Genomic DNA, 115,343 nt, shown 5'->3' on the forward strand with positions numbered 1-115,343 from the left:
GATAGTTATCCCAGGTAATCTCGCTGGGGAACATGTTCATAGTGTTTTTAAACATCTCATACTCCGGTGTGACAGAAATCGAGAAGGCCCACACAAAAGGTCCCACTGTCAAAACAAGAAAGATAACCACCGCCACCCAGTAGAGAGGAGAAACTTTTTTCTTCAAAATTCCACCTCCCTGTTCAGACTTCTAAGATAAAAGAACCCAAGCACGGCCGCCATCAGCATAATCAGATAAGTAAGAGCGCTCCCCTTTCCAAAATCCAGAAAGGAGAAGGTCGTGAGATAACTCTCGATCAGAAGATTTTTCCCCAGATCTTTGTACCCTGCAAGGGCTACGATCTCGTCAAAAATATTGATGGCCGTGATCGATGCAGATGTAATGCCAATACCGATAAAAGGCATCATGAGCGGTGCCGTTATATATCGGAAGACAGTCACCCTGCCGCCGCCGTCTATCTTTGCTGCCTCATAGAGTTCTTCCGGGATAGCGTGCAGCCCCGAGAGACAGACGATCGCACAGAACGGAATACTCCTCCACGCCACCACGATAGCCACGATCAGAAGAAGCAGCCACCGGTCTGTCAGCCACATAATGGGCTCTTCTATAAAATGCAGCCTGATAAGGAGCTTGTTCATAAAACCATATCCTGGATGAAAAATAAAACGCCATATGATCCCATTCACAATGGGCGGGAGCGCCCAGGGAAGGACGGCCAGCGCCATCAAAAGCCCCGATATCTTTGTATCCACATTGAGCAGAAGAGCCACACCAAACCCCAGGACTGTAGTCAGGATAACAACTACGACAAGGAGGAACAGAGTATTTTGCAAGCTATACATAAAAGAGTCTGAAGTAAGGACATCCACATAGTTGGACAGGCCCACAAAGTCTGTGTCCTCCGGGCTGGTCAGCTTCATCTCCTTTAAGCTATATGAAAATGTCATGATCGTCGGATAAAACACCAACACGCCCATTATAAGAATAATGGGCGCCAGTAATGCATAAGGTAATATCTTACTTCTTTTCAATTAATTCATTCACTTTCGCATTCATCGCATCAAATGCCTCCTGGGGAGTCTGCTCTCCGAGAACCATCTGATTAATGTTATTGTACATAGTGTTGCTCATCTCAGAATAGTAGGAAGGAACGCCATTGGGAAAAACAGACTTGATCAGGTCTGCCTCGTCCAGCATGGCCCCTGCATTTTCAAATGTGCCATCTTCTACCATTTCTGCCAAGACTGAGTTTCTTGTCGGAATGGAACTGTTGACTGCGTACATTCTCTTCTGGACATCTGCTGAGCTGTACCATTTAACGAACTCCTGGGCTGCTTCTTTGTTTTCTGAGAAGGAAGTAATTCCAACTGCTTCCGGAAGAGCCATTGTCTGCGGAGATGTTCCGTCTGTTCCCGGAAGAAGGATAGGAACAATGTTTCCGATCTCTGAGCACTGCTCAGGATCATTGCTGATACCCACAAACTTGGTAGGACCTACCATAAAGCTGGCCTCGCCCGATGTGATCTTGCGGTAGCAATCCATGCCATTGAAAGAAATAGATGCTGGATCCACAAATCCATCCTGCACAAGCTGGTTCTCAAATGTCAGAGCATCCATGACCGCTTCTTCATTCAGTGTATCGTCATCATTGAACACCTGGCCACTTCTTGAGAAGGCCATCCACATCATGGAAGTGGTGGCAGACTCATCCGCGTTCATCGGCATTGTGTAGGGATACTCTACGATCCCTGCTTCTTTGATCTTTTTCAGAGCATCATATACCTCATCCCAAGTCTCAGGAACTTCTGTAATTCCAGCCTGCTCAAAATGCTCTTTATTATAGTAGGCGATCCGGTAATCATTTGCATAAGGCACAGCAAGTATCTCACCATCAATGGTAAAGGTCTCAAGCGTAGGCATGTCCTCCTTGTCCTCATCTGTCATCTCGATAGGCTCCAGCCATCCCGCGCTGTTCATCTCTCCTACCCATGACCAGTCTACCTCGATCACGTCAGCTGCTGCCTCTCCGCCGCTGGCCGCAATAGACACCTTATCCCGGATATCATCCCAGCTCACCTCATTAAAAATGACAGAGATACCTGTCTCCTCCGTGAATTCTGCCAGCAGCTCATCTCCCGGGTTTGCCCAGTCAGGCGCCATAAAAGTGATTTCCTTACTTTCACCGGAAGAAGAGCTTTTCTCTCCGCTTTCACCGCTGCTGTCCGAGCCGCATCCTGCTGTCAGTGTCGCTGCCATAGCAGCACAGAGCAGCATGCTCACCAGTTTCTTTTTCATAATTGTATACCTCCTACCATACCTTTTTCTCTGGTATCAAAGAAAGTATATCAAGCAGGGAATTGGGCGTCTAATCGTTTTTTCACATGTATGATCCCACTTATCGTTTTCATCAATATGTCCTGCGGGTTTACTCTCTCGTAAGCTTCCGTATCCAGTTCCCGTAGTGGGACTCCAGAAAGGCCGGCACGCATTTAAATATCTGGTCTGCGTTGAGGCAGCACACCACCACCGCCGGAGACGCCTTCACCACAAAAGCCATAGCAAAGGACAGGGGGATGACGATCATCCAGATGCTGACCAGGTCCATCTTCACCACGAACATGGCATTGCCGCCGCCACGGATGATGCCGTTGTTGGTGGGCATCTGGTAGGACATACCCACACAGACCACGCTCAGGATGATGAGGAACGTATTCATCATCCCCATCGCCTCCGGGGACAGGTCATAGAACGTCATAACGGGGATGCGGATCAGAAAGAGGAGCAGGCCGGACACAAGGCCGATCACCACGAACATCCTCTGCATGATGGAGGAGTAATGCTTCACAAGAGGGATGTTGCCCGTCCCGATAGTCTTTCCCACAATGACCGACGCGGTGGAGGAAGCCCCCACAGACATGGATTTCACCAGCAGGAACAGGGTGGACGCCGCACTGTTTGCCGCAATGGCGGCAGCGCTCATGTGCCCCAATATGACTGTCTGCAGAGCTGTGTTGAGCCCCCACAGTCCCTGCACCACCAGCATGGGCAGGCACACCCGGAAATAGTCCCCCGCCATCAGGCGGTCCGCCCGGAAATAATCTTTCAGCTGCAAATGCAGCTTTTTTTCTTTTTTCGCTATATAGACAAGGAGCACAGCGCACTCCGCGATCCTGGCCGCCAGCGTCCCTATGGCCGCTCCTTTCGCCCCCAGCTCAGGCGCTCCAAATCTCCCGTAGATCAGCACATAATTGATACAGCAATTGACGCAGAACGCCATGACCGACAGCCAGAAGGCGATCTTTACCGTCTCCACGCTCCGCAGCGTGGCCAGCAGGATGATAGTCACCGCGAAGAAGACGTAGGTGTATTTTACGATCCCCAGATAGGCTGCCCCCTCCCGTATGATGGACTCCTCCGTGGTAAAGAGCCCCGCCGCTTCCCGTGGAAAGAAGCTGACCGCCGCAAAAAGAACGACTGCTATAAACAGCCCCGCCCGCATGGCCACCGAGGAGATCTTCCGCATGGGCTCTGTCTGCCGTTTTCCCCAATACTGGCTGCAGAAAATCACAAGCCCGTCCCCCAGAGCCATCAGAAGCTGCTGATAGACAAACTGGATCTGATTCACAGCCGCCACGCCGGAGAGAGCTGTCTCACTGTACCCTCCCAGCATCACATTGTCCGCCAGATTGACACTGATCGTCACCACATTCTGAAGCACCAGTACAATGTAGATGGAAAAGAAATTTCTGTAGAATCCTTTTTCTGTTTTCATGCCTTCTGACCGCCTTCCCTCTCCTGGTTTCTTCTGTATTCCCCGGGCGTACATCCGATATATTTTTTAAACTGCCGGGAGAAATAATTCTGATTGGAAAATCCGTTCTCCACAGCCACTGAATAGATGGACTTTTCCGAATTTCTCAGGCTTCTGCAGGCATTGGTAAGCCTCACGCCCATAAGATAGCGATACACAGACGTGCCCGTATACTCGTGGAACAGCTGGTTCAGCCTTGTCTTGCTGTACCCAAACCAGCGGCACAGCCCTTCCAGGGTAATGTCCTCCCTGTAATGCTCTTCCAGATAGCGGATGATCTCTTTCGCCGTCCCAGTGGCAGTGACCGGGAACTGATGATGGTTGGCTATATAGTCCGCACAGACCCTGCACATGGTCACAAAAGCCCCGATCTCTTCCAGATCGATGCGCACCAGCTTTTTCACCCCCTCCGCGATCTCCTCCTCGCTCCCCAGGTTCATCTGCCTGGCTTTCTGCATCACCTCTTCCGCGGCTCCCTCCCGCTTTTCCAGCATCTGCCCGGTCATCATATACCCTGCCAGGCGCCCGTAGTGGTAGAGGGGGAACACTGCCTCATATAGCCCCATATGGCACCGGTAAATATGTACTTTGTGCTCCTCCCGCACCGTTGCAAAAGCCTCTCTGTTGTCCCGGCCGCATCGTTCACATCCCTGGGAGTTCCTGGTCACCAGGCTGCAAAAATAGGCGCCTGTATCCGGATACCTGGCAACAGAATGCCCCTCCAGGTCATACACGTCGATGAGGATGCCCGATATGGCATACAGCTGCTTTAAAATATCTTCCAGCGAAATGATCTCTGACATATTTCTTCCCCCTGCTCTTCCCGGACATGAATAGTATCTTCTGACATATGTGTCCGATTGTGCTAATCATAAACATATTATACATTGTTTTCCCTTTATCTTCCATATAATATATTTTTTGCGGAATATCCAAATGGACTTATATTTTTAAAACACGTGGAAAGGATATGATCTACTATGAACTTTATGCAGGATATGACAAAAGGATCTCCGTTCAAGCTTCTTCTGTCTTTTTCTATTCCCCTTCTTATCGGAAGTCTGTTCCAGCAGTTTTACACCATGGCGGACTCCATTATCGTGGGGAAATTTGTCGGCGCGGACGCCCTTGCTTCCATCGGTGCCTGCTCCTCTGTTATCTATTTGCTGTTTTCCCTTTTTCTCGGGCTTTCTGCCGGAATCGGGATCGTGATCTCCCAGTATTTCGGCGCTGGTGACGGCAGCACAGTGCGCAAAGGCATCGCCTGCTCTGTGTACATCCTGCTGGCAGCTTCTATTTTGCTGACACTGATCGGCCTTACGCTTGCCAGACCAATTCTCACCTTCCTTGGCACACCGGAGGAGATCATGCAGGATGCTGCCGTCTATTTCCAGATCACCAGCGGAGGGATCGTGGCCGTCGCCTTTTACAACGGCATCTCCTCCATCCTCAGAGCGCTGGGAGACAGCCGGACGCCTCTGATCTTTCTGGCTCTGGCCGCTCTTTTAAATGTGGGGCTGGACCTGCTCTTTGTCACGGTATTCCACATGGGTGTTGCGGGCGCCGCCCTGGCGACGGCCATTGCCCAGTTCTCCTCCGCCTGCGCCTGCCTTGTCTTCTCCCTGAAGACAAACCCGTATTTTCATATTAAAAGAGAGGAATTCCGTCCGGATACAGGCCTGATACGGCGGATGATGCACATCGGACTCCCCCTGGCACTGCAGAACGCCATGATTGCCTTCTCCTGCGTCATGCTCCAGAGTGTCATCAACTCCTTCGGCACCATGATCATGGCTGTCTTCACTGCCACCAACCGCATTGAAAATCTGGTAAATCAGATCTACATAGCCGCCAACACGGCCCTGTCCAACTACACAGCCCAGAACCTGGGAGCAGGGAACACAGACAGGGTCCGCGCCGGCACCCGGTGCTGCATTCAGATCACTGTAGGATTTTCGCTCCTCATGGTCCTTGTCATGTACCTGTGTGGTCACATGTTCATGGGATGGTTTGTGACCGACCGGCAGGTCATTGAGACCGGCGCCCAGGCCCTGAAGCTGATCAGTCTGTTTTTTGTCTTCTGGGGACTCCTCTACGTCTTCCGCGGCATTCTGAACGGAGCCGGGAACGCAGGGTTCGCCCTTGTCAGCGGAATCCTGGAAGTCGTTGGCAGAATGGGGTGCGCCTTCCTTCTCACCTCCATTCCCTTTATCGGACAGTGGGGAATCTGGCTGGCCGAGGGGCTCACATGGATCCTTGTATCCGCAGCCGGAGCCATCTGCTATTTCCGCGGAAAATGGACGCAGAAGAAACTGATAGCATAATTCTCCGCCCGAATTCTGTATGCCGCTCCTTCAACTTTTCTCACTTGATTGATTTCGTCCTTAAAATAAGGTACAATAACTTCAAACAGGAGAAAGGAGGCACACCATGGAAAATTACACAAATCTGCTGAAAAAATTAATCCCCGAACTTGTCCGTATTTTTCAGGATTCAATTACAAGTATCATCCTCTATGGCTCTGTGGCAAGAGGAACTCAGACAGAAGAATCAGATATTGACATCGCTGTCCTGGTCAGATCATATACCAAAGAGATGCACGAACAGATGACAGATCTTGTCGTAGACTTGGAATTAGAATATGACAAAGTCCTTTCCGTGCTCCTTATTGATCATGATAAATTTGCAGAGTGGGAAAATGTAATGCCATTTTATAAAAACGTGAAAAAGGAAGGGATTGTATTATGGCCGGCAGCATAAAAGATTTATCAAGATACCGGTATGAAAGATCCTCTGAAGAACTAGAAAACGCAAAAGCAATGTTGGAAACCGGTAAATATAAGCTTGCTCTTAACCGATCCTATTATTCTATTTTTCACGGTATGCGCGCAGTAAATGTCCTGGATGAATTTGACAGCAGCAAGCATAGCGGTGTCATTGCCCATTTTAATCAATACCATGTTAAGACAGGCGATTTTTCTAAAGAAGCATCGAAGATCATCCGAACATCTTCTGAAATGCGTGAACATGCTGACTACGAAGATTTTTTCGTTGCTTCCCGCCAGGATGCTGAGGAACAAGTTCAAAAAGCTCAAACATTTCATGAATTTATTACCAACTATCTACAGAAAAAAGAAATATTGTAAAGCAGTAAGTATCCCGTTTCCTGTCCTGACACAAAATCGTACAACTTCTTCTCAAATTTAAAGTGCTTCAAGCTCTTATAAACAAAGAGTTTGAAGCACTTTAAATTTGAAAGGCGCAGACCGGATTTGAACCGGTGAATCGAGGTGTTGCAGACCTGTGCCTTACCACTTGGCTACTGCGCCTGATACATGACTCCGACGGGAATCGAACCCGTGTTACCGCCGTGAAAGGGCGATGTCTTAACCTCTTGACCACGGAGCCAAATACGATATAGACAGTCAGCTCTCTCAAGCTGACTGTGAGATATCGTATCACACTCCGCTGTAAATTGCAAGGTATTTTTTTATTTTTATCCCTTTTCCTCCCACTTGCGCATTTTCAGTTTTAAAAGCGCAAGCGCTTTTCTGGCGTCCGTCTCTGTCACAGTATTTTCTGCCAGCATTTTCGTCTCATCTCCCGGCTGATCCATCCTGTCCAGCGCTTTGTAATAGCAGATCACGCCGTCCAGGTGGTCGTTTTGGACTACAAAGTCCTTTGCAGGGCACTGGCTTAAGACTGCCGTGGGGACGCCCCGCTTTTCCGTCTCCTCAATAGCATGCGCAAAATCCACATGATTATTCCCGATCCCATTGCAGGAGAAAATGGCGCCGTCCACCCGCATACATTCCAGTGAGACACCCACTCTCTCCGCCGAAAGATATTTGTCTTCGTTCTTATCCGGGGATCCTACAATCACGATCCCCCTCAGGTTGACGTCCCTGTCCTCCGACAGCACCTCCACCAGAGGATCTCTGTAATAGTGGAGCGTGGTCTCTTTCATGCTTGTACCTATACCCATAGTCTCCTCTCCTTTCCGCCAGGGTCTCCCGCCTAGTCCATTGCGTGCATAATGCCGTCACGGAATTCGTTGGGCGTCACCACCACCGGCATCCATCCCATATCAATGACAGAGCGTCCGCCCTCGTAGCCGCAGGGCTCATTTCCAAACAGCCTCGTGTCGTACACAGCCCCCTGCCCGGAGACTTCCTTGACGATCACCACATCCTTGCGGCCCGGCTCATAGGTCTCCTGGAACACGTGCTTTTCCGTGCACTTGTACCCGTTGAATTTCTTCATCTGTTCCCGGAAGATCTGGCAGAACACATCGCAGGCTCTGTGGATCGCCTCCGGACCGGGCCGGTCCGCCCAGGTCCCCTCCCGCAGCACCACGTCAAAGGAGATCAAAAGGTCACTCTCCAGGGGAGTCCCGGGCCTGCCCCACGCGATCTTGTCCCGCAGGATCCCATCGCTGGCGCCAAAATTGCACACCTGCCGGCCGGCCTCATCCACCCCTGTCAGGATCACATACACCCCCGTCAACGTGTGGGTAATCCCCTCTCCCACCTTTCCAAGCACTTTCGCGGAGAGAGGGATAACGTCCATCACCGTGTTGGTGTGCTGGTCATGCTCGTCGGGCCGGATGATCCGGATCGAAATGTCCTTGATCAGCGGTTCCTTCTCCCGGATCTTTTCCGCCACAGACGGACACACTGTCATATGCCCGTCCAGTGTGACCCGGTTTTCTTCCCCGTATTCCAACGAGGATATGTGGTAGGCCCTCACGGTAAGTCTTGTTCCTGTCTCCATCTGTCATCCCTCCTGTATTTTTTATAAATGTCCTTCTTCTCTGTAATATGTAAGGATCATCTCCACCATCCGGTCATAGCTGGCTACTCCGTCCTCCTGCCCGTTGGCCTTCAGATAACTGTCGTTGATCTGGTCCGACACCTCGGCCACCGGCGTGTCATACTTCGCCCAGAACCTGCTGTTGGCTTCCAGGTCCGCCTCCGCTTCCTCCGACAGCTCACTTCGCACTTCCTCGTAGGCATCCGGATCCACATCATAGAGCGCATTTGTACAGTAGATCCACCCCAGCATATAGCCGCTGTAGTTAAACTCCAGGCTGTCTGCCCGGGTGCTGGCCAGATATCCTATAAAATTCGCTTCCTGCTCCTGCATGAATCCTCGCAGGTGAGCCAGCTCATGGCAGGCTGTAAAAGGAATGTTATAGGCAACCATATCCGTATTGTAATTTGCCTCTATCGTAAAGGGCGAGTAAATCCCTGTCAGCTGCTGGACGGACAGGATCCAGGAAAATTCCAGGCCATTGGGCTGCGGATAGCAGCCCTCCAGGCAGGGGTATTCCAGTGCCAGCTTTTCCATTGCCCGCACAGCGTGGACAGACACATCCTCTGTCAGCACCATGATCCCGTTTTCATCCCGCTTTACCTGCTGCCCTGTCCGGTTCACCGCCGATGTCAGCTCCTCACAGACTGCCTCCAGTTCCTCCACCGTGGCCCCCTCCCACGTAAGCCCCGTCTCCTGCGCGAAGGAGCTCCTGTGATAGTTCACGCCGCAGAAAGCGGCATAGAGAAAGAATAAGATCCCGGCCGCCAGAAAGATCCCTGAGAAAAAGGCTGCCAGGGGCTCTCTCACATTCTTTCCCCGCCGGCATCTGTACACAGTCTTTATGATCTGCCACACAAGAAAGGCGATCAGCACATACAGCATAAACTCAGACTCAGAGAAGGCGAATATGCCAAAAAAACGACCCAGTGTAGCCACAAAAAAGGAGTAGACGTGAAGCGTGTACCACTGGGCAAACTCTCCGGATACTGAGGCGGCAAACAGAAGAAGAAACGCCGCAGCGAAAAGGACAATGCCCGCCACAGCCCGTCTCACAGCTGTCCCGTAAACATTGTTTCTCTTCTCGTCCCGTATTTCTCTCACCTTTCTCTCCTCTGTCCCCATGCCCGTCTCCTCTTTTGTCGCTTCATTTCCTGGTTGTAATCACATTATACACCCTCCTGTTACCACATAGTATAAAAAAAGCGGATAGCCCTCAAAAATATACAGAAAATTTTTGCCATTCCGCATTCCAGAGAGTATAATAACATGCATAGCCTATTAATACATTTTAAGAAAGGACATAACATACTATGAAACAGCCAAACATTCTGTTCCTGCTGGCCGATGACATGGGGCACTGGGCCATGAGGAACGCCGGGAACACAGACATCCACACCCCCAATCTGGACAGACTTGCCCAGAGGGGTGTAAAATTTGACAACTTTTTCTGTGCCTCACCGGTCTGCTCACCGGCCCGCGCTTCCATCCTTACCGGAACTATGCCCTCCTGCCACGGCATTCTTGACTGGCTGGACGGCGGCAGCATGGACAGAGCCTCCCTATCCAGGGAAAGTTTAGAATATATGCCCCACGAGACTATTCCCATCCAGTACACGGATCACCTCACCGCCTACACAGACATCCTGGCGTCAGGCGGCTACCGCTGCGCCCTCTCAGGCAAATGGCATATGGGAGACAGCATGACGCCCCAGCACGGTTTTTCCCACTGGTACACCATCGGCGGGGGCGGCGTCAGATACTTCAACCCTGAGACCATCGAGGACGGGGTCCTCTCCGAAAAGGAAGGATACATCACAGACCTCATCGGCGAAAACGCGCTGGAGTGCCTGGACAGGTTCTCAAAGGAAGACGCGCCTTTTTATCTGAGCGTCCACTTCACTGCTCCCCACAGCCCGTGGGAGGAGACGGATCACAAGAAGGAATATCTGGATCTGTACAGGGACTGTGATTTCAATGCCACTCCTGACCTTCCCTACCATCCCTGGCAGGTCTTCACCTGCCCCCACGGCCAGGGTGAGCGCCGCAAGGAATTACTGCGGGGCTACTACGCCGCCATCACAGCCATGGATCACCAGATCAGGCGTCTGATGGACCGCCTGGATGAGCTGGGGATTGCAGACGACACCATCGTTATCTTCACCTCCGACAACGGCATGAACCTGGGACAGCACGGCATCTGGGGCAAGGGAAACGGGACTTTCCCGCAAAATATGTACGACAGTTCTGTAAAGGTGCCTTTCATCGCCTCCTGGCCGGGGCATTTCGCGAAAGGGGCTGTGTGCAGTGAGCTGTTCAGCCACTACGACATCCTGCCCACTCTGTGCCATCTGGCCGGCTGCCCTGTGAACACAAAACAGGAAATCCCGGGCCACAGTTTTGCCAGATGGCTGGAGGATCCAGAGCTGGAAAGCAGCCGCCCTGTAGTCGTATTTGACGAGTACGGCCCTGTCCGGATGATCCGGGACAAAGAGTGGAAGCTGGTTCTTCGTTACCCCTACGGCCCCAATGAGTTCTACCACCTGACCGAGGACCCGGATGAGACTGAGAACCTGTTCCATGATCCGGCCCAGGAAGAGCGCATTGTAGCCATGCGCCGCCAGATGGAAGAGTGGTTCCTTCGCTATTCAGACCCGGACCTGGATGCCAGAAAAGAGGGCGTCACCGGCACCGGACAGTACTGCCGGGCCGGAAGCCGGGCCCATCTCCTGGAGAAATACGGGCCAATGCCCAGACCTGTAAAAAATGAATAAAACAGGGGGGTACCTCCGTGACGCTGTCGCCACAGAGGTACCCCCTCTTTTGTTCTGCCTGCTTTTCTGTTTTTATTTCCGCACCTGCTCCATCCGGATCACAGCGCCCCCGTTCCGTCTGGACTCCTCCGCCGCCAGCGCAATGTAGTGGCTCTCCAGAGAGCGCTCTACAGAAGAAATTGTGTCATCCTCTGACTGCTCGCCGGTGACAAAATCCAGGAACGCGCTCACCAGGCCCCTGTCTCCTCCTCCATGTCCTGAGAAGTCCTCTGCCATCCTGGAGACATCGATCAGCTCCGCGTCCTTCCCAAACGGAGTCACTTCTATCGTGTTAGCCCCCATGTCGGCAATGATCTGCCCTTTTGTGCCCATAAGCTTTGCATATCTGGAGCAGTCTGCCGTAAATCCGCACATTGTAAAGCTGACAGTCGATCCGTCCGTCATATTCATGTTTACCACCTGATGGTCCACAACATTATTGTCACAGCTTAAGTGTTGAGAAAAAAGAGGCGCTGCCCCCTATCGGATAACGATAACGAGGCAGCGCTCCTGTTTTTTTATCTGGCCTCAGGCCGGATACACTCTTAACCTTTGATACCGCCGCCGGTAACACCGGAGATGATCTTCTCTGACAGGAAGACATACAGCAGCAGCGTGGGCAGGAAGACGATGACAACGGCTGCGAACAGGCCGCCCCAGTCTCCTGTGTACTGCATGGACGAAAGTACACTCTTAAGTCCGGGTCCTACAGGCATGATATCCGAGGACGATGCAAAGATCAGTGAGATAAAGTACTCATTCCAGATATTCATGAAGATGAAAATGCTGACCGTAACAATACCCGGCTGAGCCAGCGGGAACATGATCCTCCAGAATGTCATCATGGGCGTACATCCGTCGATGGCTGCCGCCTCCTCGTATGTCCTGGACAGGTTCTGGAAGAAGGTCATCAGGAATGTGGTTGTGTACGGGATCTGCATTCCTATGTACAGGAAGATAAGCAGTCCTCTGGAGCCGTTGATGCCAAGCTGAATGGAGATGGACATCAGCGGAAGTACGATCATGATGTTCGGGATACTCATGGCAATGAGGAAACCGGACCGGATCGGCTTATTTCCGAGGAATGTGAATCTTGAAAGTACATAGGCTGCCGGCGCACTGATAACAACCGCGCCTACCATGGTTGCAACAGCATACAGCAGTGAGTTCATGAAGAACGTGGAAATACTGTTTGCATTCCATGCATTGATATAGTTTTCAAAATGAAAGCCGCTCTCAAACTTGAAGACCTTGCCCTGCATGATCTCCGGAGCTGTGGAAAAGCTGGCTGCCAGGATCCACACCAGAAGGAAGATCGTGAAGAACACCCAGATGCCTACAATAAGATAACCGGGAATCAGTTTCACTTCTTTGCGAGGATTAAACGGCTCTCTGACCTTTTTTTCTTTTTCTTTCTTTTTTCCAAACATAAAAGCCATCCTCCTCTCTTAGAATTCCAGGTCGTCGTCTTTGACAAGCACGTTGACAAGTCCGAATACGACAAGCACGATCAGCGCCATCAGGATACCTACCGCAGCGCCCACGCCGGCATCACGGGCTGTACTTCCTGTTGTGCCGAACACAGCGTTGTACATGTACACAACCGGAGTGATAGTCGCGTTGTCGGACGGCATCGGTGATGCCCACATCTGTGACCACACGAAGAAGCCGACAATGCTGATGGTCCAGAATGTCATACATGTCTTGAACACGCCCTTGATCAGCGGCATAGTGATGAAGCCGAACTGTTTCAGCTTGTTCGCTCCGTCGATAGTGGCAGCCTCGTAGTAGTCCGCCGGGATCCTCTCAATACCACTGATGAATATCAGCATGAAATAGCCCACCGAGCCGAAGCAGAAGGCAATCAGCAACGACCAGAACTTCCACGATCCGTTCATGTAGTCGATCTTTGCCAGTTCTTCCAGTCCCAGAGCCTCAAAGAAGCTGTGAAGAAGACCGAATCGTTTGTTGAACACGTACTGGATCCACATAGTGGAGATAGCAACCGCGTTGATAATGTTGGGTACATAGATGACCGCACGCCAGAATGCTTTCGCCCGCACACCGCTTGTCAGGATGACAGCGAAGAGAAGTGCGATGACCATGACAGCGATGCCGCCAATGACGTAAATCTTGATCATGTTGACCATGGATGTCTGGAAAAGCTTTGTCCCCAACAGCTTCTCATAATTCCCCAGACCGTTAAAGGTCCACTCGCTCATCGGGTCGCTGACGCCTTCCACATTAAAGAAGCTCATGATGACTGTACGGATAATAGGATACAGGAACATGATGATGAAGAAGAGCAGCGCCGGAGTCAGAAAGCAGACGATCATTTTCTTATTCTGTTTCAAGAAGATGTCCCCCTTTCTCTCAGATTGTTTTCTGTAGTGCTAACAAAAAGCGGTATGGCAGACAGCATCTGCCTGCCATACCGGTGTAATTCCAGATTAATTACTGAGCATCAGCTAATGCCTGAACGAAATCATCCGGAGTGATGTTGCCCTGGATCAGTTTTACTACGTTCTCAGTAATAACAGGTGTAAAGTCAGCGTTTGACTCAAGACCAACTGCCCAGTCGTAAGCCTTTGTCATTTCCTTGAAGTAAGGCTCTGCCGCGGAGATTGCATCCGGCCACTCTGTGTTCTCTGTATCAGCAGGGATAGAGTTAACGGAAGAAGCCATCTCAAGGTCATAGTCGCCTGTAGCGATCATTGTTGCGAAGTCAAAAGCTTCCTGCTGCATATCGCTCTCTTTAACGATACCAAAGCCCTGTGCACCAACCATGGATGCCTCAGCTCCGTCTACACCGCCCTCAACTGACGGCCACGGGAAGAAGCCAAAGTCTACCTCTGTACCTGTGTTCTGAACGATCTCGTTCGGGATCCAGGATGCGTTCAGGACCATGCAGCTCTCGCCGAAGCCGATCTCGTTCTGTCCATCCGGATACTGTGCCGGAGCGTTGGGTGAGAAGAATCCTTTTTCTACTAATGTAGCGATATCCTCTGCAGCCTTCTTAGCCTCCGGAACAGTTGTCCATGCGCCGTTGTTGAAGCACTCAAGAACTGCGTCCTGTCCGATGTATCTTGCCAGCTGGAAGCCATAGATCAGTGTTGCAGAGTCGGAGTTACATGTGATCGGGTTGTATCCTGCATCTTTAACCTTCTGGCATACATCCAGGAACTCATCCCATGTTGTCGGAACATCTGTCACGCCAGCTTCCTCGAACATAGCCTTGTCATACCATACACCTGTTGTGTATACCTGATAAGGTACTGCGTAGAGCTTTCCATCTCCCCATGATTTAGCCTTGTCAAGGATAACAGGCATTACATGGCTCTCAAACTCTTCCTCTCCCTCCAGTGTGGAAAGGTCTGTCAGATACTCCTGTGTGTTTCTTATAGTACGCATATAGTCGTCGTCGAAGAGGTCGATGTCCTCGCCGGCCTCAAGAGCTGTACCGATGAGAGTCTTCATATCACGGCCCTTCCACTCGATATTGATGTGGATGCCTGTCTCCTCCTCGTAAGCATCTGCTGCTTCCTGGATGACTTTTGCCTGGGGCTCTGTGGAGTTCCACATGGACCAGTAGGTCATCTCCTTGCCGCTGTCGCTGGAGCCTGAATCAGAGCTTCCGCTGTCGGAAGATCCGCATCCTGCTGCCAGTGTTGCAACCATGGCTGTTGTAAGTAATACACTCACAATTTTCTTTTTCATAATGTTACCTCACCTTCCTTAAAATATAGGGTTTTTAGTTCTGCTTTTTGGTTCGGGCAAAGCAGGCCCCGATATAAGGACGGACACCGGTATGCTCTTCATAGAAGTCCAGCCCGGCTTCCCCTTTTATCCATTTTTCAACATCTGCACTCTGCGCATCCTTTGCCTCCCGGTCATCTTCCGGGATGTTGGCGTAGTTGCCGTACAGATTTCCGCAGTACTGCGCTTTCTCAGTCTGGTGATGCCAGTCCTCTGTCCTGGCCTCATCCCCTGCATTTATAATAAGATTATTCTCTACCAGCATTCCGCCCTCGGACATGTTGGTCCGGATAAAGGGAACGCTTTCCTGTATAATGAATATGTTGTTGTGAATGTGCGCGTCTATGTTTCGCACCGGAGTGACGACTCCCGATCTCTCTATGCCGTCATTGACGCTGATGTTATAGCGGAAAATGTTGTTGACACTCTCTCCCTCGCAGAACATGACACATCCGCCCTCGTTGTCGTGGCTGTAGTTATACTGGTAGATGGTGCCGTCTCCCGAGTCCGCGTCCCAGGCTTCCCCGTCCTGGTTGAAGTGTGTGTGCGACGCTTCGTTGTACTGAAAGAGCGCTGTTTTGCATTTCCAGGGCCATATGGCCGCCGCGACCATGCCTCCCCGCTCTCCTGCCTCGGTGTACACATCCTCGTTCATATCGAGGGCCACATGTTCTGATACATTGTACTGTACCAGTGGCCTGAAGCAGTACATGGGAGTGATGGCGTCTCCTCCGATCTCCCGGATGCGGTTGTGCTCAATAACTACATTGACAGAACCGTATGTTCTGACCACTTCGTCCGGCAGCTCCAGCGTGGTAAACCTGCCATGCTGGTAGGTATATCCGGCTGCGATCCCCCATCTTCTGCACCGCTCTACCCGGCAGTGGTGGATGTGAAGGCCATCGTATCTGGCAACTCCCGTCCGGCTCTCGTCGGCCGGCGCCAGGGCACTGGCATAAATGCCGCCGTTATTCAGATGCTTGTCATATACATTCCCGTCTACATCGTGGACATACAGGTTATCCAGCTCAATCCCGTGAAGGGTTCCTCTGTCCTTTGCCACAATGCTGACGCCTGTCCGGTTCATCAGATCCCCCTGGTTGTACACCTCTCCTTCCCGGAGGGTGCTGTTGGTGATCTCAATGTTCCGCACCGTGATGTACTCCGCATCGTAGAGAAGCACTGCAGATGATACATACCCTTTCCACACGTGGGCCGGGCTGTCGAGAGGCGCTCCGTAGTTCTGATACCAAAGGCCGCTTCCCTCTGCCGCTATCACCGGCATCTCTCCCTGTCCATACGCATCTACTACAACAGGATGCTCCCTGGTGCCTCCCTCGTATATGTGGAGGTACTCTTCCTGGAAGACGGAGCCCCGCTCCAGAAGGATCATATCACCCGGCTCTCTTTTCTGTCCGGCTACTTTTCTCAGGCTCCGAAAAGGTGTCTCCTCTGACAAGCCATCGTTGTTGTCATCCCCCCGCAGGGTGCTGACGTAATAAATCTTCCTTCCGTCCATGTCTCCTCCTGTCCGCAATTTACTGCCTATGAACCTCTAAGCCGTCTGTCAGCTTATACCTGTATTATAACTGTCCCCCTATGCTGTTTCTATCTTTCTTTTGCTCCTTTTTTTATAGTTCTTGCTTTTTTTGTGCATTCTATTTACAAAAATAAATGTTTTTCGTCAACATTCACTACATTTTACACAATTACACGCCGCAGATGTTCGCCGCACTTACGATATTTTCCCACAAATTGCACTTTCCGGACGCATTTTTTCCCTCTTCATTGGTGAAATAAGGGAGTCTCTCCTCCTCAAGCTCCGGCAGGGATGGGATCTTTCCGTCCAGATAATCCAGGATACGCCTGCGGGCGGACTTCAGCCTGGTCTCCACGCCGGCCATGCGCACGTCCAGCACCTCATAGCCGTTGGGCTTGAACTCCTCCTGCCACATCTGCTCTCTCAGCGTGTGCATTTTCTGCACTTTCTTCCTGAGATCCGGCATCTCCTTGTCTGCGATCCTTGCCAGGGTGTCTCTGTCACCGGACAGGTAGGCGCTGCGGATCTTCACTCCCAGCTCGCACTTCCCGGCGTCGATGCTGGCCAGAAGTCTGTAATACCGGAACATTTTTTCCAGTTTACCCGCACGCTTCTGTGCCTTTTTCAACAGCTTTGCCGTCTCCGCGTAATACACATCCAGCCCCGTTCCCGCATACTGCCCGTCGAAGACGCCGGTCAGGGGATCCTGATAGAAGATCTGCTTGGAGGGGTTGGCGAATCCCTCATTGTACACGCCAGTTCCCGGTATATGGTCCAACCTGTCAAAGAGGAGCATATCCTGGTAGGACTCGCCGCAGAGCATCTTAAACCAGCTTTCCATCTCCTCCGGATCTGTGGACTCGCCGTAGGCACATCTGCTGTAGAAAGCTGCCATAGGAAGCCCGGCCCGCATGGGCGTCTCAGCCCCGTTGTCCAGCCAGAGGGTGCAGAAGCTGTCTGTCACGCCCGTGTCCTCCAGGCCGAGAAAAGCCTTCTTCGTGGCGTCCATGGCCTGGGCATAGTTGGGCGCAAGCCCGTTCCAGATCCAGGCTCCCCCGGCAAAGCACACCTGATCTGTCAGTTTTTTGTGGAGCGTAGCCATTCTTGTGTATCTGTCCTCATCATGTCCCTCATAGTCCCAGTATACAAGAGTGACTCTCCGGTCCGGCTTCTCGCTGTCCGGCCACTCATAGTCTGCAGGCACATTGTAATAGTCTCCGCCTCCCGGCGTCACAAAGAACATATCGCTCCAGATCATGGGCTCCAGGCCGTATTTTTCACAGATCTCCATCACCCTGTCCAGATGCCTGCGGATCAGCTCTCCCTGCTTCACTTCCCCGTGGATCCTCCGGTAGTTTCCGTAGCCCAGGTAGAACGCCTCGTCCATGCCCAGGTGGATCCTCTTTGATCGGTACATATCCTTGACAGAGGCCAGCATGGCATCGATCAGCCGGTAGGTCCTCTCCTCCTCAGCCAGCAGGATGTCCGCATCGTCCCTGTATTTTTCCATGGCCGGCCAACGCAGGGCTGTACGCAGGTGAGCCAGCGTCTGGATGCAGGGGATCATCTCAATGCCGAACTGCGCCGCGTAGGCATCGCACTCCCGGATCTCCTCCTTCGTATACCTGCCCCTGAGGGCGCCGAAGCAGGGATATCCCTCCACCTCGTAGGTGTCCTCCGTGTAGAGGAGCAGCCAGTTCAGTCCCATGAGAGCCGCCTGGCGGATCATCTCCTTGACCGCCTCCACCTTGAGGACGCCGTTTCTTGAGCAGTCAAACATAAGTCCTGTGTTCCCCTGCGTTCCTTTGTTCTCCTCTCTCCACTTCTCTTTCCCCGCATGTTCCAAGGCCTTTCCCAGCGCCCGGAAAGCCTCGGGGCGCGTATGCCAGGAAATATACACATCTCTCCCCGCCTTTGCGACGCTGTATCCCTTCTCGTCAGTTCTTGTAAAATGGATGCAGAGATCTCCCTCCATCCCGTCTTTTGCCGTCTCGTGTCCTCTCTCCTCCAGTATGTCGCGGATCGGCTGTATCTGCAGACCTCCTGTGCGGTCCTCGGTTCCTCTGATCTTAATTCTCATAGTCTTCTCCTTTTCTTTTCACTTGCTTTTGCAGTGCAAGTATATTAAGATGATGGGGCAAAGGGCCTTGCCCTGTGACTAATGTTTTATCATGGTTTATATACGAATTCAACACAAAAAAAGCAAAGGAGATCTGCAATGAACAAAAACGGCTCTACATGGTACGACACAAACGGAGAACTGATCCAGGCCCACGGCGGCATGATTCTGGAGCACGAAGGGATGTACTACTGGTACGGCGAAAACAAGAACGGCTCCACATCCATCGCACCCTCAGGCGATATCCGGGTGGATTTTATCGGCATTTCCTGCTACTCCTCGCCGGACTGCATGAACTGGACATACGAGGGGCTGGCCCTGGAAGCCTCCGGCGAACCGGGACACGACCTCTACAAAGACAGAGTGGGGGAGCGCCCCAAAGTTCTGTACAATAAAAAGACCGGCAAATTTGTCATGTGGTTCCATCTGGACTCTGCCGACTACACAGACGCCAGAGCCGGCATCGCCGTCTCTGACACTCCCACCGGGCCCTTCCGCTATGTCCGCGGGATCCGTCCCAACCGCTCAGACTGCCGGGATATGACTCTCTTCTGCGACCGGGACGGGAAGGCCTACCTGATCCACAGTTCCGACTGGAACAAGACCCTGCGCATCTCCAGGCTCACAGATGACTATCTGGATGTGGACGGCGTGTACGGAAAAGCTTTTGTCGAGCAGGAGCGGGAGGCTCCGGCCCTTTTTGAGAAAGACGGCGTATACTACATGATCACCTCCGGCTGTACAGGCTGGGATCCAAACAACGCCCTCTTCGCCACATCCCCCACGGTCCTGTCCGGCTGGAAACTGATCGACAATCCCTGCGTGGGCGAGCATGCCCGCCAGACTTTCTTCGGACAGAGCACCTACATTTTCGAGAAAGACGGTGCGCACTATCTTATGCTGGATCACTGGAAACCCGAGAACCTGAAGGAATCCGGCTACAGTATCCTCCCCATTCAGATCCAGGACGGTCTGCTGACCATCCCCTTCCAGGAATACACAGATCTGTCCAAAAAATAGAGCAGAATTTATAAAAGGAGTGGCTGCCTAGAAGGCAGCCACTCCAAATTTTATCGCATTGTAGATATTGATTACAACGATCACCGCCATGAGAAAGATAAAGAGCCTGTCCACACCTTTCTCGCTGATCTTCTTGTTGATCCTGCTCCCGATGGTTCCTCCCAGGACGCCTCCTATGATCATGAAGACCAGGTAGACCAGCTCCACATCCGGGATCGTCCCTGTCACACAGGTCTGCACAAAGCTGGTAATCTGTGAGAACAGGATGATGTAGAGGGAAGAAAGAGCCGCCTCCTTGGTGGACATAGAAAAGAAGTACCCGAGCACCACCAGATTGATGGGACCTCCCCCGATCCCCAGGAAGCTGGACATGATCCCCAGCACAAGGCCGATCAGCACACAGAGCCAGATCTGGCGGCAGTGTTTTGTGCGGATCTTCTCCTTGCAGATCGTGTAGACCAGCGTGCCCAGCGTGATCACGATGAGGACCAGCGCCTGGGTCATGCCCACAAGGTTTTCATCCCCCACTGCGTTTTTCAGGCTCTGGAACATAGCCTTCCCGGCCACACCGCCGGCCGCCGCTCCCACAGCCAGGGCCGTAGAGATCCCCACATCCATCTTCGCCGTCCCGGCCCGCAGATTTTTCCAGACAGACACAAGGGACATGGCAAGCACTGTGCACCCCGACAGAAAGCTGATGCTGCTCACCCCCATGATCCCTGTGGCATCCAGCACCGGCTTAATAATAACGCCCCCTCCGATCCCGCAGATGGACCCTGCCGTGCAGGACAGGATGCTGACTGCAAAAAATATAAATACCATACCCATTTTCTTTTCTCCCTTCTATTCTGTCTTTTGATAATCTCCTCAGAATGCGGCGTACGCCGCACATTGTCCCTACATTATACTCTGTTTTTCTCTTTTCAGCCACAGAAAATCTCTCCCGCATTCGCCCCACCCGCTTGCTTTTCCCCCGGGAATGTATTATGGTAGATATAATTTCCCATAAGATTTGTATTTGCGAGATGAAGGAGAGATTATGAGACAACCAAATATTATTTTACTTATGACAGACCAGCTCCGCGGCGATGCTCTGGGCTATGCGGGACACCCGGACGTAAAGACTCCCTACCTGGACACCCTGGCCTCCCGGGGCGTTGCCTTTGACCGGGCCTACAGCGCCTGCCCAAGCTGCATCGCCGCCCGCGCCGCCCTCCACACCGGCATGGAACAGAGCCACCACGGGCGTGTGGGATACGAGGACAGCATCCCCTGGCGGTATGAGCACACCCTGGCAGGCGAGCTCACAAAGGCCGGCTACTACACCCAGTGTGTGGGAAAGATGCATGTCCATCCCCTGCGCAACTATCTGGGCTTCAACAATGTCGATCTCCACGACGGCTACCTCCATGCGGCCAGGTACGGAAACGTGCCATACCGGGAGTCACAGCTTGTGGCGGACGACTATTTCTACTGGCTGAAAAAGGAGCTGGGCGCCGATGCCGATGTGACGGACACAGGCATTGACTGCAACAGCTGGGTGGCGCGCCCCTGGACCCACGAGGAAAAGTACCACCCCACCAACTGGGTGACAGACCGGTGTCTGGATTTTCTCCGCAGGAGAGATCCGGACCAGCCCTTCTTCCTGATGGCCTCCTACCTGCGGCCCCACCCGCCTTTTGATGCCCCCCAGTACTATTTCGACCTGTACCGGGACAAGGATCTGCGTCCGCCTTTTGTGGGCACCTGGGAGAGCGATGAGTATCTCCGCCGGGAAGGGCGTATCTTTGACTCCAAGACTGGCCCGGCTGACAAAGAGCTGATCCGCCAGGCACAGATCGGCTACTACGCCTGCATCACCCACCTGGACCACCAGATCGGCAGGCTCATCATGGCTCTTGTGGAGCAGGAAGTGTATGATGACACCATCATCCTCTTCACCTCAGACCACGGGGAAGAGCTCTGCGACCACCACATGTTCCGGAAATCCCGCCCCTACGAGGGAAGCTGCCGTGTTCCCTTCTTTGTCTGGGCCGGCAAAAATGTCCATCTGGATCTTAAGCCTTCCAGCGTGTGCCACGGCGTGGTGGAACTCAGGGACGTGATGCCCACCCTCCTTTCTGCGGCAGGGGCCGATATCCCGGACTCCGTGGACGGCAAAGATCTTCTGCCCCTCCTGTCCGATCCCTCCGGGTCCGTACGGCCATGGCTTCACGGAGAGCACTCCTACGGAGATTTCTCCAACCACTGGATCGTCACGGAGACTGACAAGTACATCTGGCACTCCGCCACAGGCCGGGAACAGTATTTTAACCTGAGGGAAGATCCCCATGAACTGACGGATCTGATAAACGAAAGCACAGCAAAAGAAAGGATTTCCTTTCTCCGATCCTGCCTGATCGAGTCCCTGAAAGACCGGCCTGAAGGATTTACAGACGGAAAAGTCCTGATTCCCGGCAGGCCCTATCCGGAGACAATGGAGCACACCCGAAACATCTGAGCAGAGGAGAGGACCTATGAGTCACAGACAATACGCTATCAAGCCCACAAACATTGACAAGCTGAATGCCCGTCTTCTGTCCGTTTCTCTGTCCAAGGACGAAAAGGACTGGCAGAGCGTTTTCCACACACATCATTTCACCGAGCTTTTCTTCGTGGTAAACGGGGAGGGGAACTTCCTCTTCCACGACGAAAAGTATCATATCCGAACGGGGGACCTGGTCATCATCCCCCCATACATGGAACACACGGAACAGTCTATCAAGGGCACTCCACTGGAGTACTATGTCATCGGAGTGGAGGGCATCTCCTTCCAGCCGGCAAACAAAAAAACCTGCGTACAGGTCTTCTGTAATTTCAGCAATAAGTCTCTGATCGCAGACCTCTTTGCGCAGATGCTCTACGAGGTGAGGAATCCCTCCTACGGTTCTGACAAGATCTGCCAGGATCTGCTGGAGATCCTGATCCTGCGCATCGTCCGCTATCAGCACGTGATCCCGGTGCCCATCACCTCCACCTACATGACAAAGGAGTGCGCCCGGATCAAAGAGTATCTGGACATCAACTACTCAGATCCCATCACGCTGGACACGCTGACAGAGCTGACCCACATGAACAAGTACTACATGGCTCACTCTTTCGCCAAGTACACCGGCCAGTCACCCATCCAGTACCTGAACCAGCGGCGGATGGAAGCTGCCTGCACACTGCTGAAGGACACGGACCACTCCATCTCTTCCATATCGTCTACGGTGGGCTTTTCTTCTCAGTCCTACTTTACCCAGGCTTTCCGCAAAAAGTACGGCATGACGCCCATCAAGTACCGGCAGCAGCACGCCGACGGCAGCCGTTCAAACGCAGGAGGGGGCATCTAAACAAGATGCCCCGCCATGTACTCCAGCCGTCCTATGGATTCCGCAAAGAACTTCTGGTACGTCTCACAGTAATAATTTCTCATCTTGCCCTCTTCCGGGAAGCAGTCCCTGCGGCAGCCGCCCCGGCACAGAGGATACCATCTGCAGGCCCGGCATCTGTCGTCCCGCCTGTCCGCCTCCTTGAAAAAAGGATGTCTCTTACTCCCGGCCTCTTCCGCCGCTATCTTCTGCAGTTTCACAAAGTCCGTATCCGGATCTTTCAGATTTCCCATCTGCCACGCGTCCAGCGCGTAAAAGTCACAGGGATAGACGGTCCCGTCGCTCTCCACCACGTTCTGCATGCTGCATCTGCCGTACATGCTGCAGGCCTCCGGCTGTCCGCCCCGGAGCATGGCCACATAGTTTTCAAACTGCCGGATGTACACCGGACGCCCCGCCATCCTGTCCTGACACCATAGGTCAAAGAGGGTCCCCAGAGCCTCCCCGTACATTGTGGGGGTCAGGGAGAAGGACGCCTCACCCCGCACTGTGCCCAGGGGATCCAGGCAGGGGATGTACTGCTGATGGTCAAAGCCCTTCCGCATGAAAAACCGGTAGATGGCTCCGATCCGGGGGGCTGTCTGGGCATTCAGCACGCAGAGCACATGGAAGGGGATCCCCAGTTCACGCATACGCTCCGCGCAGGCAAAAACCCTGGAAAAGGTTCCCTCTCCCGCCCGGTCCTTCCTGTTCTCGTCATGGGTCTTCCGGACACCGTCCAGGGAAAGTCCCACAAGGAAATTTTTTTCTTTCAAAAACTCAAACCATCTCTCATCCAGCCTGTTCCCGTTTGTCTGTATGGTGTACACCGCCTCCTGATCCGGCCTTTTTCTCTCCTCCACATATGCTGTAAAGTCTTCAAAAAAGGACAGACCTGCGAGTGTCGGCTCTCCCCCCTGAAAGCCGAACACGCAGGTCTGCGATGCCGCCAGTGCCTTGTCCACAACCGCGCGCATGGTCTCCCGGCTCATTTTCCCATGATCGCCCACAGCGCGGTTTGCTGCCTCATCCTTGTAAAAGCAGTAAGTGCAGTCCAGGTCACAGGCAGAGGAGACTGGCTTGATGAGAAGCTGAAGCTCTCTCATCTTTGTTTCTCCTTTATATCTTTTTCATCTTTTTCTTTTTAAATCTCGTACCAGTAGATACCGTTTGCCTCCAGGTCAAGGTCAAAACTTGTGCCGTCTCCCTTGTACACAGTCGTGCTCTGGGGCTCGTAGGTATTGTTTACAACGCAGTACTTTCCGTTCTTCACATAGGCATGCACTTCCACATTGTAGTTGGTGCTGAACCATTTGTGCAGCTCGCCCTCATCGTGGGATGCCCACAGGATGGAGCGGTACAGGAGACGGCTGTTCTCAAAGCTGTAGGGAAGTCCGCTGATGTAGACGCTGCGTCCCTTGCCAAAGTCATTGACAGCCAGCTGTACTTCTTTGTCATTCTGTTTCAGGATCGTAGTTCCCTCGTAAGCGTAAATATTTTTCTTTCCTTCACCGAAATCGATGTCGCCTTTGCAGTCCTCTGTGATGAAATGCTCGTGCTCATCCCAGTTATATTTGTCCACATTCAGAGTAAAGCCATTCTCTTCCTCCACGCCCATGACTGTGGCCAGCTGGAAGAAATGTCCTTCATGCTGGTGCGCTGCCGGCTCGCCGACACCGATGAAACCGCCGCCGTTGTAAATAAATTTCTTTACAGCAGTGATGATCTTCTCGTCTGTCCAGTTCTCTCCTCCGGTGTAGGCTGTATCTGCATCGCCCACGTTCAGGATCACGTCAATGTCATCCAGTATCTCCGGGTTGCTGCGGATATCGTCAAAGCTGATCCACTTCACATCGAACGGCGCTCCGCTGAGGGCCTCGATGATGCCTGCGTAGGAGTAGTTCTGCTTATAGTAGATGGCGTGGTGCACCATGTGGTTGCCCCATGCTCTCATTTTACCCCAGCAGTTCAGGACCGCCACTTTCTTCACGCAGTAGGGAGTGGTTCCCTTAATGTTGTCGTACAGTGTGCGGAACTCCTGGCACACGCTCTCCACATAGTCGATAAAATCCGGGAACTGCATAGCCAGCTTCAGGTATCCGCCGTAGCCGATCCGGTCAATGGGCTTTCTTAAGATGGCGCGCCTTGCCGTCACCCAGTTGATCTTGGCCTCCTTCACCGGGTCTCCGCCCTCGTGGAAGGTATCCGGGAAGAAGTAGGGGAGAAGTCTGCCTTCTGTGTACTTCACGCCCTCGATGTCGCTGATCAGGCGCAGGGTGGCTCCGTTTCCGACGCTTCCCACAACCGCGTCAAGACCTACCTTCTTGAACTCGTCCATGAAGGGTTCCATGCCGATCCAGTGGTCGCCCAGGAACATCATGGCCTCCTTGCCGCACTCGTGGGTGATGTCCACCATCTCCTTGGCCAGCTTTGTCACCTCTCTCCTCTGAAAATCCTGGAAATCCCGGAATTCCTTGGAGGGGATGCGGTAGGTGTTGTTCATGTAGCCCTGGTCAATGATGTATTCGGGGCGGAACTTGTAGCCCACCTCTTTCTCAAACTGCTCCAGGATGTAGGGGCTCACGGATGCGGAGTACCCGTACCAGTCCACGTATTTCTCCCGGGCCAGCTCGTCAAAGATCAGCGTGAACTGGTGGAAGAATGTGGTGTAGCGGATCACGTCCACATGGGGGTTATCCGCGATAAATTTGCGCAGACGCTCCATGGAGTAAGCTCTTGTCTTGGGCTGGCGCACATCAAAGGTGATCTGCTTCTCGAAATTGGTCCAGCCGTTTGTCACTGCGTTGTACATGTGAACCGGATCCCACATGATGTAGGCCAGGAAGCTGACCGTGTAGTCGTGGAAGGCAGCCGCGTCGTGGATGGTCACATCGCCCGCCTCCCCGTCATAGCTCCACTTCTCCACCGGCACTACCTCTCCCGTTGTGCGGTCAATGACCTCCCACCATCTGGTAATGTCATCGTGGTCATTCACTTTCAGCATATCCGGGTAGAGATGGTTCATCAGATGGATGGAAAGCTCGCTCTCCACCGCTGTGTAGAACGGTGTCATGATATACATCTGCTGGATCTCATCCGGATTGGCCTTGGCCCACGCATTGTCCTTTCTTGTTGTGTAATATGTGGAGTAAACCTTCGCGTCCACGTTCTTCAGCTCTTCCGGATAATCCGTCCCGTCACAGTCACGGATAGCATCGGCTCCCCAGCGCTCTACCAGTTCCAGTGTCTCCGGTACAACATCAACGTCTGTAGGTATCGTAACTCTTCCTTTTGTCTGCTCCTTCACTTTTTTCTCCTTTCTTTTTCACAAAATGCTGTTTTACAGTTTCTTTTCCCTGCACATGGTTTGTACATTTTACTTAAAACAAGCATAGGCGAAAAGATGAAATCCGTCAATTTGCATATTGCTTACATTTTTAGAATTCTTGCTTTGATTTGGTGAGAGAAGGCATTGTTACTAAAATCGCAATCAGCAGGGAATAACGGACACGGCACCGTTTGAGCTCACCGCCCTGCAACAGTCTACATAGACTTCAATAAAATCATAGCCGCCTCTCATAGCAATACCCCGGGCCTTCTCCAGACCTCCCGGCAGAGTCTGCCCTGACTTGTAGTGCTCGATGATCCCCTGGGTAATGTCCAACGTATGCACTTCGTACGGCTTGCCCAAATAACAGATAGCGACACACCCCAGAAGAATTCCTGAAATCTCTACATCCGGAAACTCATTTCTGATAGCATCGATAATCTCATTCACCTTGCTCTGGTTATGTACATGTCCTCCCGCATCCAGCCTGTGCATAGCATCCATATAGGCCCTGGATCTGGGCTTTCTTAGAAGACGGTCCAGCTTCATCTTGTCCAGTTGCTGCGCCTGCTGTTTCTGCTGCATATTCTCCTGCGAAACAGCACTTAAAATATTGTCTGTCCGGACCTGTTGATCCAGCTTTCTAAGTATAGGTCTTGGCATCTTTACTTACCTCCTGTCCATTATATACATTAAATATCAAAGAAAACACTGACCTCATTTATTAAAAAACACTCTTCACAAGTATGAAAAGTCCGATCAGCATAATGATCACCGGCATAAATGCCGCAACAACAATAGATATCTGGGACAGTCCCGCAGAAACGTCAGGCATCCTCTCCTCCAGCACATACACACCGCCCACATAGACAAGAGCCTGGAAAAAGGCCGAGCGAAGACATCCTCCCAGCCGGCTCTGGGCAAATATAATCAAGGCTGCAGCTATTCCTACTGCGGCAGTGCTATTCTGCTTTATCACGCTCCACACCGCCAGAGGCACCGTTCCCACCGACACAAATGCGATCACCGCCCCCAGTATCCCTGTCAACAGCTGATAGGGCCCTGACTGCTTAACGACAAAATTCAAAATTACCAGCCCCACAATGGCCAGCACAACTGCCGTCAATATTTTCACTGCAAGCTGTCCTGCCGCGTCACCGCTGTTGGGATGGAGAAGCCCCAGCATATTAATGATTGCAGCAAGAAATACCGTGTCAAGAAATGCAGCAGCAGCCTCCATAGGAGCCTGTTGAAATAGATTTCTCATGGTCCCGTAATCTGCCAACTGGCTGAAGAAAGGAATATTCAAACTATTGTTGATCGCCCCAAAGGCTTCCCCGAGGCCCGCAAAAGAACCGCAGCTTATAAGAAGGAGGGCGAATACCACCATTAAAGCCATGGCGGAAGCTATGCCTGCATCCCAGCTCTTTGTACCGGCAGTCGCCGCCTGTCCCAGCAGACCCGCCGCAATCATACAGCATCCGATCAAAAAGAATATAACAATTAATGTGTACACGTTTCTTCCTCCTATACGCTCAGTTCGAAATAAAAACGCTGATATTCCCGCGGAATATTGGCAGTGATCTTCGCCAGATATCTATCGTACTTCTGCCGTTCCAGCGTTCCCGTATCAATAAGCGTTTCTCTCACTTCGTCCAAAAGAGCGAAAGCCTTTTCATAGTATTCTCTGGATGTATCGTAGACTCCGTCTGCTCTGATACTGTACTTCTTCCGATAGGACGCATCCGAAAATTCTTTCTCCTTGCAGGAATTTTCTCCGGTAAGTTCCCCGGTACATATATCAGCAGCTACCCAAAACTGCGGTCGGGCCGCCTCTCCCAGTCGAATATCTTCTCTGGAATAGAAAAAAACAAAAGCAGCAAGACAATATTTCCCATCCTCCAGACGGATTACTGGCTGGGATGTACTGTGGGGAATCTTTATCCCTCCCAGCGCCTCTCTTTGGATGTAGCTGTTGACATCTGCTGTTTTTACAAAATCCATATTCATCTCTCCTTCCGGTTCCTTACCAGTATCACAGTAGGATCTTCCACCTTGTAATTTTCATCTCCCAAATACATTTTTTCAAACTTTTTCTTATCCACATAGTCCACTCCGCCGCCTGAGTCTGCAATCCGGAAGCCCTCTAATCCTCCCCCCGTATAGACAGGGCTGTCCACCATAATCCAGTGGTCAGAATAACCCGATGACTGGAAAAGCCCTGAACAGGACACATCTCCTCTCTCATCCCAAAGGATCGCTGAATCCACGCCAACAATCGCCACCGTATCCGAGGCACTCACTTTCTCTGCCAGTTCCTCTACCTTCGGTGCGTTTTCGTACTCATATACTTCTGCAGCAATATCCTCACCTGGCTCCTTCACCTCATCAATGAGCCGAACGACTTCTTTTGTCCCCGTGCCCCCGGCTAACTCAAGCTGACCACTTTTTACGCACAAATTCTTTTCAACGGCCACTGTAACAGCCTCGTTCTCTGTATAGCGTCTGGACTCTGTCACCCGGTTCAGAGAGTTTGCGACTGACGTCGGTCCACATGTCCCCTCATATCCGTAGATGTTATCTCCCTGCCGATAAGCGCAGTTTTCCAGATGCCCCAGCGGCTTTTCCAAACTTTTCCTCCGCACAGAGTCGTATTGTTTTCCAGTAACTTCCGAGATGCTGATATTGTTCTCATCCAGTCTGACGATAGAGTAATCCACCTTGCGGTACATATCTTCCATCTCTCTGTACCGGGCAGCCAGTCTCTGATGCTCAGGATCGAGAGCCGTGTCATAGCGTTCCCGATTGCTTTCCCTGATTCGGACATACATCTGATCCATCTCGCCTTCCATACCCAATCGGAGTGCTTCTTTCTCCTCGCAAAGGCGACCGATTAACTCTGTATTCTCCCTCTGAATGCTAGAAAGCTCTTCCTTGTCTGGCTGTTCCCGATAGAAAGCCTCCTCGTATCTGTTCTGAATCTCGTCTACCTGAGGAAACGTCTCCTTCGCCGCATATATGCCTTCCTCGCCGGCCCGTATCTGCTCGCTGCGCATGTCTGACACTCTCCGCTCCATCTCAAGCTGTCGTCTCAGCGCCTCCTGCTCCTTTTGCTCCAGAGACTCCCTGTTTATCCTGGCTTCATTATATTCTCGCAGAGAAGTATAATAGGCATCCGTACCCTTCTCACAGGATATAGTCCTGTCGAATTTCTCCTTCATAACCTTTTCTGCTTCCTGCCGTTCCTCTTTTAACACCGCCAACTCATTTCTGTGCTCCCAGGAATCACTGCTTAATTCTCTTAGAGAGCGAGCTTTCGAATCACTCTTCTTAATGCCTCCGGACATCTCTTCTGCTTCTTTAGACACTTCGCCTGTCTCCTGAAACTCCTTCTCCGGCATCTCCTTTCCGCAATCTGAAAAATCATCGACATTCTCCCTGAGTTCTCCTTCATCGGATTCACTCTCCTCTTTCACTTTCTCCAAAGCACAGTCTTCAAAATCTTCGACTGTCTCTTGCAGGTTCTCTGCAGTCTCGCTGACAGTCCCAGCTCTTGCCTTCTCACTGGTATCGTTCCATTCTTTTCCAGTCTCATAAAACCCAAATCCCATATTACTCTCCTGTTGCTTCCTCCGCAGCCCGTAAGCGCAGCAGGCACGAAAAAGCTCCTCCATACTTTTTCGCGCCTGTCCACTCCCTTTATACTAATACTTTTCTTGTCCTCGGACCACTCTTCTGCAGCAACTCCTCCCCACCGATAGGCTTGCCGGATGCAGGCACTGCGCGCTCTTTGCCCCACTCACGAATCGCCTCTATCTTTTCCGGGCTTGTCTGAGATAAGGGAACTACATTGTCAAATGCCGTTATGATGTTTTCCGCATTCATAACAAAATTTTCGTTCGCAATAGCACGATATGCCAAGTCTCTCACCGTAGATTCAAGATCCGCTCCCGTAAAGCCATCGCTAATCTCTACAATTTTATCCGCAAAAGGCCCGCTAAACTCAAGTCCCAAATACTTGCGCATATAGAGCGAAAGAATATCTCTCCTCTCATCGGCTGTGGGAAGATCCACAAAAAACAGCTCGTCAAACCTGCCTCTCCTTAAAAGCTCTGAAGGAAGCATAGATACATCATTGGCAGTTGCCACTACAAACACCTGTTTCCTGCATTCCTGCATCCAGAACAGGAACTGTCCCACCATCCTTGTGGATACACCTCCATCATTCGAGCTCCCAGCACCTGACAATCCCTTCTCAATCTCATCAATCCAAAGAATGCAGGGTGCCACATTCTCTGCTGTTGTCAAAGCATCCTTTAGCTGCTGCTCTGACTGTCCCACATAGCTTCCCTGAACAGTAGCAAAGTCAAGCCTATAGAGCGGAAGTTTCCAGTTGGCTGAGATGGACTTTGCTGAGAGGGATTTTCCACAGCCCGGCACGCCCACAAGGAGAATTCCCCTGGGAGGCTGAAGCCCCTTTGCACGCAGCTCATCTCTCTTTTCCGGCGTAAGGAGCTCCTTCTTCTCATCCAGCCATTTTCGCAGGCCCTCCAGGCCCCCCACGTCTTTCACATTATCATCTACTTCTATCTTTTCCAGTCCGGAGATATCCGAGAAAAGACGATCCTTTGCAAATCGAATCTCATCCAGATCTGATTTTCGGATACATTTGTTGGCAATAAGAGCGGCAATCACATTTTCTGCCTCTATCTTAGTCACTCCCGCCAGCATGGAAGCTGCCTCTCTGACATCCGTATTGTCCCACTCTATGGGAATCTCATTTCGATAATCATCAATATATTCTTTGATGATAGCATACATCTCGTCTTCGTCAGGAAGGTCTACCTTCAGCACCATCCCCTGTCTCTGGAGCTGGTTCCACACTGGATTATTTGTAAGCACGATCACCATACCGCCAGACTCGTTTGCCAGGTTAACGAGAGCCAGCATCTGCTTGGAATCTGCGTTATCCGTACTCAGATCCGGCACCTCTGTCAGCACCAGTGTAAGATACTGCTTACGCTTCATCTGTTCCGTCATAAAATCGATAGCCCCATATACGGATTTATCCTCATTCAACACCTTATCTGAAGCGATATCATAAACTCCTTTTGACAATGTATGTACATAAAAAGGCAGCGAAAGCTCTTCGGCTATCTCTTTCAGGATATCCAGTGTCCGTCCCCTCTCTATCGTATTGATCGCAATGAACGGAATTCTGGCGATCGAATATCGTCTAATCAAATTTTTTGTCTCTGCTGTGTTGCTCATCTGTAACCACCTCTCCTAAAATCCATTCACTCTGTGATTTCTCACGATACTGCCCATCTTGCCGCTGCGGTCTGACTTTGCAGAATCCTCCAGCGATTTCTGCATATTGTCGGCCTGGCTTCTCACAAGCTGCAGATAATGCTGCCGGTCCTTTTCCGGAAGCGCCGGCAGGTCGATGGCTTTTGTCAGAAAGGCCATTTCCTTTCTCAAAGCCAGAAGAGCCTGCACAATGGCCCTTTCCTGACCTTGAGATCTGCTCATATCCTTCTGAAATTTATCCGAGGCAGCATTCATCCTTACATTCACCGCATCAATAAGACGCTTGGCAAAACGCTCCGCTACGCCGGACTGCCACTCGATCGTCCCCTGCTTCATGACCGCAAGGACAGCTTCATCGTCTTCCTTATTTCTGAACATATCAAGAACGACTGCCCATTCCGCATATGTATGTGGTACCTGGATCATTTCTTTCTCTTCCTCCTCACCATTACCTGCGGCGGTTCTACGCTCCACTCAGGAAGCCCCTGGGCGAACACACTGACCGGCTCTTCATAATAAAAGCTGCCGACAGGATCAGCATTCTGCTCCGGTTGATGCACCGGCTGCGGCTCAGATACCGGCTGAGCTTTATCAATGCTCCTGAAAGGTATATTTTCTTCCTCCACCGGCTGCGGTGTCGGCACTGGCTGTGGATCAGGCACTGACATCGGTTGCGGATCGGGTGCCGGCTGTGCCAGCTTTGTTCCGCAGAATTTACAGAACTTCGCCCCTGCGTTATTCAGACCACCGCAGTTCTGGCAGGGTATATTGTTATCTTTTGCTACCGAATTAATGAAATTAGCTTTCGCTTTTGCATCCATCTTTACTTCCCTCCCTCTACTGTACCTTCACACGTCTGTTGGAGTCAGCTAACTTTCTCACGTACTGCTCCGGTGTGATCTGATCAAGAAAATCCATCACTTGCTGGCTCTGAGCGTCCTTTCTGTCAAATTCAGCCCGGAAATCCACAACCTCTGCCAGAAGTGCCCGAATAATCTGGGACCCGTTTGTCCTCTTCTGCTCAAACTGAGTCTCTATATTCTGCCTGCTCGTCTCAATCTTCTTTTTCTTTGAAAAGTGATTGAGGATAAGCCCAATACCCGCAACAATGGCAATAATTCCGAGGAACATACTCCCCGCCACGAGCATACCCAGACCAATGGCAGCAATCACGCCACCTCCGTAAAGACAGAACTGATCGAACTGGGTAAGTTTTAGCTGATCCAGGGCCGCTGTTTTTTCCTGGTCTACCAGAGAGTTAAATTTCCCGAGCAGCTCCTGTTCATTCTGTCCATCCGTTGTTTTATCATTAAATGTATCTACATTAACCTCAATTTCATTTGGAATTTTCATCCTGTTCTGAGCAGTTACGTCACTATAAGCGTTAGTGATCCACTCTTTCGAGAGCGCAATAGCAAATTTCTGAGTAGAAGCGCTTGCGTGGGATGACTCCGGCTTCATGGCAGCATCTGTCAGAAGCTGCGTGAAATCCTTGTGAGTCTCAAAAGCCGTTTGTTCCACAGCCATATTCTGACGTGCTCTGTCTTCATCCCCCTCAAAATCTACTACAAACTGTTCAAATTTTTCCTCTTTTCTAAGCGGAAGCTCTTCATCATCAAAATCAGTCACCAAGCTGTCCAAAATGTCGTCCAACTGCTCCTTCAGCGAGTCCGTGGATACCTCCTGTTCAAAGATGGATGTAAAGTAACTGAGTATCTCCGCATGAAGATTGGCTCCCTCCATAATATCCTCAAGGACAGGCCAGGTTTTGCTGTATTTTTTCAGATAGGTATAAGAAGTATCTTCCAGAGGCTTCCTCTTAAGATTAATCGCCTCTGACCACTGTACAGTCTGCTTTTCCACAAATCCCGGCTTTGCGGACAGATGATCCAGCCACTCGTCCATCTGACGGGAGACAACTCCCTCTGAATCTGCCCCAAGAAGACCGCTTGCAAATGCATCGAGAATAATGATCGTCTTGCGGTCCAAGTTTTCCTCATCCTGGTTAGCCAGGTATCTCTGCGTCCACTTCAGGCTGGCGTTCTTTCTGTCCGCTCTTCTGCAGACAAGAGCAAAAAACAGGGACGTCTTCTCATCATTTCTTTTAATCCCCTCCCTCAATGCCTTATCCGCAAGCTCCGGCTGATCGTTGATCCAGGCCGCTAACGCTACCAGACAAGGGGCAAGCCAGTACCCCGGCGTAGAAATCATCAGCTCTTCCGTTGCGCTGCTGATGGTATCCTTTTTCACAATCCCCAGGTCATCGGCCTGGAGGATGCCTGTGGTCGTTCTTCTGACGAGATCATAGTGTCCATATTTTTTCTCCAGCTCCTGCCGGATCTTCACAAGCCTTACCTCTGCCTGACCAAGCCGGTTCGCTCTCACCTGGGCCGACACAAACGCATAAAAATCCTGGGCCAGTTTCCCAACCTCATCATAGACAACCTTTACGTTGTCATTAACGGTTCCTACACCTGAGTCAAGCACCTGAAGATCATTGTGCACAGCTCCCATAAAATTTTCGATCTTTCTTAGATCCGCCGGATGAATGGATGTTACTTCTGCCATTATAATCCCTCCTCGTCATTCCTTTTCTTTAAAAATATATCTTAAATAGTCAGCGATAATCTTCTGTCGCTGTCCATCTTTAAGATCCGTCTCTGCCTGCAGGATGTACCCGACACAGCACAGATCTGCCGCCAGGCTGCATCCCTTCAGTCCTTCCATGATCCCGGATACAAGAAACGCCTTCAATGAGGGCGGCCTGTACCCAACTGCCTGCCACTTTTTAAGGACTTTGCCCACATCTATCCTACTGTCTATGTATTCCTTCACTCTCTGATAGTAAGCACACTGTTCCTCACAGAAAGCACATCCACAATGGTGGTTGATCTTCTTATCATAATTCTCGGCCAGATTGTATACCTGCCGCCGCGCTTCTTGAATTACTTCGTCTCTGTTCTTATCATAGAAAGGCAGCACCAAGGGCATCTTTACACATTTAGGTCTGCTGTCGCCTTCCGCATAGACTGCCGCATATCCTCTTTGAAGAGAACTCAGATATTCAATCTGCTGCTGACTCATATTCATAGCCCGTCCTATTGTCTCCCTATCTTCCTGAGCCACTGTGCGATGTACGATTTTCAGGTTCGTGTTCTTGATGGTGTCCGGAGCAAGCTTTGTAGGAATCTGATCCGCCACTATAATACCCTGGCCGAAGGTGCGGATCTCTGCCAGCATATTGCAGAAGAATTCCACAGACTTTGCACGGGTATTTCCCCCTTCCCCGGACTCAGGCACATTCTTCAAAAGCCGATGCGCTTCCTCTATGAGCAGGATATGGGACAAGGCTTTACTCCCCTGCGTCATCTGGGATTTTCTGTACTCATAAAGCTGTACCATAAGAATTCCCATAACAAAGGACTTTGTCTCATCGTCTCCTAAATCCTCCAACTCCATGACCACAGGCCTCTCTAAAAGCTCTCCGATAGGAACAGATTTAGGTGTATTCATCATGGCGCCCTTCCCTCCTATCATAAGGGAGTAAATTCTGGCCTGAAGGGCAGCTTTCACATTGGACTGAACTTCCTGGTGATAGCCCAGCTCATCCACAATGACATCTACTTTGTTGTAAAGATCCTCCAGAGTAGGATACTCTATCAAACCGTACCGGTTTTGGTTCTCTACGATATCCCATCCTCTGTCATCATATACTGCGTACACTGCTTTTTCTAAAATATAAGGCATAGGTGGATACAAGTCAAAGGCCGCCTTAAAAGTGGACAAAAGATAATCTATATGAGTCTGGAGAGAGATACCCGGATTTGTCTCAAATGGATTGATCCTGTATTTCACCGACGTCCTCTCCGCCTCCGCTCCAAGAGTAAAAATAAGCAGATTCTCAAATCCTTTCAGGTTGCGCAGCTCCCAGTATTCTCTCTTGGCAGACTCGATCACGAGAAAGGGAATTCTTTCCCTGGAATCTACGGCGTTCCAGAGGGTATTGAGAATGGATTTAGATGTATTCGTCTTGCCTCCTCCTGTAATTCCGATAATAAGAGCGTGTCTGGTCAGATCGTGCTTTTCTATATAATATGGCTCCATCTCTCGGCTTTCCTGACTACGTCCCGCAGTGCATATATCGCCAAGGGGAATCGCATCTCTCCCCGCCGTCCTGTTTCTTTCCGCCACATCAAACTCTACATACTCATCTACATAATATCCTTGAAACTCCTTTACTGGAAGTCTGCAGAGTACACCAAGCTGACTACTTGTAAGAATAGTCTGAAATTTGTATATGTACAGAGTAATATCCTGAGATATGCCATCCCTATGCCACCGTCCCAGTGGATGTACATCCTGGCACTCTGCCAGATCTGCCATCATATACATGTTAGGGATGACCTCTCGGATAGAATTATAGGGAATAAGCCTAAAAGGTTCCGGTGTTGACTCATCGCCCGAGTAGCAGGCACGAATCATATTGCTCAGCCTCTGGGCATCCTCCTGACTGTCCGCAGCATAATATCCATTCATTCGCCACATTCCCCGGACTGTACCCTCTTTAAGATGACGCTCCAGTATTTCAAGATTTTCAAAATAATTCTTGCTCTGAAAGTCCTGCCGCTGCGCAGACAGATTTCCCTGGGCTCCCCCGGTTATAGTCTGGTTAATCAGCGAATACACTAACTCCATCTCTTCCAGAAGGCGCTCATGCCCAAAGGTAACAGCCAGGCCACTCAGTCCTGACGCCAGTATGATATAAGAGAAACGCTTTCCCTGCATTCCCCGGCAAATACTCTCAATCTGAAGAGTGGGCTGGTCTGCATTCATCTTATCAGTGGGTATGCCAGTAAACATACCGCCGTACTCCCTTGGACAGCTTCGCAAAGGATTATCCTCTACCGCCTCTATGTCAATTCCAGGGTACACAGCCTGATAGGAGGATTTTACCGCATTCAACAACGTCTTCGTGGTTCCCACGTAGACATGAATCCCCCTCTCATCCCCCACCAGGACAAATGCAAAGGGAAGGCCGTACCTGATACAGCCATTCAATATGTCAGCGGTCAGAGTACAGCTATCTAACTCCCGTTCCTCCTCCCAGAACCGGGCAATGCCCATCACCTGGAAGAACTGCATATTCCTACACTCCTCATAGCCTTCAGACACAAAATTCCCGTTGGGTATAAACTCCAGCTCTTTCCGGCAGACTGCAATATTCTTCTGTGCAGATGAGTGGGTATAATACTGAGCATCCACGATGAAGCCTCCTCTGTCCCTTATTTCTTTCTTCTACCAAATGAAAAAATTATCCCTATAATGCCCGCTATAATCTTTAGAATCAAGGGCAGATTTGCAAGACAGATAAGCAATACAATAATCCAGATTATGCCGTTCAGGCCCAGAGCTCCAGCCACGCCGCAGACTGCGGCCAGTACAAGGAGCGTAATGAGCCACACTGCTACAGGCCCCATGGCTCCATCCGGCGTAATGGTGGTACCGCTGGCCACATTGCATATGGATTTTGCCACCACATTATTGCTAGCATCTCTGCGACCGTACACCTCCACCTCATTATTCTCCGAGACAGCTCCGGCATTTAGTTTTCCGTATACGATTACCTGGTCACAGGCATTGCCCATTGCATTTAGAGCCTGGCCACTGAAATCAGGAAATACCTGAAACATAGTAATATTGTCATCGAATGTAAAGGGCACTCCGGTAAACAGGGTCCGAAACCATTTTACCAAAGCTGATTTTTTCTGGGTATCTACAGATATATTTTTAGATATGCCTTTTGTAATCGGCTGGTTGGATATATTTACAGAAGAGCGGTTGCTCTTTTTAGAAGAAGAGGACACATGCACACTGCCACTGTTTCCAGATGTATGCACAGGGGTTTGACCGCTTTTATAGACAGGCGTTTCCGGCGATACATCTTCCTGCGACGTAATCTCGTTCCCATAGGGATCTGTATTCTGGAGAACAGGGCTACCCCCAACCAGGATTTTCCTGCTCTTCCCACGGCCCGGAACATAAGTATCTTCCTGTACGTGAGGAGCCTCATAAATCTGTCTGCTCCGGCTCTTTTTCGCCTGCTGCGCCATACTGGCCGCATAGGGATCCTGGCCAAGAGCGCACAAATCACACACATCCCCCGGATGTTCTACCTCTCTCTCTCCACAAATACTGCATTTATATGCCATCTCCATCCCCCTCTTCCCAAACGACAAATTATGAGATAATTTTACAAAACCAGATATTTTTTGTCAAGACATCAGAGCTTAACCGACGATAGAGCAAACTAACTCAATCGAAAGATACAGGCTATTTTCCTCAATTTTCCCGGAACATTGTGGACGTTCTTCTTCTTTAACTGTATAATGAATAATATCAGAGGCACTGAACGCCTTTTACTATCCAGATAAAACCAAGAGGGGGAATGAACTATGAAATGCAACAACTGTGGATATGACCTGCCGGATGATGCGGTCTTCTGCGATCAGTGTGGCTCCCGTGTCACCAACCCAAGTAATACAGAGGCTCCAAAAAAGTCAAAAAACAAAAATTTTATCATTGCCTTTGCGCTTATGATCATAGCAGCTGTAGGAATAGGGCTGACAGTCCGATATATCTCCAATTCCTCTAGTGTTCAGGAACCAAGTTCACAAACAGACACTGTGTCAACAGAGGGGAAAACCGCTTCTTCCAAATCCAGTGACTCTACTGGCACCGACACGAATACAGATATCAGCACGGATACAGCCACCGATAGTTCCGACTTCAAGACAAATACGTATTTTGACACACCTTTTATTATAGATGAAAATGCATCTGCTGATTACACAAAAATCCTGGATCCTTCCTGTTACGAATTTTACTCCTCTGATATACCAGAATTCAGCTTTTGGTATCCCACGGACTTTTTTAATCATGTAATCTATGACACAGATACAGCCACGGTTTCCTATGGAACCAACGCAGAACGGGTTGCCTTCTCAGCAGATGACGGGGCACAGCTTATCTTCCATGCTGTCCGCCGCACCGACAGCATGACACTGAAGGAGATGAGCAATTATGTGTATACTACAGAAATGGGAATGCTCACCTCAGGCGAGACAATCCTCAACGCCATGAAGGATGATTACGGCAAGATTATAGTAACGGGCTATACAGACAGTTCTTTTGGATATACGGTCTATAGTCTGAACAAGATAAGATCAGATTATGTACTCCAAATGCATCTCGTTTTTCCCGCCTATACAGACGAAGAGGATCGGATGCAGAAATGGTATCTAACGGAATGCTTCTACCGCATGTGTGGGTTCTCAGACGCCGATCCATGGAGATCCTATACAGAATATGTAAGGGAGAATAGCTGATATGAAACACAGAACATTATTATTGCTGACTTTCCTCTCCGTATTGCTGTCAGGCTGCTCATCTGACGCAGACAGTGCTGCTCAGAACGACCAGGCCGGAACTGCCCGGGAGGCGTCTCAGGCTCCCGCCAGGGAGGAGACATCAGATACTGATGAAAACACTTCCTCCGACCAGCCTGAAATACTGCACTTCGTGGACGTATACCAAAATCCGTACCAGGTGGAGATCAACCCCGACATCGCCAGACATGATTACAAGCCTGAGTGCTTTGTCCACGATGGACATTATCTGTCCTACACGGGAGACGAAAATTATACATACCGGCTTGGAGTCGATGTGTCTGAGCACCAGGGATATGTGGACTGGGCGCAGCTTAAGGAAAACGGCTTCAGCTTCGCCTTCATCCGTCTCGGCTACCGGGGCTACGGGCAGGAGGGGCGGATCTGTCTGGACAGCGAGTTTCACCGCAATATGCAGAACGCCCAGGCCGCCGGCTTTGACGTAGGCGTCTATTTCTTTGCCCAGGCCGTAAACGAGAAGGAGGCCCGGGAAGAGGCGGATTTTGTTCTCCGGAACCTGGAGGGCTACACTCTTCAGCTCCCTGTTGTCTATGACCCGGAGAGCATCCTAGACGACGAGGCCAGGACGGACAATGTGACCGGCGAGCAGTTTACCGTCAACACAGAGATCTTCTGCTCGGCAGTGGAAGAGGCAGGCCGCCAGCCCATGATCTACGCGAACATGCTGTGGGAGGCCTTTGAACTGGACCTGGAGCAGCTCTCCGGCTACCCTGTCTGGTATGCGGACTACGAGCCTGCCCCGCAGACTCCCTACCAGTTCGAGTTCTGGCAATACACCAACCAGGGGCAGGTGCCGGGGATCACAGGGAGCGCGGATCTGAATATTCAGATGATCCCGCAGTAGACGGCAGCGGCAAATATCAAAAAGCAAATATGTAAATGCACACGCAAAATAGCCGGATGTTCCACAAAACCTAATCGGAACATCCGGCTTTCTTTCCGGCCTGGCCTTTCCCGGCCCTTTTCTATTAAAATTCCTTATTCTTCGCAATCAGCACAGACTGGCTTCCCATGTTCACCACGATCTCTCCATCGATCACGTGAATCTCGTCGAACTCCATGGTGTACCCCTCCTCGTAGGAGTAAATCACCCTCCTCATGCTGCTCTTCATGGGCACGCCGATCACCCACACCGGCACCCGCACTTCCCGCAGCTCACTGCTGTGGTTGATGACAACGACAAACTGATCCGTGTCGTTAAACCTCCCGTAGGCCAGGACATTGTCCTGCTTCACCAGCCACTGGAGGGAACCTGTGCGGAACACCTCGTAATTCTTGTGTATGCGGATCAGCTCCCTGTGGTAGTCAATGAGTTCCTGATCTTCCTTTCCCCAGGGGTAGGTCCTTCTGCTGTCCGGATCTGTAAACCCACACAGCCCCGCCTCGTCGCCATAGTAGATGGTGGGCGCTCCCACCCAGGTCATCTGGATGGCCACCGCCTCCCGCATCACAGGCAGGCTCACATACTCCTCCGCCTTCTCCGGCCCCAGGCTGCCGATTCTTCCCACCATATGATTGGTTCTTGTCAGGAACCGGGAGTGGTCGTGGTTGGACAGCTCATTCATGGCCACCTGCTGAGAGGGAGTGAGCATGTAGGACATATGGTGAAAAATAGAGCGCACAAAGCTGTCCGCGTTACCGTGGAGCTCCTCCCTGTCCTCATCGCTGTGCTTCTCCATCCCGGTCAGGAACCAGGTAACAGGCTCCATGAAGGCGTCATAGTTCATAACAGAGTCCCACTCATCCCCCGCAATCCACTCTTTCGGGTCCCCATAGTGTTCCGCCAGGATCAGCGCATCCGGTTTGGCCTTCTTGACCTCACGCCGGAATTTCTTCCAGAACTCGTGATTGTACTCTATGCTGTGCCCCAGATCCGCCGCCACGTCCAGTCTCCAGCCGTCCACATTGTAGGGGGGAGACACCCATTTGCGTCCGATCTCCAGTATATAGTCCTCCAGCTCCTTTGAACCCTCGTAGTTGAGCTTAGGCAGAGTATCATGCCCCCACCAACCGTCATAATTTCCGTTGTAGGGCCAGTGCTCGTCTCCGCTCTGGAAAAATTCAAAGAAATCCCGGTAGGGGCTGTCCGCGGAGACATAGGCTCCCTTTTCATACCCCTCCTGGCCCTCGTAGATCCGTTCCCGGTCCATCCACTTGTTAAAAGAACCACAATGGTTAAAAACGCCGTCGAGGATGACTTTCATTCCCCTCCTGTGAAGCTCCTCCACAAGCTTGATAAAAAGCTGGTTGCTGGCTTCTAGGTTTTTCCTGTCCGTCACCCTCTTCTGATATTTCGTCGCATATACATTTTCCTTCACGCCCACCGGGAGAGGCTCTCCGCCGTCCTCTACGATGACACCAAAATGCGGGTCAATGTAGTCGTAGTCCTGGATATCGTACTTGTGGTTGGACGGTGAGACAAACAGGGGGTTAAAATAGATGACCTCCACTCCCAGATCCTGGAGATAATCCAGCTTCTCCATGACGCCCTTCAGGTCACCTCCGTAGAAGCGCCGCACGTCCATGGCCGCCGGGTATTCATTCCAGTCCTTCACATGTTCCACAGGTTCTCCGATATAGATGTACTCTCCGTCTTCCACATCGTTGGATGGATCTCCATTGCAGAAACGGTCCACAAAGATCTGGTACATGACCGCGCCCTTGGCCCAGTCGGGAGTACTAAATCCAGGAGCGATCTGGAACTCATACTCCTCGATCTTCTCCCTGGTGGCGCCAAACTGGTTATAATACCAGACTTCCTCCCCGGCGCGCACCCTGAAGCTGTAGTACAGATTCTCCTCACCCAACTCCAGGGACACTGCATAGTAGTCAAACACCCCGGATGTGCTCCGCTTCTCCATCTCGTACTCTCTGCCGCCCGTCAGCAGGCAGACACTGTCCGCATCGCCTGCTCCGGTGCGGAACTGCAGTGTGACCTGCTGTCCTGGCAGTGGTTCCGGCGGGAAAACGTAATTTCCTGTTCCGTCGCAAAATAATGCATGTATGTTCATTCTATCGCCGCCTGACTTTATATTTCTGAAACCTCAATCCCTTCAAATAAGGACTCGAATTCCTCTCTTGTTATCTTTTCCTTCTCAAGGAGAAGCTCTGCACACTTCTCCAGCACATTCTGGTATTTCCGGATAATATATTTGGCCCTTCTGTAGCACGCATCGATGATGTCCTTGACCTCCTGGTCTATGGTGCTGGCCACCTGCTCGCCGTAGCCTCTGGAGGTGTGGGCCAGATCCCGGCCGATAAACACCTCGTCGCTGTCGTTGTCGTAGTTGACAAGTCCCAGCTTCTCGGACATACCGAACTTTGTGACCATGGATTTGGCAAGGCTGGTTGCCTGCTTGATATCCTGGGACGCTCCGGTGGTGATGTCGTCGAAGATCTCCTCCTCTGCCACCCGGCCTCCCAGAGCCACTGTGATATCCTGGAGCATCTTGCCCTTTGTGTTGAACATCTCATCCTTCTCTGGCAAAGGCATGGTGTAGCCGGCTGCCCCCGTCCCTGTGGGGATGATGGACACACTGTACACAGGCCCCACATCCGGCAGGACGTGGAAGAGGATGGCGTGGCCCGCCTCGTGGTAGGCTGTGATCTTCTTCTCCTTGTCTGAGATGACGCGGCTCTTCTTCTCCGCTCCGATGCCCACCTTCACAAAGGCCTTCCTGATATCTGACTGCTGCAGGTAGACTCTGTTCTCCTTGGCCGCCAGGATAGCCGCCTCGTTGAGCAGGTTTTCCAGGTCCGCACCCGTAAATCCGGCTGTGGTCTGGGCGATCTGCTTCAGGTCCACATCGTCTCCCAGGGGCTTGCCCTTGGCGTGCACCTTCAGGATCTCCTCCCTTCCCTGCACGTCCGGCCGCCCCACGACCACCTTCCTGTCAAAGCGACCTGGCCTCAGGATAGCCGGATCCAGGATATCTACACGGTTGGTTGCAGCCATGACGATGATGCCCTCATTGACGCCAAAGCCGTCCATCTCCACAAGGAGCTGGTTCAGCGTCTGCTCTCTCTCATCGTGGCCGCCGCCCATGCCGGTTCCCCTTCTGCGGGCAACCGCATCGATCTCATCGATGAAAATGATGCAGGGCGCATTTTTCTTGGCGTCCTCAAACAGATCGCGGACACGGGACGCTCCCACGCCCACGAACATTTCCACAAAGTCGGAGCCGGAAATACTGAAGAAGGGAACCCCCGCCTCCCCCGCCACGGCCTTTGCCAGCAGAGTCTTTCCTGTACCCGGAGGGCCCACCAGGAGCACGCCCTTGGGAATTCTGGCTCCCACCTGGATATATTTCTTCGGCGCCTTCAGGAAATCCACGATCTCCTCCAGCTCCTCCTTCTCCTCCTGCAGGCCTGCCACCTGGGCAAAGGTGATCTTCTTATCCTGCTCCGTACTCATCCTGGCCCGGCTCTTGCCAAAGCTCATAGCCTTCGCGTTAGCCCCGCCGTTCTGTCTGTTCATCATGAAGAAGAACAGGAAAAATGCCGCCAGTATGAGGAGCACCGGGAAGATGTTTGTCATAAACCAGTTTTCCTGGGGCACATCTCTGAGCGTGTAGTCCACGCCGTGCTCAGCCAGATAATCCTGTGCCTTGTTGACGTCAGAGACGTAGACCAGCTTCGCCTCGTCCCCCTCCTGGGCGTCATTTACCGTCACCTCCAGCCGTCCTGTCGGCACATTCCGGTTCTGGATGATGGTCACCTCTGCAATCTCTTCATTTTCCACCAGGCTCTCAAAATCCTGGTATGTGATCTGCTTATCCCGCTGATCGATCTGATTGGTGAACCAGAGCGCTGCAAACAACAATATCACGCACACAAGCAGTGTGGCGCCGCTCAGGCCCCTGCCTCTTTTATCGTTCAAATCTCTGCTGCTCCTTTCTACTCCACACCTTCCACAACTCCGATGTAGGGAAGGTTTCTGTATTTCTGTGCATAATCAAGGCCGTATCCCACGACGAATTCATCCGGGATGTTAAAGCCCACATAGTCCACTGTCACCGGCTTCACTCTCCGCTCCGGCTTGTCAAGAAGCGTGCAGAGTTTCATGCTCCTGGGTCCTCTCTTCTCCAGAATCTGGATCAGGTAGGACAGCGTCCGCCCGGAGTCAATGATATCCTCCACAATGAGCACATCCTTGCCCTCCAGCGGCTCATCCAGATCCTTGGCGATCTTCACCACGCCGCTGGACGCCGTTCCGTCGCCATAGCTGCTGACACTCATGAAATCCATGGAAACCGGGACTGTGATCCTCTTGGCCAGCTCACACATAAAAAACACGCCGCCCTTGAGGACGCAGATTAAATGCACATGCTTTCCCGCATAGTCCTCGCTGATCTGTTTTCCCAGCTCACACACTCTCTTCTCAACTTCTTCTTCTGACACAAGCTCTCTGATCGTCTCTGCCATCGTATTTTCCTCCCTTGTCTGTCGTGACTTCATCTATCCTTATTTCAAGTATCTTCCTCGTCTGCCCGGTCACCTCGTACCCCAGCCCTCCCCGATATCCGATCACCCACAGGATGCGGCTGCCGTCCGCCGCAAGAAGGATGCTGTCCCTCTCCTGTGACGGGATCTTCTCATTGATAAAATACCGGTTGAGCTTCTGCCTGGCCCCATCCCTGTCTATCACAAGATAGTCGCCGGGGCGGCGGGTTCTGATAATAACACTATTTTTTATTATATCATAATCAAACCATTTCGTGTAGGGTGTTTTGGGAATTGCCTCCTCTATCGGGCCTTCTATGTCCGCCGGGTCCAGGATGCGCATCTTTATCTTCCCGCTCGCCCCTTCTCTTTGGTTCTCCCCAGGGGCCTGCCAGTTGGCGCTGACCACCCGCACCCCCTCGTAGCACCGGAACGCCTTCATCCCATAGGGGAGGCTGAGCCTTCTGCCCACCTGCCTGTCAAACAGTTCCTCCAGATCCTTGAAGTGGACGGTCTCCAGATCCTTTTCCCTGCCGCTGACCTGCCCCAGCACCCGCTTTAAAAGGTAGGGCCGCAGCGCCCTGTCTGTCCCGGCAAATCCCGGGCCGTCTATGACCACTTCTCTCCCCCGGCCATCCGCTCCTGTCCGAAGGGTGGTCAGGCGGGCAGCCGCCTCACCGGTCTGCCTCTCCACGTACTCCCAGAGCTGCGCCATCTGCTCCGCAGTCCCGCACACGTGATCCACGAACCTGGGATTGACCTGCTCCTCCATATATGGAATTATATGATTGCGGATACGGTTCCGTGTATAAGTATCCTCATAATTTGTGGCATCCATACAATAAGAAATATTTTTTTCAGCCAGGAACTCCTCGATCTCCTCCCTGGACACCTCCAGGAGAGGACGGATGTATTTCCCGGAACAGGGGCGGATCCCCCCCATCCCCCGCAGGCCGGTGCCCCGGGCCAGATTGAGGAGCACGGTCTCGGCATTGTCGTTTTTGTGGTGCGCCAGGGCGATCCTGTCGGCGCGCCACCTCCCCGCGGCCTCCTCAAAGGCCCGGCGGCGGGCAGCGCGCCCCGCCTCCTCCTGGGTCAGCCCTTCCTCCCGGGCCATCCGGCGCACATCCACATGCACGGTCTCCAGGGGAACCTCCTCCTTCCGACACAATGCCTCCACATAGGCCTCGTCCGCCGCGGCGGCCTCCCCCCGGATGCCGTGGTTCACGTGGACGGCCCGTATCTCCAGGTCATACTCCTTTTTCAGCTCCAGAAGCACACAAAGCAGGCATACGGAGTCCGCTCCTCCCGATATGCCTGCTATGACCACATCTCCTTTATCCAGCATCCCATGCGCCCGCGCATAGTCCCTTATCTTTTCATACATGTCCTTTTCCCCCTGCCCCAGAGCAGGCCTCTTCGCTGTCTATCAAATATATGATGTTGGGGTCAAAAGCCCCCAACTACGATGCCTACGGATTGTTCCGTGCTGCGCACTCTCACAATCCTACCCAATATTCACATATCGTGGGATATACATCCCACTTTTATGCTCATATCGGGGCGGGTCCCAAGGTCTTTCACCCACTTATGAGCAAGCTCATGTGGGCTTAGACCTTTTGACCCTGGCATCAAATATATAATACTATAAATAATCCGGAGAAAAAATGCAAGCTCTCCCGCACTTTCCTGCCTTCCCGCGCTTTTTCGCCGGCTCATACCTTCCACATCCCCACTGCCAGGACGGTCATGTCGTCCGCGGGCACCTCCCCGGACATCTCCAGCACCTGCTCCAGCAGATAGTGGGCCAGCTCCCCGGGATTGTTGATGCTGGTGCCCCCGATGAGAGCCGACAGCATGGCCTCCTGGTTTCCCACCGGCAGGGCGTCCAGCACTCCGTCCGTCACCATGATGACAAAATCCCCGTCCGCAAGCTGCCGGCAGGTTCTCTGGATCTCCAGCTCCTGGAGGACTCCTATGGGGAGGGTCGTGGAGCTGATCTTCTCCACCCCGCCTCCGGTCCGTATAAAGGTGGTGGATGCCCCCGCCTTCATGAGCTCACAGATCCCCTGATACAGGTCGAAGACGCACATGTCCACCGTGGAAAAGCACAGCTCCTCTCTGCCTGCCACCAGGGCTGTGTTCATCATCTGGACGGCGGTCTGGGGCGGAAACCCTGCCTCCAGCAGCTCCTCCAGCATTTCCACCACCATGGCGCTCTCCTGGAAGGCGTGCTCCCCGGAGCCCATGCCGTCGGAGAGGACCACCCCCTCTTTCCCGCCGGGCAGCTGGGTCATGGCAAAGGTGTCCCCGGAGATCTTCTGGCAGCCCTTCCCGATCTTGGCCACCCCCTGGATCGTCTGAAAGGCGGGCCCCTCCATGAACACGAGGGTGCCATAGTTCTCCGTGACCACCGGGCACTCCCCCTTCACCAGCAGCATCTGCCGCCCCAGGCTATAGGACAGCGCCTCCGCCGCCTCCCTGGAGGCCACACACTGTCCCTTGGGCGCCCGAACCGTGAGATGGACCTCGTACCTGCCCTGCTTTGTCACGAAAAACACGCTGGACAAAAGCTTCAGCCCTCTCTTCTTCAGCTGGGCCTTCACCTTTCTCTGCAAATGCTCATCCACGCAGATCCCCGCGTCCAGCTCCCGGGCCGCGTGCTGTACAAGATCCGCGAAGGCGTTCATGGACGCGGCGCATCCCTCCCGGTTCAGCACCAGCTTCCGGTTCCACACCATTTTCTGCTTCTCCGCCTGAAATACCTCCAGGGTCTCCCGCAGGAAACGGGGCGCCTTCACGCACTGTTTCTGGATCTTTCTCTTCAGCTCCACATTCAGCTCCGCCCCGTACTCCTCGGCGGCGGCCATGATCTCGTAGACCATCTGCCTTGTCCTCTCCCTGCCCTCTCCCAGGCAAATGCTCTTCCTCTCGCAGCCCTGGCAGACCTTCTCCGAGACAGCGCAAAGCATCTCGTCGATCTCCTCGCCCGTCAGCGTCCGGCGTCCCTTTTCCAGTCCCAGAAACGTCTCCGACAGGTGCTTCAGGGACCCGGCAAATTTGTCCATCTGTATCACATAGGGATTGACAAAAAGCTCCCTCTCCTTAACCTCGCTCATCTCGATACTCCCCCGCGCCCCGGGGAGCCCGACAGGGCCTCCCGGGAAACAAAAAAGCTTTGGGACTCTTTCCCAAAGCTTTTCTTTTGCATACTTATTTTTGTTCTTATTTTGATTTGAAAATGATCTCGTTCTCATGGACCAGCCCCAGCTTATCCTTCGCTGTCTGCTCCACGTACTCGTCTGTACCTACGTACTCTTCCAGCTTCTCGATCTCCTCCGCGCGGTCCTTCTCTGCCTGGATGTCCTTCTCCAGCTCCTGCTCCTGCTCTATGTAGGCGCTGTTCTTGGCCCGCAGCTCAATGCTGCTCACCGAGATAATGACCGCCAGGAGCAGGATCACCGCACTGATGCCCAGCATGCTTCTCCTGTGCTGCTGCACCTGTTTTTTCCGGCGTCTTGCCCTGTTCTTTTGTTTGATACTTCCCATATTAATTACTCACCCATCTTGCCAGCTGTGTCACTGGTTATTATCTTTAATCTTATCTTTTTTCTCCCGTTTATTCAACCATTTTCACCGAATTTTCCCATTCTTTTCGCATACAATTTTTTTCGCAATTTTCCCGGAATTTTCGACATGCGGGAGAAAAAAAAGCTTCCCAGCACAACACCTAGTATAAAATACCACCTGATGCTACCACTAGTGGTATGGTGAATTTGCACAAACATGTAGAGCGCCGTCCCCAGCCAGAAAAAAAGGTCCTCCGCAGCAATGGCCGCCGGGGTGTGGCGGATGATCCTCCGCAGCGCGCGCAGGCACGTGTAGACGCTGCACACGGTCATTCCCGTCAGCACTGCCTCCAGGAATGAAAGGCCTTCCACCTCTATCCCGTACATGCGTCACCTGAACAGCCTGCTCAGTATATTTTCTCCGGTCTTGGCTGCCGGGTGCACCTCCGAGTAGGCCACGCTGTCTATGGTCCCGGACAGATCCACCTCCCCCTTCTCCAGGCTCAGCCTGTTCACATGCAGGTCAGAGCCCTTGACCATGAGCATCCCCTGCTCTGTCTCCAGGAGGATCTCGTTTAAGTCAAAGGAAAGGACGTCCAGGACGCCTGTCACCAGGCTGGTCTTCCGGTTATTCACAACAAGCTTGTGCGCTCCCCGCGCCTGTTTTTCTTCCATTGCCATCACAACCTTTCTTGATAATCATATGAAAGGCTGTCTGAGATTATTACAGATATTTGAACAGATCCTTGGCCTCCTCCTTTTTGGACGTGTCCTTTATGTCGAGAACCTCCACTTTTACGGCCTTTGTGCCGAACTGGATCTCGATGACATCTCCCGGCTTTACCTTCGTGGACGCCTTGGCCGTGGCCCCGTTTACCAGAACCCTGCCCGCGTCGCAGGCCTCGTTGGCCACAGTGCGCCTCTTGATCAGCCTGGAAACCTTCAGAAATTTGTCAAGTCTCATACTTCACCTCCCTCTCCCCCGGATCTCCGGGGGCCTGCTGCCTCGCGCTCCCCGCTATCGCAAAACGGCACTGCAGCCTTCTCCCGCCGCAGTGCCGTCTTCTATTCCGAAGTATCCGTCAGAATGAGTCTGCGCACATCCTGTCAGATATTCTACCTAAATCGCAACAAGCCCTATGCGTTTACAGCATCCTTTAAAGCCTTTCCGGCTTTGAACTTCGGAGCCTTGCACGCCTCGATCTTCATTGTCTGGCCTGTCTGAGGATTTCTTCCCTCTCTTGCAGATCTCTTGCTCACTTCAAATGTACCGAAGCCTACAAGCTGTACCTTCTCCTCTTTCTTTAACTCCTCTGTCACCACATCGACAAAAGCCTTTAAAGCCTTCTCAGCATCCTTCTTGGATATCTCTGCATTTTCAGCAATAGCTGCTACTAATTCTGTTTTGTTCATGGAAAACTCCTCCTTCGACTTATGATAGAACCCTTATCTTATTCTATTCAGCGTATTATGCGTCCTGCTCGTATCCCGCAGGGCCGGCGGGACGTCTTTCAATAAAGTTATACAGGTTTTCCCTTTGTTTGTCAAGGGAAAATCCCCGAAAAACCCGGTATTTTCAAGGTTTCCGGGGCTTTTACAGAGAAAACGAAAACAGCTGCTTAAGGAACCTGCGCTTCTCCTCCGTCTGCGCCACCACCGTCTTCAGCTTCTCCACATTTTTCGCCGGGATCCAGGCCTTATTGGAACAGTAGTAGGAGTCCGCCAGCTTCCAGAATTTTTCCGGGTAAATGAGACGCACCTTCAGGTACTCCACCTCCGCCTCCGCAAGGGGTCGTATGGCGCTGTAGGCGTCCAGCATGTGGTTTCCCGTCTTTACGTTCCACCCGTGCTTCTCCATGGCTTTCCGCAGAAAATAGTAGAGATCTTCCATCTGGATGCCCACCCTGCACCTGTCAAAATTGGTGGTGGCATATCCGCCCGCCATGACAAAGATATTGTGATAATTATAATCCCCGTGGATCATGGTATTATTCTGCACAGAGTCCTTCCATATTTTCCCAAAATCCAGGCGCTCCAGCTCCCCCGATGCCCCCAGGGCCCACTCGAACATCCCCTCAAAGCACCGCAGGAATTCCAGCTCAAACTCCCCTTTTGGCGACTGCGCTCTCATAAAGCGGCGGATCTTTTTCAGCTCCCGGTTGTGTCTGTCATACTCCTTTTTCAGCCCCTCCGGCTCCCCGGGAGAGCCGTCCTCCTCCGCCTCCGGGCAGGGCGGTACCTGCCGCATAAACCGGTGCAGGTGGGCCAGATTAGCAGTCCCCTCCAGGAGTTCCCGGCTTTTCCGGATATCGCACTCCCGCCCTCTGAACCACTGCTTCAGTATATAGGTCCGCCCCTCGGGGGAGGTGGAGAGAAGGTCGCCCTCGCAGTTGGCCACAGGCAGGTCCGTCCGCATACTCCCCTCCCGGTACAGATGGAGTCCCACATGCCGCATCAGGAAGGCATGACGCCTGGACACCCCCGCCTCCCGGAGCAGAAAAAGTCCCTGGTCTGTATCACAAAAAAACGCACCCCTTGTTTTGCGGGTGCTCTTTACATTGATTGGATATTGCTCCAATATACTCAATTCGTAATCCTGCATATTACCGTCCCCTGCACTCTTCCAATATCATGTTCTGTTTAATGTATGACAGCGGAGACGGTAATATGCCTGTTCCTCTTTTACTTCTTTTTCTCTTTCGCCAGAGCCAGCAGCCTCTCCTTCCCGTTGAGCTCCGGCTCCCGGATCACTTCCTCCAGGAGCCCCTGAAGGATCTCCCCCAGCTCCTTTCCCGGCCGGAAGCCGGCCTCTATGAGATCCCTGCCGTTGACCGCCAGGTCCTTCAGCGTGACGCAGTCGCGGCGTTCAAGAGCCTCCCTGTAGAGTCTCTCCACCCCCTCTATGTCCGCCAGCTTCTCCTCCCGGCGGTACGGGCTCTGGGCCAGCACGTCCGCCCGGCGCACCTCCAGGTACAGGGGGAAAAGATCCAGGCCGATCCGGTTCATAGCCCTCCTCACGTATTTCCCCTGGACCGGCATCCGGTAATCATGGTACTTCACAAGGGTCGCCACGTTTTTCAGCGTCTCATTGTCAAACTTCAGGCGGCGCATGACCTCCCTCGTGATCTCCTCGCTGCGCAGGGCGTGCTTTTTAAAGTGGGCAGTCCCCTCTTCATCCACAGTCTTCAGATCCGGCTTTCCCATGTCGTGAAACAGCATGGTGAGCCGCAGCACCTTGTCCGGCCGCACGTTCAGAAGAGCGTGGAGAGTGTGCTCACCTACCGTGTACATGTGGTGAGGCGTCTCCTGGGTGGTGGCCATGATCCTGTCGAACTCCGGCAGGAACCAGGCGGTAATCCCCAGCTCCCAGGCGGTTCGGAGCATATCCGGCCTGCCGGACAGGAGGATCTTCAGAAGCTCCGTCTGGATCCGCTCCGCGCTGATCTTCTGCAGCGTGGGGGCCAGCGCGCGCATCCCCTCCCGTGTCTCCTCCTCCAGTTCAAAGCCCAGCTGGGCCGCAAAGCGAACGCCCCGCAGGATCCGCAGGGCGTCCTCCCGGAATCGCTCTCTTGCATTGCCCACACAGCGGATCACGCCCCGCTCCAGATCCTCCAGGCCGCCAAAGATGTCCACCAGCCCCTCCTCGTCGCTGTAGGCCATGGCGTTGATGGTGAAGTCCCGGCGCAGCAGATCCTCCCGCAGATTTCTCGTAAAGGTCACCTCCGTGGGGTGGCGGCTGTCCTCGTAGGCTCCGTCGATCCGGTAGGTGGTCACCTCAAAGCCCTCCCCCTCCAGGAGCACGGTCACGGTCCCGTGCTGGATCCCGGTGTCAAAGGTCCTGGAAAACAGCTCCTTTGTCTGCTCCGGCAGAGCGGAGGTGGTGATGTCCCAGTCCCCGGGCTCCCTCCCCAGGATGGAGTCCCGGACGCACCCGCCCACGGCCCAGGCCTCAAAGCCCGCGCCCCGCAGCGTGCGGATGATCTCTTTTACCTTGTCCGGCATGGAAATGTATATCTTTCTGGCGCCATTCATATCTATCAGTCCTTTACCCTCTGTTATCATGTCTCTATCATAGCCCATTTCCCGTTTTAGGCGCAAGACAAGGGGCGGAAGTTTTTGTCCTTCCGCCCCTGTATCCTGTCTTTTCTGTATGGTTTCTCCCGCTTTTTCCGGGCTCTGCCCGGGAAAGCAAAAGGCGGGGATTAGTAGGATTTGCCCCAGTATGCCATGTGCTTGGCCGGCTTGCCGCACCAGATACACTTGTCGGAGATGAACTCCTCGTCCTCGATAAGGCATCTTGTGGCAGCGCCGCCTGTGGCGTACTTCACTTCGCCCTCGCACTCCGGATCTCCGCACCAGCAGGCCTTTACAAAGCCTCTGTTGGCCTTGAACTTCTCCACCATCTCATCCATGGTTGTGGCTGTGTCGATGTGGTTGTTCAGGAACTTCTCGGCCTTCTTGTACATATCCTGCTGGATGGTCTCCAGGATCTCACGCAGCTTTCCTGCGATCTCGTCGAGAGACACAACGATCTTCTCTCTTGTATCCCTGCGGACTACCACTACCTGGTTCTTCTCGATATCCTTCGGTCCGATCTCGATACGTGTGGGGATACCCAGCATCTCCTGCTCGGAGAACTTCCAGCCTGTGCTCTTGTCGGAGTCGTCGATCTTTACCCTGTATCCGGCTTTCTTCAACTCATCCAGCAGTGAGAAGGCGCGGTCCAGCACTCCCTCCTTGTGCTGTGCGATGGGGATGATGCGGCACTCTACAGGAGCCACGTGAGGCGGCAGAACCAGTCCGCTGTCATCGCCGTGAACCATAATGATGGCGCCGATACTTCTTGTGGACCATCCCCAGGATGTCTCGTACACGCTCTGGAGCTGGTTGTTCTTATCCAGGTACTTGATGCCGAAGGCGTCCGGGAAGCCGCTTCCGAAGAAATGGCTGGTGGCTGACTGGAGCGCCTTTCCGTCGTGCATCAGAGCCTCGATTGTGTAGGTGTCCTGAGCGCCGGCGAACTTCTCATGCTCTGCCTTTCTTCCGGACACGAAGGGGATCGCCAGCGTCTCTCTGTAGCAGTCCTCATATACGTGGAACATCTGGATGGTGCGGGCCTCTGCCTCCTCGTATGTGGCGTGGATCGTGTGTCCCTCCTGCCACAGGAACTCTCTTGAGCGAAGGAAGGGCCTTGTTGTCTTCTCCCAGCGAAGCACGGAGTTCCACTGGTTCCACACCTTGGGAAGGTCTCTGTAGGATTTGACAGTCTTTGCCCAGAGGTCGCAGAACAGTGTCTCAGACGTAGGACGGATGCAGAGGCGCTCCTGCAGTCTCTCCATGCCTCCGTGTGTCACCCAGGCTACCTCAGGCGCAAATCCCTCGATGTGATCTGCCTCCTTCTCCAGAAGACTCTCCGGAATGAGCATGGGCAGGCATACATTCTCCACACCTGTCTCCTTGAAACGTCTGTCCAGATCCGCCTGGATCAGCTCCCAGATGGCGTAGCCGTTGGGAAGGTAGTTCAGACATCCCTTTACGCTTGAGTAGTCGCACAGCTCAGCCTCCCGAACCACATCTGTGTACCACTGCGCAAAGTTCTCATCGCGGGAAGTGATATTTTTTACCAGTTTCTTTTCATTTGCCATGACTTTTTTCTCCTTTTTTTCTCGATTTTTCTGCGGAGGACTTCTGATCCTGGGAAATAAAAAATCGCCGGACCTCTCGTCTCCCCGAAAAAGGGACCGAAAAGTTCGGCGGTACCACCCTAATTAACTGCAGCCCTTCTGCAGTTCTCTCTGGCTGTCATTAACGCTGACATGACGCTGTATTTTCATACAGAGGCTCCAAGGTAGGTTCATGATACCCGTATACAGGGAACTCTCAGCCGCAGGATCCCTTCTCTGTGTGCACCGGTCTTACCATTACTATTCCTCTTCACTGCCAGTCCTGCCTTCCGCAGCCATCACTGCCGGCAGGTATGCTTTTGTCTGAATATATCAGTTAAACAGAATTTTAGCGAATACAGTTTTATTTGTCAAGGGGTGAATTTTCCGCCGGCCCATCTGCCTTGAGCCCCTGCGGCCGAAATGCTATAATAACTCCAAATTGTTTTATTACAAAAGGAAGGAGGGACTGAAAATGTCTCAGACCCACACCATACACCCACACCCGGGCCAGAGCCCCCAAAGCTCCTGGAGTATCCTCTACGAGGACGGGGACATCCTGGTCTGCGCCAAGCCCCACGGCCTGCCCGTCCAGAGCCGCCGGGCGGGCTCGCCGGACCTGGAGAGCCTGCTGAAGACCCATCTGGTCCGCCAGGGACAGAAGCCCTACCTGGCTGTCATCCACCGGCTGGACCAGCCTGTCTCCGGCCTTCTTGTCTTCGGGAAGACGAAAAAAAGCACCTCCTCGCTGAATGCCCAGCTCACAGGCGGTTCCTTCGGGAAGCATTACCGGGCGCTTGTGGACCGCTGTCCGCCCGCCCCCTCCGGCACGCTCCAGGACTATCTTGTAAAGGACGGGCGCTCCAACACCTCCCGGGTCTGCTCTCCGGACACCCCCGGCGCAAAAAAGGCAGTCCTTGAGTACCGCACCGTCTCAGGGGAGTCCTCCTTTTTTCCGAACGCCAAAGAGGGGCAGACAGAGCTGGAGATCCACCTCCTGACCGGCCGCCACCATCAGATCCGGGTGCAGCTTGCCCACCTGGGATGTCCCCTGGCAGGGGACACCAAGTACAACCCGTCAGCCCTCTCCCCGGGCTCCTGGCAGGTGCTGAAGCTGTGCGCCTTCCGGCTGGAATTTCTCCACCCGGTCACCGGAAAGAAAATGCAGTTCTGCCTGGAGCGGGACGTGTAAGCCCCTCTTACCCGTCGATGGGCTCCTGCTCCAGGGCCGCGAAAAAGAGCTCGTAGGCGTCGTTCTGCCCGTCCAGGAGAGGAGAATTCTCTCCGCCGCCGTTGGTGCTCCTCTTAATCTCGGCGTAGAATTCCTCCCCCGCGTTCACCAGCTCCATCTCGTATATCTCATATCCCAGCTCCCGGCACTTCCGGCAGAAGGCCCCCAGGGGATCGTCCTCCTCCCTGGTGGCCAGCAGAGCCTCCTTGAGCTCCGGGTCCTGATGGGCCCTGTGCTGCAGCTCCTCCAGCATTTCCATAGTCGTTGCCATATCTATCTCTCCTTTCTGTCTCCCTCATCAGTCCTGTATCCGCACAGGCATTTCCAAATCCGTCCTCCAGAAAGCTGGAGGACCGCACGATAATAGGGCTCTGCCCGAAATACTCCAGTATGGAGCGGAACTTCTCCCGGATATTCGGGGGAAATTCGCCTGCCAGCAGGGCCTCTCTGAGCTCCTTCGCCCGGCTGAAATAGCCCTCCTGGGTCCTCTGGGCAATCCGCAGCTCCCAGCAGCTGTTGGACACAATATAGGTGTAAAACACATCCGACCCAATGTAGAAAGAGTCATGGGGCTCCAGGTACGCCCCTCACCCGGGCAGCTCCTTCCGGACAATCTTGCGGGCCAGCAGCATCCCGCAGGCCTTGCCCCCTATGGAGCCGCTCCCCGCCATCCTGGTCGCGGAGAGGCTGTCGAAGACATAGAAAGCCTCCCTTCCATTTTCTGTGATACAGTTATAGATGTCAACCGTAAAAGCCTCAAAACCTTTATCCGGGTCAAACTCCCGGATCTTAAGTCCCGGCCGGGGTGCCAGCAGGGGCTCATGCCCGGCGAACTTCATATAGACAGTAGTCCGGCCGTCGGCGATGGCCCGCTCCGCAAAGGGCTCCGCAAAATACCGGAACTGGTCCAAGCTCTTTACCCTCCACACAACATTGTCCCCAAGCCGAAAGTTGTCCAGAAGCCGGTCTACGTCCGGAAAACCGCTTAAAATCCTGTCAAACGCACTCATATTCTGTCCCTGCCTTCCCGCATCTGGCTATCTCCATCTTTTCATCTGCCATTCCACCTGCTGCCCTATGGCTGCCCCGGCCGCCTACGCCGGGGCGTCTCCCTTGGGCTGCCAAAAAGGCGCCGGGAAATCCCTCTCCGGATTTCCGCAGCGCCTTTGCTGTCCGCTGGTCACTCACACCAGCCTTAGTTTTCTTTTACTTCCAATCTATGGATCAGGCCATCTCCGGCTCGGCTTCCGCCTCCTGGCTCAGCGCCTCCTCGTACTTCTCCAGGATAATGCTCTGGATCCGCTCTCTTGTGGCGGAATTGATGGGATGGGCGATATCCCTGTACTCTCCGTCCAGCGCTTTCTTGCTCGGCATCGCGATGAAAAGCCCTTTCTCTCCTTCAATGACTTTAATGTCATGCACAACAAATTCTTCATCCATTGTGATGGACACCACTGCCTTTAATTTCCCTTCCTTCGCAACTTTCCGCACGCGTACATCTGTGATCTGCATGTCTTCTAGCCCCTTTCTTGTCAGTCACTGCATCTTTTTCCTTTTCTCTTACAGTGCATATCTCTCATTTTTTTCGACTACTATCTTTACGCCGTTCTCGCCTACGTGGCGCGTATTGGCCCGGATCGTGTCCCGGCTCTCCACGATACAGTTCTCAATATAGGTGTTATCGCCCAGATACACGTCATTGAGAATGATCGAGTTCTTGATCACGCAGTTATTCCCCACAAAGGTCTTCTTGAACAGCACGGAGTTCTCCACTGTGCCGTTGATAATGGACCCGCTGGCCACAAGGCTGTTCTTTACAACAGCCCCCGGATTGTATTTTGCCGGTGGCAGGTCGCTGACCTTGGAATAAATGCCCGGATATTCCTTGAAGAAGTAATTTCTCACTTCCGGCTTCAGGAAATCCATGTTGGTCTTATAATACGCGTCAACTGTAGCAATATTGCTCCAGTAGTCTTTGATCTTATAGCCGTATATCTTCTTCAGATTTTTGTATCTGATGAGGATATCCGTCACGAAGTCATGCCTCTCCTCCTCGGCGCAGTGCTCAATCAGGTCGATGAGCTGGCGCCTTCTTATGATGTAAATGCCTGTGGAGATGGTGTTGTAGGCAGCCATCATGGGCTTCTCCTCAAACTCCTCCACCCGCATGGTCTCGTCCATCTTCAGGGTGCCGAAACGTGTGGCATCCTCCCCCGGCTGCAGGTCCCTGCACACGATGGTGATGTCTGCCTTCTTTGCTATATGATATTCCAGAACCTTGTTGTAATCCATCTTGTACACCGCGTCTCCGGAAGTAATGATCACGTAGGGCTCATGGCATTTCTTCAGGAAATCCAGGTTCTGGTAGATGGCGTCCGCCGTCCCCCTGTACCAGTAGCCATTGTCCGCGGTGATGGTGGGAGTGAACACAAAGAGTCCTCCCTGCTTTCTTCCGAAATCCCACCACTTGGAGGAATTCAGATGTTCATTTAAGGAGCGGGCATTGTACTGTGTCAGCACAGCCACCTTCTGGATATGAGAGTTGGTCATATTGCTCAGGGCAAAGTCGATGGCCCGGTAGCTCCCCGCGATGGGCATGGCCGCAACGGCCCTCTTCTGGGTCAGTTCTCTCATCTTGTTGCTGTTCCCGCCTGCTAATATAATTCCTACTGCTCTCATATTCTCTCACCCGCCTTTATCAATGTCTCTCCGCTCTCCAGCACGCCGCCGGGGTAATCCTCCTTCACTGTCACGCCGCTGATGGCAGTATTCTTTCCGATCTGCACGCCCTCGGGTATGACGGAATTTTCCCCGATGGTCACAAGGCCGAAGGAGTAAATGTTCGGCTTGAGCTTGTTCGGCACATCCGCGCCCGTGCCCAGAGTGGCGTTGTCACTGATCTGCACGCTCTCCGCGATAATGGCCTTGTCAATGATACAGCCCGCGCCGATCTCCACATCCTTCATGATAATGGAATCCCGGACCACGCTGCCGGGTCCGATGGTCACGCCGGAGCCGATAACGCAGTTGTGGACCTCCCCATAGATCTCTGCGCCGTCTCCTATGATACTCCTGTCGATGATGGCAGTGTCCGCAATGTACTGGGGCGGGATGATATCACTGTTCGTGTAGATCTTCCAGAACTCCTCATACAGGTTGAACTCCGGTATGATGTCGATGAGCTCCATGTTGGCCTCCCAGTAGGATCCCAGCGTTCCCACATCCTTCCAGTAGCCATTGTACTCGTAGGCGAAGAGACGCTTGTCTTTCTCGTGGCAATAGGGGATGATGTGCTTTCCAAAATCACAGCCGGGCACGTCCTTCAGATCCATCAGCGCCTTTTTCAGCACCGGCCAGCTGAAGATGTAGATGCCCATGGATGCCAGATTGCTCTTTGGCTCCGGCGGCTTCTCCTGGAACTCCGTGATGCGGCCGTCAGAGTCCGCCACCACGATACCGAAACGGCTGGCCTCCTCCATAGGAACCGGCATGGCGGCTATGGTCACATCCGCGTCGTGCGCCTTGTGGTAGTCCAGCATCACCTCATAGTCCATTTTATAAATGTGGTCTCCCGACAGAATCAGCACATAGTCCGGATTAAACGTGCTCATGTAATCCAGATTCTGATAGATCGCGTTGGCTGTACCTGTGTACCACTCACTGTTTGAGCTCTTCTCATATGGCGGGAGAATGGACACTCCTCCGATGTTGCGGTCCAGATCCCACGGAATACCAATCCCGATATGTGTATTGAGCCGCAGCGGCTGGTACTGGGTCAGAACGCCCACAGTGTCAATCCCCGAGTTGATACAGTTACTGAGCGGAAAATCTATAATTCTGTATTTCCCCCCAAAAGCAACGGCCGGCTTGGCAACCTTCGCCGTGAGGACTCCAAGTCTGCTGCCCTGTCCTCCTGCCAGCAGCATTGCTATCATTTCTTTTTTAATCATGCCATCACCCCTTCTCAGCAATTTTTTAATGACTCTTATTATACCATACTTCCGTATTTAAGTGAACATATTTTACAAAAAAAGTGATTATTCTACTATTTTTTTATCGATATATCACAAAAAAAGTTTCTTGGCTTTTCTATTATATATGTTTATAATAATATAAATGGGGCACAGATCGCCTTTTTCGGCGCTTCGCCATTCTTATATGTATCGCTATTGACGGATATTATTTTACAGAAAGGTATGTTGATCATGTATAAAATCAATTTTCATGAACCTGTTCACGTGCACTTTATCGGCATCGGCGGCATCAGCATGAGCGGCCTGGCTGAGATCCTCCTCAAGGAGGGCTTCACCATCTCCGGCTCTGACGCCAGGCAGTCTGCCCTGACAGACCATCTCTCCTCCCTGGGCGCGCAGGTCTTCTACGGGCAGAAGGCCTCCAACATCATCCCCGGGATCGACGTGGTCGTGTACACAGCGGCCATCCACGAGGACAATGAGGAGTACGCCGAGGCTGTAAGGCAGGGGCTTCCCATGCTCAGCCGGGCGGAGCTCTTGGGCCAGCTCATGCGGAACTACCGGGTTCCTGTGGCCATCTCCGGCACCCACGGAAAGACCACCACGACCTCCATGCTCTCCCACATCCTTCTGGCGGGAGAGAAGGATCCCACCATCTCCGTGGGCGGCATCCTGAAGGCCATCGGGGGAAATATCCGGGTGGGTGGCTCCGACATCTTTGTGACGGAGGCCTGCGAGTACACCAACAGCTTCCTCCACTTCTTCCCGAAGATCTCCGTGATCCTCAACATTGACGCGGACCACCTGGACTTCTTTAAGGATCTGGAGGATATCCGCCACTCCTTCCGGAAATTCGCCCAGCTCCTGCCTGAGGACGGCGTCCTCATCATCAACAAAGGCATTGACAGACTGGAGGAGATTACGGAAGGGCTGAAATGCCGGATCATCACCTTTGGCCTGGAGCCGGATGCGGATTACTCAGCCGGCTCCGTCTCCCACGACGAGTTCGGCGACGCTTCCTTTGACCTCATCCGGAACGGCCAGAACGCAGGGCGGATCCGCCTCTCCGTGACAGGGGATCACAATATCTGCAACGCTCTCTCCGTCATCGCGGCCGCAGACCTGCTGGGCGTGTCCCTGGAGGACGTGCAAAAAGGTCTCTCCTCCTTCCGGGGGACAAACCGCCGCTTTGAGCACAAGGGCGACTGGAACGGAGTCACCGTCATCGATGACTACGCCCATCATCCCACAGAGATAAAGGCCACTCTGAAGGCGGCTGCAGCCTACCCCCACCGGGAGATCTGGTGCGTGTTCCAGCCCCACACCTACACCCGCACCAAGGCCCTCTTTGACGATTTCGCCGACGCACTCACTCACGCGGATCACGTAGTGCTGGCGGATATTTACGCCGCCCGGGAGACGGACACGCTGGGCGTGTCCTCAGAGCTGCTGGCAAAGGCTCTGAAGGAGAAGGGCTGCGACGCCTTCTACCTTCCCTCCTTTGAGGCCATCGAGGAATTTCTCGGCAAGCACTGCCAGAAGGGGGACATGTTGATAACTATGGGGGCCGGAAACGTTGTAAACATTGGAGAGGATCTGCTGAAAGGCTAGTTATCCACATTTTCCACAGGATTTTATCCACAAAAAAGATGGATTTTGGCTCAAAAAGTTCTTTTTGCCCCTCCCTCTCCGGTGCTATAATAGGTCTGCGATAAGACGTATACGACAGATAACGACAAGCGAGGATGGGAGAAGCATGAAGAAACTGACACTGAAAAACTGCCGGCAGGAGAGCGCGCTTTTGCTGGATTACGAATTCATTGACAACTATATGCCGGAGGCTAACGGAGAGTACGTGAAGGTCTACCTTCTGCTGCTGCGCTGCCAGGCCAGCCCGGACAGGGAGCTGACCGTCTCCGGCATCGCGGACATCCTGGACGACACGGAGAAGGATGTGATCCGCGCGTTGAAATACTGGAAAAAACAGGGTCTTCTGGACTATGAGATCACGGAGGACCCTGGCAGCGGCATGTCCTCTTCCAGCCATGAGACGTCCTCCGCGGCAGTTTCTTCCCCGGATGTTTCCCCGGCGGGAGCTTCCCCGACGGCGGCTTCCCCGGCATCGGATTCCTCTGTGACGGTTTCCCCGGCGGCATCCTCCCCGGAGAACGTGACCCGCTTCCGAAACCGCAAGGAGTTAAAGGAACTGCTCTTTGTGGCGGAGCAGTACCTGGGAAAGACCCTCTCTGTCACGGATATGAAGACTATTACCTATTTCTATGACGAGCTGGGCATGTCTACGGACCTGATCGAGTACCTCATCGAGTACTGCGTGGAGAACGGGCACAAGAGCATGCACTACATACAGAAGGTGGCTCTCTCCTGGACAGACCGGAAGATCCGGACTCCGGAGGAGGCTAAGCAGAGCGCGGCCCTTTACAGCAAAAGCTGTTATGGTGTCCTGAAGGCCTTCGGCATCACCGGGCGCTCCCCCGCGTCCTCCGAGCTGGCCTACATCCAGCGCTGGAGCGGAGAGTACGGCTTCTCGGACGAGCTGATCCTGGAGGCCTGCAACAGAACCATGAACAGCATCCACCAGCCCAGCTTCGACTACGCGGAGTCCATCCTGAAGAGCTGGCTGGAGGGAGGCGTCAAGACCAGGAAAGATGTGGAGGCTCTGGACCTGGCCTACCAGAAGGAGAAGCAGGAGCGGAAGGAAAAGCGCCAGGCGCGGTCCGCAGCCGCTTCCCCGGAGACACCCAGGGCAGCCCGGAACCGTTTCAACAACTTTGAGGGCAGGACCTACGAGGACATGGAGGATCTGACCCGCAGGCTCATACAGAACCAGTAGGACAGGACTGTCCTCCAACACTTGAGAAGGGAGAAGACTTGTGGCTCTTACCAATTCCCAATACGACCAGATTATGCGCACCTACGAGCAGCACCGCCTGGAAAATGAGTACAGGAGGCGCAGGCGCTATGCGGATATAGAAAAAAAGATTCCTCAGATAAAGGAGCTGGACGATGAGATCTCCAGCCTTTCTCTGCAGCAGGCCCGCCGCCTTCTGGAGGGGGATGAGTCCGCTCTGGACACCTTAAAAGAAAAAATTCACTCGCTTTCCCAAAAAAAGCTTGCACTTCTGCGGGAAAACGGTTATCCTTCGGATTATCTGGAGCTTCACTACACATGCCCGGACTGCCAGGACACAGGGTATATCGGAGACAGGAAATGTCACTGCTTTAAGAAGGCTGTCATCGACCTGCTCTACACCCAGTCCAATCTGCAGGAGGTGCTGGACAGGGAGAATTTTGACACCTTTTCTATGGAATACTATTCCGAGGGCCACATCGACCGCCTCACCGGCCGGTCCTCCAGGGAAGCCATAGAGATCGCCCTGAAAACCTGCCACGAGTTCACGGACACATTCGGGACGGATTTCCGCAATCTGCTCCTCTACGGAGATACAGGGGTGGGAAAAACCTTTCTGTCCCACTGCATCGCAAAGGAGCTGCTGGAGCAGTCCTTCTCCGTGATCTATTTCACGGCCGCCCAGCTTTTTGACATATTTGCGAAGAGCACCTTCCGGCGGGAGGAGGAGGCAGGGGCCGACTGCGAGCATATCTACAGCTGTGATCTTCTCATCATTGACGATCTGGGAACGGAGATGAGCAACACCTTCACCAACTCCCAGCTTTTTATCTGTCTAAACGAGCGGATCCTGCGAAAAAAATCCACCCTTATCTCAACCAATCTCTCACTGGAAGACCTGAAAAACATTTACTCGGAGAGAGTCTTTTCGAGGATCACCAGCGCATACACCGTGCTGAGGCTGACAGGTGACGATATCCGGATACAGAAAAAACTGATGAACAGAGCGTAAGAAAATATTTCAAATAACAGGAGGTACCTTATAAGATGCTGCGCCGAAATGAACGTATTTTAGACAATATTCCCGTTGGAGCCCTTGGGATCATCGCCCTGGACGGCTGCCAGGACATGGGAAAGCGTGTCAACGACTATCTCGTAAAATGGAGAAAGGAAGACGGACATGAGCACAAGAACGATGTCGTCTTCAGCGGATATGAGCGAGACAACTATCTGATCGACGCAAGAGTGCCCCGGTTCGGCTCCGGTGAAGCAAAGGGGATCATCGGAGAGTCCGTCCGCGGAAAGGACATTTATATCATGGTTGACGTGTGCAACTACAGCCTGACCTATTCTCTGTCCGGCCACACAAACCACATGTCTCCCGACGACCACTTCCAGAACCTGAAGCGCATCATCGCCGCCATCGGGGGAAAGGGACGCCGTCTCAACGTGATCATGCCCTTCCTCTATGAGAGCCGCCAGCACAAGAGGAGCAGCCGGGAGTCTCTGGACTGCGCCCTGGCCCTGCAGGAGCTGGTTCACCTGGGCGTGGACAACATCATCACCTTTGACGCCCACGATCCGAGAGTGCAGAACGCCATTCCCTTAAGCGGCTTTGAGACCGTGCGCCCCACCTACCAGTTTGTAAAGGGACTTCTGCGCACAGTCAAGGATCTTCAGATCGACAGCGACCACATGATGGCCATCAGCCCCGACGAGGGCGCCACAGAGCGCGCCGTGTACCTGGCTAACGTGCTGAACCTGGACATGGGCATGTTCTACAAGCGCCGTGACTACACAAGGATCGTAAACGGCCGCAACCCCATCGTGGCTCACGAGTTCCTGGGCTCCTCCGTGGAGGGCAAGGACGTGATCATCCTGGACGACATGATCTCCTCCGGAGACAGCATTCTGGATGTAGCCCGCCAGCTGAAGCAGCGGAACGCGAAGAGGATCTACGCTGCCGCCACCTTCGGGCTTTTCACAAACGGTATGGAGAAATTCGACAGGGCCTACGAGGAGGGCATCATAAACGGCATCCTGACCACCAACCTGATCTACCAGACGCCGGAGCTGCTCTCACGTCCCTACTACATCAACTGCGACATGAGCAAGTACATCGCCCTCATGATCGACACACTGAACCACGACGGCTCCATCAGCAGCATCCTGAACCCCAGCGCGAGAATTCAGAACGTGGTGGAGAAATACCGCAGGGGCGAGGAAATCTAAGGACAGCTCTGATCCAAAGCAGAATAGAATACACAAAAAAGGACAGGTTCCGTTTCCGCCGGAGCCGGATTGCAGGGACAATTCGGCATCGGGAAACAGAACCTGTCTTTTTCCATACATTACATTTCTATGACTTCCCTTCTGTCCGTCACGGGATGATCCCCGCGGGATATCAGGGAAGATCGATCCGGTCAAAGGAGATGGACTCCCGGCGGAGGATCTCCTCCTCCCGGCTGTGGCAGGTAAAGAGGAGCACCTGCTCCCTGTTCTTCGACAGCCATCGAAGAGTGTTGGCGAGCCGCCGGTCATCATAGCTGGCAAAGACGTCATCCAGGATCAGGGGATACTCCTCCTCGTAGAGAAGATCTGCCGCCGCCAGCCGGAGGGCCAGGTAGGCCTGCTCCACAGTCCCCCGGCTCACCTGTCCCATGGAAATCCTGCGGCCGTCCTGGAAGAGGACAAGCTGAGCCCCCTCCTCCACCAGCAGCCTGGTGTACTTCCCTCCTGTGATGCCCTGAATAATCCCGGAGACAGCCCCGTTCAGATCCCGGCGCACCTGGGTCTGCATGTCCCGGGCCACCTGGGAGAGCCGTTCATGGGCCAGGGCCAGGGCAGCCCTCTTCTTCTCCTGCTCCTTGTAGATGCTGTCCAGCTCGCCCATCTCCGTCAGCTCCTCCTGAAGGTTCTCATACTGGATCTTCTTCTCCTTCTTCTCCTCCTCCAGATGCTGCTGCTCCCAGAGCAGCTTCTCCGCTGAGGCCAGCTCCTCCTCCGGGGTGATCTCCTCCAGCATCAGCTCGGGGACTGTCTTCTGCCGCTTCTTCTCCACCTTCATGCGGTTCCAGATATAGATCCCGCCTGCCAGAGCCGCCACAACCGATGTGGCATAATTCCAGGGCCGGGGGATGAGGACAAAGAGAATGATCACCGCCAGGATGATACCTGCCACCTCAAGGGGATGGATCCGCCATCTCGCCGGGCGCAGCTCGTCGATCATCCGCTTCTCGCTCTCCTTCTTCTCATTCTCTTCCTTGATCCTCTTCAGCTCCAGTCCTTCCTGCACCCGGTCCAGCTCCTCCTCCAGCCGGTGGATATCCCGCCACACGTAGGAGGCCTCCTGCTCGATCTTCTCCCGGCGGCGCTGGCGCTCCCGGGTGTAATCCCTGGCCTGCCGGTCCAGAGCTTTTTCATGGTCCCGAAGCACTTCCTGGGCAGAGGCAAGGTCAATCCTTGTATCTCCGGAAACAGAATAATTTGCGGCGAAATTTTTCAGCTCCGCTGCCAGCTTCTGTCCTGTCCGGGCGCCGGACTGCCTGATGTACAGCGTGTCCTCATAGCTGTCAGCCTCCAGCCCTGGCAGGATCATCTCCAGATCCCCGTCCTCCAGAGACAGACGCTCTCCGTCATCCAGGCAGACAAGCTCCGCCCTCCTGGCCTGCCGGTCAAATCTTCGCTCCAGCCGAAAGGTCTTTCCCCCGCAGGTGAACTCTATGGCTCCCCCGTAGAAACCGTCCCCGTCCCAGGGCTCGTACCGGCTGAAGGTGTCGCCCGCCGCCGCCCGGCCCCGGCCTCTCTCCATGCCGAAGAGCATGCTCTTTATGAAGGTGTGGACGGTGGTCTTCCCGGCTTCGTTCTCCCCGCCAAGGAGCTGTATGCCGTCCCCCAGCAGGATGGTCCTGCCTCTGAATTTTCCGAAATGTCTCAGTTCCAGCTTCTGAATTTTCATTCTGTTCCCCTTCTTGTCTCCATGAGAGCGCTGATCCCCTCAAAGAGCGCTCTGTATTCCACGCTGTCCTTTTCCGCTCCGGAAAAGCTTTCTATATATCTGCCGATCAGATTGTTCTTATTGTTTCTGTACAGCTTCTCCAGGTCCCAGGCCGGCTTTGTCTCATCCACGATGTCGATGATATTCCCCCGCCTGTCCAGGGCGTCCAGATCAAAGAGGATATCAGGGTCACGATACCCTTTTAAAAGAAACTTATACATGTTCTGTGTTCCGTTTTCCTCAATCTTCTTCCAGATCAGATCCGCCAGACCCGCGCCTGTTGTCCGGCGATCCACCTCCACCTCACAGTGAATATACTCCCGGGATGCAAAGGGGACAAAGGAAAAGCGGCAGCCATCCTCCGTGATCTCCCCCTGTATGTAGCCGTGATGCCCGGTGTCATTCCTGTCCGTTGGCTCCAGCGCCCCCGCGTAGGCTGCCAGACCCGGAATGACCACCTGAGGCATATGGATGTGCCCCAGAGCCACATAGTCGTAGCCCAGGCCGGCCAGCGCCTCCCTGCTTACCGGAATGTGGTCTGCGTCCCCACCGTGGGCCAGAAGGATCTCTCTTCTCTGTCTCCCGGCCGCTGGCGCGCTGTCGTAGAGGGGCTGCCGGATCTGTCTCTCGTGGTAGCTGCACCCGTACACTGCCGTCTCAAGGGCGGGAAGCTCCACAGCCTCCACACTCGCCGAGCCCAGGAAATGCACGTTGGCACTCCACTGAAAAGTCCGGTAGTAGGAGTCCCTGCGCATATAGTCGTGATTTCCCGCGATGAGAACAACCTGCGTCCTCTCCAGGGAGGCGAACAGGCCGTCCACCTCCTTCAGCTCCCGCAGGAGGGGCTGCCTGTGAAACAGATCACCGGCCACCAGGAGAAGATCCGGCGCCTCATTTTTGCACACTCTTATCAGTCTTCGAAAGCTTTCCCAGATTTCTCCGCTTCGCTCCCCGCTGTACGCTTTTCCTGCCTCGGGCGACACCCCTAAATGCACGTCCGCGATGTGTATGAACTTCATTTTCTTCCTTTTCCTCCTGCTCTTTTTCAGACGGCAGCGTCACGATAAACTGTGTCTTCTCGTCGTCGCTCCTGGCCATGATCCTGCCCCCGTGAAGCTCCACGATCTCCTTTGCTATGGCCAGGCCAAGCCCTGCCCCGCCGGTCTCGCTGGATCTGGAGTCGTCCAGGCGGTAAAATTTCTCAAAGATAGTCTGCAGCTTTGTGCCCGGAATTTTCTTTCCCCTGTTGGAAAATATAATCTCCACATCCTTATTCTTTCTGCAGGCGCTGATCTGTATGGTCGTCCCCGCATAGCAGTAGGCTATGGCGTTCCGGAGGATGTTGTCAAAGACCCGGGCCAGCTTGTCCGGATCCCCGTACACCACCAGTCCGTCCTCCGTCTCCACCTCGCAGGTGAGCTGCTTCTCCTGGAGAACGCCGTAGAGCTCGTCCGCAATCTGCTCCAGCATCATGGACAGGTTCAGCTCCACCGGCTCCAGCTCGATGTCCTGGAGATTGAATTTGGTAATGTCAAAAAACTCATTGATCAGCTCTCCCAGTCTTATAGCCTTCTCAAGGGAGATGTGGATATACTTTGCCCGCTCCGCCTCCGGCATGTCCGGGTGGGCGTCCAGCATGGCCAGGTAGGCAACCACGGAGGTGAGAGGCGTCTTCAGGTCATGGGCCAGGAAGAGCACCAGGTCATTTTTCTTCTTCTCGCTCTCTATGGCCTCCAGATCCTGCCTCTTCAGCGTAGCCTTGATCTCGTTGAGCCGGATTTCAATGGGCTTCAGCTCCGTGATCAGGTGGATGGGCTCTGTGGACTCGGAGATAATATTCTCGATACCGTCCCCCACCTGGTCCAGATATTTAGTCATCTTGGACAGGGCCACATAGAAAAACAGGGCAAACAAAAGGAGGAACCCAACGATCATGAAAAACACTTTGTTATCCCCGATCAGGCTCCAATATAAATCAATGGCGGTCTGTTCTTCCACATGAAAGGCTGTCAGGATATCCACAAATGTAGTCGCAAAGCTGTCGTTGTATACCCCGTCAATCACGTAATTCAGAAGAAAGCCGCCAACAAGTACCGTCAGTGCTGTCACCAGCACTGTCTGCAGCAGAATACTGAATTTTAATTTTCTGTAATTACTCTTCAACTTTATAACCTACTCCCCATACTGTCTTGATAAAGTCTGAAGTTCCAGTGGGCGCACTCATTTTTTCCCGCAGATGCCGGATGTGCACCATGACCGTGTTGTTGCTGTTTTTGTAATATTTTTCGTGCCACACCTTCTCGAACAGCTCCTCGGAGCTGATCACCTTGCCCCTGTTCTCGCACAGGAGCCAGAGAATGTCAAACTCTATGGGGGTGAGTGTGAGAGGGACCTCGTTGTAAATGCACTCATGGGACGTCCGGTTCAGGAGAAGCCCGCCGAAATCAATGATCTCCCCCGGCTCCTTCCCACCGTCATTGTACTGGGTGTAGCGGCGGATCTGGGCCTTCACCCTTGCCACCAGCTCCAGCGGGTTGAAGGGCTTGGGTATGTAGTCGTCAGCTCCCATGGTGAGCCCTGTGATCTTGTCCATGTACTCGGTCTTAGCCGTCAGCATGATCACAGGGAAGGTGTATTTCTCCCGGATCTTCTTCAAAATCTGGAACCCGTCAATGTCCGGCAGCATCACATCCAGGATGGCCAGGTCGATCTTCTTCTCAAAGATGCAGTCCAGGGCCTCCTGCCCTGTATAGAACTTGTAGACCGTATACTGATCGTTCTGCAGATACAGCTCGATGACATCGGCGATCTCCCGCTCGTCATCCACTACTACGATATTCATACTTTCGTGAACCTCCTTATTCTCCCCTTCGGCAGGAGAGGCGCCTTCCCGGCGCTCCCCCATCTCCGGTGAATGTGTGATGTTCCCCTCGTCATTCCTTCTCTGCTGTCTTTCCTTTATCCTGTCAATCCGCTCTGCCTGTCCCGTCTCCCTCTTACAGGTCGCAGTTGTTCACTGTCCTGGGGAAGGGGATCACATCGCGGATGTTACCCATCCCTGTCAGGTACATGATGCACCTCTCAAATCCAAGCCCAAAGCCGGAATGGCGGGTGGAGCCGTATTTTCTCAGGTCCATGTAAAAGCCGTAGTCCTCCTCCTTCAGGCCCATCTCCTTCATGCGCTGCGCCAGCTTTTCGTAATTGTCCTCCCTCTGGCTGCCGCCGATGATCTCGCCGATGCCGGGCACCAGGCAGTCCACAGCCGCCACGGTCTTTCCGTCATCGTTCAGCTTCATATAAAATGCCTTAATTTCCTTTGGATAGTCTGTGACAAACACAGGGCGCTTGAAGACCTCCTCAGTCAGGTAGCGCTCATGCTCTGTCTGCAGGTCTGTTCCCCAGGAAACCTTGTACTCGAACTTGTCGTTGTTTTTCTCCAGGAGCTCCACTGCCTCTGTGTAGGTCACCTTTGCGAACTCGGAGGACACCACATTGTGGAGCCTGTCCAGGAGTCCCTTGTCCACAAAGGAGTTAAAGAAGTTCATCTCCTCCGGCGCGTTCTCCAGCACATAGTTAATGACATATTTCAGCATGGCCTCCGCCAGATCCATGTTGTCATCAAGGTCCGCAAAAGCCATCTCCGGCTCGATCATCCAGAACTCCGCCGCATGCCTTGTAGTGTTGGAGTTCTCTGCCCGGAATGTGGGGCCGAAGGTATAGATATTCCGGAAAGCCTGGGCAAAGGTCTCGCCGTTGAGCTGGCCGCTGACTGTCAGGTTCGTCTCCTTGTTAAAGAAGTCCTTGGAATAGTCCACCGTGCCGTCTTCCTTCCTGGGCACATTGTTCAGGTCCAGGGTGGTCACCTGGAACATCTCCCCTGCTCCCTCGCAGTCGCTTCCCGTGATCAGCGGGGTGTGCACATACACAAAGCCCCTCTCCTGAAAGAATTTGTGGATGGCGTAGGCTGTCAGGGATCTCACCCGGAACACAGCCTGGAAGGTGTTCGTCCTGGGGCGAAGATGGGCGATGGTCCGCAGGTATTCAAAGCTGTGGCGCTTCTTCTGGAGCGGGTAGTCCGGCGCGGAAGCGCCCTCCACCTCCACCGTCTCCGCCTGGATCTCAAAGGGCTGCTTTGCCTGGGGTGTGGCCACCAGGGTTCCCTTCACGATGATAGCAGCTCCCACGTTCAGTCTGGAGATCTCCGCGAAATTGTCCATGGTGTCATGGTACACCACCTGCAGGGTCTCAAAGAAGGACCCGTCATTTACCACGATGAACCCGAAGGTCTTGGAGTCCCGGATGCTGCGCACCCAGCCGCCCACGGTCACTTCCTTATCCAGGAAGGCCTCCGTGTTCTTATATAATTCTCTGACTGTTGTAAGCTTCATGATCATTTACTCCTTCTGATATCTATATCTTTTTTTCAGCACTTTCAAACATTATAGCACACCGATAGCAGTTTTAAAAGGAAGGATTGGCAGAAGTCCCGGCCTCCTTTCTTTTTGCAGAAGTATGTGTTAGACTCAAAAGCAGGAAACAAGAAAGCAGGTACCTTTATGAAAATCTTATCACCAACTCAGCTTACCGAACTCTGTCACTCCATCAGCCTTCCCCCGGAGATCACAGACGCTGTCCTTTCTATACAGTCCTCAAAGGAGTTCACAGACCTCCTCCCCCAGGCCCGTCCCCTGCTTGAGGAGCTTCTCACCACCGCTACCTGGGACAGCGCCCTGGTGCGGCTGAAAGCGCTGATCGGCGAGGACCCTCTTGGCATAAAAATCCTCACCCTTATGCTCATCTGCTGCGGGGAAACCTGGCGCTCCTATCAGTCCCTTGGCATTTCCGGCGATATATACATTGAAACTCTGAAATGCTTTACCCGCTTTATAAATGAACACCAGGAAAGCTACGGCGTCTTCGGATTTGACCGGGACTTCTGGACCATGCGACAGCTGGCCGCCCGGCTCTTCCGCCTGGGCACGCTGGAATTTGAACTGACAGAGGACGGAGAAGATAAAGCGGTCCACGTCCACATCCCCTCGGACGCGGATTTATCCCCGGAGACCCGCCACCGCTCCTATGATATGGCGCGGGACTTTATCGCCCGTTTTTTCCCCGCATACGAGGGTGCTCCCTTCCTTTGCACCTCCTGGCTCTTAAGTCCTGCCCTGAAGGGATGTCTGCCAGAGGGCTCCAGGATCCGCTCCTTCCAGGATGAATACGAGGTGACAGACGTGTTCCCGGATCCGGACTCCTTTCTCACATGGGTCTACAAGCGCCCGGACATTTCTTTCGCTGACCTGCCCGAGGACACCTCCCTTCAGAGAAATCTGAAAAAATATCTCCTGGCAGGGGGAAAGGTTGGAGAGGGGAAGGGCAGGCTGCTCTGTAAACGCATCTGAACATTGTGGATTGTGGACAAATTCATATTTGGGTACATAATTTTGCATATTTTTGTAGTGTACACATCATTGGTTTTATGATATACTTTTATTGTAAGGTAAAGAAGGTATCTCTATTTTAAAGATACCTTCAAATCATCAGCGAAGAAAGCAGGTGAAACAGTGCCGATATCTGAAGAAAGAAAAGAATACTTATACGATTATAAAAAGTCCAGACTTAAGCGCATCCCCTTAGACGTTCAAAAAGAGAAGTATGAGGAGATTAAAGCAGCGGCCGATAAAACCGGGGAGTCTGTGAACGGTTATATCAAAAAGGCCATTGATGAACGGATGAAGCGGGAACAATAATATTCTTTTTTACTATTTATTCTTTTTCCACGGGCTATTTTAGCGCTTCATGAAAACGAGATTGGCGAAACCTTTTGGGATGATGAAGAATAGCCCTCTCACAACCGTCAACACTCTCACCATGAAAGGATGTGTTATTATGCCATTACTGCAACAGAACAAAGAGTATACCATTGAAGATATCTATGCCCTGCCTGACGGACAACGGGCGGAGCTGATTGACGGCCAGATGTATATGATGGCGCCTCCCACACGAAAACATCAGCAGATACTTGGCGCTCTCTATCGTAAGGTTGCGGACTATATCGACAAAAAAGGAGGGTCCTGTGAGGTCGATATCGCCCCATTTGCCGTGTTTTTGAACGAAGACGATAAAAACTATGTCGAGCCGGATATAAGCGTTATATGCAGCTCTGACAAGCTCACAGACAAAGGCTGCACAGGTGCTCCGGACTGGATTATCGAAATTGTCTCTCCAGGCAGCAGGCGGATGGACTACTATACCAAGTTGTTCAAATACCGAACTGCCGGAGTTCGTGAATACTGGATTGTTGATCCAGAGAAAAACAGGATCATGGTTTATTCGTTTGAGTCCGACGATACCGCAGAATATACTTTCTCTGAAGCTGTCAAAGCCGGGATCTATGATGATCTAACCATTGATTTTAGCTCAATAGATATCTAAGTAGCAAACTGCTGCCCATGCCATCACTGGCGGGGCAGCTTTTCTTTCTTATTGGTACTTTTTTGGTACTTCTCTTGATTTCCCACTGCCGTCATGCTATACTATCCCACGTTGCAGACCCGCATAAAACCAAGGTCTTTCAAGGTCTGCCGGCGGTCACCGCCGTAAAATGTGCCGAGTGTTCGAGACCTTCCACTCGTAAAACAAAACTAAAGGAGAGAACTGAATATGAAGAACAAGAATGTAGCATTTATGACTCAGGCAGCCATGATCGCTGCCATCTACGTGGTGCTGACCTACATTTTCGCACCGATTTCCTTCGGGGAGATCCAGGTGCGGATCGCGGAGGCGCTGACCATCCTGCCCCTCTTTACACCGGCGGCCATCCCGGGACTTTTCATCGGATGCCTGCTCGGAAATGTGGTGGGAGGAGCGCTTCTTCCGGACATTATCTTCGGAAGCCTGGCCACACTGATCGGAGCCGTGTTCACCTGGCTGCTGCGCAGCCGCAGACCGGTCATCGGCACACTGCCTCCCATCATTTCCAATGTAGTCATCGTCCCCCTGGTGCTCCGGATCGCCTATGGCGTGAACCTGCCGCTGCCCTTCCTGATGCTGACAGTTGGCGTTGGCGAGGTGATTTCCTGTACAATTCTGGGACTGATCGTCTACTATGCGCTGAACCGCTACCGGAACACACTGTTTCCCAGAGCCGCTTCCATGTAGACTGAAGCGCTGCCGTTTCCTGCTCAGAATGCTCAAAAGATAGAAAAATACAAACGAGGCGCAGGCCGTTCTGTGATCCACACAGATGGCCTGCGCCTCGTTTATCTCTTCTTTTTTCTTATTCCAGCGCACTGATAAATGTGCGCCCGCTCCCCGCCAGGAGGCTGTCCATCTGCTCATAGGAGATGGCTGTCCTGTTTCCCGTGGCCGTCTCTATGTAGGTCACATAGGACTGGTCGTAGCCGATGAGGATGACGGAGCTACCGTCCCCCCCGACGCCCACCACAGGCATATTGTTGTTGACAATGTACAGCATCTCCTCCGTGGTGCATCCGGTCAGGTCCAGGGTCTGTCCGCCCAGCACCTCCTGTACGGCGTCCACAGCGGAGGCGCCCCCGGCCAGTCTCTCCCGAAGAGCGTTCACCGCGTCATCCCTGTCCGTGATGAGGTACTCCAGATACCGGTTTCCTCTCTCCCACACGTATTTCTGGTCTCCGGACACCACCACGCCGCTGACCTCGTCCGCCTTCACGATGGCATCCCCGGCCCTGTCGTAGCTGCCCTGGAAACGGCCTGTCCCGTACACATAGTACACATCCCCCTCACCGGTCTCCTCAAAGGCCACCTGAGCCGGCTGCTCGTAGAGCACCTGCTTGGGCCTCAGCACCTTGGGGTTTCTGTCGGGGATGCCGTCCGCAAAGGTGAGCCTCATCTGGGTCTCCTTCAGGTCTGTCACATAGGACTCAAGTGAGATATTGCTCTCCTTTTTCTCCGCATTGCTGGTGATCTGGCTGGCCGCGATCTGTGTGTAGGAGTCCCCGCTCTTCACCACCCGATCCAGGTTGATCATGCCGCCGGACACCTCCACGCTCAGCACATAGTCGCTGTCCGACTGGTAAGTCCTCTGCACCTTCTTGGCGCTGCTGCGTATCTCCACTTTATACATGGGGTACACCTCCTCGCCGGAGACCGTGCGCCCCGCGTCAGACTGTCTGGACATGCCGCACACAAAGTCTGTGTTCACAAATCCCAGAGGCCGGATGGAGGCATCCTGATCAGCCTGCACCGTGTAGCTCTTCCCGATCTCCAGGTCCATGACCGTGACCTCCGAAGCCTCGTACAGAGTGCCGCTTGTCTGATAGGCTGCCAGCTGCCCGTCGTCGGAGGTGACATACTGTCCCTCCTCCAGCCCCTCCGCAAGGACTGTCTGCTCCTCGTTTTCCATATTGATCTCATAGAGCGTGCCTCCCGCCAGCACGTAGAGCATCTCCCGGTCCACGCTGTAGTATACCAGCTTTCCCAGCTCCTCCGACGCCACGGCGGCGGACTTGCTGCTGGGAATAAAGGCCTTCTCATCGATGTTGTTCTGCTCTGCCTGATAATAGTAGATGGCCGCTCCCACCTCCCCCTCATGGGAGCCTCTGTTCATGTAGCCGCAGACCGCAAAGGTGACATTTCCGTCCCCATCCATGCGCAGCAGGCGGATCTCATGCTCATCTGTGAGATTTCGGATATCCTTGCTCTCCGAGTCCATAAAGCTGAAGAGAAGGGACATCTCGTCCGCCTCCTGATTGTAGTACCAGAGCTCTCCTCCCTGGACAAAGGCCACCCGGTTTCCCTCCTCGCTGACAAGATAGGGCACGTCGGGATCTGTAATCCCCAGAAGGATCCCCTTCTCGCTCAGCACCGTCTGGGTGGGGTCAAAGATCTGCTCCATAGTCCGGTCATAGTCCAGAAGATACATGGTTCCGGAGGCATTTCTCACCCGGAAAAATTCTTTTACTGTGTAGAGATCCCGCTCATTTTCCTCCCCTGCGCACTGCACCTGGTACTCCAGGATGACCGAGGTGTATGTAGAGTTCGACTCAGTGATCTTCCACCTCTCAGTCCCTGTCACCTGCGGCTGCAGGCTTCCCCAGGACACGTGGTCGTAGTCTGAGTGGATGGTCACGTGGTAAAAGTTCGTCCCCTCCTCGCCGGTCGGCTCAAGGGCTGCTCCCACACCCACATTCTCCACCTTTCCCATGGCATTTACATGGTAGTCGGAAATATATTTCAGACACTCCGGAAGGGAGAACTCTGCCCCGTCCGCTATTCTCGTATAGTAGTAAACCTCCTGATCGTCCACATGGAGAGTCAGAAGAAGGAGCCGCTCCTCCGTCAGAAGGCCCCCGTCAAAGGTAAGGCTCACCGTCTCCTGGGGCTCATCCACACTCTCCCGGGACAGCTGACTGGAGCCGTCCAGGGTGTATACTTCGTAGTCCAAAGACCGGACACGGGCATCGTAGGTCTGGATATGCATCTCCAGTGTCTGGTCGATTACCGGAGTGATGCTGTCCCGCATGGTGGTCACATCCATCTCCTGGGTGTAACCGGTCAGATAGTTCACCTCATATCCCTGACAGGCAAAGGACACAGAGGGCAAAGTGGCGCTCCCCAGGTCTGCTGTCATATTGTTGTTTCCTCTGTTGGTCACGTAGCTGAACACGATGACCGCCACGACAAAGACGGCGGCCAGTATGCCCGCGTGTATCAGGCGTCTCTTCATCTGTCTGCTCCTTGCTCTTTTTCTGACTTCGTATCTAACAGCCTTCCAAGCGTGGGACGCACGTGCAGCGCCTCCTCGCACATCTGCAGCTTCTCTTCATTGCTTCCCTTCCTTCCGGTCTTCACAGCCCGGATCAGTATGTTTTTCGGCGTGTGCTCCATGTCGATAAATTCCAGGATCTGAGTCTCATAGCCCTCTCTCTCCAGGTACTGGGCCCGCAGGGCATCTGTCACCAGGGCGGCCATCCTCTCTTTGATCAGGCCGTACTTAAGCACCGGCTCCAGGACATCGCTCTTAATCTGGCGGTTCAGCTCATGCTGACAGCAGGGCACGGACAGGATCACCTTCGCGTCCCAGCCGATGGCCTTGGCCAGGGCAAAGTCCGTGGCCGTGTCGCAGGCGTGTAGAGTGACCACCATGTCCACTCGGTCCACGCCGGTGTAGTCTGCAATATCTCCCTCCAGGAACCGCAGTTTCTCATAGCCGTACTTCCCGCTCAGCTCATTACATCGGCGGATCACGTCCCTCTTCAGGTCCAGGCCGATGATCCGTATGTCGTATCCCTTCAGCTCGTGAAGGTAGTAGTATATGGCAAATGTGAGGTAAGATTTCCCGCAGCCAAAATCGAGAATCGTCAGCTCCCTGCCGTCTCCGGCCCGGTCCTTAAGCCGGGGCAGGATATCTTCAATGAACTCCAGGAAACGGTTGATCTGGCGAAACTTGTCGAATTTCGCGTGAACCACCTTCCCCTCCCCGGTCATGACACCCAGATCCACCAGAAAGGGAACAGGCACCCCCTCCTCGAGGATGTATCTCTTCTGCCTGTTGTGAGACAGGTCAGCCTTCTTCGCCGGCTCCTTTCTGGCCTTCTTCTTTACGGTGACCTTTCCCTTTTTGCTCACCAGCGCCGTGACGGACGCCTGCCGCGTCTCCATCTGGAGCTGCTTCATCTCTTCCATATATAGGAGCAGCGCCGCGCAGGCTTCATCGGCGGGCAGGTTCCGGTGAAACGCCTGGTTCCCCTTAAACGCCTCCAACTGAAAGAAAAGTGTGCCCTTCTTCAGCAGGGGGCGCACCTTCACTTTGACCGCGCCGCCCTTTGTCCTTGGACTGCTGAGGGTGGCGGAGATAAAATCTGTATTTAAATTTTCTTCAAATAGTACTCTTAAATTTTCCATAGCCATATTATAGCGCAAGATGGGAAATGAGTAAATGGGGACCGGTTTTTTTCAGAAAATACCAGTCCCCATTGATCTCTCACTATGCTGCTTTTACTGCTCCGGCGCTGCCCCCTGGCCCTCCGGGGCCCCATCCTTTGTCACCCTCGGGAAGGTGATGGTCACCTTGAAGAGGTCTCCGTCCAGATACAGTGTAAATGTGCCTCCCTGCATCTCGGTCAGGGATTTGGCGATGGAAAGTCCCAGCCCGCTCCCTTCGGTGCTCCGGGACACATCGCCCCGGATAAAGCGCTCGGTCAGCTCATCCGCGTCAATGTTCAGGGGCTGCTCAGACACATTTTTCAGATTAAAGGTCACAGTCTTCGCATCCACTGTCAGGTCCGCGTAGATCCTGGTTCCCTCCATGGCGTATTTGGCGGCGTTGTTGTAAATATTCTCCAGCACTCTCCACATGCGACGTCCGTCCACGTGGATGATAGCCTCCTCCTCCGGAAGGGTCAGCACCTCCTTCAGCCCCCTGGCGCCGAATTTCTCCTCGAACTCCCCGCTGGTCTGCTGGATCATCTCCACCAGGTTGATGTTCATGTACTCCAGCGAAATATTTCCGGAGCTCACCTTGGACGCCTCCACCACGTCCTCTGTCAGCGTCTTCAGCCTCTGTGCCTTTGCCTCCAGCACGTCCAGATAGCCCTGTATCTTCGGGTCCGTGAAATTCTCCCTCTTCAGAAGGTCCACGTAGTTGATGATGGAGGTGAGAGGCGTCTTGATGTCGTGGGACACGTTGGTGATCAGGTCTGTCTTCAGCCTCTCGTTTTTCATGCTGGCCTCCACAGCCGCGTCAAGCCCCGCGCCGATGGTATTGATCTTCCCGGCAATGTCTCTCTGTCCGCCTTTGAGACCGTCCAGGGGAATCTTGTAGTCCACCTCGCCGGCCGCGATCTTCTCGATCCCGGCTCCCAGCCTGTTTCTTCCGATGGCCTGCTGGATCATGTAGACCGCCACCAGCACATCCACCGCGAACATGAGGAGTGCGAAGAGGAATACGCTTCCTCCGGACTCCAGCACCAGGAAGTGTAGAAAGAGCACTGCCAGCAGCGCCACCACGATCCGCCACACCTCGCTCATATGGCGGATCACCTTCCGCACAAAGCCGCACAGCCATCTGATGATACTGTTCTTCCAGAGGGTGCCCGCCTTGATCCTGCGCACCAGGCTCAGGTAGCCGATCATAAACACAGCGCAGCTGAGCACCGCGATCAGGGATACCACCACCACATCCGGCACGTTGATATCAAATGCGGTCTCTGTGTAATAGTAGGACGCGTCTCCCTGGTAGACAACTCCCACAAAAGGTCCATAGACATTGGTGACCAGGTATACCAGGCAGACCCAGGCTATGACAGTCACCGCTGCCGCCAGCTCGGTCTTGATCCGGTCAAAGAAATTCTGGTGAAGCTCTTCGTCCCTGTTTGTGCGGCCGGCCACAATAGTGAGCCACACAAGGATGCCCAGAATTCCCACCACTGAGAGGACGCCCATGGCGATCACACCCTGGATGGCCGGCGCGTATTTCTCATACCGCTGGTTCTGTACATAGTAGCTGTCCTGCACCGGATAGTCGGTGTTGATGCCCACTGCATACACGAAATGATCTCCTGCGGGACCCATGTTCTCCACGGTGTGTCTCCAGCTGTTTCCCTCTACGCCGCTCATATTGCTGTCAAAGTCGGCCAGGGCCGGGCGAACTACCGTGTAGCTTCCCTCTTCCTTCAGCTTCTGGATATTGTCCTCCAGGCTGTCATAGTCCGCAAACGCCGCTCTGTTTGTGCTCACTGTCCCGGAGGCGGTGTCCGCATATATATAGGTAAGATTTGTGTTTCCCTCCTCCCAGGCATCGCCTGCCGCCTCGTAATTGTCCATTTTCTGTGACACCAGGTCGATAGCCGAGTAGATTTCCGAGTAGGCCTCGTAGAGCTTTCCGTTCCAACGCTCGTCACTGTTCACTATATCCAGAATGGACTGGACTCCGTCCGGGCTGGGCCCCTCCTGGATCCAGAAGCCGTCATAGTTCCAGATGGTGCGGTAGATGACCTGATTGTTCCGGTCTACCACCGTGCCCAGGCCGTCCCCCTCGTACAGGGTGCCGTCCCGCAGGTAGTTCATGACATCCTCGGATGTGACTCCTGTGTCCGGGTCTGTCATAAAAGACAGCTCCCCGGAGTCGATCAGGCTCTTCAGCTCCTCATAATAGTAGTACTCGTACGTGCCGTCCGGCCTCTGACATACCACGATGGAGTTCTCCCCGCTGTTGTAGGACATGTTGTCGCCGGAGGAGAGATCCCCGCTGTTCAGCTTATCTCTCCAGTCCACCAGGTCGTGGATCGTGTACGCCAGTCCGTTTTCATTTTCCCCTGAAATGTTTCCCGTGTCGTAGAGGGTCTGGATGTCCACCAGCTTGTTTTCATCCAGCTTCCCGTCTGTCTCCAGGTCCCCCTTGTCTGCCAGAGCGTTCAGTATATTCTGTGAGTCGTAGTAGGCCTGCTGCCCAAAGCCCTCTGACCGGGCGTAGCTGGCCTCCGATTTCCCTGAAAAAATATCCTGGGCCATGCCCGGGTAGGCCGCCAGCCACACAAGGCTTATGACCGCCAGGACCACAAGCACATGCTGAACCAGAAGCAGGACTCCCTTTATGGGAGCCGATTTATACCATTTATTCATACGTTCTCCCTCCTAAAGCTTCTCCACCTTATAGCCCACGCCCCAGACCACCTTCAGGTATCTGGGATCCTTCGGGTTGATCTCGATCTTCTCGCGGATGTGACGGATGTGCACCGCCACTGTGTTGTCCGCTCCGATGGCATCCTCGTTCCAGATGTTTTCATAAATCTGTTCGATAGAGAAAACCTTGCCCTGATTTTTCACGAGAAGCAGCAGAATATTGTACTCAATGGGTGTCAGCTTCACAGGCTCCCCATCCACGGTCACCTCCTTGAGATCATCGTTGATGGACAGCCCCCCTGTCGTGTACACTGCCGCGTCTGTCTCTTTTGCCGTGCTCCCAAGCTGGGTGTATCTGCGCAGCTGGGATTTCACCCTGGCCACCAGCTCCAGCGGATTAAACGGCTTTGTCACATAGTCGTCCGCCCCCACATTGAGTCCGAGGATCTTATCCGCGTCCTCGGACTTTGCAGAGAGGATGATAATGGGAATATTGTTCTCTTCCCGGATCTTCAGCGTCGCCCGGATCCCGTCCAGACGGGGCATCATGACATCGATCACAAGAAGGTCCACATCGTTGGCCTTCAGCACCTTCAGCGCCTCCTGCCCGTCGTAGGCCTTCAGCACCTCATAGCCCTCCTGTGTCAGATATATGTCAATTGCCTCCACGATCTCTTTATCGTCGTCGCATACTAATATTTTTGCCATCTTCTATCACCTCCCTTACATATTACAAGAATAGCAGGGATTTTTTAAGAGGCAGTTGGGGAAATTCTTAAGAAATTATGAAATCATTTTAGATGGTTCAGCCCTCTCCTTCGGATCACCTCCGCCAGGTCGTAGAAGGCCCGGTTGAGATCCACGTCCCCGGCGATCCCACGTACGCTCCCGCTCTCCGTGTACTGCCACATGGCAATGCCGTCAATGCCCGGCTCGCGGGCGTATCTGGCGAACCAGAGGGCGTACTTTTCCCGGAGTCTTTCATCGAACATCCGCTCCAGAAAGTCCAGATTGCTGTAGTACATGGCAAAATACCCCCTGTCCTCCACCTCCCCGCAAAACTCCTCTACAATCCGGGTGGCCAGCTCCTTTGTCACTGTGACGCCTTTTGTCTGAGCGTACCGGACTGAATCCTGCTCAAAATCGATGCACACCGGGTATTCCACCCTGTAATCCTCTATGGTCTCCAGGCACTGGCGCGCCTCCTGACGCGCCATATCAGGCGTATAGGCGTAGGAAAACCAGTAAACGCCGAAAGGGATGCCCTCCGCGCAGCACCCCTCCGCGTTCCTGCGAAACTGGACATCAATGCTCCCGCTGCCAAATCCCGCCCGGAGCATAGCGAACTCCACGCCCGCCCGCTTTACCTCCGCCCAGTCAATATTTCCCTGAAATCTGCTCACGTCTATTCCAAAAATACTCACAGAGCCACCGCCTTTTTTTCTGTTCATGATCAGTATATGTCATTCCCGTCAAAAGGTTCACAAATACGTCTTGTTTTATCGTAGAATGTCGAATAATGTCGTTTATAATTAGAAGCGGGCTGCTTTCCGATAATATAGCATGTGGAGTTCTGCCAGGCAGGAAGGGAGTTATAGTTATCGCTGAAATGAAAGATATTCAATACCTTGTGCGTTCTCTTGGAATTGGTGCTACCTATAGGGGATATAGATATTTGATCGTTGCGGTTTCACTTTGCCTTGAAGACGAAGACTACCTGCTCGGCATCAGCAAGCTACTATATCCTAAAATCGCAGAGATCTGCCACACAAGCGCCGGAAGTGTGGAGCGTGACCTGCGCACTGTCATCACCGTATGCTGGGAAAGAGGAAACAAAAATCTTTTGCAGGCCATTTCTCCCTGCCCTCTTTTCAGCAAACCTACGACTGGTGAATTCGTCGATATTCTTACAGGGCATTTAAAATAACCGAAGCAAAATGGGCCCTCCTCCCTTCCTGCTTTTCTTTCCCATCACATCAGATGTATACTGCCCCATATGCGCGCCGGCATATGCACGCTGTCATATGTGCGCTTCCAGCCACAGAGCACCACTCTACCGGGATACTGTCCTGTCCATACCGCACGGAAATGACTCATCCGCACAGCCACAATCCTCACGCACACTTCTGTAGAGCCTGTATCCTCCTGAAAGGTTATAGCAGTCAAATCCCTTCTGGGACAGAATACAGCACGCAATATAGCTGCGCAGACCGCTCTGGCATACGGCGTAAACCGGCTTTCCCTGCTCCAGCTCGCCTATCCGCTCACGCAGCTCATCCAGAGGAATATTGCAAAATCCGTCTATATGTCCGGCCCCGTACTCCTGCTCTGTGCGCACATCCAGCAGGGTCACACTCCCGTCCCTCGGCAACGTGTCTGCCTCGTGCCAGTGAAACTGCTTCAGCCTTCCGTCTGCTATATTCTCGATGATAAAGCCGGCCATATTGACCGGGCTCTTGGCCGAAGAGTAGGGTGGCGCGTAGGCCAGATCCAGATCCTTGAGCCGGGTAGCTGTCATCCCCGCGCTTATGGCCGTGGCCAGCACGTCGATCTGTTTGTCTATCCCCTCATATCCCACGATCTGGGCTCCCAGCAGACGGCAGGTCTCCTTTTCATAGATTACTTTCATGATCATCGTCCTGGCGCCGGGATAGTAGCCCGCATGGCTGGCCGGGGAGAGGTAGACCTTGTCAGCTCTGATGCCCGCTCTCTCTGCCGCCTGCTCATTAATCCCAGTGACAGCCGCCGTCATATCAAACACTTTGATGATGGAGGATCCCTGGGAGCCTCTGTAACGGCTGTCGCCGCCACAGATGTTGTCCGCCGCAATGCGCCCCTGTCTGTTGGCCGGGCCTGCCAGGGAGAGGAGCACATCCTCTCCGGAGACAGACTGTGTGACCTGCACCGCATCCCCCACAGCGTAGATGTCCGGCACAGATGTCTCCATCCGGTCGTTTACGACAATGCTGTCCTTCAGGCCCAGCCTCAATCCGGCCTCCTTTGCCAGATGGGTGTCAGGCGAGACTCCCAGTGCAAAAACAGTCATGTCTGCCGCCAGAGCCTTGCCGTCCTTCAGGAGAACCCGAAGGCTGCCGCCATTTTCCTCCACTCCTTCCACTGCGTGTCCCAGCAGCAGCTTTACACCGTTCTTTCTCATCCTGGCATGGATAAAGGAGGCCATATCCGGGTCAAAGGGCTTCATAAGCTGCCCGGGGCGCTGGACAATGGTGACATCCATCCCCAGCTCCCGGAGATTTTCTGCCAGCTCCAGACTGATGAACCCGCCGCCGGCCAGAACCGCTGACCTGGGATGATTTTTCTCTATGAATGTCCGGATCCGCAGCGTATCCTCCACAGTGCGCAGGGTAAACAGCCCCGGCACTCCCGCGTCCACCGACCGGGGCAGAATGGGCTTTGCCCCAGGTGAAAGGAGAAGTCTGTCGTAGCTCTCCTCAAAGCTTTCCCCGCTGTCCAGGCTGCGGACAGTCACAGTCCTGCACTCCGGATGAATAGCCGTCACTTCATGGCGCACACGCATGTCAATGCGGAAGCGGCTCCAGAAGCTCTCCGGAGTCTGTAACGTCAGCTCCGATGCCTCCCCGATCACGCCGCCAATATAATAGGGCAGGCCGCAGTTCGCATAGGAGACATATCCGGATCTCTCGAATACAATCACCTCCGCCTCCTCGTCCAGTCTGCGGATCCTGGCCGCCGCCGTGGCTCCTCCTGCCACTCCCCCTACGATCACAACCTTCATGTCAATCTCTCCTTTCCGCCAGCATTTCACTGCCGTATCTCTTTTCGCTCATATCAGTATAATGTTAGCACATTTCCGGCTTTTTTTCTGTGATGTCGTCACACAGATCCCCTGCATCTATTCCGGACTTTGTATTTTTTGCTGTTTTGCACAGATTTTCATATTTTCCCTTGCATTTTGGCCTTTTCTATGATAAGATAACATTCGTTCGCGGGTGTAGTTCAATGGTAGAACACCAGCCTTCCAAGCTGGATACGTGGGTTCGATTCCCATCACCCGCTTGATTTTTTTACAAAAGCTGTTATACTGGAAATATGCAGATATAGTCTATCGGTATGACGCTAGCTTCCCAAGCTGGAAAGGCGGGTTCGACTCCCGTTATCTGCTCTTGAAAATCTATCAGAGGCTTCACAGCTTTGCCGAAGCCGGGCAGAAAAAGTAATCAGGCGCCCACCCGGGTGGCTGATTATTTTTTTGTTCACTCCCTTAGCGCTACAGCCTCATTGCCATAAATCCCTTGATTTTACAGCATTTCGTGCTATAATAAAAGGTAATGAATAGAGCGAAAACTTTCGATATTTGTCATTTTTTTAATTCTAAACATACAGATTATAAAAACTTAAGGTTCTATTAAGAAACTTTCTGATTTTTTTAGAGACCGGTCATATTTTAGACATATCTGTTCCCTATAATAACAGTCAGATAGTTGATCAACAGTCAACTATCTCCCCCCTCATAAAGTAAGGCACCAGGGCGGAAACCTTTGGTGTTGCACTTTACTCTCATTCCTTTAGATAACTATAACAACGACGAAAACCCGCCGGCCGAAAGGCCAGCGGGTTTTCGCTGTCTAAAGTTTGTCCAAAACGCGTCCCGGTCCTGTCCGCTCCAAAATACAGTTGCGGGATCTCCCCACTTTGCTTTATTATAGAAAAAAATATTTTCTATCAGGAGAGCGTAGATCATGGAAAACAAAAAGGAAACATTTGCATCTGACACCTCAGGGAGAACCGCTGCCGACTGGGCAAAAGCGCTGTCCATCCTGCTGGCAGGACTCGCCGTTGCTCATCTTGGAGTAACGCTCTTTCTCCTGTCAGAGCTCGGCACAGATACATTCACCGTATTCATCCAGGGACTGTCCCGTCTGTCCGGCCTCACGGTGGGAACCGTCCACGTCATTGTCCTTTGCATCCTCATGATCCTCATGCTGCTTGGCACGAAAGGCTATGTAAAGCCGGGCACTGTTGTCTGCGCTTTCTGCGGCGGCCCCATCATCGATCTGTTCACCTGGCTTCTGGGATGCTGGATCAACGGCGCTTCGGACATGGCTGTCCGCATCGCCAGCATGCTCCTGGGATGCGTCATTTTGTCAGCCGGCATGTCCATTGTCATCAACAGCAACGCAGGCACCGGCCCCAACGACCTGGTGGCCGTGATCCTGTCCGACCGCCTCCCCTCCGTCCAGTTTCGGTGGGTGCGCGTAGGCTGCGACCTCTTTTTTGTAGTGCTTGGCTTCCTGCTCGGAGGCACTGTGGGCGCGGGGACTGTGGCCGCCGTCTTTCTAACCGGACCTCTCGTCCAGTTCTGGCTTCCCAGGACGAAAAAGCCTGTGCAGGCCATTCTGCATGAGGATTTCTGAAAAGTGTCCATTTCTCTTCTTTACATCACAGTTTTTCTTCTCAGTCTCTCCTGCGGCAGACTGCGCAGAAATGACAGCAAGGAAACAATAACAGGTCTGTCTTTTGTGCCAAAATGGTTAACTTTTACTTTGTTGATATCCTTCTTTTTCTTGTGGTACTATTTTTGTAAATAATCCACCTGCTCAGGAGAGCCTTGTCGCATCATCCTGGCACCGCAGGAGCAGAGGAGGTAGAAGTTTCATGCACGCACATCCTTTCACAGACCAGCAGATCCTGGACAGGATCAACCGCAGTCCCCAGACCGGCCTTACTCTTCTCATGGAGCGCTACACGGGTCTTATCTGGAGCATTGTCTCCCGGCATTTGCAAAATCCGGAAGATATTAAGGAGTGCGTAAACGAAACCTTCTCCATCTTCTATTTCCAGCGGGACAAGTATAATCCGCAGAAGTCCTCCCTGCCCGTCTATCTGGCTGCTATCGCCCGAAATCTAGCCGTCTCCCGCTACCGGAAAGAAAAAAGCCGTGGCCGCGTTGCTACATCTACCGCAGACCGCCAGATTGCCCTGGCAGAACTCCGGGCCGATGTAGAGAGAGCAATGAAAGAACTTCGCCCCGATGAAGCGGACCTGATCCGTATGAAATATTATGACGGCATGTCCATAAAAGAAATCGCCGCCTCCCTGGGGCTGCCCTACGAGACTGTAAAAAAGAGACATCAGCGCAGTATAGGAAAACTGCGTCGTTCCTTCCTGCTCACCCTCATCATTGTGGCACTACTGGCCCTGTCAGCCTGCACCTACTGCGTACTGCGGCACTACGATCTCATCCCGGACCTGTGGGAAATCATCGTTGGGAAAAACGAAGAGGATAACAAGCCCGAGCCTTTGATCATAACAGATAATGACAAAGACAACGAACAGCCCGAAGATTCCGGTACAAAGGCAAACATGCAGCCGCAGGCAAATGCACAGGACAATCCGGTACAGTCCCAGGACAATTTTGCTGCTGTCCGGGAATCCTCTCCCGGCAGCACCAGCGGGATCCAGTCTGCTTTTTACTGGCTGGACGGCTATGGCCCGGTCTCCACTCCCGAAACCGCCGCCTACAATATGGGGACTCCAGTCTCCTTTGAGACAGAATACGTGACCGGCACTCTGAAGTCGGCCGTATATGCAGAGAGCACTCTCAAAGTAAAGGTTCTGGTCCAGGCCAGGGGAGACGCTTTCCCCGATATCTCAAACCCTGAGTTCCCCCTGTTCTCCATACCTTCAGACTCTTTCATCCCATACTTTCATGATCTGTACCTGGATGGAGTGCTTCTTGGCTCCGGAACTGTCACCAGAGGCAATTCGGGTAACAGTTTTCAGTGGCTTTACTGCACTTACGAAAATATAGAAATGCCCGCTTCCCCGGAAGTTCTCACACTCTCTCTGTCTTCCGCAACTTCCCTGGGACAGATCTTTGACTTCTCCTGCAGCGTGGATGTCACCTTCTCCATGGAACGCACACCTGTCCGGGAGGTTCAGGACAATGTATATAAGATTAACGATCTATACAGTCTCCTCACTGTCCCTCGCCGAGATGACAGCGGAGCTTTGATCCTGTCCATCTACCCTCTCTGCAGCGGAGACGGTCCGAACATCATGCCAGAAGTTATCTGTCCCGCCTTTTTCAGTGATGGGTACAGCCAAAATCCTTTTACAGTGACAGATCCGTACGGAAATGTACACACCGGGGAATGTCAGGAGTACTATTCCATGAACAGCGGCATCGATTATTTCGAATGGAATTTCGGCCAGGTTCCTCCCGGCGGGATCACCCTTCATATCCCTTTCTTCTGTCTCTCCGATAAAATGCCCGAAGATTTCTACATACCTGTTGATCTGTCGGAATGCACTTTTCCTGCGGAAAAATCCTGTGAAATTTACGGAGGGCGGCTGTATCTGGAACAAGTAGAAGAAGTCTGTCCATCTCCTGACAGTCAGATAGAAGAACTCCGTTCCGTCTCCTCATGCCCGCGTATTCGCTATTGGAAATTCACACTCCGCTTTGAAAGCAACATACCCGACCTCTATCTGTGTGCTTTTAATGTTACCGGCGATCAGGATATACTGCCAGAAGCCAGCTGTAATCTCTGTCCCTGTGGGCTTCTAGCCATGTCAACTCCTATAGCCGGTGACTTTCATACAGGAGAAATCTTATCTGTCGCTGGCATCGACACGTCCTACTATGACGTCTCCACATTCCGCCTGGTACCTGTAAGCAATGCGCCAATCCCCCAGATCAACTACCTCTGGGACAAAGATTTGGACATACCTCTGTTTGTCAATTAACGCTCTATAATTCCAGAGCCTTAAAGTGCATGAACCGCATTCTCGGTCTTTTCATCTCCACAAAAAGCCTGTCCATCTCCCGACAGGCTTCCTGCAGCCAGCACAGTGACCGGCGGGGCTGCCGCGGATTAAATACCTCCCCGTAGCCCTCAAGGAGGCGGATCACCAGACTGTCCAGACGTTCCCCGCCGGTCAGGGTATGATCCTCACTGAGCGGAAGATAGCCCAGAAAATCAAGCTGTCTATTTACCGTTTCAAGGGACACCATCGGAGCATTCAGGATCAGAAGATGCCGCAGCATGGTTTTACGCGGGATCTCCCCTTGAAGACGCATCTGCCTTCTCAGCTCTGAATCATAGCGGGTACTGGTAATATGTTTCCGCAGCATCTCCATGCTGTGCTCACCCGAAACGGTCACATAGTGGAAAGCATCTGTAAAATAGATATGGCGAAAATATTTCTCCCTCTCACCCGGACGGATATTCATGGCTTTCACCTCCTCCTCTGGTATACCTGCCAGATAGCTCTCCTCCAATTGCCTGAGCAGACTGCCTTTCTCCACACAAGACGCGCTGCTCCACTTTTCCTGCGTGTCATACACATTCTCACTATGATCAAAATATCCCTGCATGAGGAATAGCATTTCTTCATCTGTCAGCTCCAGTGCTCTTCCCAGCCGCAGACATTGTTCTCTGTTGATCGGTGTATATCTGCCCGTGCGCCAGTAGCGTATCTTCAGACATTCCGTTGCTGTCTTTGGCTGATGCCCCTCCATCCTCTCATACAGGACTCCGTCCACCTGACTTTTGTTCTTTAGCATGTATTTTCTCTGCATACGGGCAAATTTCTTCTGCAGCCACTTCACTTCCGGGCGATCCGCTCCACTCCCGACCGCGCACTTTTCGGCCATCTCCAGCAGCTCCCTGAGTATTTCCTCTTTCTGTTCTTTATTTTCCATGATGCTCTCCCGCCTTTTTATTCCTTCTATAATGTGTATTCGCACAAGGGATCAAAAAGGGGACAGACTTTTTTTACTTTTTACCGTAAAATGTTAGGTTTTACCGTGTTGACCCTGCTTCTTTTAAGGTGATAAATTTTTACTATATATGATACGAGGCGTTCCACAAGAGACGCCGTAAGGGAGGAAAAGATGAAAAAGAAGATCGTGCCCCTTCTTCTGGTCACAGCTCTCACCACATCACTGTGCGCCTGTAGTACTGGGGAAAAAGAAGACAAAAAAGACAGTATTTCCATTTCTGTGGAACAGACAGATCCATCCCAAACGGAGGAAACAGACAACGGACTGGACTTTGACGTAGAAGAACAGGTACTCATAGATGCAAACGGCATCCGCATCACAGCTACAGGTCTTGGCATTAATGAGTATACCGGCGATTACAGTCTGGATCTGACAGTGGATAACACCACCGACACGGATCTCACCATAGGCTTCCGCAGCCCTGATGTCTCCCTGTCCATAGGTGAGGGTACCTACACATATCTGAATGGTTTCCAGGTCTCCTCCTCCGCCTACATCGCTGTTCCTGCCCAGTCTACCGCAGAGGACACCTGTACCCTGAGCAAGGCTGTTCTCGACAATGCGGGGATTACTCAAATTGGTGAGATAGAACTGGCCTTCAGCGCAACAGATGCCAATTACAATGAATGCCTGGATGAAAGCCAGTCTATCTGTACGGTAAGGACTACCCTTGAAAGTGAGATGGATACGCAGCTTTCCGAAGATCTGCTGCTTGTCTACGACCAGAACGGTATCCAGATCCACGCAAAATATTTGCCAGGAGAAACAGAGGATGATAAGGGCTGTCTTATCGCTGTTATCCGCAACAATACCGGGGCCGGCGCCCAGCTGCGCATCAAGGATGTTACCGTAGACGGTACACCCCTCACATACTCCTACTCTCCTGACGAAGATGCATTCCGGTACAGCATCGGCGGCTACTATTATGAAAATAACGGCAAGGCAGTCTGCACCGCTACATCATTCAACGCAGCTGATACAGTCCCGGAGATCACCAGCAGCTCTTCCATCTCCTTTTCACTGGACATTGGAGGCCCGGCATCCGGCGACTGGAGCGGAATGAAGACCATCGGACCTCTGTCCGTTCCCATATAGCTCCCATCTGTCCCTGGCAAATATGAAAAAATTTCAAGAGAAACGAGGTAAAACCATATGAAAAAAAAGACACGTACATTTCTTACATTGACTATATGCGCCGCACTTCTGACAGGCTGCGGCACTTCTGACAGCAACTCCAGTGACTCCCCATCCCCCACCGGAGTAGAGCAGAGTTCTACTCCGAATGTGGAATATTCCCTGAAGGAAACGGTGGTGGCGGATAACGACTACTATACTCTCACCGCACTGGGAGCCGAGGCCGATGAGGCGGATAAATGTATAGTGGAATTCCAGTTCACCAACAAGACCTCCTACGATATGGCCCTGGATATATCATCTATGAACACCTATATCAACAGATGTGCCGCTTCGTATGCTGATTGGGAGGAAGAAGGGGATATCTGCTATGCCGATGCAGACAGTTCCTACGCAAAAATGAATGAAGCGGCCGGCATTGAAGATGGTTATGTTCTGGGCCTGGGCGCAGCTGCAGGTGAGAGCGGTACTGCTAAATATGCCTTTTCTCTGCCCGATGGAACTTCCGTGGCTGAGGAAATTATTTTTGTTCCTGAACTGGTACCTCAACATTCCAGCGAAGATCCCGGACAGCAGGCAGCTACGAATCCGATCCCTTACGAACAACTTTCGGCCATGAACCCGGAACAGGAATGTACCATCTATCCCACAGGCCTTTCCGCCGACACCGTTGACTTTCCCTCCTACGAGCCCGCCGAGGGCGAGCAGGTGGTTGCGGATAACGAGAACTTTACCTATATCATCCGTGGTCTGGAGGGGGATGATGATGGTTCCATGTATACGCTTCACACATACATGGAAAACAAATCCGAAGAGCCCCTGAGTACTTCATGGGAAGATGTATCTGTCAACGGCTATACGTCCGAAGACATGACTTTAGGCGACTACATACACGATCTTCCGGCAGGAAGACGTATCTTCAGCGATGTTGTCTTTTTCCCCAATGCCGAGAAGACATATGGGCTCGCCGAAGGGGAATCTCCGGAAGAGCTCTCTTTCACTCTGGAAATCCTGCACTGGGTGGAGGTAAATGGCGCAGGCAGCTACGAGTCACTGTACAGTGACAGTTTTACATGCTCCTTTGGCAAATAAAAAAGTGAGCTGACACTTACAGCGGGGTGACAGGAACGGGATATTCCCGCTCTTATCACCCCGCTGTTTTTATAGTTCTTACAGAAAGATTAAGCAGTTCTTCAAATTCAGTTATTACTATTTTTCCTGCGCTGCCGGATACTCATTGCACAGCAGCCGGTAGGGCGGCTCATCCTCCTCGATCTCAGGGAACCTTCCCACATTTTCATAGAACCGGTTGTCCGTGTTGTCGTCATTGCACATGGACACCTCTCCCAGGAGAACCGGGCCGCTCCCCTGCTCCACGTCAAAATCGTGATACAGGTAAGGAGTGATGGTGATAGACTCTCCCGGGCACAGCCTGATCTGCGCGCCCGCCGGAACGGTGTATGCATGCCCGTCGCAATGGACTGTTACCGGCGTGTCTGCAAACTCTTCCTTTTCATCAGAATTGTATACCCGGATCAGCACATTGCCGCCGCCCCGGTTGATAATGTCCTCCATCTTGTTCCAGTGAAAGTGCATGGGAGAGTGCTGTCCTTCTTTTATATAAAGAAGCTTCTCCGCATAGGGCTTCGGGTATTTATCATCGTGCACGTTTCCATTGCGGATTGTGATGAGGGAAAATCCCACTTTGTCAAAATCTCCAAGGCCGTAATCTGTGATGTCCCATCCCAGTCCGTTGTCCCGGATCTCATCGTACTCATGCCCCTTTGTCTTCCACTCGTCCGGTGTAAAATGACAGAAGGGAGGAAGGGAGATCCGGTACTCCCGGATCATGGCCTCCATTTCCTTTAGTGCCTGGTTAATTTCTGAACGTTTCATTTCTTTTCCTCCTGCTGCCCCAAATGTTGTTCCATCCACTCATACAGATCCTCATACACCTGCTGCCGGTCCTGCTCATTGAGCACCTCATGGCGATCATTCTCATACAGCTTCATGCTGACATCCTTTATCCCGGCATCCTGGTACATCCGGAAGAGCTTTTCCACATCCTTCCCGAAGCGGCCCACGGGATCCTTCTGACCGGACACAAAAAGCACCGGCAGGGTCCTGGGGATGCGCAGCGCCCCCTTCTTTCCCGCGATCTGCTTCATGCCTTCAAACATCTGATAGTAGCCGTTGACTGTGAAGGTAAAGCTACAGAGGGGATCTGCCTCATATTTTTCCCGCATCCCGATGTCAGATGTAACCCACTCCCTTTTGCTCTCACAGGGCTCAAAGCTGCGATTGTATCCTCCCAGTCCCAGGCTGTCAATGAGCCGGCTTCTGTAGTCCCATCCCTTTACAGCCGCCAGCAGGCGGCAGAGGAGCTGGCCCGCGCAGAGGATGGGCGCTCCCTTGTATCCCGTTCCCATGATGATGGCTCCGGCAAGGCCCCTGCCGTGCTTCAGCAGATACTGGCGCAGGAGAAAGGAACCCATACTGTGACCCAGCATAAAATAAGGAACGCCGGGATATCTATCCCCGGCGCGTTCCCTGAGTGTATGGATATCGCGGATGACACAGGCATTGCCATCCGGATCATGAAAAAATCCATACTTCTCCTCTGACGTAACGGACTTCCCATGTCCCAGATGATCATTCCCTGTAACATACCATCCTTTTTCTGCAAGCCAGGAAGCAAACCCGTCATAGCGGTCTATGTATTCCACCATGCCATGGCTGATCTGAAGCACAGCCTTCACCTCGCCCTCCGGGAGCCATTCCACCCCATGGATCTCTGTCTCTCCATCCGCGGACGGGTAAAAGAATTCTCTCTTCATATTCTTCCTCCTAGCGATCCTCCATCTTAACATATGGCCTGTGCTCTGCCAGCGCTTTGTACGCAGGACGGATGATCTTGTCTACATTTTTCAGCTCCTCCAGCCGGTGGGCACTCCAGCCCACAATGCGGGCTGCGGCAAAGATGGGCGTGTAGAGGGCAGGCGGCAGACCCAGCATACTGTACACAAGTCCGCTGTAGAAATCCACATTGGCGTTAACGCCCTTATAGATCCTTCTCTTCTCTCCGATCACCTCCGGAGCCATGTGCTCTACTGTCTCATAGAGCGCATACTCCTTCTCATATCCTTTTTCAGCGGCGAGCTGTTTTACAAACGACTTGAAAATATCAGCACGGGGATCAGACACAGAGTACACCGCGTGTCCCATGCCGTAAATAAGTCCCTTGTGGTCAAATGCCTTCTTGTCCAGCAGATCGCACAGGTACTGGCGTACCTCGTCCTTATCCTCCCAGTTCTTGACATGCTTCTTCATGTCATCGAACATCTGGGTCACCTTCACATTTGCCCCGCCGTGCTTTGGTCCCTTCAGGGAAGCCATGGCCGCCGCGATCGTAGAGTAGGTGTCTGTGCCCGAAGATGTAACAACGTGTGTGGTGAAGGTGGAGTTATTTCCGCCGCCGTGATCCATGTGGAGCACAAGCGCCATATCCAGGATCTTGGCCTCCAGCTTCGTGTACTGCCTGTCTTCACGGAGCATCATCAGAATATTTTCGGCCGTGGACAGCTCCGGCTTGGGCGCATAGATAAACAGATCCTCACCCATGCGGTAGTTATAGGCGTGATAGCCATATACCATCAGCATGGGGAACTGGCTGATCAGATTCAGACACTGGCGCAGCACGTTTGGAATAGATGTGTCGTCCGCCTTTGCGTCATAGGAATACAGATTCAGAATTGAGCGAGACAGGCTGTTCATCATATCGCGGCTCGGAGCCTTCATGATGACATCCCTCACAAAGTTGGGGGGAAGTGTCCTTCTCTCCACCAGTGTCTCGTGGAATTTCTTCAGCTCCTTCTCATCCGGAAGCTCGCCGAAGAGGAGAAGATAGGTGATCTCCTCAAAGCCATAGTGATCCGCGTCCAGGAAGCCTTTCACAAGCTCTTTGATATTGTAGCCCCGGTAGTAGAGCTCACCTTCGCAGGGAACCTCCTGCCCGTCCACCACCTTCTTGGCGATGATGTCGGAGATATTGGTAAGTCCCGCCAGAACGCCTTTTCCATTTAAGTCTCGCAGTCCTCTTTTTACCTCGTACTTTGTATAGAGCTCCTTGTCAATGGCTGTATTCTTTTCGCAGAGCTCTGCCAGATGCTCAATCTCCGGTGTGATCTCAAAAAGTGCTCTCGCTGCTGGATAACGTTTCTCCATTTTATGTTCTCCTTTCTCTATTCTGTTCATGGTTTTCAGGCTGCCCATTTATCCTGTGATAAATGATATTACTAAGCAGGGCGAATTCTTCCAGTGTCAGGGCTTCTCCCCGGATACCCGGGCCTTTGCCCAGCTCCGCTATACTCTCTTCGATCACTTCCCTGGGAAGATTCAGCTCCGCTGAGTTTTTCAGTCCATTTGCCAGCGTCTTTCTGCGCTGATTGAAGGATGCCCGTATGATGCGGAACATCAGTCGTTCGTCCTCCACCTGCACTGGCGGCTCCTCGTGTACGGTCAGCCTTATGACCGCTGATCCGACCTTTGGTCTGGGCATAAAGCAGTTGGGCGGTACGTTGGCCACAATGTAGGGACGGGCGTAATACTGCACGGCCAGGGAGAGGGCCCCGTAGTCCTTTGTCCCCGGTCCCACCTGCATCCGGTCCGCCACCTCTTTTTGCACCATTACGGTGATACTCTCAATGGGCACATGGCTCTCAAAGAGTCCCATGATAATAGGCGTTGTAATATAATAAGGCAGATTTGCCACCACCTTCACAGGCTTTCCGCCGTTCTCCTCATCGACCAGCCTCTGAATATCCATCTTCAGTATGTCCTGATTAACAATATTTACATTGTCATAGTCCTTCAGGGTATCCGCTAGAATTGGGATCAGCGCCTTGTCGATCTCCACCGCTGTCACCTTACCCGCCGCCGCAGCCAGATACTGCGTCATAGTGCCGATGCCGGGGCCGATCTCCAGCACAAAATCGTCTCTTGTTATATCGGCCGCCGCAATGATCTTATCCAGTACGCGGGTATCTATAAGAAAATTCTGTCCAAATTTCTTTTGAAAAGAAAAATTATACTTTTTCAGTATCTCAATCGTATTCTGGGGATTTCCCAGTGTTGGTACGGGCATCGCCCCGCCTCCCTCCGTCATTTAGTCTTCCCGGAGCCGTCCCCGACCTCCGCTTCCCGGCCGAAAGCCGGATCGCACGGAGGTCAGTTCCTCATTCCGTATAATCTTCTGGCGTTTTCTTCCGTCTGCGCCACCACCTCTTCGCAGGAAATATGCTTCAGCGCCGCAATCTCCTCCACTACATAGGGGAGATTGAGAGAACTGTTCCTCTTTCCTCTGTTAGGGACAGGCGCAAGATAGGGGCAGTCCGTCTCCAGGACAATAGATGTGAGCGGAATATCCTCCACAACCTCCTTGAGCTTTCGCCCGTTTTTAAAAGTTACGACGCCGCCAACGCCTATAAAAAAGCCCATTCTCACATATTCCCGGGCCAGCTCCTTCGAGTAGGAAAAGCAGTGGATCACACCCTCCAATCCCCGGGCGTGCTCCTGCATGATCTCCAGCGTATCTGCCGCTGCCTCCCGGCTGTGTATGAGCACCGGCAGATCCAGCTCCCGGGCCAGCTCAAGCTGACGCACAAACCACCTCTTCTGCACCTCCCTGGGAGCCTCATCCCAATAGTAGTCCAGTCCGATCTCACCCACCGCGACAACCTTCTCCTGGCCGCACAGCTCCCGCAGTTCCCGAAGCTTGTCCTCATCCAGCTCCCCCGTGTGGTCCGGATGGACACCCACGGCAGCATAGATAAAGGGATACCTCTCCGCCAGGGAAACGGATGTCCGGCTAGAAGCAAGGGACGCGCCCACATTGACGATCGTGCCCACGCCTCCCGCCTCCACAGAGGCAAGAAGCTGGTCTCTGTCCGTATCAAACTGTTCGTCATCGTAGTGCGCGTGGGTATCAAAAATCATGCCGCTTCCATCCAATTCTCTTGTTGATCTAAAGTAAGTAGAACAATTATACCATAATTTCTCAGCAAATCATATAACGGGAAAATTAATTTTTTGTTAAGGATTTGGTTCACTCCTTTGCCCGGAACTTTTCTGACAGCTTCCGGACTTCTTCCACATCCATACCGGTCAGATCCGCGATCGTCTCCATGCCCATGCCCTTTTCCAGCATGCGAAGGGCAATATCCTTTCTCTCCTGGCGTACGCCCTGCTCTCTGCCTTTCCGCAGACCTTTCTCCATTCCTTTCTCCATGCCGGTCTCCCAGGCGCTGCTCATGATGGCATCGTGATCCCGAATGGCCTTCTGCCGGGCCTCGTACTCCAGCCTGGCCCTCTCGTCCGCGCTCATCCTCTCCAGCTCCCTGTAGGCCTCCTCGATATATTCGCTTGTACTTGCCATATCCTCCAACTCCTTCCGGTCCTTCCCAGCCAGAAAACGCATCCACTGGATGACCTCATCGTCCTCCCGCAGATCCCCCGGCAGCTTCTTCAGCTCCAGGATCTGCAGCTCCAGAAGGTCTGTGTACTTTTCCCCTGTCTGCTCATCGCACAGGCTGATGGTCCGGTGGCATTTCCTGTCATCCGCAAAGCGGATAAAGTCCAGTATGCTCACATGGATACACTTTTTCAGCTTCGTGTAGGGATCGCCCCTCCCGATCTGATCTGTGTACATTTTACTCAGATAAAACAGGGATCTGGCGTCCCACTGCCCGAAGGGGTACGCCTGCATCTCCATGTTGACCTGCGCCCCGTCCTCCATCAGGGCCCGGACATCCAGGATGCCCAGCTTCTCGTCCGGGTATTCCTGCCGCAGCGCCGTGGGAAGCAGCACCGTCTCCCGGATGGACGCCGGGTCCGCTCCCAGCAGGGCGGCGATAAAGCCCTTTCTCACCTTGGGATTGTACATCAGTCCCTTAAAGCACACGTCCACGGTGGGAAGCATGATAAACTTGTCATTTTTCTTCGTCACTTGTCTTCTCCTTTCCTGTGTGTCTCATACAGGAAAGGGGTCTGCTTTCATATTAGCACATCTCTTAGAAGCTTCAAAGACGTAAGCCCTGTTCCTGCATTATTCCTTTGTTTACAAATCGAAGCTAATGCCTGGAATACAGGCTCCGAAAATCAGATCTTTGCCGCTCTGACATCTGCGGCGTGAAAATAATTGTTTCCGGCAGCATCCTGTGCTGCCCTGATGCTATTAAAATAACATAATTTTTGCACTTATGCAATCCTTAATATAATTTTTTATATGCCTGTGGCTGCAAAAAAGCTGCGGAGCACTGGCCCTGCAGCTTTTTACCTTCAAAAGATACATTCTGTATATTTTCTGTTTTCCAAATTACGGAGTTCTTTCCTGCTTCCGCCCGCTTTTAGCAGATCTGTGCTCCTGCCGGCATATCCTTCTCCGGCGTCATGAGGGCCAGATTGCCGTCTGCATCCTCAGCGCAGAGCAGCATGCCCTCTGAGAGCACACCTGCCAGCTTGGCCGGCTTCAGGTTCACAAGCACCATGACCTTCTTGCCTACCATCTCCTCCGGCGTGTAGTTGGACTTGATGCCGGACACGATCTGTTTGATCTGGCTTCCCACGCGCACCTTGGAGCAGAGAAGCTTTTTGGACTTCTTCACAGCCTCGCACTCGATGATCTCGCCCACCTGGAACTGCATTTTTCCGAACTCCTCAAATGTGATCTCCGGCTTTGCCTCAATATCGATCACATTTTCCGCTTCTTCCTTCTCTTCCACATGGGGATGAAGCTCCTCCACCTTTTTCATGACCTCCTCAAGATCCAGTCTCTGGAAGAGGATCTCCGGCTTCTCTGTCACCTTGCCGTCTCCCAGCTGTGCCAGGATCTTCTCTGATGTCTCAGGCATAAAGGGCTCCAGCGCCGCCGCGCCGGCTTTGATGCTCTCGATCAGATTAAAGAGCACAGTCTCGAGGCGGTCCTTCTTTGCCTCGTCCTTTGCAAGGGCCCAGGGCATGGTCTCATCAATGTATTTGTTGCAGCGTTTGAACAGGGTAAAGATCTCTGTGATGGCGTCCGCCACCCGCAGGTCGTCCATTTTGCTCTCCACTGCCTTTGGCATGTTCTCTGTCACAGCCTTCAGATCCGCATCCACTTCCCCGGACACGCCCTTGTCTGTCACTGTGCCGCCAAAGTATTTATTTGTCATGGAAATCGTGCGGTTTACCAGATTTCCAAGGGTGTTTGCCAGGTCAGAGTTCATTCTCTCTACCATCAGCTCCCAGGAGATCACGCCGTCGTTGTCAAAGGGCATCTCATGGAGCACAAAGTAGCGCACAGCGTCCACGCCGAAGAAATCCACCAGCTCATCCGCGTAGAGCACATTTCCCTTGGACTTGCTCATCTTGCCGTCTCCCTGGAGAAGCCATGGGTGCCCAAACACCTGCTTGGGAAGGGGCAGATCCAGGGCCATGAGGAAGATGGGCCAGTAAATGGTGTGGAAGCGGATAATATCCTTTCCGATCAAATGGAGGTCTGCCGGCCAGTTTTTCTTGAACTGCTCTGTGCTCTCCCCGTCACAGTCATATCCGATTCCGGTAATATAGTTGGTCAGGGCGTCCAGCCACACGTACACTACATGATCCGGGTCAAAGTCCACCGGAATTCCCCATTTAAAGGAGGTCCTGGACACGCACAGATCCTGCAGTCCCGGGAGGAGGAAATTGTTCATCATCTCATTTTTCCTTGACACCGGCTGGATGAACTCGGGATGGGTGTTGATGTGCTCGATGAGACGGTCCGCATATTTGCTCATCTTAAAGAAATAGGCCTCTTCCTTTGCAGGCTGCACCTCCCGGCCGCAGTCCGGACATTTGCCGTCCACAAGCTGGGACTCTGTGAAGAAGGACTCGCAGGGAGTGCAGTACATCCCCTCGTAATATCCCTTGTAAATATCTCCCTGGTCGTACAGCTTTTTGAAAATCTTCTGCACCTGCTTCTCGTGATCCGGATCCGTGGTGCGGATGAACTTGTCGTAGGAGGTGTTCATCAGATCCCAGATTCTCTTAATCTCCCCTGCCACATTGTCCACAAACTCCTTTGGCGTCACGCCGGCTTCCTCGGCCTTCAGCTCGATCTTCTGCCCGTGCTCGTCGGTTCCGGTCTGGAAGAACACGTCATACCCCTGGCTCCTCTTGTACCTGGCAATGGCATCTGCCAGCACGATCTCGTAGGTGTTCCCGATGTGGGGCTTGCCTGATGTGTAAGCAATGGCTGTTGTGATGTAATACTTCTGTTTTTCCATACTCTCTACTCTCCTTTTTTCATAAAAAAATCTTCTCTGACTCCCATTGGAAATCAGAGAAGACGAATTTACCGTGTTACCACTTCTCATTCACTCCTGCCTCGCAGCAGAAACCTCATAAGGTGCCGGTTCGGCCGACATCTCTCCGCTGTAGAGGGCGGTCCCTTCGCAGACTTACATTGAGCACTTAGGCTTCTCCCCGTTCGTCTGCGCCGCTCGGAAGCCATCTTCAGCCCGCTTCCATCCATTTCCTCTCAGCATACGGAAATTTCTCTGTAAAACTTTCCCGGACCTACTCTCTTCGTCACAGCGTTTCTGTTATGAAAAATAATCTGTCTCAAATCGTAGCATAGGGGAAGAGAAATGTCAAGGTGTCAGCTCCATGCATATACTGTTAAAAACCCAAATTGGAAATGAACATGAACGATCACTATCCCTTTTTCAACACCCCGCTCCCCTACACCTATGACGCCCTGGAGCCATTCATCGACGAAAAAACCATGCGGCTGCACCACGACCGGCATCTCCAGACATATATCGACAACCTGAACCAGTTTCTTGAGGCCAATCCGTCTCTCCAGAATTACTCTCTGACAGAGCTGCTGGTCAGCCAGGACAGACTTCCCTGCCAGCTTCGGACTCCTCTGCTCAACAACGCGGGCGGCGTGTTCAATCACCGCTTCTTCTTTGAGGGCATGACAAAGGCAGGCACCCGGGGACAGGCGCCCGCCCTCTATAGGCAGATAGCCAGGCAGTTTGGCAGCATGGAGCATTTCAAATCCTGCTTTAAGGAGGCAGCCCTCTCTGTGTTCGGCTCCGGCTATGCGTGGCTTGTCTGGGAAAAGGGCGGCTTATGCATCACCACCTCCGCGAACCAGGACACGCCAAACCTGCGCTGCTGCCTGCCGCTGCTGGCCATAGACGTCTGGGAGCACGCCTACTATCTGAAGCATTACAACATGCGCGCCAGCTATATCGACGACTGGTTCCGGGTCGTAAACTGGTCCTGCGCGGAAGCCCGTTTCCTCCGCTGCGGAATCATATGAGCAGCATCTCCTGCTCCAGTCCCTTGCCGGTCTTCAGCATCTCCTGCCTGAGCTCTTCCAGCTCCTCCGGCAGGTCTGCGCTCATCCTCTCCAGGTCCCGGAGCGCTCCCGGCTCCATCTCATATCCCGACGACAGGTGGCGTCGGTAGAGCTCTGCGCTCATATGCAGCGGCCTGACATCCGGGAAGAGATTGTCCCGGATGAAGCAGAAGATACGAAGTCCTCCGAAATCCATGTCCCCGCTGTGCAGATATTCCACGGTCCTGTCCTTCAGCACTTCCGCAAGGTTCTTCAGGAAATCTCTCTCCTTGGGAGAGAGGAAGCCGTGGGTGAAGACATACAGTGTCTCCTCCTCAAAGGGCTCGCAGATAAAGCTGGCCCTGTTCTCTATCGTCACGATCCGCCGGATGTTCTGCTGCCGGCAGATGCGGGCGCTCTTCAGCGTCTCGCTGTTCAGGACCGTGCCGTACCGCAGCTTTCCCAGGTCCACAGTCTGCCCTTCGATCTCCAGGCGCAGCGGCCCCTTCACCTCCATCTGCTGGGAGTACTCTTCTATGTAGAGCCAGGAGAGCACCTGGGAGTCATCCATAGCTCTGTCTATATCCGGGTGGTAGTCCCGTGCCATCTGGACCACCCAGCCCCTGAACCCGGCCGGGTCATCCCTGAAAATCTTGGGACGCCCCAGATACCGGCTGCTGAAGATCTGTACATAGACAGGCTCCTCCAGCTCATCCAGCCCCTTCAGGCAGGCAAAGTACTGCTCCTTTCTCCCCTGTCCGAAGATCCGGCTCAACTCCTTTGCCTTCAGCTTTCCGCTGTCCGCCTCCCTCCAGCGGTCTCTGACATAGTCCCTGAGCCACTGTCTGCGCAGTGCACCGGCCAGCTCCTCCAGCTCCCGCTTGTACGCGGCGGCAGTCTCATACTTGGGCGTCTTTCCCGCCATTTTATAATAGACGGGCATGTCTTTGTTATAGTAGTGAAATTCGCTGAAATCCTGCTTATAATTCTGCCAGCGCACTTCCTTTTTGGGGATCAGTCCCAGGCGCTCCAGCTCCAGCATCTCCCGGACCACCAGGTCACGGCCTGCTCCCCTCGGGGCGCCCGCCTCCCTCTCCGCTTTATCAAAATCCTCCTGATGGATCTTCAGGCTGCGGCGCCCCTCCAGGGAATGGTTCCAGTCATTTTTCTTCTTCTCATAATTTTCAATGATCTTCCTGACAATGTAGCCGCCTCTGTATCCGTCCACAGAATTACCTCCGCTCCTGTTCTCCGCGCCGATCTTCGCTCCCAGTGTGTCTTCCGCCTGTATCCCTGCTTATTCTTCCGCCTCCTCCATCAGCTCGTCAAAATCCTGCTTCTCAAACTCCATGATGGAGATGTTCTGCTTGTCCGGGTTGGCGAAGACAAAGGTCTTGTCCACGTTCTCCAGATAGTTCTGGATCTTGTCGTTGGTGGCGCTGATGATAGCCTGGAAGCCAAGGCCCCGGATCAGCTCGATGCAGGTAGCCACCTTCTCCGCGTCCATCTTGGAGAAGGCTTCGTCCAGGATGACAAGGCGGATGGTGGGGTTCCTGCGGACTCTGGGCGAGTAGTCCAGACGGTAGAGCTGGGCAAAGCTGGCCAGAAGCGCCACATAGAGAGGGTTCTGGCCCTCCCCGCCGGAGTTCTTGGAAATCATCTTCCCAAGACCGATGTGCATGTTCTTCTCTCCCCGCACGATCTGCTGCATGTCAAAGGAGAGGTAGGTCCGGTAGTCCGAGTATTTCCGCATATTCTGCTTTGCCTCCTCCATCTCCTCGGCGGAGGCGTTCTCCGGCGGGATGAAGATCTGGATCAGCTCCCCTATCAGCTCCCCGTACTTCTCCTCGTGCTCCATGGTAAACAGGTTCATCTGGTTCTCCATATTGTAGGAGAGCTGGGACGGATCGATCTCCAGGGAGTCGTCCATGAACATGTCATAGTATTCCCCGTAGGCCCCCTTGTTCCTGGTGATCACAAACTGGTACTTGTCCTTTCCGAAGTCCAGCCGGCTGATGATCCGGTTCAGCTCATCCTTTCGCTGGAGCGCCTCCTTGATGGCGCTGCGGATCTTGTAGATAAAGTCCTCCTTGAAATGCTGGACCGCGGTCCTGGCCTGCTCCGCCGCTTTCTCCTTGTACTCCTCCAGATGGTCGCACTGGAGCGTGTTCAGGAGCTTCTCGTAATCTCCATTGTCCTCTGCGCTGGCCGAGAAGGTGCGGTGGGGGTACTCCCGCAGGTAGCTGCTGCGGATGTCCACCAGCTCCTGGTATCTCTTCTCCCTCTCCTCCCGGCAGACAGCCTGCTCCCGGAAGCAGAGATTTTTCAGGTACTCATAGTTGGAGCTCTTCCTGCTCTCCATATAGGATTGGAAGCTCTCCGCAAATTCTTCGTTTTCTTTGAAACTTTTCTGTTTCTCATTTAACTCTTCATCCAAATCCAGATACTCCTGATCCGCCTCCTGGATCCTTCTCTCATGCTGCCAGATGGCCTTCTGGATGCCGTCTGCCTGCTGCTTTTTCCTTGTCTGGCGCTCCCTCAGCTCCTCCTTCTCCCGCTCAAGCCTGCCTACATTCTCCTCCTTGAGCTCCTGTATCTGGCTCTGCAGCATTTCTCTTTCTTTTTCCTTCTCGCCGATCATCCGGATATCCTTTATCATGCTCAAGTACTCTCCGGCGGGGCGGTCCAGATAGTCCATGGCAAGGACAGAGCGGATCTCCTCCTGGCGCTCTTCCAGGGGCACCCTCTGCTTCTCCAGCTTCTCCAGCTTTTCCTCCAGCCTCTTTCTCCTCTTCCGGAGACTGTTCTCGCCGATAGAGGCGCGCTCTGTGTAATTCTCCGGATTGATATGCTGCAGCTTATAGCTCTTGTACAGCATGCACCCGGGGGTGATGCCCACAGTCTGCTGCCGCAGCTCGTCGATATCCCGGCACTTGATCACCCTGCCAAGAAGGAAATCCGTGTAGACCTGGGCAAAGTCTGTCCCCGCCTTCACCTCCTCTGCCAGAGTACCCTCCCTGATCGGGTGGCTGCCCTGCATGAGGCGCTCCGTGTCCACCACGGCGGCGCGCCAGAATTTCTTTTTATCCATGGTCTCATAGATCTCCATGGCCTCCTTTGCGTAGGCCGGCTCCACCATGAGGGACAGCTTGTTGTTCCCCAGATAGCCCTCCACCGCATTGTGCCATGTCTCGTCCCTGACCTCCAGCATATCCGCCAAAATCTGTACGTTCACAAATTTTCCGGCCCTCTTCTGGAGCTCCTCCCGGATATAGTATCTGGCCTCCTCCAGTTCCCGGGGATAGGCCTTCTTTCCCTGCTTCAGGTCAGCGATCTCCTGGCGGGCCGCCTGCATCTCCTTTTTCATAGCCCGAAGCTGGGCGCCCAGCTCGCCTCTCTCCTCCTCCAGCTCCCGCCGGATGTCGGTGAAATTGTCCTTGAGCCGCTGGAGCTCCTCCTCTGTGATGCTGCCTTGGCAGAGCTTTTCCATATCTCTGAGCATGGAGTTGGACACCATGTCCTGCTTCTTCCACTCCTCCATGCTCTCCTTTGTCTTCTGCAGGCTGCTCCTGCTGGCGGACAGATGCTCCAGGAACAGATTGACCTGGGAGAGCTTATCCTTCAGCTCCTCGTACCCGGTCTGGGCAATGCGGACGATGATGTCCTCGTACTGCCTCTGCAGCTCCTCCGCCTCCCTGTCTGTCCTCTCCTTCAGGCTCTGCTGCTCCTTTTTCTCCTTCTCCTCCTGGGCCTTCCGGTCCCGGATGCCCTCCAGACGGCGGCGAAGCTGGAGGATTTCCAGGCGCAGGGCCCGGTACAGCCAGCTCTCCTCCTCTGTCTTTTTCTCCTTATAGAGAGAGAAACTTTCTTCTATTTTTGTCAACGATTGAATTTCTTTCAGTGTAGCCTCAATCTTGCTGCGCATCTGCCCGTAGCGCATGACGCTCTCCTGCATGTCCTGGATCTCGATATCCTGCTCCATGCAAATGTACTCCTTCACAAAGTCCTCCAGCCGGATGTTCATGCGGAAGGGGATCGCCCTCTTGAAAAGCCTGGGGAACTTCTCCTTGTCCAGCCCTCCCAGATACACATCGTAGAGCTGGCGGCGGAACCTCTCATTGCTGGGGCCGCAGTAGTAGCCGTCCTGGGGGAAATTCCTCTGCAGATACTCCCGCACCTCCACGGTGGACAGGACCCGCCCCTCTCCACGGTATAGATTGGGAAGGAGTTCTCCCCTGTGCCAGAAGAAGAGGCGGCTGATCTCGTTGGTGGCCGTCTCCACGTCAAAGGAGGCGCCCACGCACTCCTGCTCCCCGGTGACGCTGTTTGTGAACTCCAGCACGATGGTGCTGGAAAAATTTTTGTTTCTCCGATACTGGGACTCATTGTTGTCGCTGATGTTGACCATGCCCCGCAGATACTCGATCAGGCTCCGGTCCGAGTCGTCGGCCGCCGCCTTGTTGAAAAAGCCCCGTCCGTCCGTGTTGGCGTACAGGACGATCTGCAGCGCGTCAATGACGGTAGACTTTCCGCTTCCCGAGTGGCCGGTGAAAAAGTTCACTTCCCTGTTCAGCGACAGCACCTTTCTGTCTATGTAATGCCAATTATTCAGACAGATCTTCGATAATATTTTGAACGCCTGTTTCGTCTCCACTGTTCTCCTCCTCGCCAAATGTCTTTAAAAGGGCCCGTATGTCATCCCCGGTGAGCACCATATTTATAGTGGGGTAGATGATCATCCTTGTCCCCTCGTTTAACTCCTCCAGTATATCGAGAGGTTCTATGATCTGGTATTTTTTCAGAAGCGCAATGCTGCGCCGTATCTCCGTGGGAGACGGCAGGGACTTCATCACCTGGAACTCCCCGGCCTTGCCGTTCACCGCCCCCAGCGTTGTCACGATCCTCGTGCTGGACGACACCTGGGCCATCTGCTCGTCATACAGTATCTTCAGCACAAGGAGATAAATGGTGGCAAGCCGCGGGATCTTCTCCCCCATGAGCATGCCGTCCCGTATATAGATCACTCCCAGATAAATATTTTCCACAAGCTCGATACCCGCCACCTGAAAGTATTCCTTCAGAAATTCCATGTGCATGGCACAGATCTTATACTCCCTGCTGTACTGCCACTTTTCAGCCCGCCTGTCGTATTTTCGCTCCAAAATGAATGTCTGTCTGTAAAGGAGCCGGATCACCTCCGTGATCTGCTCTTTCTCCTCATCACTCAGCTGTTCTATATAATCGATCATATTCTTCTTAAACCCTCCTGCGCACAAATGTCAGCTTCGGATAGCGGTATTTCCCGCTCTCCACCAGACCGCCTTCCTCGATGACCTGATACTTGCTGCCGTGCTTTGTACTATAATCATAGGCAAGGATGATCTTCTCAAAGTCCTCGTCATCCTCCACCTTCAGATCTGCGAGCCGCATCTGCTCGCCGTCCATGTGCTCCTCGATAAATTCTTCGATCTGCTTTCTCGTATACCGGGTGTGGATGCGATTCAGCTTAAGGACATCCTCCCTGGAAAGTTCCTGAGAGTCCTCCTCCCGCTCCAACTGGCTGACAAAATCTTTCCTGGGCTTTCTCCTCTTGTAGAGGGACTTCTCCGAGAGGATCTCAAAGAGAGACAGATTCATCCGGGAGGCGGTCTCCCGGAGCCTCTCCTCCTCCTTGCCCTCTTTTCCAAGCTGGTTCAGGAGCTGGATCACAAGCCCTTTTGTGTCCGTCTCCCCGTTCAGGAGATAATTGAGCCTTGTCACAGTGGCCCGGATGTACTTTGTGTTCTCCTTGTCCATATTGGCGATGCGCCGCTCAATGTCGTCAAAGCTCCTCTCGATCCGGTCCAGGATGTCCAGCCCCTCCTCGCCGATGCGGTCGTAGATCGTCTCGTCCTCCCGCATTTTCTCCAGGCACTCTTTGATATCCATTTTGTAAATGTAAAAGTTGTCGCTTGTCTTTAAAATGTGGTATTTCTTCCGGACAACCTCCTCCACATACCCCTCCAGGTGCTCGGCCAGGAGCTGGCCGTACTCCTTCTGCTCCAGCAGCCGCCCGTAAAACCGGTCCATATTGTGGAGCATATCCTGCAGAGCCTTATTAAGCTTCCTCGTGTTCACCAGGGCGGAGCGGAGCATGGCGCTGTTCAGCCTGGGATTGTTCTGGAAGGAGTACAAAGTGGCGTACACGTTCTGGATGTACAGCTCCGTGTCCTCCATCCCCTCCCGGGTCAGCCGGTCAAAGGCCTCTATGAAAATGGCTGCGTAGTCGGGGATGACAATATTGGTCACAAGGGTATTAAAATCCTCGATCTTTTTCAGCCACTGAGTCTTAAGGAGCCAGTTCAGGATCCTGGATGCCGGCGTCTCCAGCATGTCCAGCTCGTCCTCCGACTCTTCCGCCTCCAGGGTGATCTTCTTCTGGGTATAGAAATTCCCTAGGATCTCCAGGCACACCTCCCGGCTCAGGAAGTAATTGTTGTACTCGTATTCCTCGTTGATCTGAAGCAGCGCTTCTATGTATATATCCCGGTTTCTGGAGCGGAACAGGCTCCAGAAGGAGTCCGGGATTTCGTATAGGTATTTCATATGCTTCTCCTGTCTTTTCATATGGGACAAATGCACAACCATTATACCACATCTCCCAAACCCGTGAAAACCGCTTTTCCCGGGCGAATTTTCCCCGTCTGCCCCTCATATCTATAGATAAAATACTCTGTTCATTCCAGGAGGCGTCCATGCGCAAAAAATGTACTTCCCTCATGCTTCTCATCTGTCTGCTGCTTCCCTGTCTGACCTCCTGCAGCCTGTTCCCCGGTCCTGACGAAAATGACCTCTTCCGCCAGTTCACCCTGGAGCTGTTCCGGCAGGAGGTGGCAGCCGACACCATCACACTCCACTATACGGTAAAGGAGCCGGAAAGCTACGGCATCCAGGACACGCCTGTGACCCTGGGATCCTTTGGCGCCGACACAGCCGCCTCCGCCGCATCCCTTGAGAACTGCCTGGCCCTCCTGGAGGATTTCCGGTACAAAAAGCTCTCCCCGGAAAACCAGCTCACCTTCGATGTGCTGAAGTCCTGGCTGGAGACAGCCCTCCAGGGCTCTCCCTACGCCCTCTACGAGGAGCCCTTAAGTCCCCTCACCGGCGTCCAGGCCCAGCTCCCTATCCTCCTGTGCGAGTTCTCCTTTGACACCCCGGAGGACGTAGACACCTACCTGTCTCTCCTGGAGGAGGTTCCCGCCTACTTTGACTCCCTCATCTCCTTTGAGCAGGCAAAGTCAAGGGCCGGGCTTTTCATGTCCTCAAGGAACGCCCAGGATGTACTGGACGAATGCGCCGCCTTCACCGCCCTGGGAGACAGCCACTACCTTTTCTCCTCCTTCCAGTCCAGGCTGGAAAAGCTGACAGAGCTCACCGACAGCCAGAAAGAGGCCTGCATCCTGCAGCACCGGGATCTGGTGTATGACTGCCTGTTCCCCGCCTACAACCGTCTGACGGCCGCCGTGTCCGCCCTGAAGGACACAGGCACAAACGAGTGCGGCCTGTGCTATTACCCGGATGGGAAAAAATACTATGAGTACATCGTGAAGCGGGACACCGGCTCCGCCCGCACAGTCCCCCAGCTCCAGAACCTGACCAGAGAGCAAATGATGGAGGATCTGTCCGCCATGCAGTCCGTAGCTCCCCTGTCCCAAGGGGAGGGAGAAGCGCCGGAGGAGACGAAGGCCGCCTCCATTTTCACCCTGGATGACTCTAACCCGGAAGCCATCCTGGCAGATCTGAGGGAGAAGACTGCCTCCTCCTTCCCCTCCCTGCCGGAGGTCACCGCAGAGATCAAATTCGTGCAGGAGGAGATGGCGGAGTACGTAAGCCCCGCCTTCTACATGGTGCCCGCGGTGGACAACGCAGAGGAAAATGTGATCTACATCAACCAGGGACACCTCCCCGACGACCTGACACTCTTCACCACCCTGGCCCACGAGGGCTATCCGGGGCATCTCTACCAGAACGTGTACTACGCCTCCACGGATCCTGACCCTGTCCGCAGTCTCCTCTCCTTCGGGGGCTACACAGAGGGCTGGGCCACCTATGTGGAAATGCTCTCCTACTACTTCACCGGCATGGATGAGGACAGAGCTCTCCTGGAGCAGCGGAACGCCTCTGTCATCTTAGGTCTCTACGCCCTGGCCGACATGGGCATCCACTACGACGGCTGGTCTCTTACCGAGACGGTGGCCTTCTTCCGCAGCTTCGGCATCACGGACACAGAGACCATACGGGACATCTACGACCTTATCCTCGGAGACCCGGGCAATTATCTGAAATACTATATCGGGTATGTGGAATTTCTGGAGCTGAAAAAGACGGCCGTCAGAGAATGGGGAGAGGACTTCTCCCAGAAACGGTTTCACAAGGCCGTGCTGGACACCGGGCCCGCGCCCTTTGAGATCGTGGAGAGGGCGGTGCGGGAAGCGAGGTAGGGACGGATCGTCTTTGCAGTGGAGAAGCTTTACTGGAACAGATACCTGTATTTCCACATCTGCCATCGCAGGATCTGTTCCACCCGCTCCAGCACATCCTCAGAGTAGCAGGATCTGCACTCCTCCAGTACTTCTATTGCCTCTTTTACAGAAAACCGGAAATGCACCTGCTGGCCATACATTTCTTCCGCAGCATCCATCTGTTCATCAAAGCTTCTTGAAAACGGCTTTGCCTCGATTTTCTCCATACATTTTTCCAAGGCTTCCCCCAGGGGAAAGACCGTCATTGTGTCCGCAAGCAGCGCCAGGCCATGATCAAAATACGGGCAGTGCCGAAACCGTCTGGTCTCCGGCTGATAGATCACCCCAATGTTATTGGTATGCCTGTCCTCATTCAGGAAAAAGGCGTCTATCTCCAGCATAGCCGTAAGATATTTCCCAAAATCTGTCAATCCCGTAATCTCTGTGATCACATTCACCAGATAGCAGATGCGATCCTTCACATCCGCCATGTGAGCCATGGTCCTTGCCGCGCTTTTCCCTGTGTACAGACGGATCAGCTTTTCCACTGTGAGAAGAGACTCACCCTCCATTAAAAAGCTCCTGCTTCTGCACCCTGTATACACATGTGATCTATATTCCATTTCCACCGGTTCATAGAGAACCGTTTCCAAAATCCCTGAGCGGGACAGAAGAGAGGATACAACTGTCTCCGCCAGCCCCTCGTATCCCATGCAGTCCGCTTTATACCAGTAGCTTCCACCCCTTGCCTTCAGCTGGTTTCCCTTTGACGAGTGCCCCCTCAGATCATCCCGGTTCAGAATATCCAGCTTTATCCTTCCTGACATAGCGCGCCCTCCCGGTAATGTATTCTGATCCACTGATCGTCTTCAGCCATTCTCCCCTCTGTCTCTTCTATGATCAGCATGGGGTCGTAAAAGTCCACCCCCATATCTCTCAGAAGCTCCTTTAAATGAAACCTTGTCCTGGGAACACATCTGTCCTCCAGAAACTCCCTGAATTCCTCCCAGCCAGGCGTTTTATTGACCCCAAAGGCTGTCAGAGGAAGCTGGTCCGTATGGTTTTCCACATAGATTGTCTGATTTTTCCAATCCACATCGATGACCGTACACACTCTGTCTTTGTACATATATTCCAGCTGCATCTGAACAGAGGGATGACTCTCCCACCGCCTGAGCTCTCCAACATACCGGTAGACCGTAGGCCGGCTGACAGACATCTCCCTTGCAATTCCCGCGACAGATACGCCCTTCCGGTACATTCTGCGTATCGCATCGGCCTTCTCCTCTTCCAGCCCTTTTCTCCCGGCTCCCCTGGGATTTACCGGCCTGGCTCCACGCATCAGCTCATCGTACTTCTTTGCCTTTTCCATAATTTTCTTCCATTGCTCCGGATCATCCGTCCCGAAGATTTCCAGGCACTGCCAAAGAAGCCTTTGCTCCTTCTCCATACCGCTCCCTCCCTTCTATCTTCAGAATATCATAAGATTACAAGAGTGTAAATAAATTAATTTTTTTACTTTTATTTTCTCCTGGTTTCTCCTTCCGTATATAGATATTTCCCCACAAATATGCTATGTTATTCTAAGCAGGGCTCCTCACCGGAGCCCGGAAATCCACACAGAAAAACGCCGGCTGACCGGCTTTCACAGAAAGGACGAAAGATTCATGAAAATAGAAATTCCCGGCTATCCCTCACTGGACCTGAAATATCTTCTTCTGGACTATAACGGCACCATCGCCCTGGACGGCATCATCTCGGAGGCGGTGGCAAACAAGATCCGCCAGCTCTCTGACCTGTTCCACATCTATGTGCTGACGGCTGACACAAACGGCACAGCCCGTCAGATGTGCGAGGGTCTGCCGGTGGACATCCTGACCTTCCCAAATGATGCCGCCATGCAGGAAAAGCAGAACATCCTCTACTCTCTTGGCAAGGAGAACTGCGCCGCCATCGGCAATGGCCGAAACGACCTTCTCATGTGCCGGGAGGCCGCCTTCTCTGTGTCCGTGCTGGGTCAGGAGGGCATGTACGGAAGGCTCATGACAGCCACAGACCTGTGCGTCCCCTCCATTCTGGACGCCATGGAGCTCTTCCTGAAGCCCCACCGCATTATTGCGTCGCTGCGGGGATGATCTACCTCGCCATCCCCGCGGCCAGCACCACGCTGGCGGCCAGCCCGGCAAATGTGGCGATGAGGGCCCCGGCCAGGGTAAACCTCGTCCTCGTCACCTTTGCCGTCATAAAATATACACTCATGGTATAGAAGATCGTCTCCGTGCAGGACATGCTGATAGAGGCTACAAGGCCTATGTATGTATCCGTACCAAATTCCTTGAAAATATCCAGTAGAAGCCCGGTGGCTGCTGAGGAGGAAAACATTTTCACAACAGTGAGAGGCACCAGCTCTCCCGGAAATCCGATCTGGTCTGTCAGCCGACCGATCTGGGAGGCCATCATATCCAGAAATCCAGACGCTCTCAAAATCCCCACCGCGATCATCAGCGCCACCATAGTTGGCATGATCTTCACCACAATATGAAATCCGCTGTTTGCCCCCTCGATAAACGCATCGTACACCTGCACCCTTCTGGACACCCCAAAGCAGACGACCCCCAGTATCACCACAGGGATGATCATGTTCGAGATGATCATAAACAGTTCCATCGCTATCCCTCTTTTCGCTGATCACATCTGAAATACACCTCTCTTATGTATATGAAGAAATCTTGAAAACCATTTCAAAAACGTCTATACTATTTACAGAAATTTTACGTAGCAGAAGGTGATCTCATGCAGAATACAGCACAGAATTCCAGCGATTTCAGCAAGGGAAGCGTAGCCGGAAATATTTTGAGGCTCGCTGTCCCCATGACCTGCGCACAGCTCATCAACGTCTTATATAATGTGGTGGACCGGATCTACATCGGTCACATTCCCCACACCTCCACCCAGGCCCTGACCGGGATCGGCCTCACTCTTCCCGTCATCACTATCATCACTGCCTTTGCCAACCTGTTCGGCACCGGCGGCGCCCCTCTCTTCTCCATTGCCAGGGGAGGAGGCGAGACAGAAAAGGCAAAAAAGATCATGGCAAATTCCTTTACCATGCTCCTTGTAAGCGGTGCGATCCTTGCCGTCCTGTGCTACATTTTCCGCCGCCCGCTGATGTATCTTTTCGGCGCCAGCGATGTAACCTATCCCTATGCAGACGCCTACCTCACTATTTACCTGTGCGGCACGCTCTTTGTGATGGTGAGCCTTGGCATGAACAACTTTATCAACGCCCAGGGCTTCGGCGTCACAGGTATGCTCTCTGTATCCATTGGAGCTGTGCTGAACCTGGTTCTGGATCCCCTGTTTATCTTTGTGTTCGGCATGGGCGTCCAGGGAGCCGCGCTGGCCACCATCATCTCCCAGTTCGTGTCCGCTGTGTGGGTCTTCCATTTCCTCACCGGGAAAAAGGCGGTCATCACTCTGTCCCGCGCTTACATGAAACCGGAGCTTCCAATCATAAAAAAAATCACCGGACTGGGACTGTCCGGCTTTATCATGTCCGTCACGAACGGATCTGTGCAGATCATGTGCAACGCCACCCTGCAGCACTACGGCGGCGACCTGTACGTGGGCATCATGACGGTCATTAACTCCGTGCGGGAGATCATCACCATGCCTGCCAACGGGCTGACAAACGGCGCCCAGCCTGTCATGAGCTACAATTACGGCGCCGGGGAATACAGAAGGGTGAAATCAGCGATCAAATTCACCTCCTGGGCGTGTATCGTATTTTCCTTCTTCGCCTGGGCCCTTTTGTTCTTCTTCCCACACTTTTTCATCCACCTCTTCAACAGCGATCCGGAGCTGATCGAGAAGGGCGTGCCCGCCATGCGCATCTACTTTGCGGGCATCTTCATGATGTCCCTGCAGTTTGCCGGCCAATCCACAGCCGTGGCCCTGGGCCGCTCCAAGCAGGCGGTCTTCTTCTCCCTGTTCCGGAAGGTGATCATCGTGATCCCGCTGACCCTGATCCTGCCCGCTGTGGGCGGACTTGGCACAGACGGCGTGTTCCTGGCCGAGCCCATCTCCAACTTTGTGGGCGGCACGGCCTGCTTCGTCACCATGCTGCTGACTGTGTGGCCTCTGCTTAGCAGGAAGGAAAAAGAAACTGCAAAACAAGATTAAATAGCTGGAGGGCGTCAGGCCCTCCTTTTTCTCTCCATCACCCTGCAAAACAGGATCGCCGCCCCTGTGCTCACCGATGTGGCCAGGATCCCGGCCCCCACGATAGCCGCCGGGTTCACGCTCCCGTACTGGCTGCGATAGGCGATCACGTTCACCGGGATAAGCTGGAGCGAAGAGATATTTATGATAAGGAAGGTGCACATCTCATTGCTGGCGATCCCCCGCTTCCTTGCCGGCCCTGCCGCCCGGCCTGCTCTTCTGTCCTCCTCCAGCTTTCCCAGCTCCTCCATGGCCCTAAGCCCTGCCGGCGTGGCCGCCCAGCCAAGCCCCAGCACATTGGCGATGAAATTCGTGGCAATGTGTTCTCTCGCCGGATGCCCCACCGGCAGTCCCGGGAAAAGGAATTTAAGCACCGGCGCCATCCGCCCTGTCAGCGCCCGGATCAGCCCGCCCCTCTGGGCAATCTCCATGAGCCCTGTCCAGAAGGCCATCACCCCCGCCATGGTGATGCACAGAGTGATAGCCTCTTTGGAGGAGTCCAGCGCCGCGTTGGTCACCTCCACGATATGTCCCGTACACGCCGCATACACGATGCCGATAACGATCATTCCAGCCCAGAGATAATTCAGCATGTCTGTCTCCCTGTAAAATTTATCTTTTTTATATCCTATGAAAAAAACGAGCGGATATACCGCCCGTCTTTCCTGCAATGCTATTCTCTTTTCACTTCCGCCTCGATCTCCTCCGGCGTGATCTGCTGCTTCTTCAGCTTCAGATACACCACCTCTCGGAAGAGGGCGTAGACCACAGAGACGATGGGGATGAAGATCAGCATACCCACAACCCCCATCAGACTGCCGCCCAGGCTGACTGCTGCCAGCACCCAGATGGAGGGCAGTCCCACGGAATTGCCCACCACGTGGGGATAGATGAAATTCCCCTCGATCTGCTGCAGCACCAGAAAGAGGACGATGAACCCGAGGGCCCTGACAGGATCCACCATGAAGATCAGAAACGCTCCGATGGCGCATCCGATGAAGGCCCCGAATATGGGGATCAGCGCTGTGAAGGCGATGACCACACCCACCAGCAGAGCGTAGGGCATGTTGAAGATCGTCATGGCGACGACAAACATGGTCCCCAGGATGATGGCCTCCACGCACTGGCCTGTGAGAAAGCTGGAAAATGTGCTGTAGGTCAGCGAAAATACTTCCAGCGCCGCCTCCGCTCTTCCCCTTGGGATAAAGGCATAGAGTACCTTTCGCACCTGCACGTTCAGCTTCTCCTTCTGGAGAAGGATATAGCAGGCAAACACAAAGGCAATGAAAAATGTGGTGAGTCCGCTGATGATACTGCGGGCCACAGTGATGGTGGAGTCCAGCATGCTGCCGGCGCCGTTGCGGAAGAAGGACATCCCCACTTCCATGATCCGGTTCCAGTCAAAGTCCAGGTTTTCCAGCCACTGGCTGATCTGGTCGTTGTCCCGGAACATGTCCTCCCCCCACTTCTGTACTCTCGGGATAAAGTCCTGAATGCTGTTGCCAAGGGTTCCCAGCGTGCTTCCAAGCTGAGGGATCAGCACCAGCATGACAAGGGCTACCACGCCAATGACAAGCAGGATCACGGCGATCATGCTGAAGGGGCGGGCCGCCTTTTTCAGAAATCTGCTTTTTTCCGTGACCTTTTTCGGAAACAGATGCCTCTGTAAGAAGTTCATGGGAACATTCAGCACAAAGGCAAAGGCGCCTCCCAGAATAAACGGAAATGTCACGCCAAAGATAAAGCGCAGCACTGAAAATACCACGTCATATTTCCACAGGCACACCACAAGGAGTGCCGTGAAAATAATGAGTCCTCTTATCTTTTTAATGTTTTCCCTGCTTAAATCCATTTTATTTCCTCAATTTCTTTAAGAGCTGGATGATCGGCAGGTTGAGAAGCGCAAGTCCGTACACAATCAGGAGATGTGCTCCATCCAGCGTCTGTACACTGAACAGGTTGTGAAGTCCGGGGATCATGAGAACGCCCGTGATCAGGAGAAGTCCAAGTACAAATGCGCCGATCAGGTAAATATTGTTGAAAAATCTGTTTGTAAATATGACAGGCTTGTTGGATTTACAGTTAAATCCATGTACCAGCCTGGATGTACAAAGTGTGCCGAAGGCCATCGTGCTTGCCAGGAGGCTGCCGCTCTCATTCAGACCGATCAGAAACGCGATGGTCGTCATGGCGCCGATGCACAGTCCCTCCGTTCCGATGCGGAGCAGATAGTCCTTTGTCAGAATAGACTCATTAATCGGCCTCGGCTTCTCTGACATGACATCCTTGGAGTGGGGCTCAAGTCCCAGGGCAATAGCCGGAAGGCTGTCGGTCAGAAGGTTGATGAACAGAAGGTGTACCGGTGCAAATGGAACCGGGAGCCCCACGATGGATGCAAAAAGCACGGTAAGGATAGCTCCAAAGTTTCCAGAGAGCAGGAACTGGATGGAAAATTTGATGTTCCTGTACAGGTTTCGTCCGTTCTCCACTGCTTTGACAATAGTAGCAAAGTTGTCGTCTGTCAGCACCATGGCCGCCGCGTCCTTGGAGACCTCGGTTCCCGTGATACCCATGGCCACGCCGATATCCGCCTGCTTCAGAGCCGGCGCGTCGTTGACTCCGTCTCCTGTCAT

The 115,343-nt window shown here is 53.1% G+C and carries 102 protein-coding genes, 4 tRNA genes, 1 pseudogene and 1 other annotated feature (2 of these 108 only partly in view); of the genes and pseudogenes, 29 read left to right on the plus strand and 78 right to left on the minus strand.

The genetic code is table 11. From position 1 onward, the window contains the following. From H7U36_RS06720 to H7U36_RS06740, 5 genes are all read right to left on the minus strand, one after another. A protein-coding gene (locus H7U36_RS06720) for a carbohydrate ABC transporter permease (protein ID WP_076780240.1) crosses the window boundary here: on the minus strand, positions 1-166 show its 5' portion. The gene continues 674 nt to the left of window position 1, outside the view; 166 of the gene's 840 nt are visible here — the first part of the coding sequence; it begins with the start codon at positions 164-166; the stop codon falls past the left edge of the window. Further along, a complete protein-coding gene (locus H7U36_RS06725) occupies positions 163-948 on the minus strand; it encodes a carbohydrate ABC transporter permease (protein ID WP_330601314.1) in 786 nt (261 codons plus the stop codon). Before H7U36_RS06725 ends, H7U36_RS06720 begins: the two co-directional genes overlap by 4 nt. A gap of 70 nt (positions 949-1,018) precedes the next feature. Continuing rightward, positions 1,019-2,296 carry a sugar ABC transporter substrate-binding protein gene (locus H7U36_RS06730; protein WP_033126208.1) on the minus strand — a complete coding sequence of 426 codons (1,278 nt, stop codon included), beginning with the start codon at positions 2,294-2,296 and terminating at the stop codon, positions 1,019-1,021. A gap of 130 nt (positions 2,297-2,426) precedes the next feature. Further along, positions 2,427-3,773, minus strand: coding sequence for an MATE family efflux transporter (locus H7U36_RS06735; protein ID WP_205155882.1), 1,347 nt, complete (start codon positions 3,771-3,773; stop codon positions 2,427-2,429). Next, positions 3,770-4,615 (minus strand): PocR ligand-binding domain-containing protein, encoded by an 846-nt coding sequence (locus tag H7U36_RS06740; protein WP_205155883.1) that lies wholly within the window; start codon positions 4,613-4,615, stop codon positions 3,770-3,772. Before H7U36_RS06740 ends, H7U36_RS06735 begins: the two co-directional genes overlap by 4 nt. A gap of 177 nt (positions 4,616-4,792) precedes the next feature. Between H7U36_RS06740 and H7U36_RS06745 the strand changes: the two genes are divergently transcribed. The 3 genes from H7U36_RS06745 (at position 4,793) to H7U36_RS06755 (ending at position 6,958) form a co-directional block, all read left to right on the plus strand. Then, positions 4,793-6,136 carry an MATE family efflux transporter gene (locus H7U36_RS06745; RefSeq protein ID WP_205155884.1) on the plus strand — a complete coding sequence of 448 codons (1,344 nt, stop codon included), beginning with the start codon at positions 4,793-4,795 and terminating at the stop codon, positions 6,134-6,136. Between the two features lie 106 nt (positions 6,137-6,242). Then, the gene (locus tag H7U36_RS06750; RefSeq protein WP_205155885.1) at positions 6,243-6,572 is read left to right on the plus strand and encodes a nucleotidyltransferase domain-containing protein; all 330 of its coding nucleotides are present in this window, start codon (positions 6,243-6,245) and stop codon (positions 6,570-6,572) included. Then, positions 6,557-6,958, plus strand: a complete 402-nt coding sequence (locus H7U36_RS06755; protein WP_076780231.1) for a HEPN domain-containing protein — start codon at positions 6,557-6,559, stop codon at positions 6,956-6,958. Before H7U36_RS06750 ends, H7U36_RS06755 begins: the two co-directional genes overlap by 16 nt. A gap of 111 nt (positions 6,959-7,069) precedes the next feature. Here the strand turns inward: H7U36_RS06755 and H7U36_RS06760 are convergent. The 5 genes from H7U36_RS06760 to H7U36_RS06780 all read right to left on the minus strand — a co-directional run bounded on the left by H7U36_RS06760 (position 7,070) and on the right by H7U36_RS06780 (position 9,749). Then, positions 7,070-7,141: transfer RNA gene (locus H7U36_RS06760), tRNA-Cys, on the minus strand. A 7-nt stretch (positions 7,142-7,148) separates the two neighbouring features. Next, positions 7,149-7,220 (minus strand) — tRNA-Glu (locus H7U36_RS06765). A gap of 88 nt (positions 7,221-7,308) precedes the next feature. Continuing rightward, positions 7,309-7,797 carry a glycine/sarcosine/betaine reductase component B subunit gene (locus H7U36_RS06770; protein ID WP_033126204.1) on the minus strand — a complete coding sequence of 163 codons (489 nt, stop codon included), beginning with the start codon at positions 7,795-7,797 and terminating at the stop codon, positions 7,309-7,311. A 32-nt stretch (positions 7,798-7,829) separates the two neighbouring features. Beyond that, positions 7,830-8,585 carry a proline reductase cluster protein PrdD gene (prdD, locus tag H7U36_RS06775; protein ID WP_033126203.1) on the minus strand — a complete coding sequence of 252 codons (756 nt, stop codon included), beginning with the start codon at positions 8,583-8,585 and terminating at the stop codon, positions 7,830-7,832. Between the two features lie 21 nt (positions 8,586-8,606). After that, a complete protein-coding gene (locus tag H7U36_RS06780; protein WP_205155886.1) occupies positions 8,607-9,749 on the minus strand; it encodes a DUF3810 domain-containing protein in 1,143 nt (380 codons plus the stop codon). Between the two features lie 188 nt (positions 9,750-9,937). On the opposite strand from H7U36_RS06780, the gene H7U36_RS06785 reads away from it, so the two are divergent. Further along, a complete protein-coding gene (locus H7U36_RS06785) occupies positions 9,938-11,398 on the plus strand; it encodes a sulfatase family protein (RefSeq protein ID WP_205155887.1) in 1,461 nt (486 codons plus the stop codon). Positions 11,399-11,470: 72 nt separating this feature from the next. On the opposite strand, the gene H7U36_RS06790 is transcribed toward H7U36_RS06785, so the two are convergent. From H7U36_RS06790 to H7U36_RS06815, 6 genes are all read right to left on the minus strand, one after another. Beyond that, entirely contained in the window at positions 11,471-11,848 is a 378-nt protein-coding gene (locus H7U36_RS06790) for a hypothetical protein (RefSeq protein ID WP_076780216.1), read from the minus strand. 134 nt (positions 11,849-11,982) lie between these two features. Beyond that, positions 11,983-12,867 (minus strand): carbohydrate ABC transporter permease, encoded by an 885-nt coding sequence (locus H7U36_RS06795; RefSeq protein WP_330391208.1) that lies wholly within the window; start codon positions 12,865-12,867, stop codon positions 11,983-11,985. An 18-nt stretch (positions 12,868-12,885) separates the two neighbouring features. Further along, positions 12,886-13,791, minus strand: a complete 906-nt coding sequence (locus H7U36_RS06800; protein ID WP_033125824.1) for a carbohydrate ABC transporter permease — start codon at positions 13,789-13,791, stop codon at positions 12,886-12,888. Between the two features lie 100 nt (positions 13,792-13,891). Further along, positions 13,892-15,139, minus strand: coding sequence for an ABC transporter substrate-binding protein (locus tag H7U36_RS06805; RefSeq protein WP_205147804.1), 1,248 nt, complete (start codon positions 15,137-15,139; stop codon positions 13,892-13,894). A gap of 49 nt (positions 15,140-15,188) precedes the next feature. Beyond that, complete coding sequence (locus tag H7U36_RS06810) at positions 15,189-16,712, minus strand: polyhydroxyalkanoate depolymerase (RefSeq protein ID WP_195639064.1); 1,524 nt, start codon at positions 16,710-16,712, stop codon at positions 15,189-15,191. Between the two features lie 190 nt (positions 16,713-16,902). Beyond that, entirely contained in the window at positions 16,903-18,813 is a 1,911-nt protein-coding gene (locus H7U36_RS06815; protein ID WP_205155888.1) for a beta-N-acetylhexosaminidase, read from the minus strand. Positions 18,814-18,951: 138 nt separating this feature from the next. Between H7U36_RS06815 and H7U36_RS06820 the strand changes: the two genes are divergently transcribed. Beyond that, complete coding sequence (locus tag H7U36_RS06820) at positions 18,952-19,872, plus strand: glycoside hydrolase family 43 protein (RefSeq protein WP_205155889.1); 921 nt, start codon at positions 18,952-18,954, stop codon at positions 19,870-19,872. 27 nt (positions 19,873-19,899) lie between these two features. Here H7U36_RS06820 and H7U36_RS06825 read toward each other — a convergent pair whose 3' ends face one another. Next, positions 19,900-20,694, minus strand: a complete 795-nt coding sequence (locus H7U36_RS06825; protein WP_033125839.1) for a sulfite exporter TauE/SafE family protein — start codon at positions 20,692-20,694, stop codon at positions 19,900-19,902. Between the two features lie 217 nt (positions 20,695-20,911). Here H7U36_RS06825 and H7U36_RS06830 point away from each other — a divergent pair, with 217 nt between their 5' ends. Next, positions 20,912-22,372 (plus strand): arylsulfatase, encoded by a 1,461-nt coding sequence (locus H7U36_RS06830; protein WP_033125820.1) that lies wholly within the window; start codon positions 20,912-20,914, stop codon positions 22,370-22,372. Between the two features lie 16 nt (positions 22,373-22,388). Then, entirely contained in the window at positions 22,389-23,246 is an 858-nt protein-coding gene (locus tag H7U36_RS06835) for an AraC family transcriptional regulator (protein WP_138303373.1), read from the plus strand. Here H7U36_RS06835 and H7U36_RS06840 read toward each other — a convergent pair. The 12 genes from H7U36_RS06840 to H7U36_RS06895 all read right to left on the minus strand — a co-directional run bounded on the left by H7U36_RS06840 (position 23,243) and on the right by H7U36_RS06895 (position 38,117). Next, positions 23,243-24,370 carry a radical SAM/SPASM domain-containing protein gene (locus H7U36_RS06840; RefSeq protein ID WP_138303374.1) on the minus strand — a complete coding sequence of 376 codons (1,128 nt, stop codon included), beginning with the start codon at positions 24,368-24,370 and terminating at the stop codon, positions 23,243-23,245. The genes H7U36_RS06835 and H7U36_RS06840 overlap by 4 nt on opposite strands. 38 nt (positions 24,371-24,408) lie before the next feature. Beyond that, complete coding sequence (gene gnpA / locus H7U36_RS06845; protein ID WP_205155890.1) at positions 24,409-26,571, minus strand: 1,3-beta-galactosyl-N-acetylhexosamine phosphorylase; 2,163 nt, start codon at positions 26,569-26,571, stop codon at positions 24,409-24,411. A gap of 183 nt (positions 26,572-26,754) precedes the next feature. Beyond that, positions 26,755-27,255 carry a hypothetical protein gene (locus H7U36_RS06850; protein WP_205155891.1) on the minus strand — a complete coding sequence of 167 codons (501 nt, stop codon included), beginning with the start codon at positions 27,253-27,255 and terminating at the stop codon, positions 26,755-26,757. Positions 27,256-27,316: 61 nt separating this feature from the next. Then, positions 27,317-28,108, minus strand: coding sequence for a hypothetical protein (locus H7U36_RS06855; RefSeq protein ID WP_205155892.1), 792 nt, complete (start codon positions 28,106-28,108; stop codon positions 27,317-27,319). Positions 28,109-28,119: 11 nt separating this feature from the next. After that, complete coding sequence (locus H7U36_RS06860) at positions 28,120-28,596, minus strand: hypothetical protein (protein WP_205155893.1); 477 nt, start codon at positions 28,594-28,596, stop codon at positions 28,120-28,122. A gap of 2 nt (positions 28,597-28,598) precedes the next feature. Then, positions 28,599-30,203, minus strand: a complete 1,605-nt coding sequence (locus H7U36_RS06865; RefSeq protein ID WP_205155894.1) for a hypothetical protein — start codon at positions 30,201-30,203, stop codon at positions 28,599-28,601. Between the two features lie 88 nt (positions 30,204-30,291). Further along, positions 30,292-31,863 carry an AAA family ATPase gene (locus H7U36_RS06870; protein WP_205155895.1) on the minus strand — a complete coding sequence of 524 codons (1,572 nt, stop codon included), beginning with the start codon at positions 31,861-31,863 and terminating at the stop codon, positions 30,292-30,294. Between the two features lie 15 nt (positions 31,864-31,878). Further along, complete coding sequence (locus H7U36_RS06875; protein ID WP_205155896.1) at positions 31,879-32,328, minus strand: hypothetical protein; 450 nt, start codon at positions 32,326-32,328, stop codon at positions 31,879-31,881. After that, positions 32,325-32,723 (minus strand): zinc ribbon domain-containing protein, encoded by a 399-nt coding sequence (locus H7U36_RS06880; protein WP_205155897.1) that lies wholly within the window; start codon positions 32,721-32,723, stop codon positions 32,325-32,327. Before H7U36_RS06880 ends, H7U36_RS06875 begins: the two co-directional genes overlap by 4 nt. A gap of 16 nt (positions 32,724-32,739) precedes the next feature. After that, complete coding sequence (locus H7U36_RS06885) at positions 32,740-34,470, minus strand: hypothetical protein (RefSeq protein WP_205155898.1); 1,731 nt, start codon at positions 34,468-34,470, stop codon at positions 32,740-32,742. 15 nt (positions 34,471-34,485) lie between these two features. Beyond that, entirely contained in the window at positions 34,486-37,164 is a 2,679-nt protein-coding gene (locus tag H7U36_RS15390; RefSeq protein WP_205155899.1) for a helicase HerA domain-containing protein, read from the minus strand. A gap of 20 nt (positions 37,165-37,184) precedes the next feature. Further along, positions 37,185-38,117, minus strand: a complete 933-nt coding sequence (locus H7U36_RS06895) for a hypothetical protein (RefSeq protein WP_205155900.1) — start codon at positions 38,115-38,117, stop codon at positions 37,185-37,187. A gap of 237 nt (positions 38,118-38,354) precedes the next feature. Here H7U36_RS06895 and H7U36_RS06900 point away from each other — a divergent pair, with 237 nt between their 5' ends. Together H7U36_RS06900 and H7U36_RS06905 are read left to right on the plus strand one after the other, a co-directional pair. Next, complete coding sequence (locus H7U36_RS06900) at positions 38,355-39,287, plus strand: zinc ribbon domain-containing protein (RefSeq protein ID WP_205155901.1); 933 nt, start codon at positions 38,355-38,357, stop codon at positions 39,285-39,287. 1 nt (position 39,288) lies between these two features. Beyond that, positions 39,289-40,212 (plus strand): glycoside hydrolase family 25 protein, encoded by a 924-nt coding sequence (locus H7U36_RS06905; RefSeq protein ID WP_205155902.1) that lies wholly within the window; start codon positions 39,289-39,291, stop codon positions 40,210-40,212. Positions 40,213-40,336: 124 nt separating this feature from the next. Here H7U36_RS06905 and H7U36_RS06910 read toward each other — a convergent pair whose 3' ends face one another. The 13 genes and pseudogenes from H7U36_RS06910 to proS all read right to left on the minus strand — a co-directional run bounded on the left by H7U36_RS06910 (position 40,337) and on the right by proS (position 54,024). Then, positions 40,337-42,379 carry a glycoside hydrolase family 13 protein gene (locus H7U36_RS06910; RefSeq protein WP_205155903.1) on the minus strand — a complete coding sequence of 681 codons (2,043 nt, stop codon included), beginning with the start codon at positions 42,377-42,379 and terminating at the stop codon, positions 40,337-40,339. A 17-nt stretch (positions 42,380-42,396) separates the two neighbouring features. Next, positions 42,397-44,247 (minus strand): ATP-dependent zinc metalloprotease FtsH, encoded by a 1,851-nt coding sequence (gene ftsH / locus H7U36_RS06915; protein ID WP_205155904.1) that lies wholly within the window; start codon positions 44,245-44,247, stop codon positions 42,397-42,399. 17 nt (positions 44,248-44,264) lie between these two features. Then, on the minus strand, positions 44,265-44,792 hold the full coding sequence (hpt, locus tag H7U36_RS06920; protein WP_033125814.1) for a hypoxanthine phosphoribosyltransferase: 528 nt from the start codon (positions 44,790-44,792) through the stop codon (positions 44,265-44,267). Then, positions 44,749-46,197 (minus strand): tRNA lysidine(34) synthetase TilS, encoded by a 1,449-nt coding sequence (gene tilS / locus H7U36_RS06925; protein WP_205155905.1) that lies wholly within the window; start codon positions 46,195-46,197, stop codon positions 44,749-44,751. The genes hpt and tilS overlap by 44 nt, the downstream gene beginning before the upstream one ends. 328 nt (positions 46,198-46,525) lie before the next feature. Continuing rightward, complete coding sequence (locus H7U36_RS06930; RefSeq protein ID WP_205155906.1) at positions 46,526-47,929, minus strand: SpoIIE family protein phosphatase; 1,404 nt, start codon at positions 47,927-47,929, stop codon at positions 46,526-46,528. Between the two features lie 106 nt (positions 47,930-48,035). Beyond that, the gene (locus H7U36_RS06935; RefSeq protein WP_205155907.1) at positions 48,036-48,359 is read right to left on the minus strand and encodes a septum formation initiator family protein; all 324 of its coding nucleotides are present in this window, start codon (positions 48,357-48,359) and stop codon (positions 48,036-48,038) included. A 74-nt stretch (positions 48,360-48,433) separates the two neighbouring features. Further along, on the minus strand, positions 48,434-48,766 hold the full coding sequence (yabQ, locus tag H7U36_RS06940; protein ID WP_033125810.1) for a spore cortex biosynthesis protein YabQ: 333 nt from the start codon (positions 48,764-48,766) through the stop codon (positions 48,434-48,436). Positions 48,767-48,769: 3 nt separating this feature from the next. Continuing rightward, a complete protein-coding gene (gene yabP / locus H7U36_RS06945) occupies positions 48,770-49,054 on the minus strand; it encodes a sporulation protein YabP (RefSeq protein ID WP_033125838.1) in 285 nt (94 codons plus the stop codon). 49 nt (positions 49,055-49,103) lie between these two features. Further along, positions 49,104-49,343: an RNA-binding S4 domain-containing protein gene (locus H7U36_RS06950; RefSeq protein WP_033125809.1), complete on the minus strand. Its 240-nt coding sequence runs from the start codon at positions 49,341-49,343 to the stop codon at positions 49,104-49,106. A 173-nt stretch (positions 49,344-49,516) separates the two neighbouring features. Beyond that, a pseudogene (locus H7U36_RS06955) lies at positions 49,517-49,807 on the minus strand (HU family DNA-binding protein); the annotation flags it as partial. A 166-nt stretch (positions 49,808-49,973) separates the two neighbouring features. Beyond that, positions 49,974-50,981, minus strand: a complete 1,008-nt coding sequence (locus H7U36_RS06960) for a YutH/CotS family kinase-like spore coat protein (protein ID WP_191493503.1) — start codon at positions 50,979-50,981, stop codon at positions 49,974-49,976. 80 nt (positions 50,982-51,061) lie between these two features. Beyond that, entirely contained in the window at positions 51,062-52,441 is a 1,380-nt protein-coding gene (locus H7U36_RS06965) for a CCA tRNA nucleotidyltransferase (RefSeq protein WP_243426712.1), read from the minus strand. Between the two features lie 140 nt (positions 52,442-52,581). Then, positions 52,582-54,024 carry a proline--tRNA ligase gene (gene proS, locus H7U36_RS06970; RefSeq protein WP_205155908.1) on the minus strand — a complete coding sequence of 481 codons (1,443 nt, stop codon included), beginning with the start codon at positions 54,022-54,024 and terminating at the stop codon, positions 52,582-52,584. Positions 54,025-54,112: 88 nt separating this feature from the next. Further along, positions 54,113-54,326: a binding site (T-box leader), on the minus strand. Positions 54,327-54,517: 191 nt separating this feature from the next. Here proS and H7U36_RS06975 point away from each other — a divergent pair. Further along, the gene (locus H7U36_RS06975) at positions 54,518-55,234 is read left to right on the plus strand and encodes an RluA family pseudouridine synthase (protein WP_191493505.1); all 717 of its coding nucleotides are present in this window, start codon (positions 54,518-54,520) and stop codon (positions 55,232-55,234) included. A gap of 7 nt (positions 55,235-55,241) precedes the next feature. Here H7U36_RS06975 and H7U36_RS06980 read toward each other — a convergent pair whose 3' ends face one another. Genes H7U36_RS06980 through H7U36_RS07005 form a run of 7 tightly spaced genes read right to left on the minus strand, consistent with a single transcriptional unit; the run spans position 55,242 to position 59,223 of the window. Continuing rightward, positions 55,242-55,514, minus strand: a complete 273-nt coding sequence (locus H7U36_RS06980; protein ID WP_243127193.1) for a hypothetical protein — start codon at positions 55,512-55,514, stop codon at positions 55,242-55,244. After that, positions 55,402-55,851 carry a PEP/pyruvate-binding domain-containing protein gene (locus tag H7U36_RS15505; protein WP_243426721.1) on the minus strand — a complete coding sequence of 150 codons (450 nt, stop codon included), beginning with the start codon at positions 55,849-55,851 and terminating at the stop codon, positions 55,402-55,404. Before H7U36_RS15505 ends, H7U36_RS06980 begins: the two co-directional genes overlap by 113 nt. A 9-nt stretch (positions 55,852-55,860) precedes the next feature. Then, a complete protein-coding gene (locus H7U36_RS15170) occupies positions 55,861-56,283 on the minus strand; it encodes a hypothetical protein (protein WP_243426713.1) in 423 nt (140 codons plus the stop codon). Continuing rightward, positions 56,270-56,461: a hypothetical protein gene (locus H7U36_RS06990; RefSeq protein ID WP_138303384.1), complete on the minus strand. Its 192-nt coding sequence runs from the start codon at positions 56,459-56,461 to the stop codon at positions 56,270-56,272. Before H7U36_RS06990 ends, H7U36_RS15170 begins: the two co-directional genes overlap by 14 nt. A gap of 36 nt (positions 56,462-56,497) precedes the next feature. Next, positions 56,498-56,785 carry a septation regulator SpoVG gene (gene spoVG / locus H7U36_RS06995; RefSeq protein WP_033125804.1) on the minus strand — a complete coding sequence of 96 codons (288 nt, stop codon included), beginning with the start codon at positions 56,783-56,785 and terminating at the stop codon, positions 56,498-56,500. Between the two features lie 48 nt (positions 56,786-56,833). Continuing rightward, the gene (glgD, locus tag H7U36_RS07000; protein ID WP_205147789.1) at positions 56,834-57,952 is read right to left on the minus strand and encodes a glucose-1-phosphate adenylyltransferase subunit GlgD; all 1,119 of its coding nucleotides are present in this window, start codon (positions 57,950-57,952) and stop codon (positions 56,834-56,836) included. Continuing rightward, the gene (locus H7U36_RS07005) at positions 57,949-59,223 is read right to left on the minus strand and encodes a glucose-1-phosphate adenylyltransferase (protein WP_033125802.1); all 1,275 of its coding nucleotides are present in this window, start codon (positions 59,221-59,223) and stop codon (positions 57,949-57,951) included. The genes glgD and H7U36_RS07005 overlap by 4 nt, the downstream gene beginning before the upstream one ends. 255 nt (positions 59,224-59,478) lie before the next feature. Between H7U36_RS07005 and murC the strand changes: the two genes are divergently transcribed. The 4 genes from murC to H7U36_RS07025 all read left to right on the plus strand — a co-directional run bounded on the left by murC (position 59,479) and on the right by H7U36_RS07025 (position 64,348). Then, the gene (murC, locus tag H7U36_RS07010) at positions 59,479-60,858 is read left to right on the plus strand and encodes a UDP-N-acetylmuramate--L-alanine ligase (protein WP_205155909.1); all 1,380 of its coding nucleotides are present in this window, start codon (positions 59,479-59,481) and stop codon (positions 60,856-60,858) included. A gap of 145 nt (positions 60,859-61,003) precedes the next feature. Beyond that, a complete protein-coding gene (locus tag H7U36_RS07015; RefSeq protein WP_205155910.1) occupies positions 61,004-62,098 on the plus strand; it encodes a DnaD domain protein in 1,095 nt (364 codons plus the stop codon). A gap of 40 nt (positions 62,099-62,138) precedes the next feature. After that, positions 62,139-63,128 carry an ATP-binding protein gene (locus tag H7U36_RS07020; protein ID WP_033125799.1) on the plus strand — a complete coding sequence of 330 codons (990 nt, stop codon included), beginning with the start codon at positions 62,139-62,141 and terminating at the stop codon, positions 63,126-63,128. A 35-nt stretch (positions 63,129-63,163) separates the two neighbouring features. Further along, on the plus strand, positions 63,164-64,348 hold the full coding sequence (locus H7U36_RS07025; RefSeq protein ID WP_033125798.1) for a ribose-phosphate pyrophosphokinase: 1,185 nt from the start codon (positions 63,164-63,166) through the stop codon (positions 64,346-64,348). Between the two features lie 172 nt (positions 64,349-64,520). On the opposite strand, the gene H7U36_RS07030 is transcribed toward H7U36_RS07025, so the two are convergent. The 5 genes from H7U36_RS07030 to asnS all read right to left on the minus strand — a co-directional run bounded on the left by H7U36_RS07030 (position 64,521) and on the right by asnS (position 70,501). Further along, a complete protein-coding gene (locus H7U36_RS07030; protein WP_205155911.1) occupies positions 64,521-66,074 on the minus strand; it encodes an ATP-binding protein in 1,554 nt (517 codons plus the stop codon). Continuing rightward, entirely contained in the window at positions 66,071-67,108 is a 1,038-nt protein-coding gene (locus H7U36_RS07035; RefSeq protein ID WP_205155933.1) for a metallophosphoesterase family protein, read from the minus strand. The genes H7U36_RS07030 and H7U36_RS07035 overlap by 4 nt, the downstream gene beginning before the upstream one ends. Further along, positions 67,005-68,276, minus strand: coding sequence for a sensor histidine kinase (locus H7U36_RS15395; RefSeq protein WP_033125796.1), 1,272 nt, complete (start codon positions 68,274-68,276; stop codon positions 67,005-67,007). Before H7U36_RS15395 ends, H7U36_RS07035 begins: the two co-directional genes overlap by 104 nt. After that, positions 68,266-68,955 (minus strand): VanR-ABDEGLN family response regulator transcription factor, encoded by a 690-nt coding sequence (gene vanR, locus H7U36_RS07045; protein ID WP_033125834.1) that lies wholly within the window; start codon positions 68,953-68,955, stop codon positions 68,266-68,268. Before vanR ends, H7U36_RS15395 begins: the two co-directional genes overlap by 11 nt. A 154-nt stretch (positions 68,956-69,109) precedes the next feature. Next, positions 69,110-70,501 (minus strand): asparagine--tRNA ligase, encoded by a 1,392-nt coding sequence (gene asnS, locus H7U36_RS07050; RefSeq protein ID WP_033125833.1) that lies wholly within the window; start codon positions 70,499-70,501, stop codon positions 69,110-69,112. A gap of 168 nt (positions 70,502-70,669) precedes the next feature. Here asnS and H7U36_RS07055 point away from each other — a divergent pair, with 168 nt between their 5' ends. From H7U36_RS07055 to H7U36_RS07070, 4 genes are all read left to right on the plus strand, one after another. Beyond that, on the plus strand, positions 70,670-71,515 hold the full coding sequence (locus tag H7U36_RS07055) for an acyltransferase domain-containing protein (RefSeq protein ID WP_205155912.1): 846 nt from the start codon (positions 70,670-70,672) through the stop codon (positions 71,513-71,515). 162 nt (positions 71,516-71,677) lie between these two features. Next, positions 71,678-71,863, plus strand: a complete 186-nt coding sequence (locus H7U36_RS07060) for a hypothetical protein (protein WP_205147784.1) — start codon at positions 71,678-71,680, stop codon at positions 71,861-71,863. Between the two features lie 139 nt (positions 71,864-72,002). Next, complete coding sequence (locus tag H7U36_RS07065) at positions 72,003-72,548, plus strand: Uma2 family endonuclease (protein ID WP_033125790.1); 546 nt, start codon at positions 72,003-72,005, stop codon at positions 72,546-72,548. A gap of 228 nt (positions 72,549-72,776) precedes the next feature. Continuing rightward, positions 72,777-73,274: a QueT transporter family protein gene (locus H7U36_RS07070; protein ID WP_205155913.1), complete on the plus strand. Its 498-nt coding sequence runs from the start codon at positions 72,777-72,779 to the stop codon at positions 73,272-73,274. A gap of 118 nt (positions 73,275-73,392) precedes the next feature. Here the strand turns inward: H7U36_RS07070 and H7U36_RS07075 are convergent, their stop codons facing one another. The 5 genes from H7U36_RS07075 to H7U36_RS07095 all read right to left on the minus strand — a co-directional run bounded on the left by H7U36_RS07075 (position 73,393) and on the right by H7U36_RS07095 (position 81,169). Further along, positions 73,393-75,822 carry a hypothetical protein gene (locus H7U36_RS07075; protein WP_205155914.1) on the minus strand — a complete coding sequence of 810 codons (2,430 nt, stop codon included), beginning with the start codon at positions 75,820-75,822 and terminating at the stop codon, positions 73,393-73,395. Then, positions 75,819-77,000, minus strand: a complete 1,182-nt coding sequence (locus H7U36_RS07080) for a class I SAM-dependent methyltransferase (protein WP_205155934.1) — start codon at positions 76,998-77,000, stop codon at positions 75,819-75,821. The genes H7U36_RS07075 and H7U36_RS07080 overlap by 4 nt, the downstream gene beginning before the upstream one ends. Positions 77,001-77,093: 93 nt before the next feature. After that, positions 77,094-79,718: a sensor histidine kinase gene (locus H7U36_RS07085; RefSeq protein WP_205155915.1), complete on the minus strand. Its 2,625-nt coding sequence runs from the start codon at positions 79,716-79,718 to the stop codon at positions 77,094-77,096. Between the two features lie 12 nt (positions 79,719-79,730). Beyond that, positions 79,731-80,426, minus strand: coding sequence for a response regulator transcription factor (locus H7U36_RS07090; protein WP_033125769.1), 696 nt, complete (start codon positions 80,424-80,426; stop codon positions 79,731-79,733). A gap of 83 nt (positions 80,427-80,509) precedes the next feature. Further along, entirely contained in the window at positions 80,510-81,169 is a 660-nt protein-coding gene (locus H7U36_RS07095; RefSeq protein ID WP_207750579.1) for a glycoside hydrolase family 25 protein, read from the minus strand. A 68-nt stretch (positions 81,170-81,237) separates the two neighbouring features. On the opposite strand from H7U36_RS07095, the gene H7U36_RS07100 reads away from it, so the two are divergent. Continuing rightward, positions 81,238-81,645, plus strand: a complete 408-nt coding sequence (locus H7U36_RS07100; RefSeq protein WP_242842830.1) for a sporulation initiation factor Spo0A C-terminal domain-containing protein — start codon at positions 81,238-81,240, stop codon at positions 81,643-81,645. A 126-nt stretch (positions 81,646-81,771) separates the two neighbouring features. Here H7U36_RS07100 and H7U36_RS07105 read toward each other — a convergent pair whose 3' ends face one another. Then, positions 81,772-83,475, minus strand: coding sequence for an FAD-dependent oxidoreductase (locus H7U36_RS07105; RefSeq protein ID WP_205155916.1), 1,704 nt, complete (start codon positions 83,473-83,475; stop codon positions 81,772-81,774). A gap of 210 nt (positions 83,476-83,685) precedes the next feature. Between H7U36_RS07105 and H7U36_RS07110 the strand changes: the two genes are divergently transcribed. From H7U36_RS07110 to H7U36_RS07125, 4 genes are all read left to right on the plus strand, one after another. Beyond that, positions 83,686-83,756: transfer RNA gene (locus tag H7U36_RS07110), tRNA-Gly, on the plus strand. Positions 83,757-83,791: 35 nt separating this feature from the next. Further along, positions 83,792-83,862: transfer RNA gene (locus H7U36_RS07115), tRNA-Gly, on the plus strand. A gap of 577 nt (positions 83,863-84,439) precedes the next feature. Then, positions 84,440-85,114, plus strand: coding sequence for a YczE/YyaS/YitT family protein (locus tag H7U36_RS07120; RefSeq protein WP_205155917.1), 675 nt, complete (start codon positions 84,440-84,442; stop codon positions 85,112-85,114). A gap of 319 nt (positions 85,115-85,433) precedes the next feature. Further along, the gene (locus H7U36_RS07125) at positions 85,434-87,449 is read left to right on the plus strand and encodes an RNA polymerase sigma factor (protein WP_243426722.1); all 2,016 of its coding nucleotides are present in this window, start codon (positions 85,434-85,436) and stop codon (positions 87,447-87,449) included. A gap of 4 nt (positions 87,450-87,453) precedes the next feature. On the opposite strand, the gene H7U36_RS07130 is transcribed toward H7U36_RS07125, so the two are convergent. Further along, positions 87,454-88,407 carry a hypothetical protein gene (locus H7U36_RS07130; RefSeq protein WP_191493519.1) on the minus strand — a complete coding sequence of 318 codons (954 nt, stop codon included), beginning with the start codon at positions 88,405-88,407 and terminating at the stop codon, positions 87,454-87,456. 192 nt (positions 88,408-88,599) lie between these two features. Between H7U36_RS07130 and H7U36_RS07135 the strand changes: the two genes are divergently transcribed. Next, positions 88,600-89,583: a hypothetical protein gene (locus tag H7U36_RS07135; RefSeq protein WP_191493520.1), complete on the plus strand. Its 984-nt coding sequence runs from the start codon at positions 88,600-88,602 to the stop codon at positions 89,581-89,583. 57 nt (positions 89,584-89,640) lie between these two features. Beyond that, a complete protein-coding gene (locus H7U36_RS07140) occupies positions 89,641-90,714 on the plus strand; it encodes a hypothetical protein (RefSeq protein WP_138304511.1) in 1,074 nt (357 codons plus the stop codon). A gap of 117 nt (positions 90,715-90,831) precedes the next feature. Here the strand turns inward: H7U36_RS07140 and H7U36_RS07145 are convergent, their stop codons facing one another. From H7U36_RS07145 to metG, 7 genes are all read right to left on the minus strand, one after another. Further along, a complete protein-coding gene (locus tag H7U36_RS07145) occupies positions 90,832-91,518 on the minus strand; it encodes a D-lyxose/D-mannose family sugar isomerase (protein WP_033125761.1) in 687 nt (228 codons plus the stop codon). Further along, positions 91,515-92,459: an alpha/beta fold hydrolase gene (locus H7U36_RS07150; protein WP_138304513.1), complete on the minus strand. Its 945-nt coding sequence runs from the start codon at positions 92,457-92,459 to the stop codon at positions 91,515-91,517. Before H7U36_RS07150 ends, H7U36_RS07145 begins: the two co-directional genes overlap by 4 nt. A gap of 10 nt (positions 92,460-92,469) precedes the next feature. Continuing rightward, the gene (locus H7U36_RS07155; RefSeq protein WP_033125759.1) at positions 92,470-93,846 is read right to left on the minus strand and encodes a citrate/2-methylcitrate synthase; all 1,377 of its coding nucleotides are present in this window, start codon (positions 93,844-93,846) and stop codon (positions 92,470-92,472) included. 1 nt (position 93,847) lies between these two features. Continuing rightward, positions 93,848-94,765 carry a 16S rRNA (adenine(1518)-N(6)/adenine(1519)-N(6))-dimethyltransferase RsmA gene (gene rsmA / locus H7U36_RS07160; protein ID WP_138304515.1) on the minus strand — a complete coding sequence of 306 codons (918 nt, stop codon included), beginning with the start codon at positions 94,763-94,765 and terminating at the stop codon, positions 93,848-93,850. 83 nt (positions 94,766-94,848) lie between these two features. After that, positions 94,849-95,616 (minus strand): TatD family hydrolase, encoded by a 768-nt coding sequence (locus H7U36_RS07165; protein ID WP_191493521.1) that lies wholly within the window; start codon positions 95,614-95,616, stop codon positions 94,849-94,851. 109 nt (positions 95,617-95,725) lie between these two features. After that, complete coding sequence (locus H7U36_RS07170; protein WP_330637051.1) at positions 95,726-96,625, minus strand: Rpn family recombination-promoting nuclease/putative transposase; 900 nt, start codon at positions 96,623-96,625, stop codon at positions 95,726-95,728. A 400-nt stretch (positions 96,626-97,025) separates the two neighbouring features. After that, entirely contained in the window at positions 97,026-99,014 is a 1,989-nt protein-coding gene (gene metG, locus H7U36_RS07175; RefSeq protein WP_330637052.1) for a methionine--tRNA ligase, read from the minus strand. Between the two features lie 329 nt (positions 99,015-99,343). Between metG and H7U36_RS07180 the strand changes: the two genes are divergently transcribed. Next, complete coding sequence (locus H7U36_RS07180; RefSeq protein WP_205155919.1) at positions 99,344-99,970, plus strand: superoxide dismutase; 627 nt, start codon at positions 99,344-99,346, stop codon at positions 99,968-99,970. On the opposite strand, the gene H7U36_RS15400 is transcribed toward H7U36_RS07180, so the two are convergent. The 4 genes from H7U36_RS15400 to H7U36_RS07200 all read right to left on the minus strand — a co-directional run bounded on the left by H7U36_RS15400 (position 99,963) and on the right by H7U36_RS07200 (position 106,573). Beyond that, a complete protein-coding gene (locus H7U36_RS15400; RefSeq protein ID WP_205155920.1) occupies positions 99,963-101,216 on the minus strand; it encodes a Wadjet anti-phage system protein JetD domain-containing protein in 1,254 nt (417 codons plus the stop codon). The genes H7U36_RS07180 and H7U36_RS15400 overlap by 8 nt on opposite strands. Before the next feature lie 69 nt (positions 101,217-101,285). Then, on the minus strand, positions 101,286-104,642 hold the full coding sequence (locus H7U36_RS07190) for an ATP-binding protein (RefSeq protein ID WP_205155921.1): 3,357 nt from the start codon (positions 104,640-104,642) through the stop codon (positions 101,286-101,288). Continuing rightward, positions 104,593-105,237 carry a DUF4194 domain-containing protein gene (locus tag H7U36_RS07195; protein WP_205155922.1) on the minus strand — a complete coding sequence of 215 codons (645 nt, stop codon included), beginning with the start codon at positions 105,235-105,237 and terminating at the stop codon, positions 104,593-104,595. The genes H7U36_RS07190 and H7U36_RS07195 overlap by 50 nt, the downstream gene beginning before the upstream one ends. Before the next feature lie 7 nt (positions 105,238-105,244). Further along, positions 105,245-106,573, minus strand: a complete 1,329-nt coding sequence (locus tag H7U36_RS07200; protein WP_205155923.1) for a Wadjet anti-phage system protein JetA family protein — start codon at positions 106,571-106,573, stop codon at positions 105,245-105,247. 149 nt (positions 106,574-106,722) lie between these two features. Between H7U36_RS07200 and H7U36_RS07205 the strand changes: the two genes are divergently transcribed. After that, positions 106,723-108,468 carry a DUF885 domain-containing protein gene (locus H7U36_RS07205; protein WP_191493444.1) on the plus strand — a complete coding sequence of 582 codons (1,746 nt, stop codon included), beginning with the start codon at positions 106,723-106,725 and terminating at the stop codon, positions 108,466-108,468. Positions 108,469-108,497: 29 nt separating this feature from the next. Here H7U36_RS07205 and H7U36_RS07210 read toward each other — a convergent pair whose 3' ends face one another. Then, complete coding sequence (locus H7U36_RS07210) at positions 108,498-109,316, minus strand: hypothetical protein (RefSeq protein ID WP_033125751.1); 819 nt, start codon at positions 109,314-109,316, stop codon at positions 108,498-108,500. Beyond that, a complete protein-coding gene (locus H7U36_RS07215) occupies positions 109,301-109,939 on the minus strand; it encodes a helix-turn-helix domain-containing protein (protein WP_052084016.1) in 639 nt (212 codons plus the stop codon). The genes H7U36_RS07210 and H7U36_RS07215 overlap by 16 nt, the downstream gene beginning before the upstream one ends. A gap of 217 nt (positions 109,940-110,156) precedes the next feature. Here H7U36_RS07215 and H7U36_RS07220 point away from each other — a divergent pair, with 217 nt between their 5' ends. Further along, positions 110,157-110,624 (plus strand): HAD family hydrolase, encoded by a 468-nt coding sequence (locus H7U36_RS07220; RefSeq protein ID WP_033125750.1) that lies wholly within the window; start codon positions 110,157-110,159, stop codon positions 110,622-110,624. A gap of 1 nt (position 110,625) precedes the next feature. Here H7U36_RS07220 and H7U36_RS07225 read toward each other — a convergent pair whose 3' ends face one another. Further along, the gene (locus tag H7U36_RS07225; protein ID WP_033125749.1) at positions 110,626-111,156 is read right to left on the minus strand and encodes a spore maturation protein; all 531 of its coding nucleotides are present in this window, start codon (positions 111,154-111,156) and stop codon (positions 110,626-110,628) included. Positions 111,157-111,282: 126 nt separating this feature from the next. Here H7U36_RS07225 and H7U36_RS07230 point away from each other — a divergent pair, with 126 nt between their 5' ends. Further along, positions 111,283-112,671: an MATE family efflux transporter gene (locus H7U36_RS07230; protein WP_138304538.1), complete on the plus strand. Its 1,389-nt coding sequence runs from the start codon at positions 111,283-111,285 to the stop codon at positions 112,669-112,671. Between the two features lie 14 nt (positions 112,672-112,685). On the opposite strand, the gene H7U36_RS07235 is transcribed toward H7U36_RS07230, so the two are convergent. The 3 genes from H7U36_RS07235 to H7U36_RS07245 form a co-directional block, all read right to left on the minus strand. After that, positions 112,686-113,303 (minus strand): nucleoside recognition protein, encoded by a 618-nt coding sequence (locus H7U36_RS07235; RefSeq protein WP_191493445.1) that lies wholly within the window; start codon positions 113,301-113,303, stop codon positions 112,686-112,688. An 80-nt stretch (positions 113,304-113,383) separates the two neighbouring features. Further along, positions 113,384-114,562: an AI-2E family transporter gene (locus H7U36_RS07240; RefSeq protein ID WP_033125747.1), complete on the minus strand. Its 1,179-nt coding sequence runs from the start codon at positions 114,560-114,562 to the stop codon at positions 113,384-113,386. Position 114,563: 1 nt separating this feature from the next. Then, on the minus strand, positions 114,564-115,343 hold the end of the coding sequence (locus tag H7U36_RS07245; protein WP_205155924.1) for a cation-translocating P-type ATPase. It continues 1,755 nt past the right edge of the window; the window shows 780 of its 2,535 coding nt (coding positions 1,756-2,535); the start codon falls outside the window, past its right edge; the stop codon is at positions 114,564-114,566.

Source organism: Faecalicatena fissicatena (assembly GCF_016900595.1).
In the GTDB taxonomy this organism is placed as follows: Bacteria; Bacillota; Clostridia; order Lachnospirales; family Lachnospiraceae; genus Claveliimonas; species Claveliimonas intestinigallinarum.

Excerpts from the sequence above, each read along its gene's own strand:
- H7U36_RS07200 (WP_205155923.1), bottom strand. The coding sequence starts at position 106,573 with ATGAAATACCTATACGAAATCCCGGACTCCTTCTGGAGCCTGTTCCGC.
- H7U36_RS06910 (WP_205155903.1), bottom strand. The coding sequence starts at position 42,379 with ATGAACATACATGCATTATTTTGCGACGGAACAGGAAATTACGTTTTC.
- H7U36_RS07220 (WP_033125750.1), top strand. The coding sequence starts at position 110,157 with ATGAAAATAGAAATTCCCGGCTATCCCTCACTGGACCTGAAATATCTT.
- H7U36_RS06895 (WP_205155900.1), bottom strand. The coding sequence starts at position 38,117 with ATGGAGATGGCATATAAATGCAGTATTTGTGGAGAGAGAGAGGTAGAA.
- H7U36_RS06950 (WP_033125809.1), bottom strand. The coding sequence starts at position 49,343 with ATGAGACTTGACAAATTTCTGAAGGTTTCCAGGCTGATCAAGAGGCGC.
- H7U36_RS06815 (WP_205155888.1), bottom strand. The coding sequence starts at position 18,813 with ATGAGAATTAAGATCAGAGGAACCGAGGACCGCACAGGAGGTCTGCAG.
- H7U36_RS06745 (WP_205155884.1), top strand. The coding sequence starts at position 4,793 with ATGAACTTTATGCAGGATATGACAAAAGGATCTCCGTTCAAGCTTCTT.
- H7U36_RS07055 (WP_205155912.1), top strand. The coding sequence starts at position 70,670 with ATGAAAATCTTATCACCAACTCAGCTTACCGAACTCTGTCACTCCATC.
- H7U36_RS07180 (WP_205155919.1), top strand. The coding sequence starts at position 99,344 with ATGAACGATCACTATCCCTTTTTCAACACCCCGCTCCCCTACACCTAT.
- H7U36_RS07155 (WP_033125759.1), bottom strand. The coding sequence starts at position 93,846 with ATGGAGAAACGTTATCCAGCAGCGAGAGCACTTTTTGAGATCACACCG.
- H7U36_RS15170 (WP_243426713.1), bottom strand. The coding sequence starts at position 56,283 with ATGAGTGCGTTTGACAGGATTTTAAGCGGTTTTCCGGACGTAGACCGG.
- H7U36_RS06935 (WP_205155907.1), bottom strand. The coding sequence starts at position 48,359 with ATGGGAAGTATCAAACAAAAGAACAGGGCAAGACGCCGGAAAAAACAG.
- H7U36_RS07130 (WP_191493519.1), bottom strand. The coding sequence starts at position 88,407 with ATGGAAAATAAAGAACAGAAAGAGGAAATACTCAGGGAGCTGCTGGAG.
- H7U36_RS06835 (WP_138303373.1), top strand. The coding sequence starts at position 22,389 with ATGAGTCACAGACAATACGCTATCAAGCCCACAAACATTGACAAGCTG.
- H7U36_RS06875 (WP_205155896.1), bottom strand. The coding sequence starts at position 32,328 with ATGATCCAGGTACCACATACATATGCGGAATGGGCAGTCGTTCTTGAT.
- H7U36_RS06825 (WP_033125839.1), bottom strand. The coding sequence starts at position 20,694 with ATGGTATTTATATTTTTTGCAGTCAGCATCCTGTCCTGCACGGCAGGG.
- H7U36_RS06860 (WP_205155893.1), bottom strand. The coding sequence starts at position 28,596 with ATGGATTTTGTAAAAACAGCAGATGTCAACAGCTACATCCAAAGAGAG.
- H7U36_RS06960 (WP_191493503.1), bottom strand. The coding sequence starts at position 50,981 with ATGCAGGATTACGAATTGAGTATATTGGAGCAATATCCAATCAATGTA.
- H7U36_RS07065 (WP_033125790.1), top strand. The coding sequence starts at position 72,003 with ATGCCATTACTGCAACAGAACAAAGAGTATACCATTGAAGATATCTAT.
- H7U36_RS07105 (WP_205155916.1), bottom strand. The coding sequence starts at position 83,475 with ATGAAGGTTGTGATCGTAGGGGGAGTGGCAGGAGGAGCCACGGCGGCG.
- prdD (WP_033126203.1), bottom strand. The coding sequence starts at position 8,585 with ATGGAGACAGGAACAAGACTTACCGTGAGGGCCTACCACATATCCTCG.
- H7U36_RS07135 (WP_191493520.1), top strand. The coding sequence starts at position 88,600 with ATGAAAAAGAAGATCGTGCCCCTTCTTCTGGTCACAGCTCTCACCACA.
- H7U36_RS07145 (WP_033125761.1), bottom strand. The coding sequence starts at position 91,518 with ATGAAACGTTCAGAAATTAACCAGGCACTAAAGGAAATGGAGGCCATG.
- H7U36_RS07150 (WP_138304513.1), bottom strand. The coding sequence starts at position 92,459 with ATGAAGAGAGAATTCTTTTACCCGTCCGCGGATGGAGAGACAGAGATC.
- H7U36_RS06810 (WP_195639064.1), bottom strand. The coding sequence starts at position 16,712 with ATGGACGGAAGGAAGATTTATTACGTCAGCACCCTGCGGGGGGATGAC.
- hpt (WP_033125814.1), bottom strand. The coding sequence starts at position 44,792 with ATGGCAGAGACGATCAGAGAGCTTGTGTCAGAAGAAGAAGTTGAGAAG.
- H7U36_RS06830 (WP_033125820.1), top strand. The coding sequence starts at position 20,912 with ATGAGACAACCAAATATTATTTTACTTATGACAGACCAGCTCCGCGGC.
- H7U36_RS07090 (WP_033125769.1), bottom strand. The coding sequence starts at position 80,426 with ATGGCAAAAATATTAGTATGCGACGACGATAAAGAGATCGTGGAGGCA.
- yabQ (WP_033125810.1), bottom strand. The coding sequence starts at position 48,766 with ATGTACGGGATAGAGGTGGAAGGCCTTTCATTCCTGGAGGCAGTGCTG.
- H7U36_RS06740 (WP_205155883.1), bottom strand. The coding sequence starts at position 4,615 with ATGTCAGAGATCATTTCGCTGGAAGATATTTTAAAGCAGCTGTATGCC.
- H7U36_RS07120 (WP_205155917.1), top strand. The coding sequence starts at position 84,440 with ATGGAAAACAAAAAGGAAACATTTGCATCTGACACCTCAGGGAGAACC.
- tilS (WP_205155905.1), bottom strand. The coding sequence starts at position 46,197 with ATGTATGAAAAGATAAGGGACTATGCGCGGGCGCATGGGATGCTGGAT.
- H7U36_RS06795 (WP_330391208.1), bottom strand. The coding sequence starts at position 12,867 with ATGTTTGGAAAAAAGAAAGAAAAAGAAAAAAAGGTCAGAGAGCCGTTT.
- H7U36_RS06840 (WP_138303374.1), bottom strand. The coding sequence starts at position 24,370 with ATGAGAGAGCTTCAGCTTCTCATCAAGCCAGTCTCCTCTGCCTGTGAC.
- proS (WP_205155908.1), bottom strand. The coding sequence starts at position 54,024 with ATGGCAAATGAAAAGAAACTGGTAAAAAATATCACTTCCCGCGATGAG.
- H7U36_RS06750 (WP_205155885.1), top strand. The coding sequence starts at position 6,243 with ATGGAAAATTACACAAATCTGCTGAAAAAATTAATCCCCGAACTTGTC.
- H7U36_RS07165 (WP_191493521.1), bottom strand. The coding sequence starts at position 95,616 with ATGATTTTTGATACCCACGCGCACTACGATGACGAACAGTTTGATACG.
- H7U36_RS07030 (WP_205155911.1), bottom strand. The coding sequence starts at position 66,074 with ATGAAAATTCAGAAGCTGGAACTGAGACATTTCGGAAAATTCAGAGGC.
- H7U36_RS06900 (WP_205155901.1), top strand. The coding sequence starts at position 38,355 with ATGAAATGCAACAACTGTGGATATGACCTGCCGGATGATGCGGTCTTC.
- H7U36_RS07025 (WP_033125798.1), top strand. The coding sequence starts at position 63,164 with ATGCTGCGCCGAAATGAACGTATTTTAGACAATATTCCCGTTGGAGCC.
- metG (WP_330637052.1), bottom strand. The coding sequence starts at position 99,014 with ATGAGAAGTGGTAACACGGTAAATTCGTCTTCTCTGATTTCCAATGGG.
- H7U36_RS06770 (WP_033126204.1), bottom strand. The coding sequence starts at position 7,797 with ATGGGTATAGGTACAAGCATGAAAGAGACCACGCTCCACTATTACAGA.
- H7U36_RS07240 (WP_033125747.1), bottom strand. The coding sequence starts at position 114,562 with ATGGATTTAAGCAGGGAAAACATTAAAAAGATAAGAGGACTCATTATT.
- H7U36_RS06850 (WP_205155891.1), bottom strand. The coding sequence starts at position 27,255 with ATGCCAAGACCTATACTTAGAAAGCTGGATCAACAGGTCCGGACAGAC.
- H7U36_RS06725 (WP_330601314.1), bottom strand. The coding sequence starts at position 948 with ATGACATTTTCATATAGCTTAAAGGAGATGAAGCTGACCAGCCCGGAG.
- H7U36_RS06965 (WP_243426712.1), bottom strand. The coding sequence starts at position 52,441 with ATGATAACAGAGGGTAAAGGACTGATAGATATGAATGGCGCCAGAAAG.
- glgD (WP_205147789.1), bottom strand. The coding sequence starts at position 57,952 with ATGAGAGCAGTAGGAATTATATTAGCAGGCGGGAACAGCAACAAGATG.
- H7U36_RS07195 (WP_205155922.1), bottom strand. The coding sequence starts at position 105,237 with ATGATCGATTATATAGAACAGCTGAGTGATGAGGAGAAAGAGCAGATC.
- H7U36_RS07225 (WP_033125749.1), bottom strand. The coding sequence starts at position 111,156 with ATGGAACTGTTTATGATCATCTCGAACATGATCATCCCTGTGGTGATA.
- H7U36_RS07205 (WP_191493444.1), top strand. The coding sequence starts at position 106,723 with ATGCGCAAAAAATGTACTTCCCTCATGCTTCTCATCTGTCTGCTGCTT.
- H7U36_RS06930 (WP_205155906.1), bottom strand. The coding sequence starts at position 47,929 with ATGAGCGAGGTTAAGGAGAGGGAGCTTTTTGTCAATCCCTATGTGATA.
- H7U36_RS07215 (WP_052084016.1), bottom strand. The coding sequence starts at position 109,939 with ATGGAGAAGGAGCAAAGGCTTCTTTGGCAGTGCCTGGAAATCTTCGGG.
- H7U36_RS06730 (WP_033126208.1), bottom strand. The coding sequence starts at position 2,296 with ATGAAAAAGAAACTGGTGAGCATGCTGCTCTGTGCTGCTATGGCAGCG.
- H7U36_RS07075 (WP_205155914.1), bottom strand. The coding sequence starts at position 75,822 with ATGAAGAGACGCCTGATACACGCGGGCATACTGGCCGCCGTCTTTGTC.
- H7U36_RS06905 (WP_205155902.1), top strand. The coding sequence starts at position 39,289 with ATGAAACACAGAACATTATTATTGCTGACTTTCCTCTCCGTATTGCTG.
- H7U36_RS07080 (WP_205155934.1), bottom strand. The coding sequence starts at position 77,000 with ATGGAAAATTTAAGAGTACTATTTGAAGAAAATTTAAATACAGATTTT.
- H7U36_RS07070 (WP_205155913.1), top strand. The coding sequence starts at position 72,777 with ATGAAGAACAAGAATGTAGCATTTATGACTCAGGCAGCCATGATCGCT.
- H7U36_RS06785 (WP_205155887.1), top strand. The coding sequence starts at position 9,938 with ATGAAACAGCCAAACATTCTGTTCCTGCTGGCCGATGACATGGGGCAC.
- H7U36_RS07230 (WP_138304538.1), top strand. The coding sequence starts at position 111,283 with ATGCAGAATACAGCACAGAATTCCAGCGATTTCAGCAAGGGAAGCGTA.
- asnS (WP_033125833.1), bottom strand. The coding sequence starts at position 70,501 with ATGAAGCTTACAACAGTCAGAGAATTATATAAGAACACGGAGGCCTTC.
- H7U36_RS07085 (WP_205155915.1), bottom strand. The coding sequence starts at position 79,718 with ATGAATAAATGGTATAAATCGGCTCCCATAAAGGGAGTCCTGCTTCTG.
- H7U36_RS07015 (WP_205155910.1), top strand. The coding sequence starts at position 61,004 with ATGAAGAAACTGACACTGAAAAACTGCCGGCAGGAGAGCGCGCTTTTG.
- H7U36_RS06885 (WP_205155898.1), bottom strand. The coding sequence starts at position 34,470 with ATGGCAGAAGTAACATCCATTCATCCGGCGGATCTAAGAAAGATCGAA.
- H7U36_RS07100 (WP_242842830.1), top strand. The coding sequence starts at position 81,238 with ATGTCGTTTATAATTAGAAGCGGGCTGCTTTCCGATAATATAGCATGT.
- H7U36_RS07005 (WP_033125802.1), bottom strand. The coding sequence starts at position 59,223 with ATGATTAAAAAAGAAATGATAGCAATGCTGCTGGCAGGAGGACAGGGC.
- H7U36_RS06880 (WP_205155897.1), bottom strand. The coding sequence starts at position 32,723 with ATGGATGCAAAAGCGAAAGCTAATTTCATTAATTCGGTAGCAAAAGAT.
- H7U36_RS07095 (WP_207750579.1), bottom strand. The coding sequence starts at position 81,169 with ATGAACAGAAAAAAAGGCGGTGGCTCTGTGAGTATTTTTGGAATAGAC.
- H7U36_RS06755 (WP_076780231.1), top strand. The coding sequence starts at position 6,557 with ATGGCCGGCAGCATAAAAGATTTATCAAGATACCGGTATGAAAGATCC.
- H7U36_RS06870 (WP_205155895.1), bottom strand. The coding sequence starts at position 31,863 with ATGAGCAACACAGCAGAGACAAAAAATTTGATTAGACGATATTCGATC.
- rsmA (WP_138304515.1), bottom strand. The coding sequence starts at position 94,765 with ATGCCCGTACCAACACTGGGAAATCCCCAGAATACGATTGAGATACTG.
- H7U36_RS06975 (WP_191493505.1), top strand. The coding sequence starts at position 54,518 with ATGTCTCAGACCCACACCATACACCCACACCCGGGCCAGAGCCCCCAA.
- H7U36_RS07210 (WP_033125751.1), bottom strand. The coding sequence starts at position 109,316 with ATGTCAGGAAGGATAAAGCTGGATATTCTGAACCGGGATGATCTGAGG.
- murC (WP_205155909.1), top strand. The coding sequence starts at position 59,479 with ATGTATAAAATCAATTTTCATGAACCTGTTCACGTGCACTTTATCGGC.
- H7U36_RS07140 (WP_138304511.1), top strand. The coding sequence starts at position 89,641 with ATGAAAAAAAAGACACGTACATTTCTTACATTGACTATATGCGCCGCA.
- H7U36_RS06820 (WP_205155889.1), top strand. The coding sequence starts at position 18,952 with ATGAACAAAAACGGCTCTACATGGTACGACACAAACGGAGAACTGATC.
- H7U36_RS06780 (WP_205155886.1), bottom strand. The coding sequence starts at position 9,749 with ATGGGGACAGAGGAGAGAAAGGTGAGAGAAATACGGGACGAGAAGAGA.
- H7U36_RS07125 (WP_243426722.1), top strand. The coding sequence starts at position 85,434 with ATGGAGCGCTACACGGGTCTTATCTGGAGCATTGTCTCCCGGCATTTG.
- vanR (WP_033125834.1), bottom strand. The coding sequence starts at position 68,955 with ATGAATATCGTAGTAGTGGATGACGAGCGGGAGATCGCCGATGTCATC.
- spoVG (WP_033125804.1), bottom strand. The coding sequence starts at position 56,785 with ATGCAGATCACAGATGTACGCGTGCGGAAAGTTGCGAAGGAAGGGAAA.
- H7U36_RS06790 (WP_076780216.1), bottom strand. The coding sequence starts at position 11,848 with ATGAATATGACGGACGGATCGACTGTCAGCTTTACAATGTGCGGATTT.
- H7U36_RS06735 (WP_205155882.1), bottom strand. The coding sequence starts at position 3,773 with ATGAAAACAGAAAAAGGATTCTACAGAAATTTCTTTTCCATCTACATT.
- H7U36_RS07235 (WP_191493445.1), bottom strand. The coding sequence starts at position 113,303 with ATGCTGAATTATCTCTGGGCTGGAATGATCGTTATCGGCATCGTGTAT.
- yabP (WP_033125838.1), bottom strand. The coding sequence starts at position 49,054 with ATGGAAGAAAAACAGGCGCGGGGAGCGCACAAGCTTGTTGTGAATAAC.
- H7U36_RS06865 (WP_205155894.1), bottom strand. The coding sequence starts at position 30,203 with ATGGGATTTGGGTTTTATGAGACTGGAAAAGAATGGAACGATACCAGT.